Annotated in this window: 127 protein-coding genes, 3 pseudogenes, 3 riboswitches and 2 other annotated features (1 of these 135 running past the window's edge); of the genes and pseudogenes, 33 read left to right on the forward strand and 97 right to left on the reverse strand. The window is 52.5% G+C overall.

Annotated elements, in window-relative coordinates:
• The coding region (locus tag YWK_RS22135) for a hypothetical protein (RefSeq protein ID WP_026964607.1) at positions 1-249 on the forward strand (249 nt) is incomplete at its 5' end.
• Between the two features lie 891 nt (positions 250-1,140).
• Positions 1,141-1,362 (forward strand): annotated as a pseudogene (locus tag YWK_RS21470) (transposase); the annotation flags it as partial.
• 1,325 nt (positions 1,363-2,687) lie between these two features.
• Here YWK_RS21470 and YWK_RS19265 read toward each other — a convergent pair.
• Complete coding sequence (locus YWK_RS19265) at positions 2,688-3,770, reverse strand: phosphodiester glycosidase family protein (protein ID WP_051375436.1); 1,083 nt, start codon at positions 3,768-3,770, stop codon at positions 2,688-2,690.
• Positions 3,771-4,320: 550 nt separating this feature from the next.
• Positions 4,321-4,454, reverse strand: a riboswitch (cyclic di-AMP (ydaO/yuaA leader).
• A 252-nt stretch (positions 4,455-4,706) separates the two neighbouring features.
• Between YWK_RS19265 and YWK_RS0109575 the strand changes: the two genes are divergently transcribed.
• Positions 4,707-6,296: a long-chain-fatty-acid--CoA ligase gene (locus tag YWK_RS0109575; protein WP_026964608.1), complete on the forward strand. Its 1,590-nt coding sequence runs from the start codon at positions 4,707-4,709 to the stop codon at positions 6,294-6,296.
• A 288-nt stretch (positions 6,297-6,584) separates the two neighbouring features.
• Positions 6,585-6,711, forward strand: a riboswitch (cyclic di-AMP (ydaO/yuaA leader).
• 4 nt (positions 6,712-6,715) lie between these two features.
• Positions 6,716-7,648, forward strand: a complete 933-nt coding sequence (locus YWK_RS20990; RefSeq protein ID WP_051375437.1) for a C40 family peptidase — start codon at positions 6,716-6,718, stop codon at positions 7,646-7,648.
• Positions 7,649-7,698: 50 nt separating this feature from the next.
• Here YWK_RS20990 and YWK_RS0109585 read toward each other — a convergent pair whose 3' ends face one another.
• Together YWK_RS0109585 and YWK_RS0109590 are read right to left on the reverse strand one after the other, a co-directional pair.
• Positions 7,699-7,986, reverse strand: a complete 288-nt coding sequence (locus YWK_RS0109585; RefSeq protein ID WP_026964609.1) for a DUF4031 domain-containing protein — start codon at positions 7,984-7,986, stop codon at positions 7,699-7,701.
• Positions 7,987-8,145: 159 nt separating this feature from the next.
• Positions 8,146-8,439, reverse strand: coding sequence for a hypothetical protein (locus tag YWK_RS0109590; RefSeq protein WP_026964610.1), 294 nt, complete (start codon positions 8,437-8,439; stop codon positions 8,146-8,148).
• A gap of 249 nt (positions 8,440-8,688) precedes the next feature.
• Between YWK_RS0109590 and YWK_RS19275 the strand changes: the two genes are divergently transcribed.
• Positions 8,689-10,170: an MFS transporter gene (locus YWK_RS19275; RefSeq protein ID WP_051375438.1), complete on the forward strand. Its 1,482-nt coding sequence runs from the start codon at positions 8,689-8,691 to the stop codon at positions 10,168-10,170.
• A gap of 76 nt (positions 10,171-10,246) precedes the next feature.
• On the opposite strand, the gene YWK_RS0109600 is transcribed toward YWK_RS19275, so the two are convergent.
• From YWK_RS0109600 to YWK_RS0109650, 11 genes are all read right to left on the reverse strand, one after another.
• Positions 10,247-12,325, reverse strand: coding sequence for an amylo-alpha-1,6-glucosidase (locus YWK_RS0109600; RefSeq protein WP_026964611.1), 2,079 nt, complete (start codon positions 12,323-12,325; stop codon positions 10,247-10,249).
• Between the two features lie 87 nt (positions 12,326-12,412).
• Positions 12,413-13,228, reverse strand: a complete 816-nt coding sequence (locus YWK_RS0109605; RefSeq protein WP_026964612.1) for a carbohydrate ABC transporter permease — start codon at positions 13,226-13,228, stop codon at positions 12,413-12,415.
• A 12-nt stretch (positions 13,229-13,240) separates the two neighbouring features.
• Positions 13,241-14,203, reverse strand: a complete 963-nt coding sequence (locus YWK_RS0109610) for a carbohydrate ABC transporter permease (RefSeq protein WP_245578583.1) — start codon at positions 14,201-14,203, stop codon at positions 13,241-13,243.
• A gap of 114 nt (positions 14,204-14,317) precedes the next feature.
• Complete coding sequence (locus tag YWK_RS0109615) at positions 14,318-15,580, reverse strand: ABC transporter substrate-binding protein (RefSeq protein WP_026964614.1); 1,263 nt, start codon at positions 15,578-15,580, stop codon at positions 14,318-14,320.
• Positions 15,581-15,629: 49 nt separating this feature from the next.
• Positions 15,630-16,577, reverse strand: a complete 948-nt coding sequence (locus YWK_RS20995) for a LacI family DNA-binding transcriptional regulator (protein WP_026964615.1) — start codon at positions 16,575-16,577, stop codon at positions 15,630-15,632.
• 400 nt (positions 16,578-16,977) lie between these two features.
• The gene (locus YWK_RS0109625; RefSeq protein ID WP_026964616.1) at positions 16,978-18,126 is read right to left on the reverse strand and encodes an ABC transporter ATP-binding protein; all 1,149 of its coding nucleotides are present in this window, start codon (positions 18,124-18,126) and stop codon (positions 16,978-16,980) included.
• A gap of 81 nt (positions 18,127-18,207) precedes the next feature.
• A complete protein-coding gene (locus YWK_RS0109630; protein WP_026964617.1) occupies positions 18,208-18,951 on the reverse strand; it encodes a glycerophosphodiester phosphodiesterase in 744 nt (247 codons plus the stop codon).
• A 134-nt stretch (positions 18,952-19,085) separates the two neighbouring features.
• The gene (locus YWK_RS19285; RefSeq protein ID WP_051375439.1) at positions 19,086-20,411 is read right to left on the reverse strand and encodes an ABC transporter substrate-binding protein; all 1,326 of its coding nucleotides are present in this window, start codon (positions 20,409-20,411) and stop codon (positions 19,086-19,088) included.
• A 60-nt stretch (positions 20,412-20,471) separates the two neighbouring features.
• The gene (locus tag YWK_RS0109640; protein ID WP_245578584.1) at positions 20,472-21,095 is read right to left on the reverse strand and encodes a carbohydrate ABC transporter permease; all 624 of its coding nucleotides are present in this window, start codon (positions 21,093-21,095) and stop codon (positions 20,472-20,474) included.
• Between the two features lie 212 nt (positions 21,096-21,307).
• A complete protein-coding gene (locus YWK_RS19290) occupies positions 21,308-22,279 on the reverse strand; it encodes a carbohydrate ABC transporter permease (protein ID WP_051375440.1) in 972 nt (323 codons plus the stop codon).
• Positions 22,280-22,309: 30 nt separating this feature from the next.
• Positions 22,310-22,633, reverse strand: a complete 324-nt coding sequence (locus tag YWK_RS0109650; protein ID WP_026964619.1) for a DMT family transporter — start codon at positions 22,631-22,633, stop codon at positions 22,310-22,312.
• A gap of 267 nt (positions 22,634-22,900) precedes the next feature.
• Between YWK_RS0109650 and YWK_RS0109655 the strand changes: the two genes are divergently transcribed.
• The 5 genes from YWK_RS0109655 to YWK_RS19300 all read left to right on the forward strand — a co-directional run bounded on the left by YWK_RS0109655 (position 22,901) and on the right by YWK_RS19300 (position 28,021).
• Complete coding sequence (locus YWK_RS0109655) at positions 22,901-23,425, forward strand: GbsR/MarR family transcriptional regulator (protein ID WP_342664243.1); 525 nt, start codon at positions 22,901-22,903, stop codon at positions 23,423-23,425.
• Between the two features lie 88 nt (positions 23,426-23,513).
• Positions 23,514-24,188, forward strand: coding sequence for a TVP38/TMEM64 family protein (locus YWK_RS19295; protein WP_051375441.1), 675 nt, complete (start codon positions 23,514-23,516; stop codon positions 24,186-24,188).
• 82 nt (positions 24,189-24,270) lie between these two features.
• Positions 24,271-25,860: a peptide chain release factor 3 gene (locus YWK_RS0109665; protein WP_026964621.1), complete on the forward strand. Its 1,590-nt coding sequence runs from the start codon at positions 24,271-24,273 to the stop codon at positions 25,858-25,860.
• A gap of 79 nt (positions 25,861-25,939) precedes the next feature.
• Positions 25,940-26,836, forward strand: a complete 897-nt coding sequence (locus tag YWK_RS0109670; protein WP_026964622.1) for an NAD(P)/FAD-dependent oxidoreductase — start codon at positions 25,940-25,942, stop codon at positions 26,834-26,836.
• A gap of 588 nt (positions 26,837-27,424) precedes the next feature.
• Entirely contained in the window at positions 27,425-28,021 is a 597-nt protein-coding gene (locus tag YWK_RS19300; RefSeq protein WP_051375442.1) for a polysaccharide deacetylase family protein, read from the forward strand.
• 138 nt (positions 28,022-28,159) lie between these two features.
• On the opposite strand, the gene wrbA is transcribed toward YWK_RS19300, so the two are convergent.
• The gene (wrbA, locus tag YWK_RS19305) at positions 28,160-28,660 is read right to left on the reverse strand and encodes an NAD(P)H:quinone oxidoreductase type IV (RefSeq protein WP_415782796.1); all 501 of its coding nucleotides are present in this window, start codon (positions 28,658-28,660) and stop codon (positions 28,160-28,162) included.
• A 119-nt stretch (positions 28,661-28,779) separates the two neighbouring features.
• Positions 28,780-29,007 (forward strand) — a binding site (T-box leader).
• 80 nt (positions 29,008-29,087) lie between these two features.
• Positions 29,088-29,313: a binding site (T-box leader), on the forward strand.
• Between the two features lie 142 nt (positions 29,314-29,455).
• Between wrbA and aroF the strand changes: the two genes are divergently transcribed.
• Together aroF and YWK_RS0109695 are read left to right on the forward strand one after the other, a co-directional pair.
• On the forward strand, positions 29,456-30,310 hold the full coding sequence (aroF, locus tag YWK_RS19310) for a 3-deoxy-7-phosphoheptulonate synthase (RefSeq protein WP_051375443.1): 855 nt from the start codon (positions 29,456-29,458) through the stop codon (positions 30,308-30,310).
• Complete coding sequence (locus YWK_RS0109695) at positions 30,303-30,641, forward strand: chorismate mutase (protein ID WP_026964623.1); 339 nt, start codon at positions 30,303-30,305, stop codon at positions 30,639-30,641. The genes aroF and YWK_RS0109695 overlap by 8 nt, the downstream gene beginning before the upstream one ends.
• Positions 30,642-30,650: 9 nt before the next feature.
• On the opposite strand, the gene YWK_RS21885 is transcribed toward YWK_RS0109695, so the two are convergent.
• The 5 genes from YWK_RS21885 to YWK_RS0109715 all read right to left on the reverse strand — a co-directional run bounded on the left by YWK_RS21885 (position 30,651) and on the right by YWK_RS0109715 (position 32,818).
• Complete coding sequence (locus YWK_RS21885) at positions 30,651-30,809, reverse strand: hypothetical protein (protein ID WP_156909111.1); 159 nt, start codon at positions 30,807-30,809, stop codon at positions 30,651-30,653.
• Between the two features lie 95 nt (positions 30,810-30,904).
• Positions 30,905-31,087 carry a hypothetical protein gene (locus YWK_RS0109700; protein ID WP_026964624.1) on the reverse strand — a complete coding sequence of 61 codons (183 nt, stop codon included), beginning with the start codon at positions 31,085-31,087 and terminating at the stop codon, positions 30,905-30,907.
• A gap of 168 nt (positions 31,088-31,255) precedes the next feature.
• The gene (gene chrA, locus YWK_RS0109705) at positions 31,256-31,786 is read right to left on the reverse strand and encodes a chromate efflux transporter ChrA (protein ID WP_026964625.1); all 531 of its coding nucleotides are present in this window, start codon (positions 31,784-31,786) and stop codon (positions 31,256-31,258) included.
• Entirely contained in the window at positions 31,783-32,352 is a 570-nt protein-coding gene (chrB, locus tag YWK_RS0109710) for a chromate efflux transporter ChrB (protein ID WP_026964626.1), read from the reverse strand. The genes chrA and chrB overlap by 4 nt, the downstream gene beginning before the upstream one ends.
• Before the next feature lie 220 nt (positions 32,353-32,572).
• The gene (locus tag YWK_RS0109715; protein WP_026964627.1) at positions 32,573-32,818 is read right to left on the reverse strand and encodes a YuzB family protein; all 246 of its coding nucleotides are present in this window, start codon (positions 32,816-32,818) and stop codon (positions 32,573-32,575) included.
• Between the two features lie 316 nt (positions 32,819-33,134).
• Here YWK_RS0109715 and YWK_RS0109720 point away from each other — a divergent pair, with 316 nt between their 5' ends.
• Both YWK_RS0109720 and YWK_RS0109725 read left to right on the forward strand, forming a co-directional pair.
• Positions 33,135-34,031, forward strand: a complete 897-nt coding sequence (locus YWK_RS0109720; RefSeq protein ID WP_026964628.1) for an AAA family ATPase — start codon at positions 33,135-33,137, stop codon at positions 34,029-34,031.
• A gap of 54 nt (positions 34,032-34,085) precedes the next feature.
• Positions 34,086-36,011, forward strand: a complete 1,926-nt coding sequence (locus YWK_RS0109725) for a vWA domain-containing protein (protein ID WP_026964629.1) — start codon at positions 34,086-34,088, stop codon at positions 36,009-36,011.
• 86 nt (positions 36,012-36,097) lie between these two features.
• On the opposite strand, the gene YWK_RS0109730 is transcribed toward YWK_RS0109725, so the two are convergent.
• Both YWK_RS0109730 and YWK_RS0109735 read right to left on the reverse strand, forming a co-directional pair.
• Positions 36,098-37,423 (reverse strand): sensor histidine kinase, encoded by a 1,326-nt coding sequence (locus YWK_RS0109730; protein ID WP_026964630.1) that lies wholly within the window; start codon positions 37,421-37,423, stop codon positions 36,098-36,100.
• Positions 37,420-38,112 (reverse strand): response regulator transcription factor, encoded by a 693-nt coding sequence (locus tag YWK_RS0109735; protein WP_026964631.1) that lies wholly within the window; start codon positions 38,110-38,112, stop codon positions 37,420-37,422. The genes YWK_RS0109730 and YWK_RS0109735 overlap by 4 nt, the downstream gene beginning before the upstream one ends.
• 321 nt (positions 38,113-38,433) lie before the next feature.
• Between YWK_RS0109735 and YWK_RS21890 the strand changes: the two genes are divergently transcribed.
• Positions 38,434-38,610 carry an SHOCT domain-containing protein gene (locus tag YWK_RS21890; protein WP_156909113.1) on the forward strand — a complete coding sequence of 59 codons (177 nt, stop codon included), beginning with the start codon at positions 38,434-38,436 and terminating at the stop codon, positions 38,608-38,610.
• 160 nt (positions 38,611-38,770) lie between these two features.
• Here the strand turns inward: YWK_RS21890 and YWK_RS0109745 are convergent, their stop codons facing one another.
• The 3 genes from YWK_RS0109745 to YWK_RS0109755 form a co-directional block, all read right to left on the reverse strand.
• Complete coding sequence (locus YWK_RS0109745) at positions 38,771-40,678, reverse strand: APC family permease (protein WP_051375444.1); 1,908 nt, start codon at positions 40,676-40,678, stop codon at positions 38,771-38,773.
• Positions 40,679-40,729: 51 nt separating this feature from the next.
• Positions 40,730-41,014 (reverse strand): hypothetical protein, encoded by a 285-nt coding sequence (locus tag YWK_RS0109750; protein ID WP_026964633.1) that lies wholly within the window; start codon positions 41,012-41,014, stop codon positions 40,730-40,732.
• A gap of 291 nt (positions 41,015-41,305) precedes the next feature.
• On the reverse strand, positions 41,306-42,427 hold the full coding sequence (locus YWK_RS0109755; protein ID WP_026964634.1) for a D-alanine--D-alanine ligase: 1,122 nt from the start codon (positions 42,425-42,427) through the stop codon (positions 41,306-41,308).
• A gap of 210 nt (positions 42,428-42,637) precedes the next feature.
• Here YWK_RS0109755 and YWK_RS0109760 point away from each other — a divergent pair, with 210 nt between their 5' ends.
• A complete protein-coding gene (locus tag YWK_RS0109760; protein WP_026964635.1) occupies positions 42,638-44,029 on the forward strand; it encodes a UDP-N-acetylmuramoyl-tripeptide--D-alanyl-D-alanine ligase in 1,392 nt (463 codons plus the stop codon).
• Between the two features lie 136 nt (positions 44,030-44,165).
• Here YWK_RS0109760 and YWK_RS19320 read toward each other — a convergent pair.
• Positions 44,166-44,747: pseudogene (locus YWK_RS19320) on the reverse strand (NAD(P)H-dependent oxidoreductase).
• Positions 44,748-45,287: 540 nt separating this feature from the next.
• On the opposite strand from YWK_RS19320, the gene YWK_RS19325 reads away from it, so the two are divergent.
• The gene (locus YWK_RS19325; RefSeq protein WP_051375445.1) at positions 45,288-45,863 is read left to right on the forward strand and encodes a TIGR00725 family protein; all 576 of its coding nucleotides are present in this window, start codon (positions 45,288-45,290) and stop codon (positions 45,861-45,863) included.
• Positions 45,864-45,963: 100 nt separating this feature from the next.
• Here YWK_RS19325 and YWK_RS0109775 read toward each other — a convergent pair whose 3' ends face one another.
• Together YWK_RS0109775 and YWK_RS0109780 are read right to left on the reverse strand one after the other, a co-directional pair.
• Positions 45,964-46,692, reverse strand: coding sequence for a DsbA family oxidoreductase (locus YWK_RS0109775; protein WP_026964636.1), 729 nt, complete (start codon positions 46,690-46,692; stop codon positions 45,964-45,966).
• Between the two features lie 101 nt (positions 46,693-46,793).
• A complete protein-coding gene (locus tag YWK_RS0109780; protein WP_026964637.1) occupies positions 46,794-47,561 on the reverse strand; it encodes an SDR family oxidoreductase in 768 nt (255 codons plus the stop codon).
• Positions 47,562-47,757: 196 nt separating this feature from the next.
• Between YWK_RS0109780 and bioB the strand changes: the two genes are divergently transcribed.
• On the forward strand, positions 47,758-48,756 hold the full coding sequence (gene bioB, locus YWK_RS0109785; RefSeq protein ID WP_026964638.1) for a biotin synthase BioB: 999 nt from the start codon (positions 47,758-47,760) through the stop codon (positions 48,754-48,756).
• A gap of 129 nt (positions 48,757-48,885) precedes the next feature.
• On the opposite strand, the gene YWK_RS0109790 is transcribed toward bioB, so the two are convergent.
• Entirely contained in the window at positions 48,886-50,262 is a 1,377-nt protein-coding gene (locus YWK_RS0109790) for a sugar porter family MFS transporter (protein ID WP_026964639.1), read from the reverse strand.
• A 275-nt stretch (positions 50,263-50,537) separates the two neighbouring features.
• Between YWK_RS0109790 and YWK_RS0109795 the strand changes: the two genes are divergently transcribed.
• The 4 genes from YWK_RS0109795 to YWK_RS0109805 all read left to right on the forward strand — a co-directional run bounded on the left by YWK_RS0109795 (position 50,538) and on the right by YWK_RS0109805 (position 53,169).
• The gene (locus YWK_RS0109795) at positions 50,538-50,840 is read left to right on the forward strand and encodes a metal-sensitive transcriptional regulator (protein WP_051375446.1); all 303 of its coding nucleotides are present in this window, start codon (positions 50,538-50,540) and stop codon (positions 50,838-50,840) included.
• 24 nt (positions 50,841-50,864) lie between these two features.
• Complete coding sequence (locus tag YWK_RS19330) at positions 50,865-52,442, forward strand: heavy metal translocating P-type ATPase (RefSeq protein WP_051375447.1); 1,578 nt, start codon at positions 50,865-50,867, stop codon at positions 52,440-52,442.
• 102 nt (positions 52,443-52,544) lie between these two features.
• The gene (locus YWK_RS22870) at positions 52,545-52,904 is read left to right on the forward strand and encodes a hypothetical protein (protein ID WP_051375448.1); all 360 of its coding nucleotides are present in this window, start codon (positions 52,545-52,547) and stop codon (positions 52,902-52,904) included.
• Between the two features lie 58 nt (positions 52,905-52,962).
• Positions 52,963-53,169 (forward strand): heavy-metal-associated domain-containing protein, encoded by a 207-nt coding sequence (locus YWK_RS0109805; protein ID WP_026964641.1) that lies wholly within the window; start codon positions 52,963-52,965, stop codon positions 53,167-53,169.
• A gap of 66 nt (positions 53,170-53,235) precedes the next feature.
• Here YWK_RS0109805 and YWK_RS0109810 read toward each other — a convergent pair whose 3' ends face one another.
• From YWK_RS0109810 to YWK_RS0109845, 7 genes are all read right to left on the reverse strand, one after another.
• Positions 53,236-53,922, reverse strand: a complete 687-nt coding sequence (locus YWK_RS0109810) for a DUF1345 domain-containing protein (protein ID WP_245578585.1) — start codon at positions 53,920-53,922, stop codon at positions 53,236-53,238.
• A gap of 103 nt (positions 53,923-54,025) precedes the next feature.
• Positions 54,026-55,438, reverse strand: coding sequence for a hypothetical protein (locus YWK_RS19335; RefSeq protein ID WP_156909114.1), 1,413 nt, complete (start codon positions 55,436-55,438; stop codon positions 54,026-54,028).
• 201 nt (positions 55,439-55,639) lie between these two features.
• Positions 55,640-57,259 carry an Nramp family divalent metal transporter gene (locus YWK_RS0109820; protein WP_051375450.1) on the reverse strand — a complete coding sequence of 540 codons (1,620 nt, stop codon included), beginning with the start codon at positions 57,257-57,259 and terminating at the stop codon, positions 55,640-55,642.
• Positions 57,260-57,457: 198 nt separating this feature from the next.
• Positions 57,458-57,623: riboswitch (M-box (ykoK) riboswitch) on the reverse strand.
• Between the two features lie 350 nt (positions 57,624-57,973).
• The gene (locus YWK_RS0109825) at positions 57,974-58,609 is read right to left on the reverse strand and encodes an NAD(P)-dependent oxidoreductase (protein WP_026964644.1); all 636 of its coding nucleotides are present in this window, start codon (positions 58,607-58,609) and stop codon (positions 57,974-57,976) included.
• Between the two features lie 65 nt (positions 58,610-58,674).
• Entirely contained in the window at positions 58,675-59,106 is a 432-nt protein-coding gene (locus tag YWK_RS0109830; protein ID WP_026964645.1) for an RrF2 family transcriptional regulator, read from the reverse strand.
• A gap of 330 nt (positions 59,107-59,436) precedes the next feature.
• The gene (locus YWK_RS0109840) at positions 59,437-59,904 is read right to left on the reverse strand and encodes a thioredoxin-like domain-containing protein (protein ID WP_026964646.1); all 468 of its coding nucleotides are present in this window, start codon (positions 59,902-59,904) and stop codon (positions 59,437-59,439) included.
• 175 nt (positions 59,905-60,079) lie between these two features.
• Positions 60,080-60,520: a Fur family transcriptional regulator gene (locus YWK_RS0109845; RefSeq protein ID WP_026964647.1), complete on the reverse strand. Its 441-nt coding sequence runs from the start codon at positions 60,518-60,520 to the stop codon at positions 60,080-60,082.
• A 409-nt stretch (positions 60,521-60,929) separates the two neighbouring features.
• Here YWK_RS0109845 and YWK_RS0109850 point away from each other — a divergent pair, with 409 nt between their 5' ends.
• Positions 60,930-61,580 carry a TerC family protein gene (locus YWK_RS0109850; RefSeq protein WP_026964648.1) on the forward strand — a complete coding sequence of 217 codons (651 nt, stop codon included), beginning with the start codon at positions 60,930-60,932 and terminating at the stop codon, positions 61,578-61,580.
• 76 nt (positions 61,581-61,656) lie between these two features.
• Here the strand turns inward: YWK_RS0109850 and YWK_RS0109855 are convergent, their stop codons facing one another.
• On the reverse strand, positions 61,657-62,466 hold the full coding sequence (locus YWK_RS0109855; protein ID WP_245578587.1) for a YitT family protein: 810 nt from the start codon (positions 62,464-62,466) through the stop codon (positions 61,657-61,659).
• Between the two features lie 682 nt (positions 62,467-63,148).
• Here YWK_RS0109855 and YWK_RS0109860 point away from each other — a divergent pair.
• Positions 63,149-63,679: a CHRD domain-containing protein gene (locus YWK_RS0109860; protein ID WP_026964650.1), complete on the forward strand. Its 531-nt coding sequence runs from the start codon at positions 63,149-63,151 to the stop codon at positions 63,677-63,679.
• Positions 63,680-63,830: 151 nt separating this feature from the next.
• Here the strand turns inward: YWK_RS0109860 and YWK_RS0109865 are convergent, their stop codons facing one another.
• The 4 genes and pseudogenes from YWK_RS0109865 to YWK_RS22875 form a co-directional block, all read right to left on the reverse strand.
• Positions 63,831-64,691, reverse strand: a complete 861-nt coding sequence (locus YWK_RS0109865; protein ID WP_051375464.1) for an acyl-ACP desaturase — start codon at positions 64,689-64,691, stop codon at positions 63,831-63,833.
• A gap of 78 nt (positions 64,692-64,769) precedes the next feature.
• The gene (locus YWK_RS0109870) at positions 64,770-64,967 is read right to left on the reverse strand and encodes a cold-inducible protein YdjO-related protein (protein WP_026964652.1); all 198 of its coding nucleotides are present in this window, start codon (positions 64,965-64,967) and stop codon (positions 64,770-64,772) included.
• Positions 64,968-65,120: 153 nt separating this feature from the next.
• Complete coding sequence (locus YWK_RS0109875; RefSeq protein ID WP_026964653.1) at positions 65,121-65,315, reverse strand: cold-shock protein; 195 nt, start codon at positions 65,313-65,315, stop codon at positions 65,121-65,123.
• Between the two features lie 247 nt (positions 65,316-65,562).
• A pseudogene (locus tag YWK_RS22875) lies at positions 65,563-67,165 on the reverse strand (spore germination protein).
• Between the two features lie 101 nt (positions 67,166-67,266).
• Here YWK_RS22875 and YWK_RS0109885 point away from each other — a divergent pair.
• From YWK_RS0109885 to arsC, 3 genes are read left to right on the forward strand one after another with little or no spacing between them, the layout of a single operon-like run.
• Positions 67,267-67,590: an ArsR/SmtB family transcription factor gene (locus YWK_RS0109885; protein WP_026964654.1), complete on the forward strand. Its 324-nt coding sequence runs from the start codon at positions 67,267-67,269 to the stop codon at positions 67,588-67,590.
• A gap of 33 nt (positions 67,591-67,623) precedes the next feature.
• Positions 67,624-68,673 carry an ACR3 family arsenite efflux transporter gene (gene arsB / locus YWK_RS0109890; RefSeq protein WP_035466669.1) on the forward strand — a complete coding sequence of 350 codons (1,050 nt, stop codon included), beginning with the start codon at positions 67,624-67,626 and terminating at the stop codon, positions 68,671-68,673.
• Positions 68,670-69,098 (forward strand): arsenate reductase (thioredoxin), encoded by a 429-nt coding sequence (gene arsC, locus YWK_RS0109895; protein WP_026964656.1) that lies wholly within the window; start codon positions 68,670-68,672, stop codon positions 69,096-69,098. The genes arsB and arsC overlap by 4 nt, the downstream gene beginning before the upstream one ends.
• Positions 69,099-69,164: 66 nt before the next feature.
• Here the strand turns inward: arsC and YWK_RS0109900 are convergent, their stop codons facing one another.
• Positions 69,165-69,590, reverse strand: a complete 426-nt coding sequence (locus YWK_RS0109900) for a Fur family transcriptional regulator (RefSeq protein ID WP_026964657.1) — start codon at positions 69,588-69,590, stop codon at positions 69,165-69,167.
• A 180-nt stretch (positions 69,591-69,770) separates the two neighbouring features.
• Here YWK_RS0109900 and YWK_RS19345 point away from each other — a divergent pair, with 180 nt between their 5' ends.
• From YWK_RS19345 to YWK_RS0109915, 3 genes are read left to right on the forward strand one after another with little or no spacing between them, the layout of a single operon-like run.
• Positions 69,771-70,556 carry a metal ABC transporter ATP-binding protein gene (locus YWK_RS19345; protein WP_051375454.1) on the forward strand — a complete coding sequence of 262 codons (786 nt, stop codon included), beginning with the start codon at positions 69,771-69,773 and terminating at the stop codon, positions 70,554-70,556.
• A 2-nt stretch (positions 70,557-70,558) separates the two neighbouring features.
• Positions 70,559-71,401 carry a metal ABC transporter permease gene (locus YWK_RS19350; RefSeq protein WP_051375455.1) on the forward strand — a complete coding sequence of 281 codons (843 nt, stop codon included), beginning with the start codon at positions 70,559-70,561 and terminating at the stop codon, positions 71,399-71,401.
• Positions 71,402-71,422: 21 nt separating this feature from the next.
• The gene (locus YWK_RS0109915; RefSeq protein ID WP_084453622.1) at positions 71,423-72,346 is read left to right on the forward strand and encodes a metal ABC transporter solute-binding protein, Zn/Mn family; all 924 of its coding nucleotides are present in this window, start codon (positions 71,423-71,425) and stop codon (positions 72,344-72,346) included.
• 42 nt (positions 72,347-72,388) lie between these two features.
• On the opposite strand, the gene pabB is transcribed toward YWK_RS0109915, so the two are convergent.
• A complete protein-coding gene (pabB, locus tag YWK_RS19355) occupies positions 72,389-74,131 on the reverse strand; it encodes an aminodeoxychorismate synthase component I (protein WP_035466636.1) in 1,743 nt (580 codons plus the stop codon).
• Between the two features lie 373 nt (positions 74,132-74,504).
• On the opposite strand from pabB, the gene YWK_RS0109925 reads away from it, so the two are divergent.
• The gene (locus YWK_RS0109925; RefSeq protein ID WP_245578589.1) at positions 74,505-75,413 is read left to right on the forward strand and encodes an EamA family transporter; all 909 of its coding nucleotides are present in this window, start codon (positions 74,505-74,507) and stop codon (positions 75,411-75,413) included.
• A gap of 106 nt (positions 75,414-75,519) precedes the next feature.
• On the opposite strand, the gene YWK_RS0109930 is transcribed toward YWK_RS0109925, so the two are convergent.
• The 10 genes from YWK_RS0109930 to YWK_RS0109975 all read right to left on the reverse strand — a co-directional run bounded on the left by YWK_RS0109930 (position 75,520) and on the right by YWK_RS0109975 (position 88,087).
• Entirely contained in the window at positions 75,520-76,332 is an 813-nt protein-coding gene (locus YWK_RS0109930; protein WP_169727167.1) for a ZIP family metal transporter, read from the reverse strand.
• Between the two features lie 194 nt (positions 76,333-76,526).
• On the reverse strand, positions 76,527-78,710 hold the full coding sequence (locus tag YWK_RS0109935; RefSeq protein WP_026964661.1) for a heavy metal translocating P-type ATPase: 2,184 nt from the start codon (positions 78,708-78,710) through the stop codon (positions 76,527-76,529).
• A 134-nt stretch (positions 78,711-78,844) separates the two neighbouring features.
• Positions 78,845-79,426 (reverse strand): methyltransferase family protein, encoded by a 582-nt coding sequence (locus YWK_RS19360; RefSeq protein ID WP_035466638.1) that lies wholly within the window; start codon positions 79,424-79,426, stop codon positions 78,845-78,847.
• A 293-nt stretch (positions 79,427-79,719) separates the two neighbouring features.
• Positions 79,720-81,552 carry a glutamine--fructose-6-phosphate transaminase (isomerizing) gene (gene glmS / locus YWK_RS0109945; RefSeq protein ID WP_026964662.1) on the reverse strand — a complete coding sequence of 611 codons (1,833 nt, stop codon included), beginning with the start codon at positions 81,550-81,552 and terminating at the stop codon, positions 79,720-79,722.
• 412 nt (positions 81,553-81,964) lie between these two features.
• Positions 81,965-83,305, reverse strand: a complete 1,341-nt coding sequence (glmM, locus tag YWK_RS0109950) for a phosphoglucosamine mutase (RefSeq protein WP_026964663.1) — start codon at positions 83,303-83,305, stop codon at positions 81,965-81,967.
• Positions 83,306-83,403: 98 nt separating this feature from the next.
• Positions 83,404-84,624: a CdaR family protein gene (locus YWK_RS0109955; RefSeq protein WP_026964664.1), complete on the reverse strand. Its 1,221-nt coding sequence runs from the start codon at positions 84,622-84,624 to the stop codon at positions 83,404-83,406.
• Position 84,625: 1 nt separating this feature from the next.
• Positions 84,626-85,444 carry a diadenylate cyclase CdaA gene (cdaA, locus tag YWK_RS0109960; protein ID WP_026964665.1) on the reverse strand — a complete coding sequence of 273 codons (819 nt, stop codon included), beginning with the start codon at positions 85,442-85,444 and terminating at the stop codon, positions 84,626-84,628.
• Between the two features lie 126 nt (positions 85,445-85,570).
• Complete coding sequence (locus YWK_RS0109965) at positions 85,571-86,236, reverse strand: SGNH/GDSL hydrolase family protein (RefSeq protein ID WP_026964666.1); 666 nt, start codon at positions 86,234-86,236, stop codon at positions 85,571-85,573.
• 229 nt (positions 86,237-86,465) lie between these two features.
• Positions 86,466-87,365 carry an arginase gene (gene rocF, locus YWK_RS0109970; protein WP_026964667.1) on the reverse strand — a complete coding sequence of 300 codons (900 nt, stop codon included), beginning with the start codon at positions 87,363-87,365 and terminating at the stop codon, positions 86,466-86,468.
• Between the two features lie 59 nt (positions 87,366-87,424).
• On the reverse strand, positions 87,425-88,087 hold the full coding sequence (locus YWK_RS0109975; protein WP_051375456.1) for a stage II sporulation protein M: 663 nt from the start codon (positions 88,085-88,087) through the stop codon (positions 87,425-87,427).
• Between the two features lie 61 nt (positions 88,088-88,148).
• Between YWK_RS0109975 and pdaB the strand changes: the two genes are divergently transcribed.
• Entirely contained in the window at positions 88,149-88,883 is a 735-nt protein-coding gene (gene pdaB / locus YWK_RS0109980; RefSeq protein WP_026964669.1) for a polysaccharide deacetylase family sporulation protein PdaB, read from the forward strand.
• A 22-nt stretch (positions 88,884-88,905) separates the two neighbouring features.
• On the opposite strand, the gene YWK_RS0109985 is transcribed toward pdaB, so the two are convergent.
• Positions 88,906-89,523: a KinB-signaling pathway activation protein gene (locus YWK_RS0109985; protein WP_026964670.1), complete on the reverse strand. Its 618-nt coding sequence runs from the start codon at positions 89,521-89,523 to the stop codon at positions 88,906-88,908.
• A gap of 163 nt (positions 89,524-89,686) precedes the next feature.
• On the opposite strand from YWK_RS0109985, the gene gerD reads away from it, so the two are divergent.
• Positions 89,687-90,358 (forward strand): spore germination lipoprotein GerD, encoded by a 672-nt coding sequence (gerD, locus tag YWK_RS0109990; RefSeq protein ID WP_051375458.1) that lies wholly within the window; start codon positions 89,687-89,689, stop codon positions 90,356-90,358.
• 91 nt (positions 90,359-90,449) lie between these two features.
• On the opposite strand, the gene YWK_RS0109995 is transcribed toward gerD, so the two are convergent.
• From YWK_RS0109995 to rpoC, 43 genes are all read right to left on the reverse strand, one after another.
• Positions 90,450-91,529: an Mrp/NBP35 family ATP-binding protein gene (locus tag YWK_RS0109995; RefSeq protein ID WP_026964672.1), complete on the reverse strand. Its 1,080-nt coding sequence runs from the start codon at positions 91,527-91,529 to the stop codon at positions 90,450-90,452.
• An 87-nt stretch (positions 91,530-91,616) separates the two neighbouring features.
• The gene (locus YWK_RS21010) at positions 91,617-92,102 is read right to left on the reverse strand and encodes a hypothetical protein (RefSeq protein ID WP_051375459.1); all 486 of its coding nucleotides are present in this window, start codon (positions 92,100-92,102) and stop codon (positions 91,617-91,619) included.
• Complete coding sequence (locus tag YWK_RS19370) at positions 92,099-92,806, reverse strand: N-acetylmuramoyl-L-alanine amidase (protein ID WP_051375460.1); 708 nt, start codon at positions 92,804-92,806, stop codon at positions 92,099-92,101. The genes YWK_RS21010 and YWK_RS19370 overlap by 4 nt, the downstream gene beginning before the upstream one ends.
• Before the next feature lie 154 nt (positions 92,807-92,960).
• Complete coding sequence (rpsI, locus tag YWK_RS0110010; RefSeq protein ID WP_026964673.1) at positions 92,961-93,353, reverse strand: 30S ribosomal protein S9; 393 nt, start codon at positions 93,351-93,353, stop codon at positions 92,961-92,963.
• 18 nt (positions 93,354-93,371) lie between these two features.
• Positions 93,372-93,812, reverse strand: a complete 441-nt coding sequence (gene rplM, locus YWK_RS0110015) for a 50S ribosomal protein L13 (RefSeq protein WP_026964674.1) — start codon at positions 93,810-93,812, stop codon at positions 93,372-93,374.
• A 97-nt stretch (positions 93,813-93,909) separates the two neighbouring features.
• On the reverse strand, positions 93,910-94,656 hold the full coding sequence (gene truA, locus YWK_RS0110020; RefSeq protein ID WP_026964675.1) for a tRNA pseudouridine(38-40) synthase TruA: 747 nt from the start codon (positions 94,654-94,656) through the stop codon (positions 93,910-93,912).
• 51 nt (positions 94,657-94,707) lie between these two features.
• The gene (gene rplQ / locus YWK_RS0110025) at positions 94,708-95,070 is read right to left on the reverse strand and encodes a 50S ribosomal protein L17 (protein ID WP_026964676.1); all 363 of its coding nucleotides are present in this window, start codon (positions 95,068-95,070) and stop codon (positions 94,708-94,710) included.
• A 49-nt stretch (positions 95,071-95,119) separates the two neighbouring features.
• Positions 95,120-96,058, reverse strand: a complete 939-nt coding sequence (locus YWK_RS0110030; RefSeq protein ID WP_026964677.1) for a DNA-directed RNA polymerase subunit alpha — start codon at positions 96,056-96,058, stop codon at positions 95,120-95,122.
• 181 nt (positions 96,059-96,239) lie between these two features.
• The gene (rpsD, locus tag YWK_RS0110035; RefSeq protein ID WP_026964678.1) at positions 96,240-96,866 is read right to left on the reverse strand and encodes a 30S ribosomal protein S4; all 627 of its coding nucleotides are present in this window, start codon (positions 96,864-96,866) and stop codon (positions 96,240-96,242) included.
• A gap of 91 nt (positions 96,867-96,957) precedes the next feature.
• Entirely contained in the window at positions 96,958-97,365 is a 408-nt protein-coding gene (gene rpsK / locus YWK_RS0110040) for a 30S ribosomal protein S11 (RefSeq protein ID WP_026964679.1), read from the reverse strand.
• A 14-nt stretch (positions 97,366-97,379) separates the two neighbouring features.
• Positions 97,380-97,748 (reverse strand): 30S ribosomal protein S13, encoded by a 369-nt coding sequence (rpsM, locus tag YWK_RS0110045; protein ID WP_026964680.1) that lies wholly within the window; start codon positions 97,746-97,748, stop codon positions 97,380-97,382.
• Between the two features lie 113 nt (positions 97,749-97,861).
• Complete coding sequence (gene rpmJ / locus YWK_RS0110050) at positions 97,862-97,975, reverse strand: 50S ribosomal protein L36 (RefSeq protein WP_021296640.1); 114 nt, start codon at positions 97,973-97,975, stop codon at positions 97,862-97,864.
• 97 nt (positions 97,976-98,072) lie between these two features.
• On the reverse strand, positions 98,073-98,291 hold the full coding sequence (gene infA / locus YWK_RS0110055) for a translation initiation factor IF-1 (protein ID WP_026964681.1): 219 nt from the start codon (positions 98,289-98,291) through the stop codon (positions 98,073-98,075).
• A complete protein-coding gene (locus YWK_RS0110060; protein WP_026964682.1) occupies positions 98,278-98,613 on the reverse strand; it encodes a KOW domain-containing RNA-binding protein in 336 nt (111 codons plus the stop codon). The genes infA and YWK_RS0110060 overlap by 14 nt, the downstream gene beginning before the upstream one ends.
• Positions 98,614-98,622: 9 nt before the next feature.
• Positions 98,623-99,273 (reverse strand): adenylate kinase, encoded by a 651-nt coding sequence (locus YWK_RS0110065; protein ID WP_026964683.1) that lies wholly within the window; start codon positions 99,271-99,273, stop codon positions 98,623-98,625.
• A 25-nt stretch (positions 99,274-99,298) separates the two neighbouring features.
• Entirely contained in the window at positions 99,299-100,582 is a 1,284-nt protein-coding gene (gene secY / locus YWK_RS0110070) for a preprotein translocase subunit SecY (protein ID WP_026964684.1), read from the reverse strand.
• Between the two features lies 1 nt (position 100,583).
• The gene (gene rplO, locus YWK_RS0110075) at positions 100,584-101,027 is read right to left on the reverse strand and encodes a 50S ribosomal protein L15 (protein ID WP_026964685.1); all 444 of its coding nucleotides are present in this window, start codon (positions 101,025-101,027) and stop codon (positions 100,584-100,586) included.
• Positions 101,028-101,045: 18 nt separating this feature from the next.
• Entirely contained in the window at positions 101,046-101,237 is a 192-nt protein-coding gene (rpmD, locus tag YWK_RS0110080) for a 50S ribosomal protein L30 (protein ID WP_026964686.1), read from the reverse strand.
• Between the two features lie 11 nt (positions 101,238-101,248).
• Entirely contained in the window at positions 101,249-101,746 is a 498-nt protein-coding gene (gene rpsE / locus YWK_RS0110085; protein ID WP_026964687.1) for a 30S ribosomal protein S5, read from the reverse strand.
• Between the two features lie 20 nt (positions 101,747-101,766).
• Positions 101,767-102,135, reverse strand: coding sequence for a 50S ribosomal protein L18 (rplR, locus tag YWK_RS0110090; protein ID WP_026964688.1), 369 nt, complete (start codon positions 102,133-102,135; stop codon positions 101,767-101,769).
• Positions 102,136-102,165: 30 nt separating this feature from the next.
• Positions 102,166-102,705, reverse strand: a complete 540-nt coding sequence (gene rplF / locus YWK_RS0110095) for a 50S ribosomal protein L6 (protein WP_026964689.1) — start codon at positions 102,703-102,705, stop codon at positions 102,166-102,168.
• A 28-nt stretch (positions 102,706-102,733) separates the two neighbouring features.
• Positions 102,734-103,132 carry a 30S ribosomal protein S8 gene (gene rpsH, locus YWK_RS0110100; protein WP_026964690.1) on the reverse strand — a complete coding sequence of 133 codons (399 nt, stop codon included), beginning with the start codon at positions 103,130-103,132 and terminating at the stop codon, positions 102,734-102,736.
• 30 nt (positions 103,133-103,162) lie between these two features.
• Positions 103,163-103,348 carry a type Z 30S ribosomal protein S14 gene (locus tag YWK_RS0110105; protein ID WP_026964691.1) on the reverse strand — a complete coding sequence of 62 codons (186 nt, stop codon included), beginning with the start codon at positions 103,346-103,348 and terminating at the stop codon, positions 103,163-103,165.
• A 34-nt stretch (positions 103,349-103,382) separates the two neighbouring features.
• Positions 103,383-103,925: a 50S ribosomal protein L5 gene (rplE, locus tag YWK_RS0110110; RefSeq protein ID WP_026964692.1), complete on the reverse strand. Its 543-nt coding sequence runs from the start codon at positions 103,923-103,925 to the stop codon at positions 103,383-103,385.
• A gap of 25 nt (positions 103,926-103,950) precedes the next feature.
• Positions 103,951-104,271, reverse strand: coding sequence for a 50S ribosomal protein L24 (rplX, locus tag YWK_RS0110115; RefSeq protein WP_026964693.1), 321 nt, complete (start codon positions 104,269-104,271; stop codon positions 103,951-103,953).
• Positions 104,272-104,382: 111 nt separating this feature from the next.
• The gene (rplN, locus tag YWK_RS0110120) at positions 104,383-104,751 is read right to left on the reverse strand and encodes a 50S ribosomal protein L14 (RefSeq protein ID WP_026964694.1); all 369 of its coding nucleotides are present in this window, start codon (positions 104,749-104,751) and stop codon (positions 104,383-104,385) included.
• Between the two features lie 28 nt (positions 104,752-104,779).
• Positions 104,780-105,043, reverse strand: a complete 264-nt coding sequence (rpsQ, locus tag YWK_RS0110125; RefSeq protein WP_084453626.1) for a 30S ribosomal protein S17 — start codon at positions 105,041-105,043, stop codon at positions 104,780-104,782.
• A 36-nt stretch (positions 105,044-105,079) separates the two neighbouring features.
• Positions 105,080-105,277, reverse strand: a complete 198-nt coding sequence (rpmC, locus tag YWK_RS0110130) for a 50S ribosomal protein L29 (protein ID WP_026964696.1) — start codon at positions 105,275-105,277, stop codon at positions 105,080-105,082.
• Positions 105,267-105,701, reverse strand: a complete 435-nt coding sequence (rplP, locus tag YWK_RS0110135) for a 50S ribosomal protein L16 (protein ID WP_026964697.1) — start codon at positions 105,699-105,701, stop codon at positions 105,267-105,269. Before rplP ends, rpmC begins: the two co-directional genes overlap by 11 nt.
• A gap of 3 nt (positions 105,702-105,704) precedes the next feature.
• Complete coding sequence (gene rpsC / locus YWK_RS0110140) at positions 105,705-106,370, reverse strand: 30S ribosomal protein S3 (RefSeq protein ID WP_026964698.1); 666 nt, start codon at positions 106,368-106,370, stop codon at positions 105,705-105,707.
• A gap of 16 nt (positions 106,371-106,386) precedes the next feature.
• Positions 106,387-106,728 carry a 50S ribosomal protein L22 gene (gene rplV, locus YWK_RS0110145; RefSeq protein ID WP_026964699.1) on the reverse strand — a complete coding sequence of 114 codons (342 nt, stop codon included), beginning with the start codon at positions 106,726-106,728 and terminating at the stop codon, positions 106,387-106,389.
• A 28-nt stretch (positions 106,729-106,756) separates the two neighbouring features.
• Positions 106,757-107,038, reverse strand: a complete 282-nt coding sequence (rpsS, locus tag YWK_RS0110150) for a 30S ribosomal protein S19 (protein WP_026964700.1) — start codon at positions 107,036-107,038, stop codon at positions 106,757-106,759.
• A gap of 67 nt (positions 107,039-107,105) precedes the next feature.
• A complete protein-coding gene (rplB, locus tag YWK_RS0110155; RefSeq protein WP_026964701.1) occupies positions 107,106-107,936 on the reverse strand; it encodes a 50S ribosomal protein L2 in 831 nt (276 codons plus the stop codon).
• 38 nt (positions 107,937-107,974) lie between these two features.
• A complete protein-coding gene (gene rplW / locus YWK_RS0110160; protein WP_026964702.1) occupies positions 107,975-108,259 on the reverse strand; it encodes a 50S ribosomal protein L23 in 285 nt (94 codons plus the stop codon).
• Complete coding sequence (gene rplD, locus YWK_RS0110165; RefSeq protein ID WP_026964703.1) at positions 108,259-108,879, reverse strand: 50S ribosomal protein L4; 621 nt, start codon at positions 108,877-108,879, stop codon at positions 108,259-108,261. The genes rplW and rplD overlap by 1 nt, the downstream gene beginning before the upstream one ends.
• A 28-nt stretch (positions 108,880-108,907) precedes the next feature.
• Positions 108,908-109,537, reverse strand: coding sequence for a 50S ribosomal protein L3 (gene rplC, locus YWK_RS0110170; protein ID WP_026964704.1), 630 nt, complete (start codon positions 109,535-109,537; stop codon positions 108,908-108,910).
• A 106-nt stretch (positions 109,538-109,643) separates the two neighbouring features.
• Positions 109,644-109,952: a 30S ribosomal protein S10 gene (rpsJ, locus tag YWK_RS0110175; protein WP_026964705.1), complete on the reverse strand. Its 309-nt coding sequence runs from the start codon at positions 109,950-109,952 to the stop codon at positions 109,644-109,646.
• A 250-nt stretch (positions 109,953-110,202) separates the two neighbouring features.
• Positions 110,203-111,390, reverse strand: coding sequence for an elongation factor Tu (tuf, locus tag YWK_RS0110180; RefSeq protein ID WP_026964706.1), 1,188 nt, complete (start codon positions 111,388-111,390; stop codon positions 110,203-110,205).
• A gap of 20 nt (positions 111,391-111,410) precedes the next feature.
• Positions 111,411-113,486 (reverse strand): elongation factor G, encoded by a 2,076-nt coding sequence (fusA, locus tag YWK_RS0110185; protein ID WP_026964707.1) that lies wholly within the window; start codon positions 113,484-113,486, stop codon positions 111,411-111,413.
• A gap of 30 nt (positions 113,487-113,516) precedes the next feature.
• The gene (gene rpsG, locus YWK_RS0110190; protein WP_026964708.1) at positions 113,517-113,987 is read right to left on the reverse strand and encodes a 30S ribosomal protein S7; all 471 of its coding nucleotides are present in this window, start codon (positions 113,985-113,987) and stop codon (positions 113,517-113,519) included.
• Positions 113,988-114,081: 94 nt separating this feature from the next.
• On the reverse strand, positions 114,082-114,501 hold the full coding sequence (rpsL, locus tag YWK_RS0110195; protein ID WP_026964709.1) for a 30S ribosomal protein S12: 420 nt from the start codon (positions 114,499-114,501) through the stop codon (positions 114,082-114,084).
• 135 nt (positions 114,502-114,636) lie between these two features.
• Positions 114,637-114,888, reverse strand: coding sequence for a ribosomal L7Ae/L30e/S12e/Gadd45 family protein (locus YWK_RS0110200; protein WP_026964710.1), 252 nt, complete (start codon positions 114,886-114,888; stop codon positions 114,637-114,639).
• A gap of 240 nt (positions 114,889-115,128) precedes the next feature.
• Positions 115,129-115,343, reverse strand: the 3' end of a protein-coding gene (gene rpoC / locus YWK_RS0110205; RefSeq protein ID WP_026964711.1) for a DNA-directed RNA polymerase subunit beta'. 3,409 nt of this gene lie beyond the right edge of the window; only the last 215 of its 3,624 coding nucleotides appear in the window; the start codon falls outside the window, past its right edge; it ends in the stop codon at positions 115,129-115,131.

A 115,343-nucleotide genomic window follows, 5' to 3' on the forward strand; every position in this document is an offset into this window, starting at 1 on the left:
GACGTGAAAAAAGTCAATCCCGAGCAATGGAAAAGCCCATCGCAAGTGGAACAGCTTGCTAGAAAGTATATCGACAAGTTGGGTCTTGCGGTTCCCGAACAACGCATCAAGCAATTTATGGATGCGTATCAGGACGCAATAAAGAACGGATCGAACGCTGATGAATTGATTGAAAAATACGGTAAGAATGTAGATGAAGGGACCGCAAAGGCGATTAAAAAATATGTTTCGAAATCAAAATCAACATAAAACCGGTATCTCGGAGGGGTAACTGTACCCCTCCGAGATGTTTGCTGGTCTGACTTAAAAAGTACATTCCGCGGTAACTTTCCTCAAGGGAACGTGTCTGAGGCTTTGACTCGCATAGACCCCATAAGGTGGACTTGTCCTACAAGATACCTGTCCGTTCCAACTGGGAATGATACCTCACTATGATATGGCATGTCTGTGGTACACAAAAACTTCATATCCGGTACATCTCACCTCCCCCTTCTGAACGGACGTGCCACAGACAGGCATTGGACAGCCCTTGTGTGGCTGTCCAATGTTATATGCGATTCAAAGGTATAGGTGTGAAAGCTTACGCAATTGTTTGACTTACTCGCAGTCCCCCATCAAGAGCTGTACAGCTCGTTCATTGAATAGTAGGTAAAACCAGATGATGTGAACGATAAAGCGAACACCCAAGGAGGGCCGCCGATGTCCTTCATCGTACGCTGGATCGTCGTATTTTTGGTCATCTTCATTTTGTTGATGTTTTTCGTGTTCAGTTTTTATTCGCAAGCGGGCTAGTGCGTTCGTCAGTCCGCAGCCCCGCCGAATTGGATGCACTGCAATTTGACGTCGGGCATAAGTCAACCCAACACGAGTGGTTCATCCACCGAGGGGACGTACTTAAATTCCTTCACCTGTTACGGAATGTAGTATTGCCCAAATGGCATGTAGGGAAATGACATGGTTAAAATGAAAAGAAAAGGCAAGTGAGTCACAGCTGGGCGGGTTTTTAAGATCGGCTTTATCAGTCGAATATCATGGGAATGTGCAAGAGAGATATGGACTCTGGCGGCTTTAGGGAGTGGTTCCCGGAAAGTTTGTGTAAACTCCCATCGCAAGACATTAACGCTCGAATACGGCGAAGTAGAGATTGCTGATCGGCCGTTGCAGACAGTTTACGCCATGGTGTTCCTGATGCTATCCACTACAAAATGAAGCAAGATGGCCAGGTGGTCAATAAGACCGCATACATGGTCGTGGGGATCGACCTGGAACGATGTAAAGAAAGATGTGCTGGGTATTTGGATTGACAAGAACGAGTCGTCCAAGTTCTGGATGACGGTACGCAACGAGTTAAAGAGCCGTGGTGATTTCGTAACGAAATACGTGCGAGGTAAAGTCACCTGGCGTAGTATATTCGTTTTTTGTTACGTAATTTTAGTCGGAGTTGTACCGAGGTGGTGCAATCTAGGTGGACAACTAACGTACATCGTTGTTCACTTACAATCGGTCCCACAGTCGGCATGTATCATAGTCTAGTATCGGAATGGACAACTGCTTATTTGGTTTGCTTGATAGGTACAAGCCGTTGTTTTTGAACTGTGGTGGCATATAGTGAAATTACCCATCGACGCACCACCAAAGCCACCATCGTACATTCACCTCCCAATAAAACGCCCCCGTTTCTAGGGGCGTTTTATTGTTTGTCTAATAAGGGCGTACAAGCCGTGCATTTCTATGATACAAGCCGTCTCACAACTGAATCTCCCGCCATACCCTATATTAACTTTGGTTTATATGGAGGTGACACAGAATGTCCTTTGGCGTACGTCGTGCTGAAGTTGCGTTTCTCGTGATTTTTGTACTGTTCTTCATTCTTTTCCCTTTCTGTTGATAGGTACGAGCCTAGTAAAACGCCCCGTACATAGGGGCGTTTTATTGTTTGTCTGATAAGGGCGTACAAGCCGCGCATGTCTATGATACAAGCCGTAAGTTGGGTCTTGCGGTTCCCGAACAACGCATCAAGCAATTTGTGGATACGTATCAGGACGCAATAAGGAACGGATTGGATGAATTGATTCAAAAATACGGTAAGACTCATGTATAGAACAGTAACTTTCCCCACGGGAAAGTGTCTGAGACTTTGACTCGCATAGACCCCACAAGGTGGACTTGTCCTACAAGATACCTGTCCGTTCCAACTTGGAATGATTTATCACTATGATATGGCATGTCTGTGGCACACAAAAACTTCATATCCGGTACATCCCACCTCCCCCCTTCCTATCTGAACGGACGTGCCACAGACGGGCATCGGACAGCCACACAAGGGCTGTCCGATGCTATATCGATTCAAAGGTAATACGTATGGAGCTTACGCAATGATCTTTGACTTACTCGCAGCCCCCTATCAAGAGCCGTACAGTTTATTCACGCGAACACCCAAGGAGGGGTTACCGCCGATGGATATGTCCTTCATTGTACGCTGGATTGTCGTGTTTTTGGTCATCTTCATTCTGTTGATGTTTTTCGTGTTCAGTTTTATTCGCAAGCAAGCAGGCTAGTGCGTTCGTCAGTCCGTACGGAAACTGGTGAGCTCTGGCGTGAACATGGCAACGGTTGCAGAGTTGACCGTCCACTCTGATGTCAACGTAACACGTCGGTAGCATTTAAGATGGGTTTGCACCAGACCCTTAGCGACTATACGCGTTGGCCGCTTCTACCGACGGAAAGGCCAGCCATGCGTCTGGCAAGTGGCGCTGATGGTTCGGGTCTGTGGTCGACGGCGAGTTGACAATCTCTCCATCCTTGTACAAAACGCTGGACGATCCACCGTCCATCGCACACGCGTTCACCGCGCCTAACTTCAGCATCTCATCCTGCACTTGGCGTTGGCTGGCACCCATCCCCGATCCGCCTTTAAAACGGCCGTTGATGACGATGAAAATCACCGTACCATCCTTCCGTTGGCCGATGGCCGTACGTGGGTCGTATCCCCAACCACCGTCTCCGGACGTAATCATGGGCTTGCCGTCCACCACGAGTTCGGGGTGGAACTGCATGGCGTCGCGGACGCCCATTTGCTGGAGCTGGGCAACACTGTACCGCCCCATCACCATCACGCCGTCTTTGGTAAAGCCGACTGTGGTCCAATCTTCCGTGCCTTTGGGCCATTGTACCACTTGGCCGCCAGTCATCACGAGGCCGACTGGGATGCCGCCCCACCCCGCGCCTTGCGGGTCTTCAAATCCGCTGGCATTTGTGCCTGCCAATGCGCCCGTGCGTTTGACCATGTCGCTGATGTACTCACCCATACCGTTCTGCACGTGGGCGGTCACCAATCGTACAAGTTTCGGGTTGTGTACCAGCATTGCATAGCCATTCCATCCGCTGCCGGACAACGGGAGAACTTCAATCGGCGAAGTTGACCTGGTGTCCGACACCACGTGGATGTATCTCGGGGCATTCGTGTTTTTGGGAGCCTGGTGTAACGCTGCCCACAACTTGCTGTATTCTGCCGGCGTGGTCAGAAAGTGCGCCAAATACGCGTGACGCGTTGTAATCACCGTTTCAGCAGCTGTCAAACGAATACTGCGTCCCCACGGCGTGGCGAAACCGACGGTCACCAGCGCCGCAACGAATATCGCCGTGGTGAACGTGCTTCCAAACAGCCAGCGCAGGACCCTCCTGCGCTTGTGCTTCTTGCGTTGTTCACGTGTCAGTCTCCGTGACAAGGTCCTTTCCGTCGGTTCCGAAATTGGAACGAAACCATTCAAATGATCTACTCCTCTCGCTGTATGATGTAGGTATGAAAAAGTGAGTACGCGATACTTCTCTGTACATGCCCTACAGAAGTTCACATGCACTACAACAAAGGCCTCCCACGATTTGGTGTGGGGGCCTTTGTCATCACAGTGCGCTTCTCATCAAACAAAAACCACTCCACGGTCTGGACACGGAAATTGGACGGTAGTGGTTCACCCGGGTTCGCCTACCCTCCATCCCCTGTCTTTATGAGTTACCTCGTTGGGACATGTATCTTTTGTCACTTCGACGACCACAGGGCGGAATTACCCATCTTCTGGAACGATTCATGTGCTGCAATTTGTCTAGGTACGATATAACCTCAGAATTTTGCAGTAATTTCTTCAGTTCGGCTCTCCTGGCTTGCATACAATCCTCATCCTTTCCCGATGGTAGTATTTCGTTTACGTACTTGTGTCCTTGGGTACGTCGATGCATTAGGGTGTTTTCAGACAGAAAACCCCCGCAGATTGTATCTACGGGGGTGATTCAATCAAGTCTGTGTCGTTGGGCATAAAACCGCTCTCCTCTCTTAAACGCTTACGAAGTTAGCTGTCGGGTTTGGGATTAAGAGATTTCCCTACCAGTCAGCTAGACTGGATTCACCCCCAAGATTGGTTCCCCCGTTCCCTTTCGGGATTCAGCGCAACACGATATTCAGTTTCGTAAAGTGTAGCTCGTCCATCACGAAACATCAAAGATTGAATTGTATAGAAAATGCGAGGATACAGCCGAATTTCGCAGGAAAGAACGGCACATTTGACCTATACGTGAATGACCCACACCCAATATTCGCCGATTCTCCCCTCCGATTCATGCGGTTTGACAAAGAAAATACTGAGTATTACGATCATTCAAGTAATACTACTGATAATCATCATAGATAGGTCTCGAAAGGATGATCCCCTCTGATTACACCCTTAACTCCTATGGATTTTAAACGTAGAGCGTTGAAGTTGTACCCGAACAAAGTAGCGGTCATCGACGGAGAGTTGCGGTTTACATACCGGGAGTTTTCTGAACGCACGAACCGTCTTTCTCATGGATTGCAATCTTTAGGCGTTACAACAAATACCAAAGTAGCGGTCCTGGCGCCGAATACGCATGAAATGCTGGAGTGCTTTTACGGAGTCTGTCAGATTGGCGCGGTGCTGGTACCTCTTAACATTCGCCTCAAACCTGACGAAATTCGGCACATTGTGAATCACAGCGATGCCGAAATCCTCATTGTCGATTCCGAATGGGGCTCCGTAGTGGAAGACATCGTTGCCACCTTGCCCAAGGTCCGTCACGTCATCCAAGTGAACAGTGGCTACGGCTCGCCATTACAGGCCATCGATTACGAACAACTCCTCGCCGCGTCATCACCTGCGGACATTCGCACGGCTATCGATGAAAATCAGCCCATCGCCATCAACTACACAAGTGGAACGACCTCGCGACCAAAGGGTGTCATCCTGACACACCGTAACACGTATATGAATGCAGCCGATTTCTTGCTGCATTTGCGGGTCTCGCATGAAGACGTTTATTTGCATACCCTGCCAATGTTTCATGTCAACGGCTGGGGTGGTGTCTGGGCCGTGACGGCGGTCGGAGGCACGCACGTGTGTCTTCGCAAGATAAGCCCTGCTTATGTTCTGCAATTGTTTGAACGAGAGAAAATCACGCTCGCGTGCGGGGCTCCCACCGTACTCAACATGCTCGTTCAAGCGCCAAACCTAACGGATGTGAAGCTGGAAACCAAACCACGCATCGCAACCGCCGGTTCGCCTCCAGCAGCCGCGATTATCGAAAAAGTACAGAAGTACTTAAACATGGAAGTTATCCACGTCTACGGCATGACCGAAGCTTCCCCGTTTATTTCCTACTGTGAATGGCGCAAAGCGCATGAACAACTTCCAGCCGACCAACAGGCGGAAATCAAGGCCCGCCAGGGTGTGGAAATGGTTTTCAGCGGCGAAACCACTGTACTGCGCGAGGATGGGACCGAGGTCGAATGGAACGGTCGAGAAATTGGAGAGATTGTGGCCCGCGGCAACGTCGTCATGGAAGGTTATTATAAGGATCCCGAAGAGACGGCCAAAGTCATGCGCGACGGTTGGTTTCACACCGGCGATTTAGCCGTCATCCATCCAGACGGCTACATTGAAATCGTGGATCGCCTGAAGGACGTGATTATTTCGGGCGGAGAAAACGTGTCTTCCGTCGAGGTCGAAGGGGTGCTCCTAAAGCATTCCGCCATCATCGACGCGGCCGTCACTGCGAAACCTGATGATAAATGGGGTGAGGTCCCTGTGGCGTTCGTCGTTGTAAAACCGGGAATGGAAGTGACAGCGGACGAATTGGATCAATTCTGCCGGACTCACCTCGCAGGGTTCAAGGTGCCGAAATCGTATGAGTTTGTCAACGAATTGCCACGGACATCGACCGGGAAATTGCAGAAGTTTCAGCTGCGCGAGAAAGTATGGCAAGGTCGAGAGAGACGGGTCCAATAACCTGATTTGACGTCGAATGACCGAGTATGAACGGGGCAAAGAATAAACAGGACCGTGTACTCGGTCAACTCCCCAAATCATCTGCACGCCAAAGAGCCACCGCAACCGTATCGGTGACTCACGCAGGTGTACCTTCGATGAGGTTTGATTGGAGTATAACACGGCGTCGACGCAAAGTTTGTCGAAGTGTGCGGTTGTATAGTGGATGTCGTTATATTTATTGTCTCGCCTTTGACGCGGAAACCGACATAAAACGCACCATCCTATCGAATGGTATAAGAAACATTGGAATGAGAAGGTCCGAATCGCAAGAACGGGGGACTCTTTGACGGGGTGAATCACAGCTTCTCGGCTGTGTAGGGAATCCTTCGCCCGAACCCGACAACTAACCTCGTAGGACTGTGAAGGAGCGTGCCTGATTGAAAAAGAAGAGCCTCATGTCTTTGTGTGCTAGTACATTTTGTGCTAGTGCTGCCGTCGTTTCTAGCCCCTTGACGGCATTTGCGAATGTCAGTTCCCCGTCCATGAAGCAAAAATCCATCGTCGTCAATCAGCAAACCATCTCCAAACCATACGGTTTCGTCCAAGACGACACCACGTACATGCCAATTTGGTACCTCATGCAGGCGCTCGACAAGCTCAATATCCACAGCACGTGGCACAATCATGCGTGGAGCTTCACCACATCCCGGACGCTGGATTTGAATGGTGTTCGGTCAGGTACCGGAACGAGCTCGATTTATGTAAACGGCCACCTCGTGCAAAAGGTGAACGAAATCGTAGCGGAAGACCCCGCTTCTGGACACCAGACTACATACATGCCTGCATGGTACGTGATGAAAGTTCTGAATCGACTGCACGTCAACTCCAATTGGAATGGAACCGTTTGGCAAATCAACACCGAATCTCAATCGGCAAACTTCTCCATTCAATCAAACACGCGCCCACCTGCACAACGGTCGGTCTCATCGGATGATTCCAACATCGGCGAACAAATTGCCAACTACGCAAAGCAATTCATCGGTGTGCCGTATCAGTGGGGCGGCGAATCGACAAGCGGCTTTGATTGTTCCGGCCTGGTCCAAACGGTGTTCGCACATTTCCACAAATCTTTGCCGCGGACAGCAGCTGAGCAGGCACAAGTTGGACATGTCATCTCGAAAGCTGAATTGCAACCTGGAGATCTGGTCTTCTTCAATACCGATGGATCCGATTTCTCACATGATGGCATTTATGTCGGAGACGGAAAGTTCATCTCCGCAACCACATCGCATGGCGTTCAGGTGAAAGACTTGAATGACCCATATTATTGGGGCCCTCGCTTCACCCGCGCAACAAACCCTGGTCTATAAGACCGTATGCGCCTTTGTGCCTTGCACGGAATCGTGGCACAAAGGCGTATTTATTCCCGCACCGACCGATTCGCCCTGTTCCGGCGGCGCGCACGCTCCGTTTGCCACTCCGCGTACAATGGATTTCGTCGAATCGCAGCGACCAGTTCTCGACGTCCGACAAATTTTGCCCCTGCATCGCGTGCCCGTTGTCGAATGTCTTCCGTCACAAGGTCATAGTGTGGACGCCCCGGCGTATGATGAAGCCATCCCCGTTTCAACCCAATCTTTTCCGCGAACGCATGCAATTCTTCCAGACTGGTATCGCTGATCAAGTGAATGCCGTCGGAATAAATCATCGTTCAATCCACTTCCAATTCAGAGTCTCACTTATCTTGGTACCTTATCGCGTTGCCGCTCGTTCTGCAAACCATAGGAAAAAGGAGCGGGATTGCCCACCGTCAGGCCGTACTCCCGCTCCTGAATCATGCTTCACGCCATGGTTGCGTCAGAGCCTGTTACCACCACCAAGCCCAAGGCGACAAAAAGGCAAGCGCAAGAAATGGAAAGAAAAAGAATGGGAACCATGCCTCCTCAATATCTTTCGTCGCATGAGGCACGTCCTGCAGCAGGGCGGCGCTGCTCTCCGTCCCTGCAGCGGCAGCAAGCCGTGTTGTGGAGCCACCGACCGGCCGTACGAGGATTCCATCGTCCCGTACGGCGTGCAAGATACCGTGGTGGTGAATCCCATCTCTCGTCCGAAATACGACGTGTTGACCGATAAACGGCATACAATGCCCGCGATGAACCACACAAATTCCCTCCTTCCGCACTCAACGTCAGCGGCATTCATCCGCTATTACAGTGAATTCTAGTTGGGAGCTTCAGGAGTAGTACGTGCGTCCCGTGGAAATCGTACATTTTGCGCCGGACGTGCTGCCTCTTCCAGCCCGTGCACGAACTCCACAGTGCTGCCTTCGATGCACGCAATTCACTCTGGGTGCAACCGTTGGAGTATAATATATTTCGTAAACAGAAATAAACGTGGAGTGGAATATAACATGATTACCTCGATATCCAATATAACCCATGCAAAACGGACGGTAAATCCGTGGTTGGTGTTGACCATCACCAGTCTTGGAGTCATCCTCGTCATGGTGAACCTCGGCGCGCTCAATGTGGCACTGCCCGTGATTGTGCGCCATTTTCGCGCTACAGCCACGCTTGCAAACTGGATTCTGTTGTCGTTCATGTTGGTGAACACTGTACTCATTATTGTATTCGCGCAGTTTTCCGACTCGTACGGAAGACAAAAGCTGTACCTGCTGGGCATGGTGTTGTTCACCGCAGTCAGTCTCGCCATTGGATTTGCACCGAACGTGTGGACTTTCATCCTTCTGCGCGCTGCACAAGCGGCTGGCGGCGCGCTGATTATCGCCAACAACACCGCGCTCATCACGGATGCGTTCCCGGAGCCTATCCTCGGCAAAGGACTGGGCTTCAACGTTCTCGTCAGTTCTGCAGCACAGTTGGCGGGTCCCGTTATCGGGGGCGTGGTAGCGTCCCGTTTTGGTTGGCAGTGGGTGTTCTGGGTGAGCGTTCCGATTGGAATTGTCGGCGTGCTCGCCGGAATGGCGGTGTTGAAGAACTTGCCTTCCCGTGGCTCAGGAAAGCCTATCGACTGGTGGGGCGCCGCTATCACCTTTGTTGCACTAAGTGGGCTGATTATTGCGCTGTCGGAAGGGAGTACACTGGGGTGGCGAAATTGGCTGGTCGTCGGAGGCTTTGCCATCTTTGTTGTGTTGACGCCGGTTCTGATTCTGGTGGAGCAGCGCATCAAAAGCCCGATGTTTGATTTCACGTTGTTTCGAGACCGTGCCTATACGATGGCCAATGTGTCCACGTTCCTGAACGCATTTGCCAGGGTCTCCGTTGTCCTGTTGACCAGCTTGTACTTGCAGTCCATTCTGCGACTGGACGCATTTTGGGCCGGTATTGCCGTTCTGCCGGTTACGTTTGGCGTGCTTGTGGCTTCTCCGATGGCCGGGGCGTTGACAAGTCGTTTCAGTGCACGCGTGCTGTCCACCTCGGGACTCGGTATCAGCGCTGTCGGTCTAGTCATACTGATGTTTTGCCTGGGGCCGCATCCGATGTATGTGCCCAACGCCATCGGTATGGGTTTGGTCGGTTTTGGGTCGGGCTTGTTTTTGACGCCAAACACGCGCTCCATCATGACGTCCGTTCCATCCAGTCGCCGTGGATTTGCCAACGGGTTGCGATCCATGCTTCAAAACATGGGTCAGGTGCTCAGCACCGCGATTTCCCTCACCATTGTGACAGCAGTGCTGCCGTCCCGCCTGCAGGACGCTGTGTACACGGGATCCGCCACAACGCTCAACCAGGCCGACCTAGGGCTCATCACCAACGGTTATCGATGGGCGTACGTGGCGTTATTGGTCGCAACCTTGTTGGGGATGGCCGCGTCGTCCTTGCGCGGTTCAGCGAAGCAAGGACAACAAGAGACCATCTCCAAGGGGGCGTAAACTCTGTTGAAGGCATTAGGAGAGTCAACCGTTTTGTGTCGTCGTTCAGGATGAATACGGATCTTGGATGGACCGCTTACTCAGGTTGCGTCACGCAAAGTCGGTACCCGTTCAACGACTCTTCCACCACGCCTTTATCGCGGTCCAGCGTGAAAGAGACGCGAGTCTCTCCGACGGGCATGTTGGTCACCTGAATCCTGGACAGAAACGCGGGCCAAGTGGGTGACAACGTAATCGTCTTCGCGGCCACGTCGACTTTCGCCCCGAGTATCGCCTGGAACATGGCCAGTGGCGTGCCTGCCGCCCACGCCTGCGGCATACATGCGACCGGATAGCGGACAATGAATCCAAGCGAGGCATCGTGCCCGCAAAACAGCTCTGGGAGTCGCTGGTACGGGAACTCGAGGCTGGCTCTCAGCAGCGCCTCGGTCAACGTGTTCACGGCATCCGTCTGTCCATTCTTCGCAAACCCGAGCAAAATCAGAGCGTTGTCATGCGCCCATACGGATCCGTTATGGTAGCTGATAGGACTGTACACCGCTTCATCACTGCTCATGGTGCGGATCCCCCACCCGGAGAACAGGCCCGGAGACAACAACGTCCGCACCACCGCGTCCACCTTGTCGGCGTCGATGATGGCCGACCACAAGCAGTGCCCGGGGTCCGAGGTGACCGTTCGGATCTGTCGTTTATCCTTGTCTAAGGCAGTAGCAAAGTAGTCTTTGTCCGCCATCCAGAATCGGTCGTTGAACTGCTCCTTCAGCCGCTCAGCTTCGGCCTTTAGACGTTCAGCCAGCTTCGTTTCGCCAAACGATGGCAGTAGTTCAGACAAGCCGACTTTTGCGTGATACACATAGCCTTGCACTTCAGATACTGCCATCGGACTGACGCCAAGGGTACCGTCCGGATGAATCATGGAATCGTAAGAATCCTTCCAAGACTGTACACTGAGTCCCTTGGAGTCTGCAGAATGGTATTCTACAAATCCGTCGCCGTCCATGTCTGCGTATTGGTCGAGCCACTCTACTGCACGCAGGATGTTGGGTAGAATCTCCTCCAAAAATCTGCGGTCGTTCGTCCAACGGTAGTATTCGACGGCAAGCACGAGGAACAAAGGTGTACTGTCAATGGAACCGTAATAGCGTTGGAACGGCACCTCGTTTACGTTCGCCATTTCTCCTCGGCGAAGCTCGTGCAGGATTTTCCCGGGTTGCTCGGCCCGCCAGGCATCGACTTTCTCACCTTGCAGGCGCGCCAGTGTTCGCAACGTGCCTTTCGCAACTTCGGGTTGAAAGGGCAGCATTTGCAACGCCGTGATGAGGCTATCTCTGCCAAATGGCACGGCATACCAGGGAATTCCCGCCACCGGAAAGGGACCGTCACCGAGGTCGGTCAGGAGGGTCCGCAGGTCCAACAGGCTTCGGTGAATCAGGGCGTTGAATGACTCATTGTCGGTGCTTACCCGCATGCAGGAGGACAACCACGCCGCGTAGTCCGCCTCCAACGCCTTCAACGCGGAGGCGAACGACGTGACCTCCCCCGCCTCGCCGTCGATGCGCGGCTGAACGACAACTTCGAGGACAAACGGTTTGCCTGGCTGGATCAACGTATCTACATCGAAGCGATTGGCCGTCGTCCGCGTCGCCTTGTCGCAGCGAATGACCACCGCCCGTTCCACGTCGTCGAGCCCCACATAGCCGAGTGTCACCTCACCGTTCTGTACCTCTGGAGGCAGATCTTTGCCACGGGAAGATCTGACCGCGCCGCGCGCCTCAAACAAGTCGGAAAACCTGGAACCGAATTGGAGCGATATCTGTACTGCAAGGTCCGTGCGCGCGTAGTTGAAGAACGTCATCCTCTCGTAAAAGACGCCACCTCGAACAATCTGCTCACGCTTGACCTCAATCGATTCCCGATGCAGTTTCAACTCTCCGTCGTTCACTTCTTCGTCGTTCGTTAGATGTATCACGGAAATGTAGTTTTTCTCGCAGGAACTGTGCAATTTCGATAAGGGTTTCCCGTTGAGCGTCAAGACGTAGGTGTCGAGACACCGCGTATCGTGGGTATATAGCCCTTTTTCAGAATCCGCGTGGATATTGCCGCACAGATCTGTCAGCAAGAACGTGTCTCCGTCTTTGATGACCAGATAATCCATCCATATCCCTCACATGATGTTTGGATTCCACGTATCGGAATGACATGAGTTTCAAGGTGACCTGTGCATCGCCTTGCTCGTCCGTCACTATTTCAAACCTGTGGTGGAGATGCCTTTGACAAAATGCTTCTGGAAGACGAGGAAGACGAGAATCATCGGCAGTGTCAGAAGTAGTACGCCAGCCATCACGCTGTTCCAGTACGCGTCGTACTGACCATAGAACGAGTTGAGCCCGACGGGCAGCGTGTACATGTCGTCGCTCGTCGTCAACAGGACTGGCCAGAGAAAGGAGTTCCAATTCCCTTGGAAGGTGAAAATGGTCATCGTGGCCATTAACGGCCTGGACAACGGCAATACAATCCGAAAGAAAATGCCCCAATGGCTCAATCCATCCATCCGCGCCGCCTCCTCCAATTCCTGTGGGATGCCGAGGAAGAACTGACGAGCGAGAAAGATCATCATGGCGTTCATCAGAAACGGAACGGTCAACCCCTGGTACGTGTTGATCCAGCCGAGTTTCGCCAACATGATGTAGATGGGCACCAACAGGACCTGACTGGGTATCATCATAACGGCCATGAACAGGTAGAACAGGGCGCCCTTGAACGGAAACCTCAAGCGCGCAAAGGCATAGCCAGCCAATGTGTTCACGATGAGATTCCCAATCGTGACGATAGTGGCCACAATCACGCTGTTGCACAGCCAGCGCAAAAACGGAAAATTGTTGATGATGTCGGAATAACTGTGCAGCGTGAGATGACCAAACGGTACAAACGTGTGGTAGATGTCTGAAGTCGGCTTCAACGACGTGTACACAGACCACACAAATGGCAGTAAAGAGACGCACGCGTACAGAATGGCAACGGCATATAGAAGCGGGCGGAAGTTCTTCGCATGAGTCATCGTGCTTCCCCCTCATTTCTCTCGTCCCATGATGTAATGTTGAATCAACGTCAAGATCAGGATGATGAAGAATAACACAAACGCCATGGCCGAGGCGTACCCCATTTGCATGGTCTTGAACCCTTTGGTAAACACGTCAAGAACGACCGTCATCGTAGAGTTGAGGGGACCTCCATCTCCACCGGAGACCACGTAGGCCTGGTCAAACACTTGATACGTGCCAATGAGGGACATGACCACGACAAAGAACGTCACGCGCCGCAGCGAGGGAATGGTAATATACCGCAACATTCGCCAGCCACTGGCACCGTCAAGAGCGGCAGCTTCATAGATCTCATCCGGAATATCTTGCAGACCCGCAAGGTATATCATCATGAATTGTCCCGACGTCGACCAGATGGCCATGACCATGAGACTAGCCAGCGCAAATTTGGGGTCATTCGTATACGTCGGGCCTTGGATACCAAACAGGTGCAAAAACTGATTCAATAGCCCTTGTTGTGAGAAAATAAAGATGAACATGACGCTGACGGCAATCGTGGACGTCACTTGCGGCAAGTAGTACGCAACCCGAAAGAACGTCTTGCCCCGAATCTGGTTGACAATTAGAGCCAGAAACAGCGCCAAAACGGTTTGAGTCGGCACCACGCCCAGTGAATACAGTGTCGTGTTCCAAAGTGCGCGCAAAAACTGGGGATCGTGAAATAAATGCCAATAGTTCGCCAGTCCGACGAACTTCGCGTTCTCAGGGTCCAAAAAGTTGAAGTTGAAAAAACTGATGTAAAACGCGACGAGTATAGGGCCTAACAGAAACACCACCAGAGACGCGATAGCCGGCAATACAAACAAGTAGCCTGCCAGCGCCTCGTCTTTCTGATTGCGACCAAGCGGCTTCCTTTTCCGCGGTGGCATACCTGCTGCTTCCACAGACGGTCGTCCGATGAGCGTAGGCGTCTCCGAAGTTCCCATGCTCATGCTGTTCCCTCCTTCGTCAGGCGCGATTCGGACTGTGCGTGCCCCTTGAGGGTCCGGTGGATCCCGTCGACTGAGTTCGGAATCCACCCCCCTAACGCATTCCGCAACAACCGATTATTGAGTCTGTGTCTGCAACGTTTGATCCGCCTGTTTCAGGACGTCGGCAGCAGATTGGTTCTGAAGCACTCCGGCTTCCGTGGCCTTGTTAATGGCGTCCACAAAGTTCTGACCCAACGTTCCAAACTGATACGGCGTACCGCCTTTCAGACCGTCGACGAACGCCTTGTAATCTGGGTACTTTTGCAGGAAATCACCTTGTTCGCTCTGCCGGGAAGGAATCGCCAAGCCCGATTCGGCCGTCATCTTCTGTGCGTCCTTGCCAGTCAGGTAGAACAAGAGCTTTGCAGCTTCGTCCGGGTGTTTGGTAGACTTCGCGATGGAGTAAGAAACCGTATACAGCATGTTGGCGGACTTTCCGTAATGTGTGAAGAAGTCCGTCACGCCGTAGTGTAGTCCTTTGGCAGTCTGTTGCAGCGCGGGAATGATCCAAGCACCTTCCGCGACCATCGCCACCTGGCCCTGTGCAAACGGCGGTCCCGCCCAATCTGCGCCCAAGTCCTTCGGTGTCTTGATGTATCCCTTATGGAAGTTGTCAATAAAGAACTGCAGGCCCGACTGGTTCTTTGCATCAGTGAACGTCGCTTTGTTGTTGTTGGCGTCATAGAAGGATCCACCCCAGTCCAACACAACGGGGTAGTACCGCGCCACGTCAATCGGCATGGACAGCGGAGTAATTCCCTTCGCCTTCAGAAGCGCCGCGTCCTTTTCAAAGTCCTCCCAAGTGGCCGGCGGCGTGTGGATGCCCGCCTTGGCCAACAAGTCCTTGTTGTATTCTATCGCCAGTGAGTTGGCGTCTTTCGGTAACCCGTACGTCTTGCCCTGCCACTGGAACGCCTTCAGCAAGGATGGGCTGAAGTCTTGGATGTCCACGTGGTCCTTTTGGATGTAGTCATCGAGCGGCAGCAGAACCCCTGAGGACTCCAGCTGCGGCGCGTACGAAGCGTCCACGTAAAAGACGTCCGGCGCAGTGTGCGAAGCCAACCTCGGCTGCATAGTCTGCAGATAGTCGCCCGTGACCACTTCCACCTTCACGTGAATGTTTGGATTCGCTTGCTCAAACGCCTTCAACTGATTCTCCACCAACTGTTTTTCCGCTGGACTCGACGACCACATGCCGAGTGTCAAATTCACACTGCCACCTTGTCCGTTGCCACTCGCTTGGTTGTCGTTCGTGCCTGAATTGCCGGATCCACAGCCTGCAAGCACACCGACAGACGCGACTGCTGCCGCAGTCACTGCCATCCATTTTTTCAGCAACTCACATGCCCCCTCCATGCTTCCATTTCAGTCAAGAATTCCTTTGGAGTCATTCGATCCGTGGCCAGGTTGAGTCCTTGACCACCAACTCAGGCTCCACCAATTCGCGGACAATGTTGCCGCTGCTCATACACTCAAACATTGCTTCCGCCAATCGCTTTCCAACTGTAAAGAACGGCTGCTTTACGGACGTCAGGGGAGGATCTGTGATTTCCGTCAAGTAGCCGCCGTCGTAGCCGACGACTGGGATTCGCAAATTTCGTTCGTGCAGGTAACGCAAGACGCCTACCGCCATGCTGTCTGACGCGCAAAAGACAGCTTCTGGAGTGCGTTCGAGAGACGTCATCGCCGCATACCCGCCGTGCATATCGAAGGAGTTGTACACGATGGTCGGTTTTAGTCCAGCTTCCTTCATGCAGTGAACGTATCCCTGTTCCCGGTGCTGCAGAAACAACAAATCTGAACTGCTGGTGATAAACGCAATATCGCGATACCCGAGCATCAGCAAATGCCGAGTGCCCAACTGACCGCCCAGCATGTTATCCACGTCGATTTGCGGCACATCGTACTGTGTCTGACCGAAAGCCCCAATCGTCAGTTCAGCACTCAGGCGTTCCGCGCGGGCGTCGTGATCTTTGATGTCGGTCAGGATGACGCCGTCCACTTTTCCAATGAAACTTTCCAGTTCTGCTATCCCGTCCGTTGGATAGATCAACAGCGAATACCCGTTTTCCCTACAAGCCTCGCTGACCCCGGTGGCAAACTCGAACAGTAAGGGGTCATACGTGTCCTTCTGTTTCACAGAAAGCATGACAATCCACGTCTGTCCTGTTCGCAACCCCTGTGCAACGCGACTCGGCTGGTAACCCAGTTGTTTCGCGGCAGCCTTCACCTTCGAAATGGTGTCTGGATGTACAAGTGCCGGATTGTTCAACGCACGCGATGCGGTGATAGGCGAAACCCCGGCCAGACGTGCCACGTCCTTCACGGTTGCCATCATCACCACCCTCTCGTAAGCGCTTTCTGATAACGTTATCAAAAAATGGTCACATCGCTGCCTATAGAACAATACGGCTTTCCACACGATTCCATGATAACGTTATCATCTCTAGTTATATTTAACATACTTCTCTGTGAATTCAATTGTCAACATAGATTTGCGTACGTACACCGTTACGCGGAAGCGGCACGTGTTTTGGCACTGTTTTATGGTCGTTTATGGTGTCATGCGCAGCGTTCAATGCATTGCACCATAAACGACCGTTTTTGGAACTGTTACATAGGGTTTAGTATGGGGAGATTGTTAACGTAACACAGAACTGAGGTTGGAACTTGTACGGGTGTACATGGCCATTGACTGATACTATGGGACGATGCCGCCACGGCAAAAACGGGGTCTAATTTGTTTCACCAGCGTACACACCCTCTGTCTGATTCGTCACCCCAATCGCCTCTTGTGTATCGGCGCGGAATAAGTGAACTTTATTCATATCTAACACTAGTTTCACCAGTGTTCCCGGCTGAAGATAAAATCTCGAGTTCACGCGGGCAATGATGTTTTGACCCGATACTGTCACATGTAGATAGACTTCAGAACCAACATTCTCGCTGACTTCAACTTTTCCATAAATCACGGATTCTGGATACTGTGACGTTAGAGTATCTTCAATGTGCAAGTCTTCGGGACGGATACCTAAAATAACTTCCTGTCCGATGACTCCTTCGGAACGACAAATCGGGTATCTATTTTCCGGAAGGAGAATGGAAGTGCCCGTGGTGCGAAAATACACCTGCTCATTTTCTTCAACGATTCTTCCACGAAGGAAATTCATAGCCGGTGAACCGATAAACCCAGCCACAAACATGTTTGCTGGAGAATGATATACCTCCTGAGGAGTGCCACATTGTTGAATGACTCCATCTTTCATAACAACAATGCGATCTCCCATTGTCATTGCCTCAGTTTGATCGTGAGTAACATAAATTGTAGTTGTTTGAATTCGTTGATGAAGTTTACGAATTTCCGCCCTCATCCCAACCCTCAGTTTTGCGTCTAAATTAGACAACGGCTCGTCCATGAGAAATACCTGAGGTTCACGCACAATTGCCCGTCCAAGCGCAACGCGCTGGCGTTGGCCGCCTGAGAGCGCTTTTGGTTTTCGGTCTAGCAAGTGTTCGATATCGAGAATTTTCGCTGCTTCCCGGATCCGCTGATTAATTTCAGATTTGGAGAACTTTCTCAATTTGAGTCCAAATGCCATGTTGTCGCGCACGGACATATGAGGATAAAGGGCATAATTCTGGAATACCATGGCAATATCTCTGTCCTTGGGCGGCACATCATTCACCCGACGATCACCTATGAATAAATCCCCTTCGGAAATCTCCTCTAACCCAGCAATCATGCGCAAGGTTGTTGTCTTCCCACAGCCCGAGGGGCCGACCAAGACCACGAACTCCTTATCTTCTATGTCCAGATTGAAATCCTTCACAATCATCGCCTCAGAATACTTTTTCCAAACATGCTTCAAGCTCACTCGAGCCATCAGATCAACATCTCCTTCTTAAAATGCTTGATCTTGTAAACTGCTACAGGAGGCATCATGTAAAAACGGAGATGATTTTTACTAGTCGGCAAAATCATCTTTAATACGCTTAACCATGTCAGGAACATTAGAAATCACAATGTCTGTATTTCGGTGAATAAATCTTTGAATTTGTTCCGGATCATCTACTGTCCAGACAGCAACACGAAGTTGCTCGGCATGGCAAGCTGAGATGAGCTCATCAGATGTAAGTCGATAGTCGAGGTTGACGGAATATGCTTTCAATTGTTTGGCAATGTACCAAGGATCCGCTATCTCTTGATCGAATAACAAACCAACTTCGAAACTTGGATAGTGATCTTTAAGATACTCAAGGCACCTGTGGTGAAACGAGGAAAAGAGAATCTGCTTGCGAAGCGGATGTTGATTAGCAACTGAGACGACACGATCTATCAGAGTTTTCCAATTTTCGTCATACACCTTAATCTCAATATTGTAAAATCCCTTAGGACACACCTCATAAGCATCGTTCAAAACATCTTGTAAGGTGGGTACCGATTGAAACCCCATTTCCGGTCTGCACTTGGCTGCGTTCAGTTGTCGGATTTGACCATAATCCATCAAGGATACAAGTCCCCGTCCATCCGTTGTTCGATCTACCGCCGGATCGTGCATGATGATTGGTACTTCGTCAGCAGTGAGTTGAACATCAAACTCAAGGCCGTCTATTCCCAGTTCTAATGCCTTTCGAAAAGCCAGGCGCGTGTTCTCCGGATAGTTTGCACTGAAACCCCGGTGTCCAAGGACCATTGAGTGATTTACCATGGTAGCTCCTCCAAATTTTTATTCATCCCAGATTCCTCAAGTCATTCTAACCAAGCGCACCATAAGTCGAATCGAGGCAGGTACAAGACCTGACCTCGATTCTTCTTTTACGGAACTAAACTTTCTTGACTGCCTTACTGTAATGCGCTGTTTGCTTGATTGACTGCGTTTTTCATCGTTTGGTCAACAGGCTGGCCTTCGTCAAATATACCCTGCAGAGCTTGTTGAACATTTTGTAATACGCCCAAGTAATTCGGAGATGCGGGCGCCGCATGTTGGTACTGCAACTCATCAAGTGCCGTTTTGAACTGAGGGTTTTTCTTCAGGTAGTCCTGGTAACTCGGATCGCTCACTGCGGCCTTTTGAACGGGCAGGTAACCTGTCATCTCGGCCCACTTTGCTGACTGCTGTGGTGCAGTCCACCATTCAATGAAGGTCTCGGCAGCTTTGATTTGGTCTTGGGATGCCCCCTGCATGATTGCGATGTCCCCGCCACCAGGAGGTACAGCTAAGGTAGCATCCTTCGGCAATACCGCTGTTCCCCAGTCAAAGTTTTTGACGCCAGCTTTTACTTTTCCAGCCGAACCAATAGAGTCAATATCCATTGCCACTCTGCCGTGAATGAAGTCCTGTGTCATGAGATCCCAATATTGAGGTCCTGACTCAACCGTCGCATAGCCTTGCTTGACCAACGCTTGTTCCATTGACAAAATGTGGTTTGCGCTAGGGCTATCGAAGGTTGCCTTGCTAAGATCGCTCGAGAGGATATCTCCGCCTCCAGACCAAACGGAATATTCCCAAGGCCACCAGTCAACCAACGGCTCAAAACCATATACTTTTGCATCACCGGAGCCCTGGGTCAACTTTTTTGCGTCAGACTGCAACTCCGCCCACGTCGTCGGTGGTGCGGTGATGCCTGCCTTTTGGAAAAGTGTCTTGTTATAATACAGTACGGGAACGCTGCGGTTTAGCGGTACGCCGTAATACTTTCCGTTGAATTGTGTACTGACCAGCATACCTTTCAAAAAGTTATCGGGCTTGTCCACGCTGCTGTTCTGCATGAAGTCCGTCAAATCAACCAGTTTCCCCGTTGCAGCGAACACTGGCATGGAGTGTACTTCAATCTGTGCCATAGTCGGAGGATCTCCCGCCTTTAAAGCTGCTAACAGCTTCTGTTGCTCAGGTCCACCGCCGGAATAACTACCTTGGTAGGTCGCCGTGACGTGAATATTGGGGTGAGTTTTGTTAAATTCCTGAACCATCTCCTGAACATCGTTGCTGAGATTACCGCCAATCCCGTACCAAAACGTCACCTGTACGGGCTTGTTACCAGAACCTGCAGCGGTATCGTTAGATGCATTTACGCTCGTTCCGTTAGCGCCTTGACCGCATCCAGCCAAGGCCAGCATGCCTAGAGAGGCGATGCTGATTCCACTGATTTTTGTCCACTTCTTCGACATGTTCTCCACTCCTATTGTGAAATCACTTTTGTATTTGAACAGCCCAGTGAGCTGACTGGGTCAACCCTTGAGTGACGTATTGGCAACACCCTTGACGATGTACTTTTGGCCAAACAGAAAGATGGCGATAACCGGCACAATCGAGAACAAATCAGCAGCCATCAACAGATTCCATTGCAGCTGCTGCCCCGCATCCTGGCTCAAAAAGTAGGACAAAGCCACCGGAATCACGCGCATGTTGGTCGAATTGGTCGTTACAAGCGGCCAGAACAGACTGTTGTAGTGAAACACAAAGTTCAACAACACCAAGGTAACGATGGCTGGTTTGACGTTTGGCAACACGATAGACCACAGAATGCGGAACTCTGAAGCTCCGTCAATGCGGGCGGCCTGAACCATCTCCTTGGGCACGGAGACAAATCCCTGCCGAAGCAGAAAGATTCCAAAGGCACTGCCAATGAACGGAATGACCAGAGCACCGTACGTGTTAATGAGATGAACCTTGCTGAGCATGATGTAAACCGGGATAAACGTGGCTTGCATCGGGATCATCATGGCCATGAGAATCAGAAAGAAAATTGTTTTCTTGCCTTTGAACTCTGTAAATGCCAAAGCGTACGCCGCCATGCTGGATGTAATCACTTGAAAAAACACAATGAGCAAATTGGAAACGATACTGTTCACGAAAAAGATTCCGAACGGCTCGGCCCGCCAAGCCTGAACGAAATTCCCCCAGTCCACATTGAGAGGCAAGAGATGAAATCTGGGACTGAAAATGTTGTCATTCGTCTGAACGGCCGATACGAACATCCAATAGATTGGTAAAAGTATCAAGATTACAAATAGAATCAAGATAATGTGGGATACGCCTCGTTCCAAACGATTGTTTGGGTTTATCATTCCTCCACCACCCATCGGTTGCTCATTTTCACCTGCAACCAGGTTAAAACGGAGAGCAAAACCAGAAGGAGTACCGATGCAGCCGTCGCCTTGCCAATGTTGAACATCTGAAAACCTTCGTTATAGATGTAGTACACCAAGGTCGACGTGGCATTGTTAGGACCTCCGCCTGTCATCACGTAGACCTGATCAAAGGTCTGAAAGGATTGAATCAAGCAGACCACCATGGCAAAGACAATGCTAGGTGCCAAGGACGGAAGTGTGACATGACGAAAAGTTGACCAACGACCGGCTCCATCGACTGCCGCTGCCTCTTTGATTGCATCAGGAACACTTTGCAATCCGGCGAGGAAAATCAGCATGTAGTATCCGAGGTATTGCCAAACGGACATGACAAGGACTGCCGGAAGCGCGTAAGCAGCTGAACCCAGCCAGTCAGGTCCAGCAATGTGTAGAAGGGACAAGACCCTGTTCACCAGGCCGTAATCCTTGTTGTATAGAAGCGTCCATACCAAACCTGAACCAACCAGGGGTATAACGTACGGACTGAACAGTACCGTTCGGTAGAAATTTGTGCCCTTCAGCTTTTTGTCTAACAAAACAGCAAGGAGCAACCCGAGCGGTAAGGATATAACCATCATGCCGCCGGAAAAAAACAGTGTGTTCCACAAGGACTCACGGAAATCGGGCGAGGAGAACAACTCCACATAGTTTTTCAAGCCTACAAACTTCGGTGTTGCACTTAACAAGTTCCATTTGAACCCGCTCAAGTAGATGACATAAACCGTGGGAATAAAAACAAACAATGTCATAAACACCAGTGCCGGAAGCATCAGGATGAACCCTGGCCAATTCCATTTCAGTGGCCGCAACTTCATACTTCTGGGCTCTGCTTTGTAGGGTGAAGTCATGCACACTTCACTGGTTGCTCCGACCTGGTCTGTCATGGTGGGGCTGAGTTTCCTCATTGCGAATCACTCCTCCTTCCTCTTGCAACATCACCGATGGATGCCACTCAAGTTCAAACCTGTAACACCAAGGATAATCAAGGCAATGGATGTGACCTGCATCGGAGACAGGGGTTCCTTAAAATACATAACGCCGATGAAGGAAATCAACACCATGCCAAGCGCTGACCAAATCGCGTAAGCCACACCCACCGGAATCTGCTTTAGCGCGATGTTCAGGACAACAAGACTTGCACCGTAGAACCCAAACATCAATAGCGACGGAGTGAACCTGGAAAAACCGTTGGACAACTTCATCAGCGTCGTTCCACACACCTCCAGCACAATTGCCAAAAGTAACAGCAACCATTTCATGTACAATCCTTCTCTTCTGTCTGAATGTGAACCCTCCGTTCGTTCAATTTGGATTGTACGTTCGATATGTTGATATATGGTGGATCAGAGATTAAGTGTTTGTTAACTGTATGTAAATCGCGAAATTCCGTGGAGGAACTCGAAATATCCGCGAAGAATTACCTTTTTAGATACATGATCCGTCGTTATTTTGTTCAATTTTTTCTGTTCTTTTATCCCTTCAATTCATCTGTTCATAGCAAGGGATGCATTCAGGAGGTAGTGAGTGTGAAAACAGCTTTGCGGCAAGAGGAAGTACAGGTACTTCGTCAGAAGATGATGCATGCCATCTCCAGCATCATGGACTGGTACAATCTCACGCACTCAGCGAGTGAACTGTACGCCTTGATGTTTTTCGAAGACAGACCGATGACGATGGATGAGATGAAAGATATGATGGGTATGAGCAAAAGCAGTATTAGTTACGCGGTTCGATCCCTCATTGACTCAAAAATGATCTATAAACTCGACTACAAGCAAGGACGAAAAGAATTGTTCCGGGCCGAACCGGACTTCCTCTCTGCATTTCAAAAGTTCTTGACGTCAAAGCTGGAACGAGAAATTGAGGTCGTAACCTGCGCCATTGAAGAAGTCATGCCGAGATTGAAAGAAATCCTGGAGGACAAAGATACACCGGAAACCATCCGACAAGACGTGAATAAGGATCTCAACAAGGTGATTCACGCCAAAAACTATTACACATGGCTACAAGGGTTTGTGAACCGATTGAAAGCAGAAACGCTCCCCAACTAAAGGATGCTTTACCATCGCACACCCGCCTTCTAGTTCCAGCCGTTCTCGCCGAGGCAAACCTCGGAATCCTTCCGTATAATGAGGAGACATGAATACACGGAAAACTATCGCTTACGCGTTTCTCGGTTTGCTGGCTGCTTGCGTGGTCGTGGTTGTGCTGGTCCCCGCTGCGCGAGAAGGGGTCTCCAGGTTCTTCGCTGTCGCATCGTTTCAAGAACTGCAGGCCTACGCGCACAAACTCGGCGCATGGGCCCCCTGCTTCATCATTCTTCTGATGGCGTCGCACTGTGTGACCTTTCTTCCCTCCGAAATCCTGATGGCCGCTAACCTCATCCTGTTCGGGCCGGTCGTCGGTACGTTGTACACCTGGTTGGGAGGCATGCTCGGCGCCTATCTAGCCTTCTTCTTAGCGCGCCGCTTTGGCAGGCCTGTGGTGCAACGATTTGTGCCTGCACACGCATTGTCCAGTTTTGACGCTTTCGTGGAGAAACGCGGGGCACTTGGGCTGTTGTTGCTGCGGTTGATTCCCTTTGTCTCGTTCAACGCCCTGAACTACGGTTCTGGCCTCACGAGGATTTCCATCTGGAATTTCACGTGGACCACCGCCATCGGCATTCTCCCTTTCGAAATCATGTTTGCCTTGGTATACCACAGTGTTTCCAGCCACACGACCGCGCTGATGACGCTGTCGGCCATTGCGGTCATGGTATTGCTGGCCGCATTTGCCGCGACGCTGTGCAAGCGCCCGCGGCGTGGACGTTGAATCGCTGTCTGAATGGACGTTGCTTCTCGAATCACGGCGCCATATGATAAGTGGGTGTTTACACGGACATGGAGGCGACTGAATGGGAACATTACAGCAAGAAATACAGATGGAAACGAACAAGCGCCGAACGTTTGCCATCATTTCTCATCCGGATGCCGGGAAAACCACGCTCACCGAAAAACTCCTGCTGTTTGGCGGAGCCATTCGCGAAGCGGGAACCGTCAAAGGTAGAAAGGCGAGGCGCCACGCGACCTCCGACTGGATGGAAATCGAAAAGAAGCGCGGAATTTCGGTCACATCGACCGTTTTGCAGTTTCATTATCAAGGCTACCACATCAACATCCTGGACACGCCAGGACACGAAGACTTCAGCGATGACACCTATCGCACGCTCACAGCTGCCGACAGCGCCGTGATGCTCATTGACGCCGCCAAAGGCGTCGAGCCGCAAACCATTAAATTGTTTGAGGTTTGCCGTATGCGCGGAATTCCCATTTTCACGTTCATCAACAAGTTGGACCGTCAAGGGAAGGATCCGTTGGCATTGCTGGAAGAAATCGAAGCCGTTCTCGGCATCCGCTCGTGCCCAATGAATTGGCCCATCGGCATGGGCGCAGATTTCCAAGGCATCTACAATCGCGGCGACAACTGCCTGGAACAGTACAGTGGCCGTGCGACAGAATCGACAAAAGTGTACGTGACCGACGTCGAAGATGCGCGTCTGCGCGACATCCTCGGCTCTGCCGCTCACGAGAAGCTGATAGAAGACGTGGCTTTGCTCGATATCGCAGGGGATCCGTTCGATGCAGAGCTGGTGGCACACGGCAAACTCACGCCCGTGTTCTTTGGCAGTGCCATCTCCAACTTCGGTGTGGAAACGTTTCTCAACCAGTTCATCAACATCGCGCCGCCGCCCGGCCCCCGGCGGACAGAAGACGGAGACCTACATGACACGACTTCTCCGTTTTCGGGATTTGTCTTTAAAATCCAGGCCAACATGAATCCTGCACACCGGGACAGGGTGGCCTTTCTCCGCATCTGCTCCGGCAAGTTTGAACGGGGAATGACCGTGCGCCACGTGCGAACCGGAAAGAACATCAACCTGTCTCAGCCACAGCAATTCTTCGCCCAGGACAGAACGATGACCGAAGTCGCATATCCCGGCGACATAATCGGTATCTTTGATCCGGGTATTTTCCAAATTGGAGATACGCTGTGCCTGGAAGGCGCGTTTCAGTTCGAGCGGCTTCCCCAGTTTTCACCGGAGCACTTCGCCCGGGTGTCCGTGAAAGACACCCTCAAGTACAAACAATTTCACAAAGGGCTGCAGCAACTCGCCGAAGAAGGGGCGGTTCAGGTGTTCCGGATGGTCAATCGAACCGAAGACATGATCCTCGGCGTGGTCGGCCCGCTGCAACTGGACGTGTTTGAGTATCGCTTGAAAGCGGAATATGGCGCTGAGATTCACATCTCGCACCTACCGTATCGATTTGCTCGGTGGCTCAAGGCCGACAACCCAGAGACACTCAATTACGATCACGCCTCGTGCCTGATGGTCCGAGATCACCACGACCGCCTCGTGATGTTGTTCCCGGACGAATTTTCGCTGCGCTGGGTGACGGATAAAAACCCTGGGGTTTCACTGTATCCCACATCGTACGGCCTGTAGAGGAATTCCAATTTCTGCGTAATGAGCACATTTGCGGGGAACCCTGATGAGGAACCATGTGAGGAAGGGGCGTCCGCATGTGCGTTACGACTGTATCGTGGTGGGCGGAGGTATTGCAGGGCTTCAGGCGGCCATTCAGCTGGGTCGCTATCGCCATCGAGTGCTCGTCATTGACTCGAACAACGGGCGGTCGTCTCTGTGCCGTAGCTACCAGAATCTCTTAGGATGGCCAAACGGAATCAGCGGACAGGAACTGCGGGATATCGGTAGACGCCAAGCAGAGACACTCGGCGTGAAATTTGTTTCAGATACGGTGAATGAAGGGAACCGAGACGACGACTGCTTTCGACTGTCTTGTCGAAGCGGAAGTCACTACGAATGCAATCGACTCCTCATTTCTACGGGGATTTCTGACAACATTCCGATGCTGCCGCAAGTGCGTGAGTGCCTGGGCGTCACCGTATACGTCTGCCCAGATTGTGATGGGTACGAAATTACCAACAGGCGAACCCTGGTTCTTGGAGCTGGCAACGTCGGAGCAAACATGGCCCTCACGTTGACGTACTGGTCGCGCGATTTGGTCTACATCAATCATGAGCAGACCCTCGTGGACGCGTCACTCTTAGACCAACTCCGTCAGCAATCGATTGAATACATCGCCGAACCGATTGTGGAAGTCATCACTGACGGGGTCAACATCCGCGGAGTGGTCCTGCAGAGCGGATCAAGAGTCACCGGTGAGCGGGGATTCATCGCCTTCGGTGGAAACGTTGTGCACTCTGCCCTCGCCAAGCAACTCGGCGTAGAGCTGTTGGAAAACAAGCACATCCTCGTGGATCCCCGCACGAAAATGACCAATGTCCCCTTCGTCTGGGCCGCCGGCGACGTCGTTGCACACTCGGAGCAGGTGAGCATCGCCATGGGCGAAGGTTCGCAAGCAGCCATTTGGATTCACAGAAGCCTACTGTCCGAATAAACCACCTCCATCACGCCGCCAGGGACTCTCTTCTTGGCCCGCAGCTCCCACAGCACGGAACATTTCGCATGCGGGCCGCTCTACCCTCCCTCGAAAAGCTCCACAATTGTTTTCGAATAATTTGTATACTTATGTCACATCGCGGCGCTATATGTCGTCAGTATTGGTAGCAGCATCGGGGGAGGCTATCAGACGTGAAGGGGAAATTGACACTTGCTACACTAGCAACGTTGTCCACTGTGGGGTGCGGGGTGATGGCGGGCGGCCTGAGCGACCGATCGCTTATCGCCTATCGGTTTCAACAGAACAGCGCGCTAGATTCAAGTCGAATGATGACGAGCAATACCGTAAACACAACACCCTTATCAGATTCTCGTAATATGACTGAATCGTCCAGCACGACGGCCATCGTCAACGGGAGTTCACCTGCAAACACAGGATCAAGTGTCAATATCGTGCAATCTGGAGGCCCGGCAGTCTCCAAATCGTCGCAAAGCAGCACATTGACGCACGAAACAGACGTGTCTCGGAACGGCTCTCCGCAGCCCGGCCATGTCTACGCCTCCCGCACCTGTGGTGGGTACGAACGTGAACTATTGGGAGCATGAGCCTGCACTTCAATCCCAAGGAAAGGACGTCGTGCTTACGTTTGACGATGGCCCAAGTCCATGGACTGCCTATTTAATCCAAACACTAGACCAGCAACACGTACCCGCCGTCATGTTTTGGAACACGTATCACCTGTCCTATGTATCTGAAGAAGTTTGCTTATTACTGAAGAACTCTCCAAACATCATCGTCGGTGACCATACGGCTGACCACCCGAATCTATTGAAAATCGGATACGCAGATCAGTTTCGGGAAATCGTTGACGCGAAGCAAGAGATTGAAAACAAGACGGGCGAGCCCGTTGTCTTCTTCCGCCCCCCGTACGGAAACTACAATGCAACGACCGAACAAATATTAAATCAGGCGCATTTGACGCCAGTGATGTGGGATATCGACTCGCTCGACTGGAAGTACAATGGCAACAAGCAAGCCATTCTGAATACCATTCAGAGTGAACTTCGGCCAGGAGCGATTATTCTGATGCACGACCACAAAGATACCGTCGACTTCTTGCCAGACCTCATCGCCATGTTGCGCAAGGATGGATACGGGTTCACGACCCTTCAGACATCCTGATGACCCTTGAACGACGGAGTAGCCAGTGTCACAGATGGCGGGTGCGGGTCCACGTATGCCACTCCAGACCCTACAAAAGAAGGCGGCCGACGAAAGCCGCCTTCTTCCATTTTCCTTCAAAGTAACAGACCAAAATGCTCAACCCTGCTTTTGCCCAGCTTTGATCCACTGCGCGACGGAAACCACGCGCTTCGCCTGAATCTTCACTGCTGTGATGGTGTTCTGCGGAACGCTGCCGTCTTCCGTGGTCGTCGCACTCGTACCGTAGGGGTTCCCACCTGCGGCGAACAGAGCCTGATCCGTGTAGCCGGGAGCCACCACAATGGCACCCCAATGGTACATTGAGGTGTACAAGGACAAGATGGTCGCCTCTTGCCCCCCGTGCGGGTTTTGCGCGCTTGTCATGGCGCTGACCACCTTGTTCACGGTCTTTCCTTGGGCCCAAAGTCCCCCCAATGTGTCCAGGAACTGTTTCATCTGTGAGGCGACGTTACCGAACCGGGTGGGCGTACTGAATATGATGGCGTCAGCCCAAGCAATATCATCTGCTGTAGCCGTTGGAACATCTCTCGTTGCTTCGTGATGCGCTTTCCAACCAGGAGTGGATGCTATCGCCTCTTCCGGCGCCAATTCTGGCACCTAGCCAACCATCCGGTGTTGGACTACGAAATATGGGTGCGATGTTGACGCCCGTCGGGCCATATTCCCTCTTGACGCAGCTGTACACATACGGTAAAATTTTACTCAAACTTCACATCACAATGGCTGAGATGGAGAGAGTACGGATTTGATTCAGCGTAGAGAGTCGGTGGTTGGTGCAAACCGACCTGAAGCAAATACCGGAAGTTCACTCCTGAGCCGCCAGGTGAACGCCCTTAGGGTTACTAGCCTGCGCCGGAAACCGTTCGATGTTTTCGTTATCTCAATGAAGTGAAGGCACATGCCTTCATGTAGGGTGGTACCGCGAGTTCAATCTCGTCCCTTGTGGGACGAGATTTTTTGTTCAGCGACTTGTACATCGCGGCGCACAACGGGTTTACCACTTATTTCGCTGTCGCTGAATATACGAAAAGCGTTGATGGAGAGAGTAGATGCCGCATTCAGTGCAGAGAGCCGGCGAATGGTGCGAGCCGGACTGAAAAAGCGTCGAAGTTCACTCCGGAGCTGTCAGGTGAACGCCTCCTAGGCCAGTAGTCTGTACCGGAAGCATCCCAGTGTTTCCGTTATCCCAACGAAGTGAAAGGCATTGACGCCTTGCATTAGGGTGGTACCACGAGAACCTCGTCCCTATCTGGACGAGGTTTTGTGATTCCTGCCAACCCTCTCCGTGCAAGAGGCGTCAGCCGACAAGTAGGGTGGTACCGCGAGAAGATCTCGTCCCTAACCGGACGAGATTTTTGTTTACAACCAGTCAAACCAAAGGAGGAGATTGTCGTGACCGCACGTTCAGTCCAGTGCCCGTACAAGTTGGCCAGTCGAATGCTTCATCCAGATTCCACAGTGGTACAGGTAGGTCGCCTTGCTATCGGCGGCTCCACCCCCGTTGTCATTGCCGGTCCGTGTTCTGTTGAAAATCGTGATCAGATCCTGGACATCGCTCAAAGAGTTCAGAAACTCGGCGCACATATGCTGCGCGGAGGGGCGTTTAAACCACGGAGCTCCCCGTACTCCTTTCAGGGACTTGGTGAGACTGGGCTACAATTTCTGGCCGAGGCAGGCCAGGCGACAGGCCTCCCTGTCGTGTCAGAAGTCATGGACATCGAAAACCTGTCCATGATCTGCGAATACGTGGACGTCCTGCAAATCGGTGCAAGAAATATGCAAAACTACCCGCTGCTCAAAGCCGTCGGGAAGACGACCAAACCGGTCATCCTGAAGCGGGGGCTGGCCGCTACCATTGAAGAATGGCTGTTGTCTGCGGAGTACATCCTGAACGAAGGAAATCCCAACGTCGTCTTATGTGAACGGGGAATCCGCACTTTCGAAACATCTACCCGCAACACGTTGGACCTGAACGCCGTGCCTGTGGTGAAAGAGCTGAGCCACCTCCCCATCATCGTAGATCCCAGTCACGGAACCGGGGTAGCACGGTACGTTTCGGCAATGAGTCTCGCAGCGGTCGCTGCAGGCGCTGACGGACTCATGCTGGAAGTGCATACTTCCCCGGAAACCGCGCTTTCGGACGGTCCGCAAAGTTTGACCCCAGACGAGTTCGGGCTCCTAATGAGTCGAATGGAAACCCTTGTGTCTTGGGCCAACACAGTCGAAGAGGTACCTGTACATGGATGACGCCCGCACGCTGTTGGATGGATACCGGCAACAGATTGACGCGTTAGACCATGAGCTGCTCGAATGCCTGCGCCGCCGCTTCCAGCTGACCACGAAAGTAGCGGCGGTCAAGCGCAAAATGAAAGCTCCGGTGTACCAACCCAGCAGAGCAGCCGTCGTGGAACAGCACTACGTTCAGTTGGGAGAATCCTACGGGCTAAGCAGAGAGTTTGTGGTTCAATTGTGTCAAATGATTCACGCCGAATCCTGTCGGTTGCAAGCCGAAACCGGATTGGCATGGTCTCCACACGCGGAACCCATATCAAAGCCTGAGGCTCCGTTGGATGGATGATTTCATGTGTCACAAGATGGGGGATAAAAAGTGGCAAGGGTAAGCGTGAGGATGGATGACACCTGGATTGGTCTCACGTGCCCATCCGTGCGACGAATCGTCTCCAGCGTATTTCGACACGCGCCACAGCCATTCGACGACATTTTTCTCCATCTTTGAAAAAGTCATCCGATCTCTTCCTGCTCTACTCGTCGTTCACGCTCACTGAATGCCTGTTATACCTGCACAGAAGACCGCCTGAAGAGGCGATCTTCTTCTTTGTGTTAACCTTCATCTTCGTGAGACTCGGGACGTACGGGACTGGTATACCACCCCACACTCATGTCCGGAATTTCGCGTTTTGTCGTTCGAGCAGACGTTGCTTCCGGCAGAGCCTCGACCATTTGCAATTTCACAATGTCGTCTTCAGATAATATCGTTTCTCCACAGCCCCTGTCGGGTTTCACAGCCAACACTCCTCACACTTCGGATGCGCTTGTCAGAAGTGTAACCCGATGTGGATTCGGTTATGATGCGTAACGATTTGCAAAATCGCAACGAACACAGGGTTTAGCATATGAAACCGGAACCGTTCCGAATACAACGAAGAGACCTTCCAACGGGGTTCCTGGTCGTCAGCGTATGACAAATCCTCCGTACAAACAAGACGCCACGATGACAAGCGCAGGGTGAATTTTGAATTTCTGCATGGCAATGACCGCAACAAGCGCAATCGCAAAGAACTGAATGTAACCAATGTGTCCTACGGACTCCGCGCCAATTTGCCAGGTTAAGACGACCATGAGTATGGCAATCACAGGCTGCACCAGGATGGTCATGCCTCGAACAACGGACGACTGTCGGTACCGATGGAAGAGACGGAGGAGCGCAATCATCGCAAGTGCGGAAGGCACAATGGTGGCCAGCAAAGCAACCACCACACCGCCGAGTCCACCCACGCTGTAACCCACGAAGGCCGCAATTTTGGTGGCAATCGGACCAGGTAACGCGTTGGCCAGCGCGAGTGCGTTGGCAAATTGAGCATTGGTCATCCAGTGGTAGTGATTCACAATTTGGTCTTGCATCAACGGAATCGACGAAGGCCCCCCGCCGTATCCCAACACATTGGCGGTGAAAAATCCGAACAAGAGGTGCAGCAGATTCACGCCGAGCCCCCCTTATCGCGCTTCGCGTCCTTCACGTACCGGACAATTCTCATGTGCACCGCACCGTAGCCGAGGAAGAGGATGACAACAATGCCTGTATTGAGCTGAACGACTACCAGAAGTACCAACGCAACGGCACAAAACAGGGCGGCGAGTGGAAGGCCCAGTCCTTTGCGCGCCTTTTCGGCGAATTCGTACGCCATGACGGCCAGCATCGCAACAATCACTGGGCTGACCGCCTCAATCATCCCCGCGACAAATTTGGACTGCCGAAGCGCACTGAGGGCGGACACCAGGAGAACCATGGCAACACAAGTGGGCAAAATGTGTGCCAATACGGCGACGACAGCGCCCGTAATCCCCTTCTGCCGATAGCCAAGATAGGCGGCCATCTTGGTGGCAATGGGACCGGGGAGTGAATTGCCAAAAGCGAGAATTTCCGCAAACTCCTCGTCCGTCACCCAATGGTACCGACGAACCGCCTCGTAGCGAAATAAGGGCATCACGGAAGGACCTCCGCCATAACCTAGAATTCCTGCTCGTACCATGGCAACCACAATGTCCATATACGATTTGACTCTGCTCACAAGCTCACCTCAGCACACTCAATTCTCCATGGATGAGGACAAGACCGACCCATCAAGGCAGGCATGGCCGGCAATCCCGACATGCGGATGGTTTGACAGCAGATGAACCTGCCCCTCTGCCCATCCTACACAAATTTGGAGAGCGAGCATAGAGATGGCACCCCCCAGATTCGGAGAGGTGCCATTATGCGCTTCTTCTTCAGTCCCTTAATGCAGCCAGTTCACGTTCAATGGCCGCGCGAATCAATGTGAGACATTCCTCCACCGTATTCGCATAGATTCGTTGTCCGTTGACCAGTGCGTAGGGCCTGACTCTGCACAGCCCACAAAAACTGAGACACTCGCTCCGCAACACGGCCACCTCAGGGTACTCTGCTTCAAGCTGTTCCAGATCAATATGACTTAACAGATTGCCATCGCACACTTCAACGACGATAATCCCGATGATGATCACCTCTCGATACCTACAAACACCACGTCAATGAGAAACACACTGCAACCTCACATACAAATTCGCCAGGAATGAAATACACACAAACTCCTGCGAAGCCTGTATCTTACCACAACAGTAACATTGTAACCCGATTCACTCACCACTCGGTCACGCATATCCAATGGTGCATTTACCCAATTGATGGATGCCATCATTCCCTGCCAAGATGTCCCCTGTATGAACGCTGGGATTGCGTTACGATGGACGGTGGATGATAAGGCCGAGTAACATGATAAAGGACAAACTGACCTAGAAGGATGTTATGACGATGTGGAATGATTTGCTTCAGGTCGACTTACCTGACCATATACAAAACGCACTGGAAGCTGCAAAATCTACCCGATCCGCGCTCTCACCAGAAGACCTCGCACTGCTTGGACGCCCGGGTTACACACCGCCCACTCCGTCCGTGTTGTACGACGCTGTCGTGGCGTTTGCACTCGGGAAGAACATACTTCTGAAAGGACCCACAGGTTCCGGCAAGACCAGACTGGCTGAGATGTTGTCCTGGCTGTTTGCACAACCCATGCACAGTATCAACTGTTCTACAGACCTAGACATTGAAGCATTGCTCGGATTCAAGACACTGACCCACGACGGCTCCAAGCAAGCCATCGAATTTATTCCTGGCCCAGTGGTCAAGGCCATGACCTCAGGGCACGTTCTATACATTGACGAAGTGAACATGGCGAAGCCGGAGACCTTACCTGTATTGAACGGGGTCCTCGACTACCGCCGAAGCGTTGCCAACCCGTTCACTGGGGAGGTCGTGCACGCCGCCGAATCCTTCCGCGTCATTGCGGCCATCAACGTCGGTTACATCGGAACCGTACCGCTCAATGAAGCGCTGAAGAATCGATTTGTGGTGATTGAAGTGCCATATCTGCAAGGGGAGAGGCTGAAACAATTGCTGCGACAATCCAGCCGTTTGAAGGACGAGAAACTGCTTGACGGTTTTGTGCAACTGTCTGCGGATTTAGTGAATCAGGTGGAGCTCGGGCAACTCCCGGATGAGGCAGCCTCCATCCGAGCGTTGATAGACGCTGCTGATCTCTCCGTCTACATGCCACCACGTCGCGCCATTCAACGGGCCATCACAGCGAAGTTGGACGACGAGAGAGAACAGCTGGCGGTCGAGAACATCGCGGAGACATTGTTTGCTTGATGTCCGCCGGAATGCATGGATGACTGGGTCAACCCTTTAGCTAGGATGATGTGGATGAAGTTCTTTGATATTCCGGATGAAAGCGAGCGGATCCCCACCAAGGTACACATGCAACTTCTGGATCTCGCCCGGACGCTTACACGCAATCCAGAACTTCAACTCGAATTTGGACTGCACGCGTTGTACGACGAAAGTCGAAACCGATTGACGGTGAGCACGTTCTGGGAGCGTATTGATGAACCGCAACGCCTCGCCGGCATGAAGAGTGACGTGTACCTCCGCGCCATCGGCAATGCTTGGTTTTCCAGCGCTGTGGAGACTCGTCGGTATCTAAGCGCGAGTCGTCCGCTGCCAAGCTTGGCAAACCAGCTGTTTGCACTGTGTGAAGACATGCGGTTGGAGCGCATCTGCCGCAAGGTCCGCCCGGGGACGGCCCGTGCTTTTACCACACGGCACCATGTATATCGAGCATTTGCAGCGCAACAACAAGCCCTTCGCACGCGCCAAGGACACCTTGCAGATGTACTGGTACTCTATCTGTATCAACAATTCGTGGCCACGTTCAGATATGTTCCACCAGAGGCGAACTTGCCGCCCCAACTGGATTGGGCCCAAGCGCACGTCGACGCCCTCGTGACAGACGTAACAAGTGCCCAAGCCACCGCTGACATTGCTGCCGCGTGCCAGCGTTTTCTCGCGGCAGTGTCTCCGATGCTGGTGGAAGACGTGAAAGCCACGTATTTCCTCACTCACCAGCACAACGCCGCGCAGGACGCCATGGACGATACAGAAACCTTTACTGAGCTGGTGCGTACAAACCAGCTCGACAACGACATCTCAGAAACGCCAGCACCACCAGATGAGGCCAACCGTATCGACGAGTCCATGGAGATATGGCACCGCGAGACAGAAGATGAAGCAGGAAACCTGTTGCAGATGAACCTGGAGCGCGGAACTCCTTCTCACCAACGAGCAGAGGCTTGGAGAGAAGGAGACGACCCAGCGGCGGCGTTGTCTGATGTCGTACAAGGCGCATCACAATCTGCGGCACAGCACGACGTTGCGGAGGACGCTGCACCTTCCATTCGGAGAAGCGGATCCAGTCGTTCAGACAAAAACCGCCGTGTGCCGAAGACGTCTGTCCAACATCGATTCCTCCCCCGCGTCCAACCGTCGAAAACGGATTTCACGGCCTACGGCGACATGGTGGATCAGGTGGCTTCATGGACATTGCGCCTCAAGCATATTATCGAAGCAGAGTTGCAACCGAAACAAACCGGACGGCGCGAAGGGTTATTGGCGGGGCGTCTGAGCACGAAACTGGTACGCGCCGTGATAGATCCGACACCGCGTATGTTTCGGAAGAAGCAGAGCCCGATCCATGAATGGGATGCCGCGTTCGTACTGCTGGTCGACTGCTCAGGGTCCATGTTTGACCGAATGGAGGACACCCGACTCGGTGTGACCTTGTTTCACGAGACGTTGAAGGCGCTGCGCGTGGTCCACTCTGTCGTCGGTTTCTGGGAAGACACAGTAGGTATCCAGTCCGATGCTTCACTCACCCTGTTTCAACCCGTGATTGAGTTCGAAGAGTGTCTCAAGCCATCGGTGGGACCAGCCATATGCCAATTGGAGTCCCATCTTGACAACCGGGACGGATACGCGATTCGCGTCATGGCGAAGAAACTCGCAAGGCGCCCTGAACGGAGAAAGTTTCTGATTGTGTTTTCAGACGGCGAACCGGCTGCATTGAACTACGAAAACAACGGGGTTTACGATACGCACCAAGCCGTGTTAGAAGCCCGACGACAAGGGATCCAGGTGGTCAACCTGTTCTTGACCGGGGGACGCGGGACAGCGAATACGGAGAAGGCCATTCGCGACATCTACGGTCCCGGTGCTGTGACCGTGACCGACGTCGAGCAATTGGCAGATGCGTTTGCCCCCGTGCTGCGCAGATTGCTCTCCAGCGTGGTATGAAAGTGGCGCGCGCTGGGGTGCCGTGTGCGGGGGTACCCGACCGCGCTTCACCGCCTAGCCCACATTACGGCGTATACCGCGGCGGCCTATTCGTGACGCGATATCCACCCTGTGAGAATGGCACCTCCCGTCACTTGATTCGCCGCGACAAGGTCGCCCCCATGCGCCCTGAGAATGCGCCTGGCAATGGTCAGCCCCAACCCTGCGCCACCGGTCTCCCGATTTCGGGATGACTCGCCGCGGTAGAGGGGTTGGAAAACGTGAGCCAAATCGTCCGGCGCTATCCCCGTACCTGTGTCCGCAACGGAGAACGTCACTCGGTCGGGGTCCACTATCCATCGAATAGAAATCTCCCCGCCGGGCGGCGTGTGTCTCAGTGCGTTGTCGAGAAGATTGTCCACCGCACGTTCCAGGAGATGTTTGTCTGCCTCAATCACACACCTCGTCTGGTCGCCGCGAAGTGTGAGAGATACGCCTTTTTCCTGTGCGCGTGGCCGCAGACTATCCGCTGAGCATTCTAGTAATTGCGCGAGGTCCACTGTCTCAACGCGAAGAGTTTGTTCCATGTATTCCAATTTGGTGTACGCAAACAGGTCAGAGACAAGTCTGTCGAGTTGATCCGATTTCTCTTTACAGACTGTAATGTACTTCGATATCTTTTCTGGCGAATTGGCAATCCCTTGCTCGAGTCCGTCCAAGTATCCACGCAGGGCAAACAGCGGCGTGCGCAGATCATGTGCGATAGCGCCGATGAAAAAGCGCCGCTCCTCCTCCAGTCTTGCTTGACGCTCAATCGATTCTCGAATCCCCTGACCCATTGCGTGAAACGCTGTACGCACTTCGTCAATCTCAGTGACGCGCGTGCTGGGAAGCTCAAAATCGAGGTCGCCACCCGCAATCTGTCTCGCGGCCTTACTCATCGCTTCAAGCGGCCTGACCACGTACCTTCGCATCTGAAGTCCGACGAAAAAGATGGCAAATACCACTGCGGCGATGGCAGCCACCGAAGCTAACGCATCATGCTGCATCGGAGTGAACAGGCTCACCGTACCCATTTGCCGTCCACCTTCCACCACGACGGCCTTATTCGCGGGCTGCATCCAGTGTCTCACGTGCGTCGTACCGAGTATTTCCGTCCCGTCCGGTGATTGAATGACGGCGTCTACCCCCAATTGACCCAGTTCACTTCGGATGGTGTTTTGCCACCGTGCGTTATGCCACGATTGCGGAGAGTCCGCGATGTCCCGCATGGCGGTGTTTAGTGCAGTGGCGTACTGTTGGCTTTGCCTTTGCGCCGACTGGTAATGCAACCTCTGCTCCAGCGCGTGTACGGCAAAGTACGACAACCAGGGAAAAATGACGATGGATAGCATTCCAATGGCCATCCACTTGCGGACTCTGAGCGTTTTCATCGCTTTGTACCTTCGAAACGGTATCCAACGCCCCATACATTCACAATCCATTCGGGGTGATTCGGGTCGGGCTCAATTTTCTCCCGAATGCGACCAATGTGGACCCGAACGGTGTGCTTGTCACCAACATCGCCCCAGAATCGCGCAAGAAGCTGTTCATACGTGAACACCTGGCGAGGATGTTCACACAACAAGACGAGGATCTCGTATTCCTTGGGCGTCAAGGAGATCTCCTTTCCGTCAACCCGTACCTCATGTGCCCCGACATCCAACACGAGGCCCCCAAAGTCCAGTATGGTGTCGCGACTCGTTCTTTGCGTGCCATACCTTCGCAAGACGGCCTTTACTCGTGCCACAATTTCGGCCGGCGACGCGGTCTTGACAATGTAGTCATCCGCGCCCAATCCAAGCCCCCGTATCTTATCCACATCGTCACCGCGCGCGCTGAGAAACAGAATTGGTACATCACTTGTGGAGCGGATGTGCCGACAAAGTTCAAACCCACTCTGTCCTGGCATCATGATGTCTAACAGCACACAATCCACTGTACGCTGTTCCAGTAATGCCTGGGCTTCATCGGCATTCAGCGCTCCCTCTACGCGAAACCCTTCGTTCTCCAGAAAATCCCGCATCAATTCGACGATGGCTTTGTCGTCATCGACGACAAGAACCGTTGCTGCAGACTCCATACTTCCTCCATTTGTCAACGAACGTCATTGGCTTCGCTCGCCTGTTCGGACTTGCCCATGTACCAGTGAGTGTACCACGCCCGCCAATACCAATGACCGAACGAGAGAACAACTGTGATGGATCTGTGCCGCGTTGTTGATCACTTTGTGACGATTTGTCCCACGAATTCGTGAGGTGACTCGGATATGCTCTTCCTGTGTTTCGTGCCAAAATGTGTACCACGGACAGACGCGTCACATGGAAAGCTGTATCCAGAAGGAGTGTTGCATATGTGGTCGGGACATCCTGGATTTTGGTTCTGTCCATTTGGAGTCTTGTTGGTGGCGTTGCTGGTATGGTTCCTCATATTCAGATTGTTTGTATTCCGACGCTATGGACGTTGCTGCCATGAGGCACAAAGCAGCCGTGAAGCCGAGGCGATTCTTAAGCGTCGCCTGGCAAACAGCGAAATTGATGAAGCCGAATACCAGCGAATCATGGATCTGTTGAAAAAGTGAGTGCACGGTGAAGCGTTTGTCGAGGATGGGGGACTGCAGCACGTCGCAATCTCCCTCCTCCTGACGCTTCGCTGTGACAATTTGCAGGCCACGCCTTCTCCGGAGGCTCGTTGCCGACGGAGCCTATTGGTGTATCGCTCATAGACCTCGATTGGACAAATCAATCACTCAAGTGGTATGGAACCGTCGTGATGACAACTTCCTTGTGCCGGATCATCCACGCACGGATGAGTAGAGCAGTCTGGTTATGTAAGATGTACTGCCACCATCTTCTAGGAACAAATTGCGCGATTAACAAGTGAATATGATCCGGCTTATGCCCTTCCGCGGTTTCAAGCATCTTCACGAACCGGGACAGCGGTGAAAGCAAGGAGCGGTACTCGTTCTTGATGGTCACAAGTCGGCAAGGTTCTCCCCACTCTTCCCATTTTTCCTTCATCTTTTCAATCGACTCGTCGTCGAATCCCACATACAGTGCAATCACATCGGTTCCCAGGCTCTTTGCAAACTCGACGGTATTTAGCACAACTCGATGAATGCCGGAAACCAACACCACAGAAATCACACGGTGCGAAGACGGACGCATCGTTTTCAGGTCGATTCTGAGTTCCTTGGCCACATGGTCGTAATGCCGTCGTATCGACAATGCAGCCAATACCAGGAGTGGAAGCACAATCAATACAATCCACGCCCCATCCTGGAACTTCGTGACGGCAAAAATGGCCGCAACCAAAGCCGTGATCACGGCGCCAAAGATGTTGATGCCAGCCTTGGTCTTCCAGAACGCGTCTTTGACCCGAAACCAGCGACGGGCTAAACCAATCTGCGCCACTGTAAAGGCGACGAAAACGCCGATGGCGTACAAAGGAATCAAGGCATTGGTCTGCGCGTTAAATGCTTCAATGAGCAAAGCCGACAATGCCGCGAGGACAATCATGCCGTTGGAATACCCGAGTCGGTCGCCTCGGATGTTCAGCGAGCGAGGTAGGAACCGGTCGGTGGCCACCAGTGCCGCCAATTGAGGGAATCCCGTAAATGTGGAATTGGCCGCCATAATCAGAACAATAAACGTGGACCAAATGATGATTTGGTAAATGATACCGTGTCCGAAGTACAGTCCCGCTAGTTGCGAAAGCATCGTATTGTGCGGATTGACCGACACGCCTTTGACATACAGGTGATACGCAAATCCCAACAGCGTTCCGCCTGTGATCACGCCAAGCCCAATGTACGCCTTAATGGCCCCTCTTTCCCCTTCACGGAACACCGGGACAGCGTTTGAGATGGTTTCTATCCCCGTCAGAGCGGAACAGGCTGAACTGAATGCCTTCAGAATCAGTAAGATGGACAGCCCATGGGGAACAGTCCCGAACGCCGGCGTCGTACTCTGGGTAAATCCGTGCCGCATTTCATCGACAAATCCCGTTACGATGAGCGTCACCATGCTGAGCATGAAGACAAACGTGGGCCATGCAAAAATGGTCGCTGATTCACTGACGCCACGTAGGTTCACAATCAGGATAATCAACACGCACAAAATGGATAACGTCGTGGCATATGGGGCCAGAACAGGATATGCGGACGCCATCGCCTGAATCCCAGCAGATACAGACACGGCAACCGTCAATACATAATCCACAAGCAACGCGCTGGCTGCGAGAAGAGAGACCCAGGGCTTCTTGAAGTTGTCCTTCGCGATGGCGTACGCTCCGCCACCATTTGGATACGCAAGTACACCCATGATGTACGACACAATTAACATGAACAACAGACAGACGGTTGCGGCAGTGATGGGCAGTACCAACCACTTCACTGCATCCCCTAGGTGAGCGAGTTCCGTAATCCCAGCCTCAGGGCCATACGCGACCGAAGAGTATAAGTCAGCCGATAAAATCGGGAGTGCAATCAACCACACCAGCTTGTTGTGTGCCGCATTCAACTCCCTGGTTCGCATCGGACGACCTATCAAGAATCGCTTGACTGCTCCGAAGTTGAAAGCAGCATATAAAACTGCCATACTCGCCGCGAAAATTAATACAGGATGGATCCAAGGCCATGCCTTGACCATAGAGAAGTCCTCCATTTCAATCAATCGTCGCGTAATCGCTCTTGCACCGGATTATCCATTCAACCTCATGTTCGTCAACTTCCATTGCTGGATACCTGTCAACACCTTCCTGGATTCTTCTTTCGACACAGGGAATAGGATGACAGGCTGTCCATGCTGATGAATGGCAATCACGCGTATATCGTAGTATTTACCCAATGTGGTATTCGGAATCAGTTCGACCACAGTCTGAAGATGGTTTAGTTTCACATCTGTCTCGTGTCCGTTCAACGAGATGTGCAATACATCCCCGTCGTATGTAAGCTCCAGACTCTCATTTCGCAGTATTGCCTTCACTAGTCCATCTCCCCGCGTCGTTGTTCAATGTGCACAAAAATGGGTCAACCTACCCTCTCCTGCTCACTGGAGCCATTTTCAACCGCTCCAGCCTAAAACTCAACTGACAATGCAGTCGATTTGAGGCTGTGAGTCGAGTATTTCCTCGAATAGCACTTTCAACCTGCGCGTCACGCTCAATAGAGTAAGTTGCGGCAGCCCCCGAACATAACAAAACCCTCCTTGCGCGAAGCTGGCGCTGCCCGTCGCTCCGCACAAAAAGGGTTGTAGAAGGTGGTTTTATTTTACGACTTACTGTGTATTCACGTCGTTCGAAGACCTGTGTTTCTCTTCATGGCGTTCAATCGCCAGTTCAATCAATTTGTCAATCAGTTGCGAGTAGCTGAGGCCTGTCGCTTCCCAGAGCTTCGGATACATGCTGTACCGGGTAAAACCGGGCATCGTGTTGATTTCATTCACGAGCACGCGGTCCGTTCCTTTTTCGACGAAGAAGTCAATGCGCGCCAACCCACTGCAGTCCACAGCCTGGAACGCTTCGACAGCCAGTCGGCGAATCTCGTCCGTTACCTCGGGTGACAGCTTGGCTGGAATGACCAGTTCCGACTCGCCATTGATATATTTGGCGTTGTAGTCGTAAAACTCGTTGGATGGGATGATTTCACCGGGGACAGAAGCCTTTGGATGGTCGTTGCCAAGGACAGCGACCTCAACTTCGCGGACGTCAAGTCCTTGTTCCACGACAATCTTCCGGTCGTACTTCGCCGCCAGATTCAGCGCGTCCTGCAAGTCGTCGCGACTTTTGACCTTGGAAATCCCGACGCTTGATCCCATGTTGGCTGGTTTCACGAAGCAAGGATATCCAATTTGTGATTCAATGTCGTCAATGACAGACTGCGGTGACGACTCCCAGAATTTTCGCGTGTAAAACGTATATTTGACCTGCGGCAACCCAGCTGCAGCAAACAGTTTTTTCATGAAGACTTTATCCATGCCGACTGCGGAAGCGAGCACTCCGGCACCTACGTAGGGTACGTCGAGTACTTCGAGCATACCTTGAATCGTGCCATCTTCTCCGTTGGGACCATGCAGAACGGGAATCACCACGTCAATCGCTTCCGTCAAGTTGGGAACCGCCGATCCACTCCGCAAAGCGGTCTCCACAGACGAATCGGAAACAGGGATCAACGCGTCCGTTTCCACCGATGCACCCAGGGAGACTTGAGCTTCGGCTTCCAGCGCGCGAAAAGCGTGCGGTCCAACAACCCAATGGCCCGCCCGACTGATGCCAATCGGGACAGCGACGTATTTCTCCGGATTCAGCGATTGTATGATAGATTGCCCAGACTGCACGGAGACTTCGTGCTCACCAGACTTGCCGCCAAAAATCACACCGACTCGAATGCGCTTGTTCACATCGTCAACTCCTTCTCCAATTACATCTATAGCTTATGCCTAGAAGGTGGGCGGTGTCATCCTCCAGATTTAACATCCGACGTTGGATTTGCGAAAAACTGCCCTGCTTACAGCAGGTTCACACTTGTTCTCGCGTGCGAGCCACTCGATTTGCGTGTAAGATGAATCCTGGATCACAAAGCTTTGATAAACCGATTGGGGTGTTCACGCATGTTGCCGCTCACAACTGGACAAATCCGTGAAATCGTACAAGGTGCGCTCTTACACGGAAGTCCTCAGTATACAGTAACCGGAGTCGCCATCGACAGCCGAAAGGTCAAACCTGGCGATGTGTTTGTAGCCTTCGTAGGAGAAAAGGTGGATGGACATGCTCACGTTGACGACGCGTTCCGACGCGGAGCGTCGGCGGCCATCGTAACAAAAAACGTTGAGACGAATAGCGCGGACGGCGCCGTCATTCACGTGCAGGATGCGTTGTACGCCATGCAAATGCTCGCTGCACATGAGCGCTCATCCTTCGCAGGCCCCGTCATCGGCGTGACCGGGAGCAACGGAAAGACGACCACCAAGGACATGTTGGCCGCCGTCTTCGGCGTGAAGGGGCCCTGCTTGGCAACCGTAGGCAATCACAACAACGAATTGGGACTGCCCTTGACGATTCTGGAGCGAAAGCCAGAGCACCAGTCCATGGTTCTGGAAATGGGCATGCGTGGCATGGGCCAGATTGCCACATTGTGTGAAATTGGTAAGCCCACAGCGGGTATCATCACCAATATCGGACAAAGCCACATCGAAATACTGGGCAGTCAGGAGAACATCGCGAAAGCGAAAGCCGAGTTGTTAGAGGCTGTGCCAGGGGACGGCATCTCTGCGCTGAACAGAGATGACGCTTGGTTGGTGAAAATGGCGGATCGGGCATCATCTAGGGTGCTATGGTACAGTTTGGAGTCAGAAGCAGATGCGTACGCAACCGACGTCCAGCCGCGCAAGGACGGAATTTCGTTTACTGCTCACGTCCTCGGACAGTCTCATACCGTGGCGTTGCCCATGCACGGCCGACACAATATTGCCAATGCGCTGGGTGCCCTCGTACTCGGCGCCGCACACGGAATACCACTCCCCGACATGGCTGATGCTCTGCAACACATGAAGACAACCGGCGGTCGGTTACAAGTGAAGCAAGGGCTCCGTGGATGGACCGTGATTGACGACAGCTACAACGCGAGTCCTATCTCGATGAAAGCGAGTCTCTCTGCAATGAAAGACATCGCGGCAGGGAACCCCACCGTCGCCGTACTTGGGGACATGTATGAACTGGGCGACTACGCGGAAAGTGGTCACCGGGAGGTAGGTGCGTACGCAGCGCAATTGGGGATGGATCTGTTGATTGCCATCGGGCCGATGGGCGCGTGGATTGCTGAGGCAGCTCGCGAAGCTGGATGTCGAGACGTTGTACATTTTGCCGATAAACAGCAGGCGCTCGAGCAGATTTCCGAGCTCATCCCGGCCGACGCAACTGTGCTCGTGAAGGCTTCTAGGGGTATGCAATTGGAGGACGTCGTGGCAGTGCTGACGCCCGATAACAGCGGCGCTGACTCATGAGGGTCCTTCATTACAGCCCGTGATGGAGCCATTTCTGCATCCGAGCAATATTGCCCAGGCCCTTCGACCTGGGCACGTTCCGCTCGGTAGTGGGGGTCGCGATGTTTGGGTAACCCAAAGCCACCAAAAACACCCCTCACTTCAATCCGTACCGAACCTGGCGATAGACGCGGTTGAGCCACTTTTCACGACCACGCTCTGAACTCCGTTTGACTCCTGCAAACACGAACCTTCGAACCGGACGTACTCCGCAAAACTTTAGCGTCGCATCCCGTATCGCAATCCACTCAGCGTTCCGACGAAACACCCTCGCATACCACTGTGGAGAATCCATCGTGTAAAACACCCATGCTGATTTGCCACGTAGTAGTCCTTTGGGAACTATACCCTCATATGTATACGCAAATCCCTAGGCCAAGACCCGGTCAAAGAAACCTTTCAATATCGCCGGTGTACCACACCACCACAACGGATAGATGAAGATCAGGTGATCTGCCCACCGTAACAAATCACGGTAGTGTGCGGTTTCTGGGTGATCCTTCAGGTCCCTGCGTCGGAATGTCTCATTGACGACCAAGACCGGATTGAAATTGTCCTTATATAAATCCACCACGGTGAATGTGTGACCCGCCTCTTGAAGGCCGCGTTCCACTTGCCGTAAGATGGCGGCATTGAAGCTCTGAGGATTGGGATGAGCATACACAACCAACACGTTCATAAGTATCCCTCCTGAGTGAATCTGTTAGAACAGTGCGGACCATCCCTCCTTCACCTTCATTCGCAATCTATCTTGTATAAGGGACTTTTAACCTTCAAATGAATTCTCCGGCTTTGCGGCGGAACCCCCTCGTAATATTAAGACATTTACAACGAAACGGGAATTACCTATGCGAAAATGCAATACAGTTGAAAAAAGGAACCGAACAAGGATTAGAAATATTGCCACCTGTGACGTGGACCGAAACAAATCTTCTCCAAAAAATTCCTGGTTCGTATGTTTTCATCAGTTAGCACCTTCGTGGCATACCCCCAATCAACTGGTTGCACGATTTTCCATCGACATTTTCTTGTTGATGACATTAAAGAACAGCATACTTGTGCGCAAAGGTCTTAGCGTCCAGTTCTGTTTGCCACCCCCAGAGTGATACACTTACATGAGCGATTTGCAAAATTCCGTTAGTGGTTTAAGTGCGACGATATGTCGATCGAGTTTTGCAAAACGCTGACATGAAACGAAATTGAACAAAGGAGATACAGCATGATTCGAATCGGAGTGATTGGCCAATCCGGCGTCGTCGAACCGGAAATCCTCCAATTGGCGGAAGATGTCGGCAAGGAAATTGCGTCGAGAGGTGCAGTGCTGTTGACAGGTGGCACCAATGGGGTTATGGAGGCTGCATCCAGAGGAGCCAAACAGGCAGGTGGATTGGTCATTGGCATTTTACCAGGAGACGATGCGAGCGTCGCCAATGAGTACGTGGATATTCCTATCACCACCGGGTTTGGTTTTGATTACCGCAGCATGGTGCTCATTCATTCATCCGACGCAATCATTATGATCAGCGGTGGAATCGGTACGTTGGTGGAACTCTCCGCAGCGTACATGCGGCGAATGCCGGTGGTTGTGATGGAGTCGTCCGGAGGATGGGCAAGCAGGGCAAAAGAGATTGCATACGATGGCCTGTACTTGGACCACCGCCGAGAGAGCTACGACGGAAAACTCGACTTCGCCACCACGCCCAGCGAAGCACTTGATTTTGTCATGGAAAAAGTACAGGTACGTAAACAGAACCCAGGAACTGAACGAAAAACCAAAATCGACGGACAGCAGTAAGTGTAAGGACTGGCGTGCCGAGGACGGAGAAATCGGAGGGGAACTTGGGGCTGTCCCATCGCCACATGCGCTGGAGGGGCAACCCCGCCCCGCTAGAAATTCAGTCTTTTTTCGTTGGGATTTCACACCTTCCGTCCGCGCACATGGATGTGTCCGTCGCATTCCCGCTTGGTTCATGTACCATAGTGAGCGGTGTTTCTTCATCCCAAGCTTTCTGTAGCGCTTCGACGAACACTTCAACCGGCTGGGCGCCGGAAACAGCGTATTTCCGGTTGATGACGAAGAACGGCACACCGCGAATACCCAGTCTTTGTCCTTCTTGCTCGTCCATCCGTGCAGAACCTGCATACGCATCACTGGCCAACATGTTGGCAGCCGCTTCTTTGGAGAGACCGATGTCCGCCGCCAGTTGCGATAACGTCTCACGGTCACCAATGTGTTTGGACTCCGTAAAGTACGCATGAAACAACCGTTCCGCCATGTCGTTCATTTTTCCGTGCTCTGCGGCAAAATGCGTCAAGCGATGGGCATCAAACGAGTTTGTCGGAATCATCGTGTCGAAGTGATAGGTGAGTCCCACCGCTTGAGCACGCTTCGCGACTTCATCGTTCATCGCTTTCGCCCGTTCAATGCTCATGCCATACTTCTCTGCGAGCAATTGGTGCATGTTCTTGCCAGGGTTCAGTTCGGCGTGGGGATCGAGTTCAAAGCTGCGATAGACAATGTCAACCTCATCACGAAACGGCAATTGGCTCAGTGCCTGCTCCAAATGCCGCTTTCCGATGTAACAGAATGGGCAAACGAAATCAGACCAGATTTCGATTTTCATATTCCAGCCTCCTTGGGATGCCTTCCAGCGTAAATTCAGACCAAGATGAATGTCCTCGGCAAGGATGTCCATGTTCCATCTCGTGAGGCCGCAGCCATCCATCAGTCCAGAAAGTCAGGATTGTTGCGTAAAAACCCTTCCCACATGTGCTTCGTTGCTTGATCAATCTCGTCCCGCGACGCACGCCCTCGCTTCTCCGTGCCGCCATAACCGATTTCCAGATGACCGGCTTCAAAACCTTTGAACACGGCGTCCGCAAACTCGTCCACAGGTACACCAAACGTGTGCAGACCGGGGCCCCCCAAATCCGTATTCACCGCTGGCGGCAGAACTTCTACAACCTCCACGTTGGTCTCCGATAGTTGGAGACGCAATGTCATGGTGAATGAGTGTAGGGCAGCTTTCGTCGCACTGTAAATCGGGGCCCACGTCGCTGGCGTGATGGCCAATCCAGAAGACACATTGATAATCGTGGCATTTTTCTTCCGCACCAAATGAGGCACAAACAGCATGGTCAAGTGGATTGGGCCTTCCAGATTGGTGGCGATTTCTTGATGATAGCAACTCCAGTCATGGTCCGGCTTTCGCAGGTTCACCCTCTGCTGAATCCCTGCATTGTTCACCAGAACATTGAACTCTGGATACTCACGGGTGACCCATGTCAGCAACGATTTTCGATCCGCCTCCTCCGCGACGTCGCACACACGAGTATGTAACTGGGGAAACCTCTGCTTTGCTTCGTTCAACTTCTCCGGGCGACGTCCGCACACGATGACTTCGTTTCCGGCGTTGAGAAAACGTTCTGCGAGTGCCAAGCCAATGCCGGAAGCACCACCTGTAATCAAGACCGTGTTCCCCGTGATGTTCATCCAAGAGCCCCCTCGTCAAAACTGGTATCCTCTTGTAGATTATCCTTCAAATGATGGAAAGTTGAAACCTGTAGGACACCGTGGCAACCGCGACTCTATTGATCAAATCTTCAAAATTCACTCTTTACAAGGTATTGCGCTATTGTTAACCTTGATTTTGCACGAGGTTAACAATAGGCACGAGGAGGACGTGTGCATGTCCGTAGTGACGACAAAAAGAAACTGGGAGCACCTGGCGCATGAGGTCATCCGCGGATACGAAGTGTCCCGAGAAGATGCCCTTCAAATCTTGCGGGAGTCAGACGACAGGCTACTGGATTTGTTGAGCGCTGCATTCGTGATCCGGCGCAAGTACTTTGGTAAAAAGGTCAAGTTAAACATGATTCTCAACGCAAAATCCGGGCTGTGCCCTGAAGATTGCTTCTATTGTTCACAGTCCATCATTTCGGAGGCGCCCGTTGAGAAGTACCCGCTTCTCTCGAAAGAAACCATATTAGCAGGTGCAGAGGAAGCGCGGCGGCGCAAGGCTGGTACATACTGCATTGTCATGTCCGGAAGAAGGCCTTCCAATCGCGAGATTGACCAGGTGGTCGAAGCCGTTCGAGAAATTCGGGCAAATACTGACTTGAAAATCTGCTGCTGTCTCGGATTCCTGAGCCCTGAACATGCGGAGAAACTGGCCGATGCAGGCGTACAACGGTACAACCACAACCTGAACACGAGCCAGAAGAATTACGAGAATATTTGTACGACGCACACGTACGAAGATAGGGTGGAAACCATACAGCAGGTCAAACAAGCAGGTATGTCACCATGTTCAGGTGCGATTTTCGGCATGGGGGAAACGGACGAAGAGCGAGTCGACATCGCCTTCTCCTTGAAGGCGCTCGATGCGGACTCCATTCCGTGCAATTTTCTCAATCCCATCGACGGAACTCCACTTGCTGGTCGACGTGAGCTGACACCGACTGCGTGTTTGAAAATCCTTGCCATGATGCGTTTTGTGAATCCTACAAAAGAGATACGTATTTCAGGCGGTCGAGAGGTCAACCTACGTCATTTACAGCCTCTGGGTTTGTATGCAGCGAACTCCATCTTTGTGGGAGACTACTTGACAACGGAAGGACAGTTGCCAGATGCAGATTGGCAGATGATTGAGGACCTTGGATTTGAAATCGAGGAGTGCGCATTGTAAGCACGTCCCCACCTGCTGAGAGAGGGCGAGCAGAACGCGGAAATCTGAACGACGTTGGGGTGCACGATGAGGGGGTCCCCCTTACCGTGCACCCCAAACGTCATCAACCCATTCAAGTCAATTCGGAAGCTACCGCTTGAAGGCTCCCCACATGCGCTCAATATCTTCCAAAGACCTTCCCTTCGTTTCGGGAACAACGCTCAGAGTGAAGAGGAAGGCGATGATGGACATGATGGCGAACATCCAAAACGTAATGGCAGACCCAACCCCACTTAACAGTACAGGGAACGTTTGTGATACCACATAATCAGCTGCCCACAGGGCCACCGATGCAATGGCTGTCGCTCGACCGCGAATCCGCGTTGGGAAAATTTCCGCGATAATCAACCACACAATCGGGCCGAACGATACGGCAAACGCAGCCACAAAGAGCAAAACAAATACCAATACCAGCGGTCCCGCGGTGTTCCCCGTATGAAATGCGTAACCTACCACCAGCAAGCTGATGGCCATCAGAGCGGACCCAATCAACAACAACACCTTCCGCCCAACTCTGTCAATCAACCACAGTGAGACCAGCGTAAAGATGAGGTTGACCGCGCCGACGATGATGGTTTGAGTCAAGGACGCGTCTGTTCCTGCTCCCGTCTTCTTAAAAATCTCCGGTGCGTAATACATGATGGCGTTGATACCAGTCACCTGTTGTAGGATGGCCAATACAACCCCCACCAATAGGGCAATCCGGAACCCGCCTTGAAACAACTGCCCCATGGAGCCTGTTTCATTTTTGAGAGACTCCCGGATGTCCTCTATTTCCAATTGTGCCTGTTGAAGACCGTTAATGCGTTCCAAAATTCGAATGGCGGTGTCTCCTCTCCCCTGCTTTTCCAGCCACCTTGGACTTTCAGGAACAAGCAAGAGCAGGAGCATAAATACCAATCCTGGAGCAATGCCAAGACCAAACATCCACCGCCAACCCGTGGAGATGTCCCATGCCGGGCCCCCGGCATTGGCTACCGTTCTGTTCACGAAGTAAATGGCGGAGATACCGATGACGATGGCTAACTGATTTAACGAAACCAAACGACCGCGATACCGCGCTGGGGCAATCTCTGCGATGTATAGCGGGACAAGCGTGGACGAGACGCCAATCCCAATGCCGCCAACCACCCTCGCCACCACAAACTGTGAAATGGTGGTCGGAATGGCGGATCCTATGGAACCAACCGAAAACAAGATAGCAGCGAGAACCAACATTCGCTTGCGCCCAAACCGGTCGCTCAGCGCCCCTGCAAAGCCTGCGCCGATAATCGCGCCAATCATGAGACAGGATACCGCCCAGCCCGTCATGACTGAATCCAAATTGAATTTCTGCTGCATAAACCCGATGGCACCGGATATGACGGCAGTGTCATAACCAAACAAAAGGCCACCGATGGCAGCGACAATCGAGACTAGGGTGACAAATCCGAGGTTCGTTCTACTTGCCTGAATTGAAGTATTCACCGCTTCCTCTCCTCATCATCTCAACTCTCAGTGGAACTGTCGTACCACTTCATAGGGGTATGTGCAAAGCCGGCGAGCCGCCGTGCACCACCCATGCGCAAACATGAAAGCACTCTCATAGCGCAACGTCCATCATTATACACCGGAATCTATGTATTCCCAAAATTGTATTCCGAAAATTGGCCCACATATTGCTGTCAAGCTGCCCAGTTCAAAACAGATCATCCGGGCCATAGGTGTTTCATTGTCACGATGTATGCATCCCATTTTATCCGGTGAGAACGTCATCTTTCAGGCGTCCTCTTGCGTTTGACATATATACCATACGGGTGCTGCGGCGGTTGAAACGCATAGAGGGCCAAGTTCGTGGCATTCAAAAAATGATCCAAGAAGATAGATATTGCGTCGACATCCTGGTGCAGGTGGCCGCCATCAAGAGCGCAGTTCACCAGGTTGGCCTGTCCATCCTCGAGTCCCACACCAGAGGCTGTGTGGCGGATGCATTGGCGAACCATGCCAATGGTGAGCAGAAGATTGACGAGCTGATGGATGTCATCCGCAAGTTCACGAAATCATGACGCAGTATCCAAGGAGGTGTCGGCATGCCTGACGTCAAGACTGGGGATAGCGTCCCCACGAGAAGTGTCGAGCTCAATATTGAAGGCATGACCTGTGCCGCCTGTGCAGCCCGCATTGAGAAAGTCGTTGGGCGGTTAAATGCCGTGAAGTCTGTGAACGTGAACCTCGCCTCAGAGAAAGCGCACATCACCTTTGTACCTGGCGATGTTCAGGAGTCGGATCTCATCCGCACCATTGAAAAAGCCGGCTATGGTGCGAAGTTGGCATCCCAAACGGCTGTAGAGGAGGAAAAACAACGCAAACAACGTGAGTACAAACGAGAGGTTATCAAGTTTTGGGCGTCCGTTGCGCTGACGGCCCCCCTGGTCATCCAGATGCTCTACATGCTGTTTGGCGGTATGGCCTTCATACCAAACTGGGTCAGTTGGTTCCTGGCGACCCCCGTTCAATTCTACATTGGGTGGCGCTTCTACAAAGGGGCTTACCACGCCCTGCGGGGCGGCACTGCAAACATGGATGTATTGGTCACTCTAGGCACTTCTATGGCGTACGCATACAGCGCCATTCTGACCGCGCAAGGCAAGCCGGACGTTTACTTTGATAGTTCGGCGACCGTTGTGACACTGATTTTCATGGGCAAGCTGCTTGAAGCCAAGGCCAAAGCCAAATCAAGTTCTGCTATCGAAGCACTTGCGAAACTCGGTGCCAAAGCGGCACATGTGCTCCGTGACGGCAAAGAAATAGATGTTCCTGTGGAACAACTGCGTGTTGGCGACGTGGTCCGGGTTCGACCGGGGGAAAAAGTCCCCAGCGATGGCGTTGTCAAAGAAGGTAGCACGACGATTGATGAGTCCTTCCTGACAGGCGAGCCATCGCCCGTTTCAAAAAGCCCTGGAGACCCAGTAGTAGGTGCTTCTGTAAATCAGACCCGTACATTCACCATGGAAATCACCAAGGTTGGTGCAGACACGGCGCTGGCTCAGGTTATTCGATGGGTGGACCAAGCGCAAGGTTCAAAGGCCCCCGTTCAACGTCTGGCAGACAGAATCTCAGGTATCTTTGTTCCCATTGTACTTGTGGCTGCTCTCGTGACTTTGCTGCTCTGGGGCGTATTCAATGGCTGGTCACACGGCCTCATGGCGGCCGTGGCCGTCCTTGTCATCGCCTGTCCTTGTTCTCTCGGACTCGCAACGCCGACTGCAATCATGGTCGGAACAGGACTGGGTGCTGAGTCAGGCATATTAGTGAAAGGTGGCGAGCACCTTGAGCTGGCTCATCAAGTGAATGCTGTGGTTTTTGACAAGACTGGAACCCTCACATCCGGAAAACCGCAAGTGACCGATATTTGGACCGAAACAGGCGTCACGGAACAACACCTCATGGCAGTCGCGGCTGCCCTTGAATCGCAAAGTGATCATCCGCTCGGAATGGCCGTTGTCAATGACGCCAAAGGACAAGGCATCCCCATTCCATCCGCCACGGACGTCGAAGCGGTACCAGGCAAGGGGATTGTCGGATGGGTGAACGGCACGAAAGTGCAAATTGGCAATCGCCGTTGGTTGACGGAGTCTGGTATCCCTTCGTGCCGGACGACGTATTGACGGACTTCGAGGATGCAGGAAAGACAGCGGTGATGGTTGCCGCAGATAACCGGGTGCTTGGCGTCATTGCCATCGCTGACACGATGAAGGCTGGTTCGAAAGATGCGGATGGTCGGTGCCGGGATCAACGATGCGCCTGCCTTGGCGGCAGCAGATATCGGGATGGCCATGGGGACGGGGGCTGATGTCGCGCTGGAAGCGGCGGACATCGCGCTCATGCACAGTGATCCCAGGGGCGTTGTAGATGCCATTCGGTTGTCGAAGTCCACCATGCGAAAGATTCGTCAAAACCTGTTTTGGGCCTTCTTCTACAATGTACTCGGTATCCCATTGGCCGCGTTCGGGATTTTGAGCCCGATTATCGCAGGTGCGGCGATGGCGCTCAGTTCAGTGAGCGTCGTATCCAACAGCTTGCTCCTCCGTCGTCTGAAACTCGGAAGGGAAGTGCATGCTGAGCCATAGTCGCAAGCTGAACCACTCTATTTTGCAAATCACTCAAGACAAGAGGAGATGGACGTACATGGCAACAGCAACCATTACGGTGAAAGGCATGACTTGTAGCGGATGCGTCAATTCCGTAACCAAGGCTCTCAAAAGTGTAGACGGGGTACAAGAAGCCAACGTCGATTTGCAGGGTCAAAAGGCAACGGTGACGTTCAATGATACAGTGACGAGCGTTCAAGCTCTGAAACAAGCTGTGGAAGACGCAGGATATGACGTAGAGTAATGGGATGAATGCAGGACGGCGGTAGGGATGGTCCCCGCCGCCCCTGGGGTCAAGCCCGTGCAACGTCTAAGCAATATTGATTGCGCGCGCAGCAAGGACCGCGACAATCACGAGGGAGATGGAAGCCTGTGCCATCATGAGTACTTTTGCCCTCTTCGACATGACCATGGTATCGGTTGGACTAAAGGCTGTGCTCGTATTAAATGCCAAGAATACATAGTCAATAAATGTAGGTTTCCAATCTTTCCAGCATTCTAAGTTCGAGGTCATCTGTGGGAATAACAAATCCGGCGCATCCGGTGTATTGGCATGTCTGCGAATGGGCCCCCCTTGATCCACTTCCCAATACCACACGGCAAATACCATAATATTTGCCGACCAAAGAAGTACGGCATCTCGGAAGAGACTCGCAGCAGTTTCCGTATGTTTAAACAGCGCGTACACAAGAAATACAACACTGCTGACCAACCCCAGTGTGAGCACGGAAGTAATCGTGATGGCCAGCCGTCGTGTCCAGCGGTGGTGGCCAACAAACACTGATGCTAACAGTGGTACGAGCAAGACACTGACAATCGCGAGCACAAACCAACTTGGACCCACCGTTAGATTTTCCGATAGCACACTGAAGAGAATTCCAATCACGAGAACGGCAATCAAGAAAGACCATCTCGGAACCTTACCTGCATACTTTCCGATATCCTCAATTTCCGTCTCGATGGTTTCTATCACGCGGTTCTTATCTCGCTTTTTCAACCGAATCTTTCCTCCACGCAGCATTCAGTGGTTCAGGAACACTGCACAGGGGCTCTCGTAATGCAGCGTCTATCGTTCATAAACCGTGTCGAGAATCCATGGCTCAGTATACCCCTGGTGCGGTGATGGCGTAGTTCGTCGTATCGGATGGATACCACTGAACCGAAACGCTCGGATGAACCCCATCGCTTGGATGACGCTGAACAAGGTCGGTCGGAATGGACTTGTCACCGATTTCGATGACAGTACCATCCGGATTCGATGTGTAGAATGTCAAACCACGAATCTCATCCAAAGTCGGGACGTGTATCCCAAACACAGGGTCGTCAATCGACAGGATGTGGATGAAGGCCTTACCGTCTACATGCGTTACCTTGTACTTCACATACTGCTGTGCCACATTGTATTGAAGCAATCTACTCGTTCGCGCCACCAATATGCTTCCATGATGGTACTCACGCGCCAAGAGCTTCAATCCCCGAATGGATTCCTCAGGCAGCGGGAACTGGCTGACGCCTCCGTTCAGGTGCTGCGCCACAATGGAGTACTGATGCCGTTTTTCAATGTCGTGAAGATGTGCGGGCGTTAACTGTCTCCAAATCTGCCATACGGTCCAATCCCATAGTGGCCCCCCCTTACTGTTATACCCGTAGCTCGTATGGCGTGAAAACCCCCATACACGCCGTCCATCAGGCAAGCGAAGTGGATATATCATGGAGTTCATGCCAAACATCTCACTCGAGTTGTCTGCCCAAACAAATCGTACGCCATATGGGATGGTGAAATCCGTGTGGTAGTACGGTGAGGTAGAGTTTGCACCTTGTTGATAGTTAAAAAACGGCGCAATCCCGTATGATCCAAAGTTGTCGACGTTTGACTTGTTACCGTGGTCTGTCCAAACCGTAATATGATCCCCAGCCTGTTTCAAAGCCTCAATGCCCTGTTGGGCGAGTCTACGTGTAAACCGTGTCTTCGTTTGATCCACCTGGCTGAAGTCGCCAAACGTGTGTATGGTGTCAATCCAGCCGGCGTGAATGTAACGGTGAATCACCGCAGCACCGTACGGCTGGTTCGTCACGCCCTGAAAGTACGACAGTTCGTGAGACATGGGCTGATGGTGGATGTCTACATATCCATGCTGATTGTTTGCGTTGTACATAAAGAAGGAATCCGCGAAGTCGAGACCAAGACCGCGGCCCGCTGGTGTCATTTCCCTCGTATTGATGAACTGATGGACAAGGTTAAATTTACGTAGTGTTTCACTGTCTGCGTCGGATGAGAGGGCGAGCATGGCCTGATACGGATAGGGAAACTTGCGCATACCGTATACCTGCGGCACTTTGCTCATATCGTACGTCGCCGCCCCTAGCGGTTCGGCAGCGCGCGGTACCTTTTTCTGATGGACGACGCCTTTTGCAGATGGTTTGGGTTTATCGGTCCGTGTGTCACAGCCAAACAAGGCGGTTATCGTCCCGAATGTCAGCATGATGCCGAGAAGCGCTCGATACCAAGGCACAAAATACGACCTCCCAATTGCGTGACTTGTAGTTTGTCGGACATATTGTGCTTCACATCTGCGATTCCTTGCACCAAACCAACATTTCCCGGACTCACATGCGCGCCATGCGCCGAAAATGAAATGGGCCCCCTTCACGATCTCTCCTGAAGGTGAGCCCTCTTTGCTGCACTGACGCAGTCTGTGCATCTCAACCGACCATCATCCCCCGATGGAAAGCTGTACAACCTTCACGACCAACATGATGACCGCAACAAGTAGGTACCCACGAAGCGCAATCATTCCTATCCGCTGCATGGGTGACCATTCGGGCTTTGGCAGCGTCGACAGTGGCGGCATTCGCCACGAATGACGATCCACCTCTGGATAGCTCCTGTCACTCTTTCCCTTGCGTCGATACCAGACGATTCCCCCTAACAACAACCCAATCACCATGACAACACCGGAGGTGATGCCTAGAATCTGCACATTCACACCGGGAAAGAACGTCGTCACAGCCAAAATGAATGACAACATCACCAATACCCCGACAATGACACTGCTCACGAGGTTCAGCCATGGGCGATTGACCCACGGGCCGAGAACAGCTCTATCGTTACAAAGCAACAACAAAAAGACGGTTGCACTCGGGAGCAAAATCCCCGCCAAAGCCTGAACTGCGGTGGTTATCAGTCCAAGCGGTGCGTGCGGTATGACCACAATGCCCGCAGCAATCAAGATGACAGCGGAATACGCAACATAAAAGCCCGTTGCGTCTTTCACCGAGCGGTGTAGTGAATGCTTCGTGCCAAACACATCTCCGAATGCATATGAAGTCGACAGCGTCACTGCTGCTGCACCAATCAAAGAAGCGTTCAGGAGGACGATGGCAAACAAGTCTCCTGCCAATGTGCCAAGACACTGTGACAAGCCGGCTATCGCCGACCCAGCATCGACAAACTGGCCCTCGAACTTCGTCCCGTGAAACGCAAACGCGGTACTTGCCATGATGGCCGTTGCCCCAATCACGACCACAATGGAGCCGATGACAGTGTCGGCGCGTTCATACGACATCCAGCGAGGCGTGAGTCGTTTATCAATGACGTTGGATTGCTGAAAAAACAACTGCCACGGTGCCACAGTCGTTCCGACCATACTGATGATGAGCAGGAGTGCCTTGGAGGTCAGACCGCCTTGGACACCAGGTACCAAAAATCCATGCACAATGGCCCCGGCCTTCGGATGACTCATGAAGAAAAGAGGAATCACAAGAAAATTGGCTGCAACCATGGCATACATAAACCGTTCCCATCTCCGGAAACTCCCTGTGACCGTCATGGCCACCAGAAATACAGCTGCAGCAGCAACAGCCACCCACGGGTTGACGCCAAAGTGCTGAAGCGCCATACGGATGCCGATGAATTCCGTGACAATGGTGAGCAGATTCAAGATGAACAAGTCACCCACTGAAAATGCGCCCCAAAATTTCCCGAACCGTTCAAAGATCAGCCGTGCATGGCCAACGCCCGTGACTAATCCCAAACGAACGGCCATCTCCTGATTCACAATCAAAACAGGAATCAACAGTAGCAACACCCACAACAGACTCGTTCCGAAGTTTTGTCCGGCTTGGGCATAGGTCGCCACGCCACCTGCGTCATTGTCGCCGACCATCACGATGAGGCCGGGGCCCATGATGGCAAGTAGTGTGAGGAACCGAGCCTTCCATGTCCTCCGAGGTGCCGTGTCATCCATACGCACGGTACCGAGAGCTCCTTGAATATCACCGACGTGTGCGCTGTCCAAAGCCGTGTTATGTTCAATGAGTGCATGTTTGCTCATGATAACAATCCTCCTTGAAGAAGAGATAGGAGGGACAGAAATCCCCTTTTGTTTTCACCTGTAAGAGACAATCCACATTCCGTTGCTGACTACTAGGACCTATGTCCACACCTACCACCTCCTTCAAGGCCAAAGTAAAACCCCCTGACGAAACATCAGGGGGGCACACTCTGCATATGAAAACACACGCAAAGAATTGTACATCCCCCTAGTTGAGCTTTAGCACTATGTGACGTAGAGTTTTCACTCAGCCACGTTGAGTAAAGCCTTAATCCGGCAGTACCTGTTCTACCCATTGGCGTCTTTCGACGTTTCCGGGCAGTGGCTTGTGTTCACATAGACGCCTCGCCTAACGAGGACTGGTTGTATTCAATTTACTGGTATGCGATGTGACTTCTCGAAGTTCGAGGCGAATGCCTGCTTCTCGTCAAGAAATCAGCAATTCCCAACGATTTCCCTGTACTTCGGAGCCATCAACCTGTCGATACAACGTTCCTTCTCGGGATGCAAGGAATGCCGTTCGTCTTCGTGATTATACACCAACTGCGTTCAGTGTTTCATTAACATTCGATGAGTTTTTGGTGAAACGTTGATGGCAAGCCGCATTGAACATGAATACGAGAGCGAAACGCAGTCTGCACCATCGCACAGTGAAAACAAAGGAGCCCCACAACTGTGAGGGCCAAAATGGAGTTCATTGGCTCTACACGGTGTTTAGTAGGCGACGGTAAAATGCTTGCGAATAAACTTGGGGGTCTCCACCTCATCCAGTATAGCGATGGCGAAATCCTCAGCGGATATACGGCTTACACCTTTTTCGTCCACCACAAGTTGTTCTGTCCCTATGCGATACTTTCCAGTTCTTTCACCGGGTTCAATCAGCGCTGCAGGGCTGAGATTGGTCCATTCTAACTCGGATTCCCTCCGATAAAGATTGAGGGCATCCGCATGAGCCTGTGCAATGGCTTTCCACTGTTGTGGAAATTCTGGTGTATTCATGAGCTGTACACCAGGTGCCACTTCCAAACTTCCGGCACCGCCTACGGCTATCAAGCGACGAACGCCAGAACGTTTCACGCCGTCAATCAGAGATTTTGTGGCATCCACAATCCCTTGTTCTTGTCCAGGTGCAGGACCAATGGAGCTCACAACCGCGTCATGACCGCGTACGGCATCCGCAACTTGGTCTGCCTTCAAGACGTCGCCGGTAACCACACGCAAGTCGGCGTGTTGCACAGTCAATTTTTCGGGATTGCGCACCACGGCAGTCACTTCATGCCCACGATGGAGAGCTTCCTTCAAAATCCGTTGTCCAATGGTTCCCGTTGCTCCGAACAGTGCAATTTTCACGGCAGTCACACTCCTCTTGGGTTTTAACAATAACTAAAATGGTTTTAGTTAACCTCAAAAAAATTTCACTTCGAAAGAATCCCTGCAGCGAGCGCTCCTTGCGCGACATCCGCAACCGTGTATCGACTCAATACCCCCACGATTGCGTCTTCAGCTTCACTTGCAATGGTGCCAAACACGGTACGTATCCCCGAGCCAATGGGACACATGGGATTCGGTTCAGCAGGACTTGGTGCCAGTGCACGGTCCAGATTCATCGCTTTGTAAACATCTGAGAGCTTAATTTCCTCGGCAGGTCTTGTCAGTCGGTATCCACCATCACGCCCCTCCCGTGTTTCAATCAACCCAACTTCCACGAGTCTCTTCAACACGCGACGGAGGAAAACAGCATGCGTGTTCACGCTGGATGCGATGAAGCTACTAGAATAACCGTCTTTGTTTTGTGCGAGTAGCGCCAACGCATGCACAGACATGGAGAACCAACCGCTTGTTGCCAAATTCATTTCCTCCTCTACATATTCTATAGCCGAATCGATTCCAGTTTATCAACAACGATACGGATATAGAAGAGCCGGTACCAATGACCGGCGTTTTCACACACAACGCATGGGATTCAAACGGCGTCGTTGATTTTCTGACAGTAGATCACAGCACTGCCGTCATCATTGATCTCGTAAATCTCAATGTATCCGGCCTTTATGACAAATTCCACATAACACTCCCGGCAGAAGAAGTGATTGCGTCCAATCTTTCCAATGTTATAGCCGTTACAAGTTGGGCATCTCATGCCGTACCACTTCCTGAGTGCAAACTTGCAGGTACTTGGGTCATTCGTTCCCCCCCACTTCGGGCAATCCAAGGGCTTCGCGTATTTTGGGTTCTACTTTTTGAAATCCCTTATCTCCTGCGGCGCGAAATTTTAGTTTCCCATCGGTTCCAAACACAAAGAACGCTGGAACATATTCGTTTTCAAATCGGTTGGCGATTCGATGTTCATTGTCCACTCCGACCGGCTGAGTGATGGCGTACTCAGCAATATCGCGCTTGACTCGCTCCAAATTCGTATCCTCTTCATAACGAGGCATATGGATGGCAACCGTTTGTAAACCCTTATCTTGATACTTATCTCGAATGGCAATCACATCGTTCATGGTTTCGTGACAGATATGGCAGGATACTGCCCAGAAATGAACCAGGGTGACTTTGCCGCTCTCCAACACGGGTGCTTCGCTTGCATTCATCCAATGGGTAGCGCCTTCTAAGCTGGGCATCTCTGTACCAAGCCGCATTGGCATTGTTCTCATCTCCCGAATGACATCATGTTCATTTCAGGTGTCGTCGTTTTATCAAAATCCCTGCACAAATAATCCGTATTAAATTCTATTTAATATTTATTATTAACTAGAGCTCATTATAGTTATGGTGTGAGATTTTGTAAAGTGGAACAAAAAGGCGACCTTTCGGTCGCCTTTAGTCAGGTTCTCTTGATTTTGCACAATCATTGCAGATTCCTCTCACCGCAATATGCATTTCTTCAATGTGAAATTTCTCTTGTTCTGCGATATGAGTTACATTCGGAGTCGATGGCAAGTAGAAATCAATGAGTTTACCACATTTGTTGCAGACCATATGGTGATGAGGAGAAGTGTTTGCGTCAAATAGACTCGCAGCGTCTCCAAACTTTATTTCTCGTATAAGTCCCACATCACTCAAACACTTTAAGGTGTTGTATACCGTTGAGACGCTTAAATTCGGCAAGATATGTTGCATCGCCCGATAGATCTCATCAGCAGACATATGCCCCCGATTGGTCAGAATGTGACGCAAAATCGCATCTCGTTGTGGTGTGACACGTAAACCAGCACCCTTGAGTATGTCAGGAACATTGATCTCGTCTGTTTTCGGATCCATATCATCCACTCCACAATCATTGGTCAGGGCAGCACTCCAAACCTATGATGACTCAAGTTTCTTCCGTGCCCACGCCACTGCAAGTATGATGTACTTCCTGTTTATTGCGGTTGTCCGATACCCTGTTCCAATTAGTATACACTGATTGTTCTTGTCATACAGGTTGTGTCCACGCTGGAAACCTGTCTTCCAATGTTGTGGACATGTCTGCTCTCCTCATAGATGACTGCGATACACGAGACATGAAGCGGGCCCCTATGACATCGTCGTCCGAGCAGGTGTATACAATGGTACTCAAGCGATTCAGGCGATGGAGTCCACTTTCACCGTTTGACGAGAGTCTGTCTGATGGCCCCTACGTTTGCTGTGGCATACGGTGGGGGCTCATTTCTGTCACCGAGGTGAACACATGAACGCGCTGTTCGAAATCGGGCTTATCGCGATGATTGTCACAGTTGACAACGCACTCCTCGCCGGTTTGCTACTTCCACCGGCATTGTCACACGAACGAAAGCGGTCCATACTCATCATCCTTGCATTTCTCCTTGCCATCTCACAGGTCCTTTTGGCGGCAAGCGTGGGTCAACTGTTACACAATATTTTGTTCAGGCTCTTTGCTATTGGTTTATTAGGGTGGATGTGTATACGTACCCTCGGTATGTCTGCATCCCGGAGTGTTGAAACGTCGACGGTCATCGCAAAACTGTGGTTGTTTACATTAGTAGGAAATTTGGATAACATGTTTTGGCTGGGTTCTGAACTGGAAGAAGCACATTTCGCCTTGCTTATTGTTTCGTTCGCAACAATTCCTCTTTTCGTGGCCGTGGCTCTGTTATTGTCCGACCAAAGCGAGAAACAAAAATGGATTGCCCCTCTAGGCGCCGGCATGATGGCGTGGACTGCAGCTTCCTTGACCCTTGACACCCCCATCATCCAGTCGCTTATCAACAATCTGGACGAGTCTCCGCGAACGACGATTCAGTGCTTGATTACAATATTGATTCTGGTGGTCGGCTTAGGTGTTCGGAAGATGTTACACGCGAAGTGCATGCGTTCTTAGATAAGCGATTGGCAAACTTCCACTCGAGTGGTTCAGCAGGAGGAGATGTTGGCTTGCATTTTGTACATCGCTGAGATTAATGAATGTTGCGCTTCTTAAACCGCCCGCCGCGTACTTCTGCCATCGCTCCGATAGCTAGAAAAGCGTCCGGATCAATGTGTTCAACAATCGATTTTAACTTTGCTTCTTCAAGACGTGAAATCACGCAGAAAATGACCTTTTTGTCGTCTCCTGTAAATGCTCCTTCTGCATTCATGTACGTGACTCCGCGCCCCAAGCGGTGCAAGATGGCCTCCCCAAGGTCTCGGTACTTGTCGCTGATAACCCATATTGCCTTCGTTTCATCAAAGCCATCAATGGTCACGTCGATGGTCTTAAACGCGATAAAATAAGCAATCAAGGAATACATCGCGTGGTTCCATCCAAAAACGAATCCCGCACTTCCCAAAATAAAGATGTTAAAAAACATCACCACTTGCCCGACCGACCAAGGCAATTTCTTATTCACAAGTACAGCGACCACTTCTGTGCCATCGGATGATCCACCGTTCCGAATGATGAGACCAACACCGATTCCTACGATAATGCCGCCAAACACAGCGGCTAGCAGCGGATCGTTCGTAATGCCTGGGACTGGAACGAGCATTGATGCAACAATGGATAGGATGATGATGGAGAATAACGTGGACAACGCGAAGGTTTTTCCGATTTGTTGATAACCGACTATCAAGAACGGGACGTTCAGTACGAAGAGGAACAACCCTAATCGAAATCCGGTCAAATGCGAAAGAATGATGGATATACCGGTAATACCGCCATCGATAATGTTGTTCGGAACAAGGAAAATTTCAAGCCCTACGGCAACAAGTACAGCACCCACGCACATGAATACTGCGCTTTGTAAAATCTTGAGTCTTTTGCTCACCTTAGGACTCGTTTTCAAGGCAAGTGAATCGGCTCGTACAAACGGTCCGTGCATTATCTTCCCCCTTCTCCTTCTATATTTCGGTACTAAAATGTTCACACAATTCAATGATAACATAAACCCGATTAATTTAGTAGGATTATGGAGCAGAGAGAGACATTTGCAAATCGCTGACTATAAAACACACAAGGGGCTGAACCTCAAGGCTAACGTTGCCTCAGGATGAGCCCCTTTTCAATGCCCATGCTCTGCCTTTGCAATATGCTTCCCCTCTCTCCATCGGGCCGGAGATAGGGGAGTGTAACATGGGTGACGTATCCCGGTAAGACGGCATATCGGTCACAATATACAGGCACTTCGATTTTGGAGAACACGCTCTAGATGTTTGACCGCCGGTGTAACGATGGAGATAAATTGAGCTTCTCGTAGCCGGCGAGAGGCCGGACTCGTTTTAACATAACCTGCTCCACCGCTGTGAAGTGCACCCGCTGTCGAAGCTTCCAAGGCAAGGTATGCACCGGCGGACACCGGTAAATTGTTGAGAAGATAGCGGTTTCAAGGCGAATCTAGAAAGTTCTGTCATAGTTGAAGTGCTATGCTCAAAATGCTCGCTTAAAACATACAAAAGAGGGGTCGATGGAGCATGGCATCAAAGGTTTTGGCAACAGCTGCTGGAGTTATTGTTGCAGCATCTCTCGGATTGGCTGGTTGTGGTACAGATAACACCGCAAATAACACATCTAGCGCATCTACAAACCAAACCGCGACGACAGCGGCGAAAGCGACAAAAACAGATAAAAATACCGATTTGAAAACAAGTGCGAATGCATCCGCTACGGTAACACTGAGTCCATCGAAGGACAGCAAGGTGAAAGGTACAGCTACTTTGACGCTGGATCCGAAAACGCACGAGTTAACCGTTGTCGTGAAAGCCTCCGGTTTAGCACCGAACAGTGTACACCCAGAACATATTCACACTGGAACGACTGCAAAACCAGGTGCAGAGGTTTATGCTTTGGCAAATCTAACTGCGGACAAAAATGGTGACGCAACTTCTACAACCGTCATTAAGGGTGTGAAAAACATCCCGGCAAGCGGTTGGGTCATCCTTGTTCATCAAGGTCCTAAGGACGTAAAAGTTATCGCCAGCGGCGATGTGAAGACGACAAAGTAAATTGACAAAACAAAGGCACCCTGACTGGGTGCCTTTGTTTTTGATGAATATTCGCATCGCAGTACTCCCCAAACTACCGCGGAAAAGGGGCTGTGGGCTGTGATGGGTTCATCTCTAGGCTCGTCATCTTTTCACCACAGTCAGTCGTCGACTAACTTATTTCTCTTTGTCGAAGAGATTTCCGCTCGATAATACGTTTTAGGCGCTCGTGAAATTTCAAGAGGTTGATGCGTGCTTCTTCGGCCTCTGAACTCGACGGACGGAGATGGTTCAATCCCCAAGATTCAACCAACACACTCAGAACCTGATGATAATACTGTTCTGGTCCGTAGCCGGCTCCTTGACCAATGAGCTGCATACGCTTTTCAAAATCGGGCATTTCACCACCTGGCATCACGAAGTTTTTCATTACGTGAGCCACATGGTAAATATAGTTCGGTTCAAGTTCCAGATGCGCTTTGACAGCATCTCGGTAAAACACATAGTGAAGACTTTCATCCTTGGCAAGACGACGGAGCAGTGTGGACAAGTTCTCATCATACGGTTGAGCTACCTTTGCTACATCGTTGTAAAACACCATTGTGGCTAATTCTTGCATGGCCGTGTACCCCATGACTTGCGTGGGCACCATGAATTCGGACTCGTAGCCTTGTTCCACAACATTTTTTCGCAAAGTGTGCAGCTCATGTGGATTCGCGTTGCGTGTCAAAATCAGATAGGTTTCCAGTAGATTGGAGTGCTGATCTTCTTCTGCGGTCCAAGTGTGGATGAAGTCCTGAAGAACATCCAAGCTACCCTTAAAGGTGATGCTTAAATGTGTCGTAAACCATGGGAGATTTACCTCTGTTAGCAATGCCGTTTCGATGGCCGTATATATCGGTAATGGCAGGCTTCTCTGCCCTTCATTCCACGGATCTGTTTTGAAGGAACGTCCTTGCTCCCAAGGAATAAAGTCGTGGTAACTCCAGTCGATTTTGGCTGCACGCTCGCGATGATTGGCATACAGTTTCATCAATCGCTCTTCGAGCCTAACATCGACATTGTTATACTGAAACAACGATGGACCACCTCCAGGTTTATCCCTAAAGAACTAATACTTCTGCTCATCCTCATCAATGACACGAATGTTCTTTAGTTCTTTATGCATCTGGCTGCTACATATCGGACATTTGGGTTCCGCCTGGGAAACAAACTCAAGCCTCGACCAACAGGTACAGGCTGAGCATTGCCAGACAATGGTATCCTCGTAAACATGTTCACTCGGTGGTTTTTTGTTGTAAAAGCTCATTCGAACGTCCCTCTTCCTGGGTAGGACTCAATGACAAGTGATGCTGAACCAGCTGTTCGTCGGTACATTGCAAATCGCTGAAGTAAAAAGGGTTGACTCTTCAGGTATCTCAACGATGCCAGAAGAATCAACCCCGCTTTTCAACAACTTGCTTTACGCAACATTGGCGGCTTGCGGACCTTTTGGCCCTTGTACGATATCAAACGTAACGCGCTGCCCTTCTTCAAGGGACTTATATCCGTCCCCCTGAATGGCACTAAAGTGGACGAACACATCTTCTCCGCCCTCCACAGCGATAAAGCCAAAGCCCTTCTCCGAGTTAAACCACTTCACGATACCTTCGTGCATACTTTTTCCTCCTGGTGCTCACCTAAGGCACAATCGTAATTGTTCATTGGCACGGTCACTTATACAAATGATAAAAGCCGTTCCTGTTCTGCACCCACTATGAGGCGCAGAAAGAACGGCTCACAGTTCTATACATGGATACGAATTACCTTTGAACAATTCGATTGTAATGGATTTATGAGAAAATGTCAAGGAATGCTCTCCCCGTAGGCCAACTCTTCTGGGACATCACCGGTGAAATTCCAGTCTAACGTTGTGCTTGCTTGCGAAATGTCATGACCATGACAGCTATAAGAGGAATACAGACTAACGTCACCACGCGGATGAACACATCCTTCATATCCCGCCAGCTGAACGGTGCAATCGGCCCCATGTAAGGAACGCCGAATGAACGGAGCGGAAGGAGATGCGAAACAAGGATGAGGCCGAGGGTCACGATACCGAGCAGTCCGCCTAATGTTGCGGCAATGACAAATGCAAATTGAATGATCCGGCTCGAATTCACAAACCCATACGCTGGCAGAGCAAATGAAGCGACCCCGGTCCCAGCCACCACGATAACCATGCCCGGCGACACCAGGCCTGCACGCACGACCGCATCACCAATGACGAGCGTACCCACGATACTCACGGATTGCTCGACCGCGCGAGGCAGCCGCGAGCCGGCTTCACGTATGGCTTCAAAAGCACCCATCGTGATGAGCGATTCCAATACGGTCGGAAAGGGAATGCCTAGATGCTGGGCTGCCACGCTAACCAAGAGCGGCGTTGGCATCAGGTCTTGGTTGTAAGACAATATCGCCACGTACAGGGACGGCAATAAGAGAGAAGACCAGTACGCGATGTGGCGCAAGACGCGAATGAACAGCGTCAAAGTGTAATTCATATAGTAGTCTTCGGCCGACACCAAGAAATTGATAAACTGGGACCATCATGCAGGTCGGTGCCCCGTCGAGCATGATGGCAATGCGCCCCTGCAACAGACTGCCTGTCACCCGGTCCGGCCGTTCGGTCTCTTCCGTCGTCGGAAACAGGGTGTACGGCGCGTCGCCGATGAGTTCGCGCAACTTGTTGAGGTCATTCATCGCATCGATGGAAATGTCGCGCAGCCGCTGGCGCGCTTCCTCCACCAAAGCCGGTTTGACGATGCCTTCGACATACACGATGCATACGTTGGCCTTGGAGTACACACCAATGCGCATCGATTCGACCTTGAGTCGCGGACTACGGATCCGCTTGCGAAGCAGTGCGACATTGAGTTCCAGGTTCTCGACAAACGCCTCCTGCGGACCTTGCAGGGTGGGCTCGTTCTCGGCCTTTTCGATGTTCCTTCCAGGGGGTTGGCTGACGTCCAGCGTCAAGGCCTCTTTTGAACCGTCTACGCAGAGGACGACTTGTCCGTCGGATACAGCAACGTTCCATTCTTGGCGTGTCTTTACCCGCCGGACGCGTACCGTGTGCAAAGCAGACTCCAAGTGAGAGATGTCCACTCGCCGTTTCGGCAGGGTCGAGAGCGGTTCGAGAACGCCTTCTTCCATGCGTTCCTGGGCCACCATGCCGCGGAGCCACACCAAGAGTACCCGTGCCCCGTGAACGTCGACTTCGCGGATTAATAAATCGTCACAGTGCTGCCACTCCGCTTCAACCCAGACACGTAAACCATCTACACGGGTGGGAAAGGGGTCATTCGGTCGACGCCGAGAAGTATCCACTAAGCCGGCGATTCTCTCGGGATGTTTCCCGAGATCTTTTGCCTTCGTACCCCTAAGCCGCTTGAATAACACAGCATACTCTCCCCGACTGTACGCACCAATTTTTGTTGGTATTGTGTCCATATTACTCCAAGCCATGCAAAATATTTTGTATGGACCCTATTCCGACGAGGGACTTCTCAAATGGAGACAGGATATGATTAAATAACAATATCGTTATAAAGTAATGGAGGGAATCGATGAACATTGAAAAGCTTGCCGAGACCCTGAAGGTTCTCGGCGACCCGACGCGACTTCAAATTGTGGCGATGCTGAACATCCGGGACCTTTGTGTCTGTGAACTGGTACCGATGTTTTCGATTTCTCAACCTGCGATTTCCCGGCATTTGAGTCGGTTACGTAGCGTGGAACTGGTAAAGGAAACGAGAAAGGGCATGTGGGTGTACTACTCATTAAATCGCCAAAAGCTCGAAGAAGTTGGCTTTTCCTTATCTCATTTGCCGGACATGACGGAACGTTTAAACGAACTGAGAGTCAAGGGTGCATTGCCTGAGTGTAAATAGACAGACGGGAGTTGTTACATCGTGCAGCAGCATATGACAAAGCGACTTTCTTTTTTGGACCGATACCTGACCGTCTGGATTTGCGCAGCCATGGTGGTCGGTATTTTGCTTGGTTACACCTCGTCAGGACTCGTGACAGGTTTGAACCATCTCCAAGTGGGTACAACATCCGTTCCGATTGCCATCGGTCTCATTCTTATGATGTATCCCCCGCTGGCCAAAGTTCGTTATGAGGAGCTCGGCAATGTATTTCGAAACACCCGTGTTCTCGGCCTGTCATTGGTTCAAAACTGGGTGATTGGTCCACTACTCATGTTCGTCTTAGCCATTGTCTTCCTACGCGGATATCCGGAATACATGGTGGGGCTCATTCTGATTGGTCTCGCCCGTTGCATTGCAATGGTCATCGTCTGGAATGACCTCTCGAAAGGCAGTGCCGAATACGCGGCAGGACTCGTGGCATTCAATTCTATCTTCCAAGTCCTCTTTTATTCGGTGTACGCCTACCTGTTCGTGACCGTATTGCCCCAGTTCTTTGGCTTGCGCAGTATGATGATTCACATCACCATTGCAGAAGTCGCCCAAAGCGTGTTGATCTATCTGGGCATTCCATTTCTAGCTGGAATGATGACGCGATACACCTTGGTACGGGCAAAGGGTAAGCGTTGGTATGAAACATCGTTTCTACCGCGTATCAGTCCGCTTACACTGATTGCACTGCTCTTTACCATCATTGTGATGTTTGCCCTTCAAGGGGGTACTATCGTTCGCGAACCATGGGACGTCGTGCGGATTGCGATTCCACTGTTGATTTACTTTACCGTGATGTTCCTCATCTCGTTCTTGATGGGTAAGCGGATGGGCGCAGGCTATGCAGTCACTTGTACCCTGTCCTTTACCGCAGCCAGCAATAACTTCGAACTCGCGATTGCTGTTGCGGTGGGAATTTTCGGCATCCATTCCGGTGCTGCACTTGCCGCAGTCATCGGCCCACTCATCGAAGTGCCCGTCATGATTGGACTTGTAAACGTTGCGCTTTGGTTTGAACGCACATTCTTCAATAAAACGGAGGTCGCATCATGAAAAAGCCACTGATTTACTTTTTGTGCACAGGGAACTCGTGCAGAAGCCAAATGGCAGAAGGGTGGGCAAAACATCTTGGCGGTGACGCAGTCGAGGTTTACAGTGCAGGAATCGAAACGCATGGACTGAATCCGCGTGCCGTGAAAGCGATGAGAGACGCTGGTGTCGACATCTCGACGCACACATCCGATTTGATTGACCAGAAAATCCTCGAACGAGCCGACTACGTCATCACGCTGTGCGGAGATGCCAAAGACAAATGCCCAGTGACGCCACCTCACGTCAAACGAATTCATTGGGGGCTCCCCGACCCTGCCAAAGCAACAGGCACGGAGTCTGACATTGAAGCCAAGTTCAACGAAGTACGCGATGACATTCGACGTCGCGTTGAAAGGTTTTTACACGACATCGCTTCTCAGACATGATGTCCCCTTACTCACGTGGGACTTCAGAGTCCATGTTGTCCACATATGCTTTTGGTACGTTTTCATTCAATTCTTGCAAGAAGTGCAGTATCCGTAGATTTCAAACCGGTGATTGACTACTGTAAAATTCTCGAGTTTGACGTGCAACAGTGACATCGGACACTCTTCAATCACCGATGTTTGTCCGCAAACGACACAAATCAAGTGGTGATGATGGTGCGTCTGGCACGTTAACCGATACTTTTGAACACCATCGATGTGGTCCATCTGCTCAATCACGTGAAGTTCTTGAAGCAAGGACAGCGTCCGATAAATCGTGTCCATGCTGATATTGGGATATTTTTGTTTCACAGATTCATAAACGTCTCTCGCCGTTAAGTATTGATTCCCACTCCGAACAAACAGTTCCACTATCTCTTGCCGTTTTCCCGTGAATTTGTGCCCCGATTCCTTTAATTTACTTAGAATCTCCTCGGTAGACGCCCACGCCATTCTTCACACCTGCTCTCTATACATCGCTTCAACGGTTGTCATAGAACGAACGAAACTACAGTCTATAGATTCCTCTCTGCATACAGTAAATCGTAAAATTCCTATTTACAAGGGAATGATATCACAGGTACAATGAAGCGGTCATTATAGGAAATAATTTTCTACAAAGGAGGTAGCCAGTTGGAATCCGCACTGTCTGTTGAGCATGTGTCCGTATCTTTGGGCGGCGAGTGGATCTTACACGATATTTCCTTTGAAGTTCGCCGTGGAGAAATGGTCAGCATCATCGGGCCGAATGGCGCTGGAAAATCCACACTGATGAAAGTCTTACTGGGTGTACTTCAGCCAAGCCGCGGAAGGATAACGGTTCACCTTCCACCTGCTGCAAAGAACCGCTCGCGCAGCATCGGATATGTACCCCAATCTCGCCAAATGGATGTAGACACATCACTTCGTGCCTGGGACTTCGTCAGCTTTGGTCTACCTCATACACTCCGACCTTGGCTCAATCGCAAGGAGCGTTCACGAGTGCGAGAAGCGCTTGAGCTCACCCGTTGTGAGGAGTTGGCCAATCAGGCCATCAGTCGCTTGTCTGGCGGTCAACGACAACGACTCTATTTAGCGCAAGCTTTGGTGCGCAATCCAGATCTGCTTCTCCTCGATGAGCCGACCTCAAACTTAGATCCCGGTGGGCAGGAGATGGTGGTCGAGCTCGTCAACCAAATACGGCAAGAACGTGGAACGACGGTCCTCCTTGTCACGCACGACATGCATATCGCTGCAAAGTATAGCGATAGAATTCTGTACTTAACTCGCGGTCGATATGCCATCGGACGGGTTGAAGACATTGTGCGTCCAGACGTTCTGACGACACTGTATGGAGCGCCGATGACTGGGATTCACGAAGAGACCCACACAACGGCAGTTCCAAGTCGTACTTCATCAATGCCTTACCTGGAGGTTTAATGATGTTTCAATACGATTTCATGCAACATGCGTTCCTGGCAGGCACCGCTGTGGCAATCATGTGCGGAATCATCGGGGTATACGTGATTGCACGAGGCCTCGCATTCATCACACACACATTCTCCCACGTTGGATTTGCCGGCGCAGCCTTTGCGGTCTTTATGAGTTGGAATCCGTTGGCTGGGATGCTTCTGTTCACCACAACCGCTGCCGTTTCGATTGGTGGTCTAGGAGCGAAAGTGTTCCGAAAGGATATCCCTATCAGCGTTGTACTCAGCATTGTGTTAGGACTGGGACTGCTCTTTCTATCTCTGACAAAGGGACAGTCCAACGCGATGATGGCCTTACTCTTTGGCAGTATTGTCGGCATTGACGCGTCCCAGGTCTACGAAATGTTTGGCTTGGCTGTGGGCATTCTCGTTGTCTTGATACTTGGGTACCGGATGCTTACCTTCGATTCTTTCGATCCGGTCGGCGCTGAATCGGCGGGACTTCCCACGAGATTCATTTCCATCGCATTCTTGCTGCTGCTCTCGATTTCAGTCGCAGAAGCCTTACAAATCGTTGGGGCACTTCTGGTGTTTACACTGATGACCACACCGGCAGCAGCCGCATTCAGCCTCACAAAATCGGTTTCAAGGATGCTCCTGTTCTCCGCTGTATTTGCTGTGATTGGCGTGTGGTCGGGTCTTACGCTCAGTTTCTATACAAACGCACCAGTCAGCTTCTACATCGCTGCCGTGGAGGCCGTGTTATATTTCGCCTGCCGAGGATGGCAAGTATGGCGAGAGAAAATGTTGCCAAGTGTGAAGCCGGAACACGTTTCCGTGTCCACCGAAATGTAACGAACGTTGGGGGATTCTATCATGAATATGATCAATGGTTTTGTCAGATACGGTGTGATGTCACTTTCGCTCATGTTTCTCGTTGGATGTGGCAGTCCTGCGACACAAGATAACAAGTCAGCAGATACGGCGTCTGGCAAAATCCAGGTTGTAGCGGCTGAAGATTTTTGGGGTGAAGTGGCACAGGCTGTCGGTGGTCAAGATGTGACTGTGACTTCCATCTTGAACAATCCTACTGTCGATCCTCATGAATACGAACCAACGCCAGACGCGTCAAAAGCGGTCAGTGACGCCAAGTTGGTCATCTACACGGGGATCGGCTACGACGAGTGGATGTCCAAATTGATTCAAGCAAGCGCCTCCGCGAATCAGAAGACCGTGATTCGTGTTGGAACGGATGTACTCCATAAGCAAATTGGCGACAATCCGCATGTGTGGTACATCCCGAGCGCGCTTCCGTCGCTGGCGAACGACATTGCGGATCAATTATCCAAAATGGACCCAGCGCATGCAAAGGAATATCACCAACGAGCTACAGCGTATATCCAAAAACTTCAACCCTTGAATCGGATGATATCTCATCTGAAGCAAACATCGTCTGTAAACATTGATGTGTCAGAACCTGTGTTTGATTACATGGCAACAGCCCTGCATATGAACGTTTGTGATTCTGGGCTTGCAAAGGCTGTGGAGGATGGAAATGATCCGTCACCGTCGGAGTTAGCTGACGTTCAAAACGACATAAAGACGAAGAAAATCAAATTCTTCGTGGAAAACATTCAGAATGAAACGCCAACGGTGGCGAACATCGTCAAGCTTGCACGTAGTAACAACATACCTGTCGTGCAGGTCACGGAAACGAAACCGACAGGTAAAGACTACTTGACGTGGATGATGGATCAACTCCAGCAGGTGCAAAAGGCGCTGAACAACAATGCACAATAGGGAAGATCTGTCGCACACAGATCTTCCCCTTTTCTCCTTGTTCTAAGAACGTGGTCGGACATCCACCTCGACCCACGCGCGAACGCTGTTGATAAACCATATGCGACTGGCGCGTTGCAAGTCTTCCTTTCGTATGACGCGTTCCTGTATCACACCGGCTTCCATCAGGTGTTCCCGCAGCGTACCAGGGAGCAACCCGCAGGAGAGTGGCGGAGTCCAAAGTGCCCCTTCAAGTTCAACAACCACATTTCCTGATGTAAACTCCGTGCACTCACCTTTTTCGTTCCAGAGCAACACATCATAACTATCCGGCTTGCGGAATGATTCATAAACGGATCGATTCGTCGTTTTGTGAAACAGGAAAATGTCATTCGAATTGACGGGGCGGTCAGCCAACGAAGCGACTGGAATTCCGTCGTCGGCTGTCTGAATTTCGTTCACAGTCACCTCTATGTTGCTTCTTCCATGAACAACTAACCTGACCTTATAACGACCTACGTGATGGCTTTGAGCACACTTCGCAAGCGAAGCACGTATTTCGTCCATGTCGATGTCCATCGAAAAGTATTGTGCCGATTTCTGCAGTCGACTGAGGTGACGCTCCAACAAGTAGTAATCACCATTGTCCAGACGAAGCGTTTCTAACAGCCCAAATGTCGGACGTTGCACCTTTAAAAACATAGATTTTGCAACCACTTCGTCATATTCATGTTCCGCAGTAGAGTCCCAGGTAATCCCCCCGCCGACTCCGCATTCGGCGATTCCTGTCTCCGTGTCAATGACCACGGTCCGTATGGCAACGTTAAATATCGCTTGTCCTGCCGGCGTCATGATGCCCACGGCGCCGCAGTATACGTTTCTAGCACTCCCCTCCAACTCTGAGATGATGCGCATGGTACTCACTTTGGGAGCTCCAGTCACCGAACCGCAAGGGAACGAGCTAGAAAGCACATCCACCAAAGTGGTTCCCTCTTTCGTTTGACCGGTGACGGTTGAAGTCATCTGATAGACCGTCGGATATTTCTCTACATCGAACAGCGCCGGTACGCTGACACTGCCCGTCTCACAAATGCGCCCTAAGTCATTTCTCAACAAATCGACAATCATGAGATTTTCGGCTCGGTTTTTTTCCGAAGTCTGCAACCATGTTCTTAAGCGCTCGTCTTCTGCGACCCACTTGCCTCTTCTCACAGTCCCTTTCATCGGTTTGGTGGTAATTACGCCGTTCCCCCAATGAAAAAACAGTTCTGGAGAAACAGACAACACGCGAAACCGCCCTGTATTTATGTAAGCATTGTACCCGCCACCCTGCACCTTACGAATTCGGTGAAAGTAAGCCAAATCATCACCGTGAAACGAGGCGTTCATCCGGATGGTATAGTTGACTTGATACGTCACGCCGTCAGCAATATTGACACGAATCTGCTGAATTGCCGCATTGTACGTGTCCCGATGTACGGTCGGCTTCCAATCGGATACGTGAAACGCACCATGTACAGGCTCATCCAAATCACAGATTTCATCAAACAGGCCAAACCAGACCAATGGCATGTCATGAGTGGGCACGTGCACCCTGAGCGCAGGATCAAATGCCGGCGCTGCCTCGTATGCGATGTATCCAACCGCATACATCCCATGACGAACTGCACACTCTACGTTACGTATGGCATCAACCACTTCTTCGATTCTCGACGCGACGATGGTCTGACACGGAGCGCCGAACATTCCAGCGAGACGGTTTCCGTCAGGATCCGTAAAGTCAATCACGACCGTTGGATTTTTCATCGATTCATACTCCCACCATCTATCAACCAGTCCATTTGCGAAAAAGTCCCTGTTTTCGTGGAAATGTAAAGGTGGCGGCCTCTTAGCCCCGTTGGCATCACGGGCTTGGGCAATTTCAGCTCAGGAAAGGCGCACGCCACCACGAAAACAAGGGTACACGATATACGGTTGGATCACCAAATTGCAGCGTGGTGAGTCGGCTACGCCAAAATCCACGTGTAGCAGACGATTACAAAATGTTAAGATACCTAGTATGTATGTGTGCTGACACTCTAGAGTGATATTGCAAATCGCTCGCACTCAACTCCTCTTCAGAACTCAATGCGTTCTCTAATGATCATCACTTTAAGGGGGGACCGAACCATTGTCGGATGTGACCAAACCGATGCTTATGAACATAGGGAAAAGAGTCGTAGCCCCAACTGGTTTGAAAGTACGAGGTCTTCTTGGTTCAATCCCCCCAACTGGACTTGTCATGCTATCCGTAAGCTCAACCCAAATTGGTGCCGCGCTCGCAAAAGGTTTGTTTACTGCCTTAGGATCCACCGGTACTGTCTCTTTGCGCGTGGGATTTGCTGCTTTGATATTGTTTCTCATCTGGCGTCCTCGCGTCAGAGGTTACACACGAACTGCTTACATGAACTGCATACTATTTGGTCTTGCATTGGCAACGATGAATTTATGCTTCTATGCTGCTTTAGCACGCATACCTTTGGGGATAGCCGTCACACTTGAATTTGTGGGTCCTCTCGGTGTTGCCATCATGGGCTCACGACGTCTACTGGATGTGCTGTGGGTGATTTTGGCGGCAAGCGGCATTCTCTGCTTGGCACCTTGGACCGGAGCAACCTTCGATGGATTGGGTATGGTACTTGCACTGATGGCCGGGGTTTGCTGGGGAGCGTATATTATCTTGAGCTCTCGTGTGGGGCGGTCCATACCTGGTATCAGTGGGTTAGCATTGGCAATGGGCGTCGCTGCCCTCGTGCTTATTCCAATTGGTATAACGAGTGCCGGGGCGAAGTTAGTGGAACCCAAATTTCTTCTGATAGGGGTGGGTATTTCCCTGCTCTCTTCTGTCATTCCCTATTCTTTGGAGATTGAGGCGTTACGCAGATTGCCAACTCATGTATTCGGGTTACTCATGAGCACGGAACCTGCTGTCGCGGCCCTTGTCGGTTTTATCGTCCTTGGTGAAGCAGTCGAATTACGTTCAGTGATTGCCATTGTGCTGATTACGGTGGCGACCATAGGAACAATCAAAGGTAGCCGAACGACTTGACAATAGGTTCCTTTTCGGTGGTCAGAACCAAGTTGGTGTGAACAAGCGAACGATGGTGGGTCGGTGCATGTGAGTAGGCGTATCCCTGTTGGATACGCCCATTCTGTTATCCACCAGCCAAGCGTGAAAATTCATTGAGGATGAACATGACGATGACACCAATGAAGAACCAGTTTCGCGACAGTCTTGGGGAATCCACATCACGAATCGCAGGGATCAGTTCGGAAAAGGCAATGTACAACATGGCACCCGCAATGACACCACTGATGGCTCCTAATACACCCGGTGGTGCGGTATCAGCGAATAGGACACCGAGCATCGTTCCCAGCAATGTGCATAGAGCCGGAATCAGCAAGACCTTAGACACGGACTTCTTATCGTTTGAGAAAACAGAGATCAACGCCAATGCCCACAAAACGCCTTCGGGAAGTTTGTGCAAAATCATGGCCAAGGAGAATGCGAGCGTATTCCAACTCAACTCGTGAAACGACACTGCCACGGCAGCGCCTTCTAGAAACGTATGAAAGGATAGGGCGGCAGCCAGGACGACAGCACTGACCGGCGTGAATCGAAGCACACGGCCAAACGTACTGCCAGAGGCATCATCGCTTGAGACGTTGACACTCCTCATTTCCTTCGAAAACCAACCATCAGACAGTGAGTTGGCTGTCCATAACACCAGCGCCCCCAAGAACAGCCACCATGCTGTGTTATCTCCCATGGCCGACCATGCGTCAGGCATGAAATCCAGGCAAACTGCGGTGAAAAACGCCCCGGCGCCAAAAGCAAATACCCGAATGAGCTTGGATGATTGGTGAGCAGTGTCAGGGGCCTGATCACGAACGGCAATTCGTGCCCCCACTGCAATCGAAACAGCCGCTAGCATACCGACAATCAACGCTCCCCATTTTCCCAACATAGCGTATGCACTCATGACGCGGACTTCGGGGGCACGTCTGGTTTTGTAGTGGTACGACAAGGTTTTCGCTTCAGGGAATGGGGAATGCCACAGTACCATACATGCACGTTGCCCACACCATCACCTCCGTGATGTTTCCGTACGTCACAGTGTATGAATTCAGCGGCTTCGAATAGAAGTTTGTACATCCCCTGTTATAATCGCACTCGCTTGAGACGCAGTGCGTTGGTCACGACGAGAACAGAACTGAAAGCCATTGCCGCACCAGCCAGCATGGGGTTCAACAGACCACATGAAGCTGCGGGAATACCGACGACGTTATACGCAAGAGCCCAAAATAGACTTTGACGGATATTGCGGATGGTAGCACGAGAAAGCTTGATGGCGCGGACGACACCTTCCAAATCCGTTCCAATTAAGGCGACGTCCGCCGCCTCAACACTTACATCTGCACCTGTGCCGAGCGCGATGCCAACGTTTGCAGCGGCAAGGGATGGTGCATCATTCACTCCGTCTCCAACCATCACCACGTGGCGTCCATTATTTCGGAAATGTCGTACAATCTTCACTTTATCTTCTGGGGATACGTTGGCGTAAACCTCTCGAATCCCCACTTTCTGAGCCATTACATGTGCAGTGGTTTCATTGTCTCCCGTAAGGATCATGACCTGCATGCCTAATCGCTTGAGCTGTTTGACTGCATCAACGGAAGAGTCTTTGATGGGATCTGCAACCCCCATCATTCCAACGATTCGATGGTCTATGGCAATACCAACGACCGTGATTCCACGTTCCTCCCAAGCGATTCCCCTCGAATGCACGTGGTCCGTGGGAATGCCTTGGTCATCAAGAAACCGGAACGATCCGATGGTCACTTTGTGGGATTGGATGATGGCAGTAACACCGAAGCCGGGATAAGACGTCACGTGGTGTGCTTCGAAGAGGGATCGGTCTGGGCAAGCGTCCACAATCACTTTCGCGATAGGATGTTCTGAATGGATTTCAGCACTTGCCGCAAGAACGAGTAAGTCTGTCTTGGAGTGAATGTATGGATTCGGAATGACATGTACTTCCTGGACCTTCGGTTTACCCTGCGTAATGGTTCCAGTCTTGTCGAGTAGACATACACCTTTTCGCCCCAGCGTTTCGAGTGATTCTCCACCCTTAAAAAAGACCCCATACTCAGCCGCTTTTCCGGTTGCAACCAGAATTGCTGTAGGTGTTGCGAGCCCAAGTGGACAAGGGCACGCAGTGACCAAAACAGCGGTGGCATTCATGATAGCGGTATGCAGAGACGTGGTCATGCCCGGCAAAAGAGCAAAGTACCAAACCGTGAAGGTGACAAGTGCAACACCAAGCACTGCCGGTACAAAGAATGCACAGATGGTGTCCGCCAACCGTTGCACGGGGGCCTTTGACGTTTGTGCCTCCTCAACCAACTGAATGATGTGCCCTAAGGCAGTATCTCTTCCAACGCGGTCAATGCGTATTTTTAATGAGCCAGAGTGGTTGATGGTTGCACCGAAGACAGAGTCCCCAGGTTGCTTTGGCACAGGCAGGATTTCTCCCGTCAGCATGGACTCGTCCACATTCGATTCTCCCGACAATATCTGACCGTCCAGAGGTATTTTCTCCCCGGGTTTTACGAGAACAGTGTCCCCCACGGACAACTGTTCAACAAGGACGTCTTCCCATTTGCCTTGGTTCCATCGATGGGCGAACTTCACGTTCAAAGAGGCGAGTTTTTTCAATGCCTCCGATGTACGTGACTTCGCCTTCAGCTCGAGTACTTTTCCAAGGCGAACCAGCGTGATAATCACGGCGCTCGTCTCAAAGTACACGTGGGGGTTCCCGTTCAGCATCATGTACACGCCCATAAAATAGGCAGATGTGGTTCCGAGAGCCACCAAGACATCCATATTCGCCATTCTGTCTTTTATCGATTGAAGTGCACCCGCGTAGAAACTCCAACCCGCGATGAATTGAATTTGGCTTGCTAAGGCGAGTTGAACCCACAAGTTATTAAATACGTGTGGAGTTACATTGACCCCCATCATCTGCAACATGAGCAACAAGAACGGAATACATAACACCGCAGAAAACAAAAAGAGCTCCATCTGAGCTCGCATACCATCGGGGTCCGCCCCGCCTTTCTCTGAGACCGCTTGTCTTACCGAATATCCCATCTTTTCTATACGGCCCATAACAATCCCCAGATCCACTGTATGTGGCTCATAAACGATGGTTGCTCGTTCCAAAGCAAGATTAACGCTGGCGTCAATCACCCCGTCTTGGCGCTTGACTACTTTTTCGATGCGAGCGGCACAAGCGGCGCAATGCATGCCACCGACCTCGAGAGTCTCCACTAGTTTCCCCATTGCATGCACCCCCATGCTCGAGCCTGACGGACGAGAACGTTGTCCGTAATTACTCTATTGAACATGGAGGAGCTTTTATGCCAAGCCATCTGCAAGAGGGCTTGGCAGATTGAATTGCCGTGCATCAGGAACGTTCACGGAATCCTGATATTTATCCATTGAAGACCGGGTATCAATTGTGGTACACGTTTTTTGTATTGCACGTACTGATCACCAAAAGTTCTGGTCATCAACTGTTCTTCAATACGAATCCTGTTTAGGAAAACAAGCAGTATAGCGACAGAGACAAGAAAAAGCGAACCCTCCCCTGTCGAAAATGCAGAACCGAGCATCATGCCGAGAATTCCAGAATAAATGGGGTGCCTTGTAATGCGATAAGGCCCATCCGTCACTAATTTGTGATGTTCCTTTATTGCCGCGATGGACGCCCACATTTTCCCCAATTCCCAACGAGCCCACAAAGTAAATAGCGTGGATACAACTAACAACGCAGCCCCGCAAACCTGTAACCAGAACATGTGCGCCGTCATGAATGCCCAGTAACGATGGGGTACATAATGCATAATCAGCCAAGACACCACCGCAACAATGAGCCAATCGTAGCGGAAATGTTTTTGTAGTGTCGCAGGTGCTTTGTAAGCATTGTAGATAGCTCCAACAATCCATACCAAGATAAAGACACCCCAACATATCGAATTTAATGGGACGAGATTCATGTTCGTTTCCCTCCGAGCTCATCAAGGGATGCTTGTTGTGCGCTGAGTGATTTCGTCAGAGAATTCCATCAATAACAGTTGCACTGTCTTCAGTTTATAACTGATTGAGGGCACTGATTACAGCCTTCTTCGCATCATCCATACCACAATCGTACTCTCAGTGTGAAGACGAGTTTATGCATAACGTAACTATCCGACGACACAGACGTGAGAAAGCCTTTCCGCAAAAATGCCTCTGGTCCGAAAACCAGAGGCATTTTTGTAACAAACTTGATTTGTGGGTACCCGCGAAATCACTCCACCGTGACGCTCTTCGCCAAGTTGCGCGGTTTGTCAACGTCGTTCCCCCGCGCCACAGCGGCGTAGTACGCTAAGAGTTGCAGCGGTATCACTGTCACAATCGGAGAGAGCAGCGGCATGGTCCTCGGCAGATAGATAACTTCATCCACCGACTTCCGCAACGCTTCGTCTCCAACAAATGTCACACCCAAGACGAAGGCGTCGCGCGCCTTCACTTCTTTGATGTTGCTCAGCGTCTTCTCGTACAGGTCCGTCTGAGTGACCAGAGCAATCACAGGCACACCGTCAGTAATCAGGGCCAACGTTCCGTGCTTCAGTTCTCCGGCAGCATACGCTTCCGCGTGGATGTAGGAGATCTCTTTCAGCTTCAGCGCGCCCTCCATCGAGAGGAAGTAGTCCACGCCGCGACCGATAAAGAACGTGTCGTGTGCGTCCTTCCACTCTTCCGCGAACTTCTCAAGCTGCGGTGCCGCATCCAATACTTCTTCGGCAGCTTGAGGCAAATCGTGGAGGCCCGCTAAAATGTCACGAACTTGGTCTTCGCCAAGCAACCCGCGCTCTTGACCAAAGTAAACGGCCAACAGGTACAGCACGACGAGTTGCGTGGTGTACGCCTTCGTGGAAGCCACAGCGATTTCCGGACCAGCACGCGTAATCAACACATCGTCTGCCTCGCGAGCCACGGAGCTGCCAACCACGTTGGTGATGCCTAGTACCCGGCGACCGCGCGCTTTGGCGTCGCGTAACGCGGCCAATGTATCAGCTGTTTCGCCAGACTGGCTGATGACGATGATTAACGTGTTGTCGGTTTGGATGGGATCGCGATAGCGGTATTCTGACGCAATCTCCACATCGACGGGAATGCGCGCCAACTTCTCAATGACCGACTTCCCAACCAAGCCAGCATGCCAGGAGGTTCCGCAGGCGACGATATGAATCCTATCGATGGCTTTTACAAAGTCGCGGCTCCAGTTGACCTCTTCATCCAATACGACCCTAGACAGGTCAGACGCAATGCGGCCGGTCAACGTGTCGCGAATGGCCTTCGGCTGTTCGTGGATCTCCTTCAACATGAAGTGTGCATAGCCGCCGCGTTCAGCAGCGACCGCATCCCAGGTGACGTTGAGGACTTCTTTCGTCACCGGCTCGCCAGCAAGCGTATAGCATTCGACGGAGTCCTTGCGAACGACTGCCATCTCGCCATCGTCAAGGACGTACACTTTACGCGTATACTCGAGCACAGCAGGGATATCGGATGCAATGAAGTTCTCGCCTTCGCCGAGGCCGACAATCAGCGGGCTCGCTTTGCGCATCGCGATGATGGTGTCTGGTTCGTCCTTTGTCATGACGACGAGCGCGTAGGCGCCTGTAATGCGCTTGCCCACAGCCACCATGGTCGAAAGCAAATCGCCGTTGTACAGTTCCTCAATCAGGTGTGCCACGACTTCTGTATCTGTTTCAGACCTAAATTGATGACCTTTTGCTTGCAACTCCTCACGGAGTGAAAGGTAATTTTCGATGATCCCGTTGTGGATGATGGCAAATCGCCCGCTGCAGTCCTGATGGGGATGCGCGTTTTCATCCGAGGGGCGTCCGTGCGTCGCCCAGCGCGTGTGGCCGATGCCAAGGTGACCGCTGACTGGGTTCGCTTCAAGTTTCTTTTCCAAGTTGGTCAGTCGTCCAACCGACTTGACGACAGTCACTTTATCGTTATCGAGCGTAGCAATCCCAGCGGAGTCGTATCCGCGATACTCAAGTTTCGCCAAACCACCGATAACGACGTCTTTCACATTGCGGTTACCAATGTACCCTACAATACCGCACATATTGATATAGTTCCTCCTTATGACCTGCAAACTCCTGTTCCAGCAGTCACCCGCTGGGTTTCGAGTGTTGCTTGCGGCTCGGTCTCAAGCCGGGAGGCATCCGCCGAATGGTTCGCCAACCTCCTCCGCGTCAACTGAGGCCATGTGCATAGCCATCAGTCCAGGCGCTTTTGCATGCCTGCGGCGTGGTTAGATTCACCGCTGCATGGTTCGACAATGTTTCCTATCTTCCTCACTTTGATCCGATCTCTCGCGATGGTCACGATGTGCGTTCCTCGTGTCCCTCCGCGCCCGCATCCCTCCTTTCAAGCCGCAACAGCCAAACAAGACAAAGACAAAGGCAAAGCCGGGCTACATAGCACTCTATTCACTGTAGCCCTGCTGTGTCAATCCTTTGTGCACTTCGTCCATCTCAGGCGCCGAGTTCCTCGCGCACCACTTTCACAATCTGCGACACGCACTTCTCCAACAACCGTTCATCCGGCCCTTCGACCATCACGCGAATGATAGGTTCCGTTCCCGATTCGCGCACGAGCACGCGTCCATTGTTGCCCAGCAGTTCCTCGCCTGCTCTGAGTGCTTGTTGAATCTTCTCGTTGTCTCTCCAAGCGTGCTTGTCTCGCACGCGGACATTCTCCAAAATCTGCGGATAACGTTTCATCACTTGCCGCAACTCTGCCAGCGACTTGCGGCTTTCGACAAGGATGTCCACCAGTTGAATGGCCGTCAGGATGCCGTCTCCCGTCGTGGTGTGGTTGAGGAAGATGATGTGCCCGGACTGCTCCCCGCCAAGGACGAAGTCTCCTTTGCGCATGGCTTCCATCACGTATCTATCCCCAACCGCGGTCGTTTCTACGCGAATATCGAGCTCCTCCATCGCCTTCATAAAACCGAGGTTACTCATCACCGTCGCGACGACCGTGTTGTTCTTCAACAAGCCCTTTTCGCTGAGCGCCTTCGCGCAGATAGCCATGATGAAATCCCCGTCGACCACTTGTCCAGTGCTATCGACAGCAATCAAGCGGTCTGCGTCACCGTCAAACGCCAGCCCTAGGTCGGCCTCGTAATTCAGCACGGCACGCTGTACAACGTGAGGATGGGTCGATCCGCACCCGACATTGATATTGACGCCGTCCGGTTGGGCGTTCAACACAGTGACCTTCGCGCCCAGCTTCTCGAAGACTTCCGGAGCAATCCCGGAGGCCGCGCCGTTGGCGCAGTCGAGGACGATGTGCAAGCCGTCAAAGCGGTGCTTCACCGTGCTGAGCAAAAACTTTACATATGTACCGACAGCTGGTGCGTCGTAGATGCGGCCCACTGCGGCCCCGATAGGACGAGGCAGGGTATCCTCCGAATCGGCCACGATTTTCTCGATTTCATCTTCCATGTCGTCGAGCAATTTGAAGCCGTCGGCGCCGAAGAACTTGATGCCATTGTCCTCCACAGGATTGTGCGACGCGGAAATCATGACGCCTGCGTCTGCATGCAAGTGTCTCGTCAGGTATGCAACACCTGGCGTGGAAATGACGCCAAGCCGCAACACATCTACGCCCATCGACAGGATTCCACTAATCAATGCGGCCTCCAGCATGTCACTGGAGATACGCGTATCCTTTCCGATGGCAATGCGAGAGCCAGATCTGTCTTTCGTCAGGACATAGGCACCAACGCGGCCAAGACGAAAGGCCAGCTCTGGAGTCAATTCTGTATTTGCTACGCCACGGACACCGTCCGTTCCAAACATACGAGCCACGTCATTCTACTCCCTTCGAGTCACAACTCATTGTGCCACAGGTCGAAGTATCCGGCAATCTGTCTTTTCCGACAGCTTGGTCATTCCCGATTTGCTAACTACGGATTGGTATTTGCACCACTGACAGTAATCTCAGCCGTGTGTGAAGACATGTCTGTGACCTGAACCCAGTTCGGGATGGAAACGCTGAGTGGCGCGCTCGTGTCACTGTTGCTTAAATGAGCGCCATCGATGTACACAGTCACATCCGATGGTTGTAGCCTGTCCACCACCGACTTGGGCCCGGACACCGTGACGTCAACAGATTTCGGATTGGAAATCGAGACTTTGGTATTGCCGGACAAGTTATGGATGGCAATCGGCAGCCCGGTAAAAGCTTTCGTCTCCGCCGGCTCAATTTTGACGGTCACAGAAACTGTATTTGGCGTGACCCTCGATATTCCCGCATGCTGTGGCACTTTCACTTGCAGGGTATGGGTGGATGTAAACCCGTTCACATTCACAGGGAGATTGAGCGCCAGCAGGTTGGACGTGACACTCGGCGTCCCCTGTAGCTGGACACTCTGCGGCTGCACCGCTACATCCGAGATGGCAAACCCAGTGGCAGGTTTTCCGATAATCTCCGGTACTACGCTGGCTGTCGCCTGCGGCGATTGAACTGGAATGGTGACGTTGACATCCACCGGATTCACGTCAACCCCGGGCACTTCGTTTCCTTGACTGTCCACAGGCTCCAACGTGACGGCCTTCGTCACCGTCTGCGTGGCTGCCTGAATCGACACGGAGGCTTGCACATAAGCGACTCTGTCCAAATCCGCCTCCACACCGGTGACGCCCACCGTTTGCACGTCAGTGATAGGGGCTCCCGTGTGATATCCATTCGCTGGCTGCCCCTGGACATTCACTTTCACGTCTTTGGACACGGTCATCTTTCGGTCGAGCACCACTGTGACTGTAGGGGGAACTATCGTGTAATTGACCGGCGGCATGCCCGTGGCTATCAATCGTACCTGATGCGTCCCTGGGGACAAGCCACGCGCATCCGCCTGCACAGCCACACCCAACATTTGCGCGGGCAAAGTGGCGACGCTGAGTCCGCTCCCCTGCACTTCCACGACGGCTGTCGGACTGTCGATGCGAGTGACGACGAGGTTGGGATCTACCAAAACGTGCACAGGAAACGAATACGGGTACCTCTGCGTGGCTGCCACGCCCGTTCCCGTGTCATTGCCTTGTGTGCTGACTGTAACCCAGATAATGCAACTCAACACCAATGCGATAATCCGCAATACCCAATTGTTCTTTAGGAATCTGTCCACCTTACGACTCCGCCTTTCGGTTGAGGAAGTGTAAGCGGCCAGACCGCTTGGGGACGAGCAGCGACTGCAGCATCTCGTAGAGGGTATTCTCTTCCAGGCCGACGTTCAGCACGCCATCTACCGCGAGCGAGACGCGGCCCGTTTCCTCGGAAACGACGACAGCCACGCAGTCTGACTGTTCCGTGACGCCCAGCGCGGCGCGGTGGCGCGTCCCCAACTTCTTGTCCAAATTTCGGTTCTCCGTGAGTGGCAAGAAACAGCCGGCGGACACGACCCGGTTTCTGCGGACGATGACAGCACCGTCGTGCAGCGGTGTGTTCGGAATAAAGGTGTTGATGAGCAACTCCGAGCTGATGATCCCTTCGATGAGTGTCCCCGTCTCGATATACTCCGTCAATCCGGTGGATCTCTCAATGATGATGAGCGCCCCGATTTTCATCTTCGCGAGCACTTGAGAAGCTTTTACCACTTCAACAATGGTCTGATGCAAGTCCTCGGTGTTCGCGTTTCCGAACGCCAATGAGAAAAAACCGCCGCGCCCCAGTTGCTCCAATGCTCGCCGCAGTTCAGGTTGAAACACCACCGGAATAGCGAACAGACCGATGGTGATGATTTTGTTTAACAACCAGTTCAGCTCGTCCAAATGCAGCACGCTGCTGATGGCGGTCGCTGTCAGAATGACGATGACGCCCTTCAACAATTGCACGGCGCGCGTACCGCGAATGAGCAGCAACAGCCGATAAAGGACAAACGTGACGATGAGGATGTCAATGAGGTTCAGTATGGTGAAATGCCGAATTACGTTCATCCAGGATTCCATGTCGCCGCCACCCACGCGTAGTTGCAATGAATTCCTTCTCATTTTTTCTTACATCGGAAACTTCGTCAAGTGGCACAGGACAGGCACTCCTGTGCGTCCACATGCGGTCGTGGCGCCCCCTCAGTCCTACGCCTTCTGTTTGGATCTGCGGGCTTTCGCCACCGCCCGACGATATGCACTCAGAAACGACCTGGCAATGGCTTGATGGCCAGCGTCGTTGGGATGAATCGGGTTGCCAATCAGCCGCATGTCCCGGAGCACGCCTTGTTTGTACCCCTTGATGTACTTGTCTTCCTGGTTGCGAAAGAGACTCCGCACGTCCGCCACAGCCAGGTTGTGCTGTTCTGCTACTCTGAGAATCGATTTATTTACTGTGTCCATATATTCTTCTGCCAACACGGAATTCGGAAACGGATTATAAATGGTGCCGATGACAACCGTGGCTCCCGGTTGTCGAACCGTCTCGACCATTTGCTCCAGATGATCTTGCACCCGTTGGGCGATTTTGAACACGGTTTTGTCACTCCCGTTCAACAACCAAGGAGAAGCTTTCAAAATGTCGTTACCCCCAACCATAATGGTCACCACTTTGGCTTCCGCCCAGATGCACTCCTGTACTTGCGACAACGACTTGAGCAACTGTTTCGACGTCCATCCGGGCTTTGCGTTCAAGAACACATTGACAGGCTGCCTTTTGGACAACGCCTTGGCAAAGCGTCGTACATACCCCGCTTGGTCGGTGGTTGCCTCATATCCATACGTAATGGAGTCCCCCAGTGCCGCGTACAGCAAACCCCTTCCTCCCTTTGCGCGTATGTGCGATGTGCTGTCCATTCCCCTGACAGCGCGAGTTCACGAAAGGCCTGCAACAGCAACGTATGCAGCAAAGGTGGATGGGGTACCACTCCAGATCCATACAAGAAGGCCCCTTACCAGCTGGGGCACAAGAGGCTGGCAAAGGACCTTCCGAGACTATCGTCTTTTGAAGAACGGGCGTGCGAAAGCGGATTCAAACACGCGCTTACAGCACCGTCTTCCCGAACAGCGATTCCACCAACTCGACAGCCATTTTACCGGTACGGTTTTGGTGATCCAGAATGGGGTTCACTTCCACCACGTCGACGGACAGAAGCTTGCCCGATGCCGCCAGGAGTTCCATGGCGAGATGTCCTTCGCGATAGGTCACGCCGCCGTTGACCGGCGTTCCGACCCCCGGGGCGTACATCGGATCGAGCGCATCGAGATCAAGGCTCAGGTGGATGCCCGCGGTTCCTTCGCTGGCAATCGCAATCGCTTCTTCCATCACGCGCGCCATGCCCATCCTGTCAATCTCAGCCATGGTGTACGCCTTGATTCCCGAGGCCTTGATGAGCTCCGCTTCGCCTTCATCGATGTCGCGGATCCCTACAAGCACCACGTTCGACGCCTTGACTTTGGGAGCAAACCCGGCCAAATTGACGAGATCCGGGTGTCCGTAGCCCAGGCTAGCCGCCAAGGGCATGCCGTGGATGTTACCCGAAGGCGTGGTCTTGTCCGTGTTCATGTCGCCGTGCGCGTCAAACCAAATCACACCAAAGGAAGGTTGTGCAGACGCAATGCCTGCGACCGACCCAATCGAAATGCTGTGATCACCACCGAGAATGATGGGCGTATGCCCCTCTTTGACGACGTTGCTCACGACGTCGTGCAAGGACTGGCACACCGTTTTCACTTCGTCCAGATATTTCAGTTTTTCATCTTTCAGGCGAAGCATCTCGGACATCGGAACAGGGACGTTCCCCAAATCCTCCACATCATATCCGAGTGCCTCCAGTTTTTCCTTCAGTCCAGCGTAGCGAATGGCACTCGCACCCATGTCGACACCGCGACGACCTTGTCCAAGGTCGGACGGTGCGCCAATGATTTTCAAGTTTCGCACGATGATTCACACTCCTTCAGCTGTTCAATAAATCGTCCGCGTGCGTATGTAGGACCGGCTTGTCACCGTAAAGAGGACGGTGACAAACCCCATTGTATCAGTTTTGGCGTAATGAAACTCTCGATGCCTGCAGCAAGGAACAACATTCCCACGATAATCGGTGCATGCCGCAGCACCCTGCGAAACTGATCCGAGAGATGCGTCCGCCCCCTGAGCGTCTCGGCTCCGCCGGTGCCTAGGCCGCGGAGAAATTGTCCCATCCCGTACAGTAAACTGAATCCAATTTGCACACCCAGCGCACTCGCCCAAATCAATGCGGGCAATTCCAGAAGCCCGTGCGGCAACAAAGCGTATGAGAACAACTTCCAGTCGGGTACGTGCAGCCGATGCGCTCCTAATACCGTCACGTAACCCATCAGGACGCCGTTGTACCACAACGTAATCACGGGGATGACGCCGAACAGGAAGCCTGTGACCAGAAACGTCCCAGCCGCGATGATGTTGTGTACAAAGATCAGCCCCCAAGTGCGTATGGGTGAAGCTCCTGCCCCTGCTGCGAGTTGCCGCAGTTGTTCCAGTGCAGGCTGTGCAAGGTGCGCATAGCGGCCTGGAGAAGTCACGGCGCTGGCAAACCCAATCAGCAAAACTGCTGTGGTCAATAACACAAACCACGGAAGTGCGTCCATTCTCTTGACATCGTTCAGCGTTCCTCTTCCCTTCCTCATCTGAATATCTAGAATCACCTCCGCGCACACTTTCCAGAGACATATGAAAGGAGGCGCTGAAATGAGGACAAGACGATGTACTTCCATCATCATGTCCATCCTCACGATGTTCATGACGGTGCTTTGTAGTGCAGGGAGTCCAGCCTCGGTGGGAGCCGCTGTGAAAAAACCTTCCGCAATTTACAAGGTGGACACCCAGCAAAAGGTTGTGGCGCTCACTTTCGACATCTCGTGGGGTAACAAAGTCCCTGAGCCGGTCCTTGACATTCTCGAGAAGAAGAAAGTGAACAAAGCCACGTTCTTTCTCAGTGGCCCGTGGACACTACGCCATCAGGAGATTGTGAAACGCATCCACAAGATGGGGTTTGAGATTGGCAGCCACGGGCACCTGCACAAGGATTTCTCCAATTACTCCAACGCGTGGATTATCGAGCAGGTACGGCTGTCTGAAAAAGCCATTCACCAGGTCGCTGGGGTCCGAACGAAACTCATTCGTACACCCAACGGCGACTTCGACACGCGCGTGGTCAAGTGCCTGAACGATATGGGCTATACCGTAATTCAGTGGAATACGGACTCCCTCGACTGGAAAAACCCCGGTGTCGCGGCCATCACGAATCGAGTGCTGAATCGCACCGTACCCGGTGACATCATTCTGATGCACGCCAGCGATTCATCGAAGCAAATCACACAAGCGCTGCCCCAAATCATTGACGGTCTACGCGCCAAAGGCTACCGCTTTGCAACGGTCTCCGAGTTGCTCGCTCAAGCGGAAGTGAAAACGCAAGTTCAGTAAGCCATGGAATGCCAACAGGCCGTCACAGGGACGGCTTGTTGGCCGCTTTCACCTGCATTTGGTTTCCAGGTGTCAGAAGTTTCCCGTAAATCAACGTAATGTACAAGTTGCACACCGTCATCACAATGAGAATCTGATTCACCAGCGGCCCCGACTGCGCCCAACCGTACTGCAACCAAATAAACGGCAGCGAGTCAATGACAGTGAACACATAGAGGAAGAATAGAGCAGGTAAGAAACTTGCGGAACCGGACATGCGCCGCTTCAGATAAGCTCCGATGACAGCGGCCACGAGCGGCCAGAAACCTTGGAAGAAATAAGTGCGAAACGCGGCGTGTTCCGCATGCACCGTGGCATTCAAATGATAGCGCCACCATAACATGTCGTAAATGGCCATCAGCAAAAAGACAACTTGTGCCCACCGCCAGACCCGTCTCGGTAGCGTGACGCGCGCGACGAAGTTGAGCGTCAGATACGCCCAGAATCCCATCAGGCTGGTGGTCGAGAAAAAAGCGCCTGACACGAGCCCGGCGTACCAAGGCAAGTGCATCCAAAGCCCCAAGATGCTCGTCACAACGCCCGCAAGTGCACCGACCATCACAGTGCTGGCGAGTAAAAAAATGAACTGATTCAGTCTCATTCGCGCTTCCGCCTCCCGACGCTCCCATCATACCGTACAGCGTCGCGACTGTACAAACAGTGAGAACAAACTGGAAAATCAAAAGTGAACTGGCGGCGGAATAACACCGGCGTGCGAGACGCATACTCTCGGTGTGGAATCGTTCGCGAAACGAGGTGTAGCCATGAGCCTGGTACGTCGGTGGTGGCCGCCGTTGCTGGTTGCACTGCTGCTGGCTGGATGCGGGCAGGGTGGTGGTATGGGTGCGGACGTGAGTGGCGCCCAAAATCAGCAGGATTACGGCCAGACGAAACAGATGGTCGTTGACATTTTACACTCCCCGGACGGCAAAAAGGCCGTCGCAGATATTTTGCAAGACCCAACAATGAAGCAACAAATCGTCGTGTCAGAAACCGACATCACGAAGGCTGTGGAACACGCCTTACAAAACAACAAGAATCAGTCATTTCTCACGCAGGCGGCAAAAGACCCGAAGTTCGCAGCAGCCTTGGCAAAAGCTGTGCAGCCCAATTTGATTCAACTGCAAAAGCAGTTAATAAAGGACCCACAATACCAGGGTGACATGATGGTATTGTTGAAGTCACCGGAATTCACCCAACATCTGCAGGAGCTCTTGCAAACGCCTCAATTTCGCAGCCACGTGATGAAAATCATGACGGATGCGCTGCAAACGCCAAGCTTCCGCATGCAATTTCAGGATGCCTTGAAACAGGCCGTTTCTGAATCCATGCCTCAAGCCGGAGGTGGAGGAGGAGATGGAGGGCAGTCCAAAAAAGGCCGCGGTCAGGGTGGTGGCGACCAAGGGCAGTCCGATGGCGGCGGTGGCGGGAGTTAGTCGTCGCCTCCGCACAGCACGTGCACCCCATACTGTAAAGACGGCCACTCCAGGATTGACCTGCAGTGGCCGTCTTTCGTTGACACAAAGCTTACTGTTTTACAACCGCTTTCAAGTTCGTTCGCAGCATTACGCTCTTTGCCAAAGCAGCGTATGCCTCACCTTGCGGTGTATCCGGTGCAAACAGCGAGCTGGCGGAGTTGTTCTCCATGCTGGCAATCGGAATCTGTGCAAGAACCTGCGTACGCAGTGCGCGCGCCACCTCGTCGCCACCACCTTTTCCAAACAAGAACGACTTTTCGCCGCAACCTGGGCACTGGTAGTAGGACATGTTTTCCACCACACCGACAATTTCATGGTTTGTCCGAACTCCCATGATGCCCGCGCGAACCGCTACTTCGGCGGCGTTCGCCTGGGGAGTGGTTACAATCAATTCCTTGCTCTTCGGCAACAACTGGTGAACGTCCATCGCGACATCGCCCGTACCCGGTGGAAGGTCCAGCAGCATCACGTCAACGTCTCCCCAATGCACCTCGCCGAAGAAGTTGCGCAACATCTTACCCAACATCGGTCCGCGCCACACCACAGGGTTGTTTTCCGGCACGAAGAAGTGCATGGAGATGAGTTTTACTCCCTCTACTTCAATCGGGATGATGAGGTCATCAATGACAGTCGGTCGTTTTTGCTTGATACCAAAAATAGACGGTATGCTAAAGCCATAGATATCCGCATCAATGATGCCAACGCGCAATCCTTCGCGAGCCAGAGCAACCGCCAGATTTGCTGTCACTGTCGACTTCCCGACGCCCCCTTTGCCGGACGCAACCGCGAGAAACAACGTGTTGTTATCTACTTCGAGGAGCGGCGGCTTGCTTTGCGGTTCAGCTCGACCGCGCAGTTTCTGCGCAAACTTGGCCCGTTCTTCGTCTGTCATCGTGTGAATCGTGAGATCCACGTCGGTGACGCCTGGAAGGCGAGATAGAACTTCTCTCACCGACTTCTCAATGGTGGTCCGAAGGGGACAGTTTGAAATGGTCACAGCGACTGTCACGTGGACCTTTGAGCCTTCCACCTTGACGTCTTTCACCATTTCCAATTCAACGATGCTTTTATGAATCTCGGGATCTTCGACATCCCAGAGTGCTTCCATGACCTGATCCTTGGTTATCATGAATCTGCCCTCCCAGCAAGCAATCACGCACCATCATTCAGTGTACCGCATTCCAGGAATGTACACAAACAGCCTAGCAGTCGTCCATTATTCGCCTTCGGATACCTTCACACTTACATATTCCTCGTGTCCGTCAGCCTGCCAGATGACACCGAACATGTTGGTCTGTGCTGAGGCAGGGCCGACAAACCACAATGACTGCTTGGCGGGAAGTGTATACGGGGGGGAGGCCAGTGGTCGCCGGCTTTCGATGTCGCTCGGCAGCTGTTCTCCGATGTACAGGATGGGAAGCAAACTTGCACTCCAACTGAAGATATTGATCCTCTGCAGCGCTACCGTATCATTATTCTTCAGTTGGTACAGGGGCTCACCAGCCCATGTTCGTCCCGTATCGTACACATGAAGGTTCTTGGTGATTGCGGTACCGTTGACACTCATTGTCGGAACCGAGGATGCACCCCGAATGCTCAGCACCGCCTGCCAGCTCAACAAGGAGAGTATAATGGCCAAAGTGGCCAGTGCGAAAAGTCGTCGCCTGGCCAGCTTGCGCTTGTGAGGCGAAAATCCCTTCATGAGGCGTCCTCATCTGGGGGAGCTGTTGCTTGTTGAAAGTAGTCCAACAGAGAGAGGTATATTGCAAAAGCAATCCTTTGCTGATACTTTTCCGTGTGCAACGCGCTCGCTTCTTCTGGATTCGATAGAAACCCGACCTCCGCCAGCACTGTCGGCCCTGGGATCCGCCGAAGAAGGTACAGAGTGTCCATATCATCCGCTTCACGCTTCGTCGGAAGCAGCAGCTCCTTGAAGCGTATCTGCATCATCTTTGCCAACTGCTCACCATCCGGATTGTCTTTCATGAAAATAGTATGGGCACCGCGCCACAATGGCGATGGTGAAGCATTGCAGTGGACGCTCACGAACGCATCCGGCGCTTTAGACTTCGCGAAGCGAGTTCGGTTTCGTAAGTCCGACTGATGTCGGCGTCCCATCGCTTGATCCAGGTCACTTGCCAAGTCGTCGTCGCTCCTTCGCGTCATGTAGACGGTGGCACCCGCCTGTTGGAGCAGTACTTGTAACTTCTTCGCGATGGCCAGGGTCACGACTTTTTCCGGCCTTCCGTCCGCCGTCTCTGCTCCGCCGTCGGGCCCGCCGTGTCCGGCGTCAATGACAATGGTCTTGTGGGCTAATCCAAATTCGTCAGCCTGAGCAGATGTGGGCACGAATACGAACAACAGGATGAACGCTGCGACAGCAGCCAAAGACGTTCGCGCAAACAAGGGAAGTCACCTCGATTTCCGAATTCGGTGATTGTCCCCATACAGTGTATGCAATGACACCGAGGTCATGTATACATGCCAGCGATTTGCAAAATCTCGGGTCATAAAAAAAAGATGCCGACAAGAATGTCGACATCCGGTCGTAAATCTGAACTTAACGCTTCGAAAACTGGGGCGCACGACGTGCAGCCTTTAAGCCGTACTTCTTCCGTTCCTTCATGCGCGCGTCCCGCGTCAGGAAGCCCGCTTTTTTCAGGGTACCGCGCAATTCGGGGTCAACCTTCAACAGTGCGCGGGCAATGCCGTGCCGAATGGCACCTGCTTGACCTGCAATACCGCCGCCGTATACGTTTGCGTAGACGTCGTAACGGTTCAGCGTTTCCGTCAAAAGCAGAGGCTGCTTCACAATCAATCGCAGCGTTTCCAATCCGAAGTAGTCGTTCATATCACGGCGATTGATGATAATCTTGCCATCGCCGGGCACCAGCCGGACGCGAGCTACGGAATGCTTACGACGGCCTGTGCCAAGATACGCCAATTGTGCCATGGCAGAGTCCCTCCTCCGTTAGTTGCTCGCAGATTCCCACGGAATCGGCTGCTGGGCTTGATGTGGGTGTTCCGGACCGGCGTACAGCTTCAACTTGGTCAGTTGTTGGCGACCCAGTGAGTTGTGTGGGAGCATACCCTTCACAGCCTGGTACAGTACCCTTTCCGGATGCGTCTTCAACAAATCAACCGCACGCACTTCCTTCAACCCACCGGGGTATCCAGAGTGGCGACGGTAAATCTTCTTGTATAACTTCTGGCCGCTGAACACTACCTTTTCCACGTTCACCACGACGACAAAGTCGCCTGTATCTACGTGAGGCGTGAACTCCGGCTTATGCTTTCCGCGTAAAATGGATGCGATTTCGCTCGCGAGACGGCCAACGCGCTTACCCGCTGCGTCAATCACATACCACTTGCGTTCCACGGCGTTTGGCTTTGCCATGTACGTCGTTCGCATGGGAGTCCCTCCTGATTTCACGTTCTTCATCACTGTTTGTAACGGGGTGCAGTGAGAAAAACACTAGCGAGTATTGTATTACACTCCGACTCTCTGGTCAAGTATCCGACGCTTTGTACTGGACTTCCCAGAGTGTCAAGCCTTTGGCCGGGGCGGTCCGTCCCGCGAGGGTTCTGTCCCTAGCCTGCAAGATATCGCGGATATCTCGCTTCAGATGGCCCTGTCCGATATCGACCAACGTGCCTACGATGATACGTACCATGTACTGCAAAAAACCGTTCCCAGTACAGTAGATATCAAGATACGTATCGCGCTCACGCAACGTAATATCGTAAATCGTGCGGCGTTTATCCTCGACTGGCGTTGCTGCAGCACAAAAACTGGTAAAGTCGTGCGTGCCAATCAAACACTGCGCGGCTTCACGCATGAGCTCTGTGTCGAGCGGCTGTGGTTGATGCCAGCAATATCGGTTGGTAAAGATATCTTCCACCGCTGCCCGCTGAATCGTATACCGATAGGTCTTCCTTTCAACGGAAAAGCGCGCGTGAAACGCGTCGGGTACTTCGCAGGCCGCAATGGGTACGATGTCCGACGGCAGCGCGCGGCGCAACAAATACGGATAGCGCGACGCGGGAGGTCCCTTCTCCTGCGTCCAGTGCACCACTTGTCCACGAGCGTGTACGCCTGCATCCGTGCGCCCGGACCCGAAAACTTCCACGGGCTGTTTGAGGATCCGCTGCAGCGTCTGTTCCAACGTGCCCTGCACGGTCCGAAGCCCGCGTTGGCGGGCAAACCCGTGGAAGTCGGTTCCGTCATAAGCGATGGTCAGTTTAATCTTCATCATGCCAGGTCACCGCCAGTGTTGAAGAATGACAACAACACACGGCGCTCGCCATCACACGAGTTCGATAATCACCATGGGTGCTGCGTCGCCGCGGCGCGGTCCAACCTTGACCGTACGCGTGTAACCACCATTGCGGTCCTTAAACCGCGGAGCGATTTCGGAGAACAGTTTCTGAACCACGTCCTGATTCGACTCGTCACTGACGAGCTCGGCGCGGACAAACGCAGCCACTTGACGGCGTGCGTGCAAGTCTCCCCGCTTTGCCAGCGTGATCAGTTTGTCAGCAATCTTGCGCAGTTCTTTCGCTTTTGCTTCCGTGGTCTGAATGCGCTCGTACAGAAACAAATCTGTAACGAGGCTACGGAACAGCGCCTTACGTGCGCTGGATGTACGTCCGAGTTTACGGTATGGCATTGCTCAGTCTCCCTCCCCTGCGGTCCATGTCATGCCATATGTTTGTCGGTCAGTCCTCCTGTCGCAACGACAGGCCTAAACCGCTCAGCTTCTCTACGACTTCCTCGAGCGACTTCCGTCCGAGGTTCCGGACTTTCATCATTTCTTCTTCGGTCTTCGCGCAAAGTTCGCCGACCGTGTTGATGCCAGCTCGCTTCAGACAGTTGTATGAACGCACAGACAGGTCGAGTTCTTCAATCGGCATGTCGAGCGTCTTGTCGGACGCCGTCTCCTCTTTCTCAACCATGATGTCTGCGTCCTTACCTTGTTCCGTCAAGCCGACAAACAGAAACAGGTGCTCTGTGAGAATCTTGGCACCCAAACTCACCGCTTCTTCGGGTGCAATACTGCCATCGGTCCATACTTCGAGGGTGAGCTTATCGTAGTCCGTGACTTGACCGACACGCGTGTTCTCCACAGAGAAGTTGACGCGGATAATCGGAGAGTAGATGGAGTCGACGGGGATGACGCCAATCTCCAGATCTCCCGTTTTATTGCGATCCGCGGGTACGTATCCACGCCCGCGACCCGCCACCAACTCCGCGTACAACCGGGCGCCTTCCGACAGCGTTGCGATGTGAAGATCCGGGTTCACAATGTCGACGTCGGAATCCGCACGAATGTCGGCGGCCGTGACGGTTCCGCCGCCCTCCGCGTCGATGACAAGAATCTTGTCCTCGTCGGAGTGTATTCTCAGCGAGAGCCGTTTGAGATTGAGGATGATTTCTGTCGTGTCCTCTTTCACGCCAGGAATGGTGGAGAACTCATGCAAGACACCTTCAATCTTCACCGAGCGCACAGCGGCACCAGGGATGGAGGACAGCAGAATTCTCCGGAGGGAGTTCCCAATGGTCGTGCCGTAGCCGCGCTCCAGTGGCTCCACCACAAACTTTCCATACCTGTCGGTAGACTCGACAACCTCAATCTTCGGCTTCTCAATTTCGATCATCCGTAACCCTCCTCGCTTCGCGGGGCACGGTGTATTTGGTAGTCACCCTACCAAACCCGTGGCCCCCTCGCCTTCACCGGACACAGCGGCGCCCAAAGCAAGCCCGGTTTCCCGGTACTCTCCATTGGACACCCCGTCCCTATTGGACCGGCATGCAACCTTCCCCTGAATGTGGGTCGGATTAGCGCGAGTAATGTTCAACGATCATCTGCTCTGCCACAGGCGCGTCAATTTCTTCACGCGATGGCACGCGGACAACCTTACCGCTCTTGTTCGCGAGGTCCAGTTCAAGCCAAGGTGCAATCGTTCGAGACTCCGCGTTTTCGAGCAGGGTTTTGATCCGAGCCACTTGCTGGCTCTTCTCGCGGATGGCAATCACGTCTCCCGCCTTGGTCAAATAAGACGGAATGTCCACCTTACGGCCATTCACAGTGAAGTGGCCATGGCGAACCAGCTGACGTGCTTCCGCGCGGGAAGCCGCAAACCCAAGTCGATACACGACGTTGTCCAAACGGCTTTCGAGAATTTGCAACAGGTTTTCACCCGTAATGCCCGGCCGGCGAGCGGCTTCGTCGTAGTACGCTTCAAATTGCTTTTCCAAAACGCCATAGTAGCGGCGTGCCTTCTGCTTTTCGCGAAGTTGCAGACCGTATTCCGAGTTGCGGCGACGGCCTTGTCCATGTTGTCCAGGTGGAAACGGCCGACGGTCTACCGCGCACTTCTCACTGAAGCAGCGTTCACCCTTCAAGTAGAGTTTTACGCCTTCACGGCGGCAGAGGCGGCAAACAGATCCGGTATATCTTGCCATTCTAGTGTTGACACCTCCAATTCAATCTATACCCAGGTCACGAGTAAACTCACGCACAGGTGAGCATAATACATAGCTTTGAGCGCGTCCGTCAAACGCGGCGACGCTTTGGCGGACGGCATCCGTTGTGCGGGATGGGCGTGACGTCGCGAATCCCACTGACTTCGAGACCCGCAGCCTGCAACGAGCGGATGGCCGCTTCACGTCCAGCACCTGGGCCCTTCACGGCGACTTCTACTGTCTTCATGCCGTGTTCCATCGCCGTCCGAGCTGCTGCTTCCGCAGCCATTTGCGCTGCAAACGGCGTGCTCTTCCGGGAGCCTTTAAAACCTACGTTACCAGCCGTAGACCAGGAGATTACGTTTCCAGCCGTGTCGGTGATGGTAACAATGGTGTTGTTAAAGGTGGAACGAATATGTGCTACGCCAACCTCGACGTTCTTGCGGTCGCGGCGACGGGTACGAGTAGCATTTGCGCCTTTACGCTGCACTTTCGCCATTTCTCAGACCTCCTTTACTTCTTCTTACCCGCGACGGTACGGCGCGGTCCTTTGCGCGTACGTGCATTGGTCTTTGTCCGCTGTCCACGAACCGGGAGGCCGCGGCGGTGACGAATGCCGCGATAACAGCCAATTTCTACAAGGCGTTTAATGTTCAGAGCAATCTCACGACGCAGGTCGCCTTCTACCTTGTAGTTCTTGTCAATGTGGTCACGAAGTCGGATCACTTCGTCTTCAGTCAAATCCCGTACACGAGTGTTCGGATTAATCCCAGTCTCTTCGAGAATCTTGTTGGCGGTTGTCCGGCCAATCCCGAAGATATAGGTCAAGCCAATCTCCACTCGTTTGTCACGCGGCAAGTCTACGCCAGCGATACGAGCCATTGAGGGAATCCACCTCCAAGTGATGTTTTGAATCTATTGCAACACGATGCAGTCCCCGATTTGGGCAGCCGCTGCTGCACCGTGATTAAACCATAGAAATCACAACGCAAAGATTAACCTTGACGCTGCTTATGCTTCGGGTTTTCGCAAATGACCATGACGTTGCCCTTGCGGCGGATGACCTTGCACTTTTCGCAAATGGGTTTCACCGATGGACGAACTTTCACCAGACACCCTCCTCACTTGAAGTCTGGCGCAAGTCAAATTGCTCCAGACCCTCATTACGCTATCATACCGAAAATCGGTCGCTTGAGCCAACTGCACTTACTTGTATCGATAGGTAATTCTACCACGACTCAAGTCGTAGGGAGACAACTCCACCGTCACGCGGTCACCGGGAAGAATTTTAATGTAATGCATCCGAATCTTCCCCGACACGTGTGCCAACACCTTGTGGCCGTTCTCCAACTCGACTCGAAACATCGCGTTTGGCAACGGCTCAATGACCGTGCCTTCTACTTCAATGACGTCATCTTTCGCCATCTGCCATGCCCCCTTCCGCGTCGGTTTCTAAGGTTTCCGCTCGTGTACTTTCGTACTGACGGATTGCATGCCGTAATTTCGCGTTCGTAACCTTGCCGTGAGCACTCAGCTCATCGAGTACTTCGTGAGCGATGTACGGGGTGTTGCGAACGTGCAGCACGTTCTTCTTCTTCGGCCGCTCCGCCTTGCGCGTGTCTCCGTCGGCGACGTACACAAATCTATCCGCTTCCTGGCCGACGACAACGCAGTACAGCCCCTTGTCCCGTCCACGCGTGATCTCAACGACCCGACCTAACTCAGGCAATGTTGGCAGCTTTGACATGCACCCACCTCACGCCCGGATGTCCGACAGGATTCCCCGAATGTCGGCGTACACGTCGTCGATGGACCGCTGACCGTCCACCTGCCGCAGTAAGCCTCGATCCCGGTAGTAGTCCACCAGGGGCGCTGTCTGGGCGTACTGTTCCAGTCGCGTCGCCACAGCCTCCTCTGTATCATCGGATCGCTGGTAGAGCTCTCCGTGACACTTGTCGCAAACGCCCGCTACTGCGGGAGGCTGAAACACCACATGGTACGTGGCACCACACGACTTACAGATGCGTCGCCCCGTCAATCGGGCCAGCAAGACTTCCTGTGGCACGTGGATGTACAACACACAGTCCAGCCGTCGCCCCATCGCCGCCAGCGTTTCATCGAGCGCCTCTGCCTGTGGCAGTGTACGGGGGAAACCGTCTAAAAGAAACCCTTCTTGTGCGTCCGGTTGCTCCAGTCGGTCGCGAACCACCCTGATGGTCAATTCATCCGGAACCAACCGCCCACTATCGAGGTACGCCTTCACTTCATTCCCTAGGTCAGTCCCAGCTGCAATCGCCTTGCGGAACATATCCCCAGTAGAGATGTGCGGTACGCCATAGTCTGAAGTAATCCGCTCCGCCTGGGTGCCTTTTCCGGCTCCGGGCAGCCCCAACAGCATCAGTTGCATCGCCATTCCTCCCTGAATGCTCGCGTTAGCGTATGAATCCGCGATAGTGTCGTTGCAGCAGTTGGCCCTCAAGTTGTTGCAACGTTTGGAGCGCGACACCGACAATAATGAGCAGAGACGTTCCACCGAAGTAGACGGATGTCAGGTTTGCGCCTTGTAACAGCAGGAACGGAAGTACCGAGATGGCCCCGAGGAAGATAGAGCCGAACACCGTAATCCGGTTCACCACTCGGATGATGTACTGCTCGGTTTCCAGTCCCGGTCGAACCCCTGGGATGTACCCTGCGTGTTTCTGTAATTGTTCCGCAAGTTGATGCGGATTGATCTGTACGTGCGTATAGAAGAACGTAAATGCCACAATCAGCAGTACTTCTAAGACGATGTACCAAACCGAGTTTGGATACAGGACGCGCAGAACGGCTTCCGCCCACGCATGTGTCGAGAAGTAGGTAGCGATTGTGTACGGGATAATCAGAAGCGACGTCGCGAAGATGACCGGAATAACACCCGCAGCGTTCACCTTCAGCGGAATGTGCGTCTGCTGTCCACTATACACAGTCCGACCAACCACCCGCTTCGCGTACTGGACGGGAATTTTGCGCTCCGCTTGCTGTACGAACACAATCAAAGCGAAGACCAGAGTGATACCCGCCACGAGCGCGACGACCTTCAGGACGCCCAGGAACAATTGGCCAGGTTGCGAGAAAAACCAGTTTTGATACACTTCCTGACCCAGTTGACCAAGTCGGGCGATGATGCTGACAAAAATGATGACGGAAATTCCGTTCCCAACGCCCTTATCCGTAATCATCTCGCCAAACCACATCAGCAGTGTATCTCCCGCTGTCAGAGCGATGACAATGACAATATACGTCCACCAGTCATTCGTGTACAGAACCCCTTGGCGGGCGAAAGAGTAAGTCAATCCCGCAGCCTGAATGATCCCCAAAACAACCGTTAGGTAACGCGTCACTTGCGTCAACTTCCGGCGGCCAGACTCGCCCTCCTTTTGCCACTCCTCAAATCGGCGAACGACACCGGATTGTAGGAGTTGTACGATGATGGACGCCGTAATGTACGGCGTAACACTCATTGCGAAAATGGAGAAGCGATAGAACGCACCGCCGGAAAACATGTTGAGCAAGTTGAACAGCGCGTTGTTCCCCGTCGTGTTGTTGAGCGCCTGAACGTTCATGCCCGGTACCGGAAGGTACGTGCCAATCCGGTACACGGCAATCATGAACAACGTGAACAATATGCGATTACGCAGGTGCTTTAATCGCCAAAGGTTCGCGAGGGTGTTTAACACCTTATATCACCTCGGCGGTTCCACCAGCCGCTTCAATTTTCTCCTTAGCGGCACCGGAATACGCGTGGGCGCGAACGGTGAGCTTTTTGGTCAGTTCACCCTTCCCGAGAACCTTCACACCATCAAGCAATTTGCGAATGATGCGGTTTTCCAACAGGTATTCCGGAGTCACTACTGTACCTTCCGGCAGGTTGTTCAATTGTTCCAGATTCACCACAGCGTATTCGGTCTTGAACTTCGCATTCGTGAACCCACGCTTAGGCAGACGCTTGAAGAAGGGAGTCTGGCCACCTTCAAAACCGGGGCGCACACCACCGCCAGAGCGTGCCCATTGACCCTTGTGCCCGCGCGTGGACGTCTTTCCGTGACCAGAACTGGTACCCCGTCCAACCCGCTTACGCGCCTTGCGGGCCCCTTCCGGAGCTTTCAACTCATGGATTTGCATGTCGGCACCTCCTTGTCCTTACTCTGCGTCAATTTCTTCAACCGAAACGAGATGCGAAATTCGGTTGATCATGCCGCGAATGACGGGCGTGTCGTCCCGAAGCACCGTCTGATGCAGCTTCCGCAATCCGAGTGCAAACGCAGTCTTGCGTTGGTTTTCAGGTCGGCCGATAGGGCTGTGGGTCAGCGTAATCGCTAATTTTTTCGCCATCTTCAACCCTCCTAACCGAGAATTTCTTCGACACTCTTGCCGCGCAGACGGGCGACTTCTTCCGCACGCTTCAATTGTTTCAGGGCATCGAGCGTCGCGTGAACCATGTTAATCGGGTTATTGGAACCCAAAGACTTCGTTGCGATGTCTTTGATCCCTGCCAGTTCGAGAACCGCGCGAACCGGGCCACCGGCAATCACACCGGAACCTTCGGGAGCTGGTTTAATCAACACTCGGCCGGCCCCGAAGTGGCCCAGCGCTTCGTGCGGAATGGTCGTATTTTTCATCGGAACGTGAATCAAATTTTTCTTCGCGTCTTCAATACCCTTGCGGATGGCGTCGGGTACTTCCTGCGCCTTGCCCAGTCCCGCGCCGACGTAGCCATTGCCATCGCCAACGACAACCAGTGCGGAGAAGGAGAACCGGCGTCCACCCTTCACAACTTTCGCAACGCGGTTCACCGAGACGACTTTCTCGGACAACTCGAGTTGATTCGGATCTATGCGCACAGAGACACCTTCCTCTCGTTTTAGAATTGCAATCCCGCTTCACGCGCAGCGTCTGCGAGCGCTCGAACGCGGCCATGGTACAGATAACCACCACGATCGAACACCACCGAAGAGAGTCCCTTCGAGAGCGCGCGCTTCGCGACCAGTTCTCCGACCTTGCGCGCCGCTTCAATATTGCTGCCGTTCTCAATCACATCGCGCAGCTCCTTGTCGAGCGTAGACGCGCTGACCAAAGTCGTGCCGTTCACATCGTCAATCACTTGTGCGTAGATGTGCTTGTTCGAGCGGTAGACGTTCAATCGCGGACGTTCCGCGCTGCCGCGGACGCGCTTGCGGACCCGAAGATGGCGGCGTTTCCGAGCCTCATTGCGGTCACCTTTGCTAATCATGCCGGGTCACTCCTTTCTCGTACAACGAGATTACTTCTTACCAGTCTTACCAACCTTGCGGCGGATGACTTCGTTTTCGTACTTAATACCCTTGCCTTTGTACGGTTCAGGTTTGCGAATTGCTCGGACCTTCGCCGCGTAAATGCCGACGAGTTCCTTGTCAATCCCCTTGATGACCAGCTTCGTTGGAGCAGGCACTTCCACTTCGATGCCGGGGACGTTCTCCAATACCACCGGGTGCGAGAACCCGAGAGACAACGTCACTGTATTTCCACTCTTCGCTGCGCGGTAACCGACGCCCACGAGCTCCAAGCTCTTAGCAAAGCCATTGGTGACGCCTTCAATCATGTTGGCAATCACGCTGCGCGTCGTACCGTGCAGGCTGCGGTGCAACTTATTGTCACTCGGCCGTTCAACGACAACCTCCTGCCCGTTCACAGACACCTTCATGTCTGGATGAACTTCACGCGTGAGGGTGCCCTTCGGCCCCTTCACAGTAACCGTCGTTCCGTCCAGCTTGACTTCTACACCAGCCGGCACAGGAATGGGCTTCTTACCAATCCGGGACATGCTTACACCTCCGTTCGTTCGCCCGTCATTACCAGATGTAGCAGAGTACCTCGCCGCCCACGTGCATCTTGCGGGCTTCCTTGTCCGTCACGATTCCCTTCGACGTGGAAATAATGGCGAGTCCGAGACCACCCAACACCCGCGGGATGTTGTCGTGGTTCACATACACGCGCAGTCCGGGTTTGCTGATGCGCTTCAGGCCCGTAATGACGCGTTCTTGGTTCTTTCCGTATTTCAAAAACAGGCGAATGACACCCTGTTTGTCATCATCGATAAACTCCGCGTCGCGCACAAAACCTTCCCTCTTCAGGATTTCTGCAATGGCGCGTTTGACCTTGGATGCCGGAATCTCCACCTTTTCGTGGCCCACCAGATTGGCGTTGCGAATCCGAGCAAGCATGTCTGCGATAGGGTCAGTCATTACCATGAATCGTAACCTCCTTCCGTGCGAACCGTCTTACCAGCTCGCCTTTTTGACGCCAGGCAACTGGCCCTTGTAGGCCAAGTTGCGGAAACAGATACGGCAAATTCCGAACTTGCGAAGCACTGAGTGCGGACGGCCGCAGATGCGGCAGCGTGTGTACGCTCGCGTGCTGAACTTTGCGGGCCGGTTTGCTTTCGCAATCATGGATTTTTTCGCCACGTCATCGTTCCTCCCACATTCAATTTCGCTTGCCTCACGCGTGCCGGAACGGCATACCCATCAACGTCAGCAACTCGCGCGCTTCTTCGTCGGTGTTCGCGGTCGTCACCACGACAACTTCCATGCCGCGGACCTTGTCGACCTTGTCGTAATCAATTTCAGGGAAAATCAATTGTTCACGCAGACCCAGAGTGTAGTTTCCACGTCCGTCGAACGCCTTAGGGGAAACCCCTCGGAAGTCGCGCACGCGTGGTAGTGCGACGTTCATGAGCTTATCGAGGAAGTGGTACATCCGTTGTCCGCGCAGCGTCACCTTTACGCCAATCGGCATACCTTGACGGACGCGGAACTGCGCAATGGACTTCTTCGCACGGGTGACCACCGGCTTTTGTCCCGTAATGGCCATAATGTCTTCTACTGCGGAATCTATGACTTTCGGATTCTGGACAGCTTCGCCCAGACCGAGGTTCACCACAACTTTTTCGATGCGCGGTACTTGCATCACAGTGGTGTAGTTGAACTTCTTCATCAGTTCACCCACCACGTGGTTCTTGTAGTGTTCAAGCAAGCGGGTCACTGTTAGCCCTCCTTTCACCTGGCTACTAGTCAATCACTTCGCCAGACTTTTTCGCGTAACGGACCTTCGTTCCGTCTTCAAGAAACTTGTAACCCACACGCGTCGGTTGACCTGTCTTCGGGTCTGCCAATTGCACGTTGGATACGTGAATCGGCGCTTCCTTCTCAATGATGCCGCCTTCCGGATGCAGCGGATTCGGCTTCGTATGGCGCTTGACAATGTTCACGCCTTCCACAATCACGCGCTGCTCCTTTGGAAAGACCGCCAACACCGTCCCGGTCTTCGACTTGTCCTTCCCAGCAATCACGACGACCTTGTCGCCCTTCTTCACGTGTAACTTCGGCATTCGTAGACACCTCCTTGCTTCACGCGGCCGAACGTCGGCGAAGGTTCACTGGCTCTCACCGAACCCGCCTCGCCAAAACCGTTCGTGACTCATCACGTTCTCTGTGCCGTATTACAAAACTTCCGGTGCGAGCGAGATGATCTTCATGAAGTCCCGGTCGCGCAACTCGCGTGCAACGGGTCCAAAGATACGCGTCCCACGTGGGCTCTTGTCTTCACGAATAATCACAGCCGCGTTTTCGTCGAACCGAATGTACGATCCGTCCGGGCGGCGCACCCCGCGGCGGCTACGCACGACAACCGCCTTTACAACGTCGCCTTTCTTGACAACGCCACCGGGTGTTGCACTCTTAACAGACGCGACGATGATGTCGCCAATGTTCGCAGTCTTGCGGTTGGAGCCTCCGAGCACGCGGAAACACATGATTTCCTTTGCGCCGGTATTGTCGGCAACCACCAATCTCGTTTGCGGTTGGATCACGGGAACAGCCTCCTTCCTAAAGGGAAGATTAAATCACAACAGCCTTTTCAACGATTTCGACCAAGCGCCAGCGCTTCTCCTTGCTGAGCGGCCGCGTTTCCATGATGCGCACCGTATCGCCAATCTTCGCCTCGTTATTTTCATCGTGAGCCTTGAACTTCTTCGTCCGGCGAATCGTCTTGCCGTACAGGGGGTGCTTTACGTTTTCCTCAACGGCGACCACGATGGTCTTATCCATCTTGTCGCTGACGACTTTACCGACACGCACCTTCCGGTAATTGCGTTCCATCAATGAACCTCCTTCCTTCACTCACCACGCGTAAATCGCTCAACCGATACCGAGTTCACGTTGCTTCAAAATCGTTTTCGCACGAGCGATGTCCTTGCGGACTTGCCGAATCCGCATCGGATTCTCCAACTGGCCGGTGGCAAGCTGGAAGCGGAGGTTGAACAACTCATCTTTCAGTTGATCGATGCGGCTTTCGATTTCTTCGGTTGTTAGGCCGCGAAGTTCCTTAGCTTTCATCAGCCTCACCACCTACCTCTTCGCGGAGTACAAACTTCGTCTTAATCGGCAGCTTATGAGCAGCAAGGCGCATCGCTTCGCGGGCGACTTCTTCGCTGACTCCCGCCAACTCGAACAAGATGCGACCCGGCTTCACCACTGCTACCCACTTTTCCGGAGAACCCTTACCGCTACCCATACGGGTTTCGGCAGGTTTTTGCGTCACTGGCTTGCTCGGGAAAATCTTAATCCAGACCTTACCACCACGGCGGATGTAACGCGTCATGGCGATACGGGCTGCTTCAATTTGCCGGTTCGTAATCCATGCGGGTTCCAGGGCCTGCAAACCGTACTGTCCGAACGTGACTTCGTTGCCGCCCTTCGACTGACCCTTCATGCGACCACGGTGTTCTTTGCGGTGTTTGACCCGTTTTGGCATCAACATGGCTTACTTGCCTCCTTCCTGCGCACCTTTGCGCGGCCGTTGTGGCAATACCTCGCCGCGGTAAATCCAGACTTTCACACCAATGCGGCCGTACGTCGTATGCGCTTCAGACAGCGCATAGTCGATGTCCGCACGCAGCGTGTGAAGAGGAACGGTGCCCTCTGAGTATCCTTCGGTCCGAGCGATTTCCGCACCGCCGAGACGACCAGAAACTTGCACCCGGATCCCTTTTGCACCCGCACGCATCGTGCGCTGAATGGCTTGCTTCATCGCACGGCGGAACGATACGCGGCGCTCCAATTGGTTCGCGATGTTGTCCGCCACCAATTGTGCCGTCAAGTCCGGTGCTTTGATTTCAGAAATCGAGATGTGCACACGCTTGCCAGTCAGGGCGTTCAGTTGGTTCCGGAGTGCATCGACTTCCGTGCCACCCTTCCCAATGACCATGCCCGGCTTCGCCGTGTTGATAATCACGTTAATGCGATTTGCAGCGCGTTCAATATCCACAGCTGCAACCGCGGCGTCCTTCAGGCGCTTAAAGATATGTTTGCGAATCAGTAAGTCTTCGTGCAGGAGGTCCTGGTAGTCCTTCTTGTTGGCAAACCACTTGGATTCCCAGTCACGAATGATACCGATACGCAGTCCTACTGGGTTGACCTTTTGACCCATGCCGGTTGATCCCTCCTTACTTTTCCGCCACGACGACGGTGATGTGACTTGTGCGCTTCATAATGCTGTATGCACGACCCTGAGCGCGAGGATGGAACCGTTTCAGCGTCGGACCCGGATCCACGTAGATTTCCTTGACGAACAGACGATTCACGTCCATGTTGTGGTTGTTCTGCGCGTTCGCCACGGCCGACTTCAGTACCTTTTCAACAACCGGAGATGCCCCGCGCGGCGTCAGCTTCAAAATCGCGAAAGCTTCCGCGACGCGTTTGCCCCGAATCAAGTCAACGACCAGACGCACTTTGCGAGGCGCGATGCGAATGTACTTCGCGCGAGCCCGCGTTTGCGTTGCTTCCATGCCGCATCCTCCTTCCTAAAATCGCTCGTTACCGAGAACGCGATGATTTTTCGTCGCCCGCGTGCCCCTTGAACGTACGCGTGGGCGCAAACTCACCCAACTTGTGTCCTACCATGTCTTCCGTCACATATACCGGCACGTGCTTGCGGCCGTCGTGCACACCGAACGTGTGACCCACGAACTGCGGAAAGATAGTGGAACGGCGAGACCACGTCTTGATGACGCGCTTTTCCCCCGAGGCATTCAACGCCTCGACTTTCTTCATGAGATGGTCGTCTACAAACGGACCTTTCTTCAACGAGCGTCCCATCGTGTAACCTCCCTCCTCGCTGACTTAAATTCACCCAGTCAACGAAGCCTGGTTCAGGCTCCGGAATTTACTTCTTGCGACGACGCACGATGTACTTATCCGACGGATTGTTCTTCTTGCGCGTCTTCTTGCCAAGCGTCGGTTTGCCCCATGGGGACATCGGAGACTTCCGGCCGACCGGTGCACGACCTTCACCACCACCATGCGGGTGGTCAACAGGGTTCATGACGACACCGCGAACCGTCGGACGCCGACCCAACCAACGAGAACGACCCGCCTTACCGATGTTGATATTCTCGTGGTCGAGGTTGCCGACCTGTCCTACCGTTGCACGGCATTCCAGACGAACCAGACGCATTTCACCGGAGGCCAGGCGAATGTTCGCGTAGTCTCCTTCTTTCGCCATCAACTGCGCGTACGCGCCTGCAGCACGCGCCAACTGACCGCCTTTACCAGGCCTCAGCTCGATGTTGTGAATGGTGGTACCCACCGGAATATCAGACAACGGCAGCGCGTTCCCCGTGCGAATGTCAACGCCAGGACCGGAGACGACCGTGTCACCCACCTTCAGGTTGTGCGGCGCGAGAATGTAGCGCTTTTCGCCATCGGCGTACACCAAGAGCGCAATGCGCGCGGAACGGTTCGGATCGTACTCAATCGTAGCAACCCTCGCCGGAATGCCATCTTTATTCCGCTTGAAGTCAATGATGCGGTACTGCCGTTTGTGGCCGCCGCCGTGGTGACGGACCGTGATTTTCCCCTGGTTGTTGCGGCCGGCGCGCTTCGAGAGCGGAGCCAGCAGCGACTTTTCGGGCTTGTCTGTGGTGATCTCTTCAAACGTTGAGACAGACATGAAACGCCGACCAGGAGAGGTTGGGCGGTACTTTTTAATCCCCACCGATACGACCTCCTTTTCGTTCGTCGATGCGTTGAAAATTACGAGTTAAAAATTTCAATCGGCTTGGAATCCGGAGTCAACTTGACAATTGCCTTTTTCCGCTCCGATGTGTAGCCAACATGGCGCCCAACGCGCTTTTTCTTGCCCGGAACGCGCATGGTATGAACCGATTCAACCTTTACGCCAAACAGTTTTTCAACTGCTTGACGAATCTCAGTCTTGTTCGAGCGTTTGTCAACTTCAAACACGTACTTGCCTTGCTCCATCAGCTCTGTGGAGCGCTCCGTGATCACCGGGCGCTTGACGAGGTCACGCGGATCCATTACGCGAACACCTCCTGCACCTTTTGAATCGCCGCCTTGGTGAGAACGAGATGGTCATGACGCAGGAGGTCATAGACGTTCACACCATTGGCGTCGGTGTACTTGACGTTTGGAATGTTGCGTGCAGACAAAGCCGTATTGTCCTGCTTCTCGGCGTCCACAATCAACGCCTTGTTCAGGTTGAACTTCTTAAGCAACGCAACCATGTGTTTCGTTTTGATCTCGGGAAGCTGCAACTCGTCCAGTACGACCAACGTTCCAGCATCCACCTTCGAGGAAAGCGCGCTGTACAATGCAAGACGGCGCACCTTTTTGGGGACTTTGTACTTATAACTCCGCGGCGTCGGGCCAAAGACGGCGCCACCACCAACCCATTGTGGAGCCCGAATACTACCTTGACGAGCGCGACCTGTTCCCTTTTGACGCCAGGGTTTGCGGCCGCCGCCACTGACTTCCGAACGACCCTTCACCTTGTGCGTGCCCTGACGTTGGCCAGCCAGATACATGGTGACAACCTCATGCATCAAATCAGGCCGCAGCGCCGCGCCAAAGAGTCGCTCGTCGAGTTCAATTTCACCAACTTGCTCTGCGTTGATATTGAAGACCGGTACTTTCGGCATGCGTCTGCCTCCTTTCTGTAAACCTTACTTACTTTTGCTTCTTGATGGCCGAGCGAATTGTCACATACGAGTTTTTCGGTCCCGGAACGGCACCCTTCACCAGCAACAAGTTGCGATCCGCATCTACCCGGACCACTTGCAGGTTTTGTACTGTCGTGCGTTCACCGCCCATGCGACCAGCCATCGTCTGGCCTTTGAACACCCGGTTCGGAGCGATGGCACCCAGCGAACCAACGCCACGGTGGTACTTCGAGCCGTGAGCCATAGGACCGCGCGCTTGGTTGTGCCGCTTGATAGGGCCCGCGTAGCCCTTACCTTTCGAGGTACCAATGACGTCAACCATTTCTCCGACCTCGAATACATCCGGACCAAGTTGTTGACCGACTTCGTATTGTTCTAACGCGACGTCTCTCAACTCGCGCACATAGCGTTTTGCAGCGGTGTTGGCTTTTCGAGCGTGTCCTTGCTCAGCTTTCGTGGCACGACTTTGCTTCTTGTCGGCGAAGCCCAACTGGATGGCATTATAGCCGTCCGTGGCCACTTCCTTCTTTTGCAACACAATGCAGGGGCCTGCTTCAATCACAGTCACAGGGATGACAGTGCCGTCTTCCGCGAACACTTGGGTCATACCCAATTTCCGCCCCAAGATGCCTTTCATATGCGCACCTCCTCGGAGCCTTACTATATATTATCCGTTCACAGCGCCACGCGCTGCGTTCATTCGTAGCAACAGTGCCGCGTATCTCATTCTGATACACGCAGAATTACAGTTTGATTTCAATGTCAACCCCGGACGGCAAGTCCAGTCGCATCAGAGAATCGACCGTCTGCGGCGTCGGGTTCAAAATGTCAATCATCCGTTTATGCGTGCGCATTTCGAACTGCTCACGCGAATCCTTGTACTTGTGTGGTGCGCGCAGAATCGTGAACACCTGCTTCTCTGTCGGAAGCGGAATCGGACCAGACACGTGCGCACCGGAACGCTTCGCGGTATCCACAATCTTTTCGGCGGATTGGTCAAGGATTTGATGATCATACGCCTTGAGTCGAATCCGAATCTTTTGCTTCGCCATATGTTTTCCCTCCTTCGTCGCCCAATGTTTGGACATGCTCCGCGAAAATTCACCTCAGTGGTGCCCCATATGGCTGAGGACACATGAGCAACCTTTCGCCTCATAGCTGTCAGAGACCAACATTCGAAATTATACTAGACGCCGCGCAAGAACACAAGGCGCTTCGGCAACTTCCCAAATTTGGGCAAACGAAAGGCGAAGCAGACGCTTCGCCTTTCTCCTGATAAGTATATTTGCAAGACGTGAACACTTACTTCGTGATGGCGCTGACGACGCCCGCACCCACGGTACGGCCACCTTCGCGGATAGCGAAGCGCGTACCTTCTTCAAGTGCAATCGGTGCAATCAGTTCGACGTCCATCGTGACGTTGTCGCCAGGCATAACCATTTCGGTGCCTTCCGGCAACTGCACAACGCCGGTGACGTCGGTCGTACGGAAGTAGAACTGCGGACGATAGCCGTTGAAGAATGGGGTGTGACGTCCGCCTTCTTCTTTGGTCAGTACGTACACTTCAGCCTTGAAGTTGGTGTGCGGCTTGATGGAGCCAGGCTTGACCAAAACTTGACCACGTTCAACGTCTTTACGTTCTACACCGCGGAGCAGCGCACCGATGTTGTCACCCGCTTGCGCTTGGTCGAGCAGCTTGCGGAACATCTCAATACCGGTAGCAACCGTCTTGCGGCTCTCTTCTGCCAAACCAACGATTTCCACTTCGTCGCCAANCTTCAGCGTACCACGTTCGACGCGGCCCGTAGCAACCGTACCACGACCGGTGATGGTGAACACGTCTTCGACAGGCATCAGGAACGGCTTGTCGGTGTCGCGTTCTGGCGTCGGGATGTAGTTGTCGACAGCGTCCATGAGCTCTTCAATCTTCTTCACATACTCTGGGTCGCCTTCCAACGCCTTCAGCGCGGAACCGCGGATGACCGGAATTTCGTCGCCAGGAAATTCGTACTCGTTCAGGAGTTCGCGGACTTCCATCTCGACGAGTTCCAGCAACTCTTCGTCGTCAACCATATCGCACTTGTTCAGGAACACAACCAGGTACGGAACGCCAACTTGGCGGGACAGCAGGATGTGTTCGCGCGTTTGCGGCATCGGACCGTCTGCAGCAGACACGACCAGGATTGCGCCGTCCATCTGAGCAGCACCGGTGATCATGTTCTTGACGTAGTCGGCGTGGCCTGGGCAGTCGACGTGTGCATAGTGACGAGCTTCGGTCTCGTATTCAACGTGTGCGGTGTTAATCGTAATACCGCGTTCACGTTCTTCCGGAGCCTTGTCGATTTCGTCGTACTTCTGTGCTTGCGCCTTACCCTTCGCGGCCTGAACAGCCGTGATTGCAGCGGTCAGCGTCGTCTTACCATGGTCGACGTGGCCGATGGTCCCGACGTTTACGTGCGGCTTGGAACGATCAAATTTTGCTTTTGCCATGATCTGTTCACTCCTTGTCCTTATTCGCCCTTATTTTTGGCGATGATGGTTTGGGCAATGTTTTTGGGTACTTCTTCATATGAATGGAATTCCATCGAGAAGGTACCGCGGCCTTGTGTCCGCGAACGCAGGCTCGTGGAATAACCAAACATCTCAGCAAGTGGTACGTACCCGCGAATGACCTGTGCATTCCCCCGGGCTTCCATACCTTCAACGCGACCACGGCGAGAGTTGATATCGCCCATGATGTCGCCCATGTACTCTTCAGGAACCGTGACTTCGACCTTCATGATGGGTTCCAGCAAAACGGGATCTGCCTTGGCAGCACCCTGCTTCAACGCCATGGAACCGGCAATCTTGAACGCCATTTCCGAAGAGTCGACGTCGTGGTAGGATCCGTCGAACAACGTCACTTTCACGTCGAGCATTGGATATCCAGCAACCACGCCGTTTTGCATCGCTTCCTGAATACCTTCGTCGACAGCCGGGATGTATTCCTTCGGAATCGCACCGCCGACAATCTTGTTCTCGAAGACGTACCCTGCGCCGCGTTCCAACGGTTCCAGTATGATCTTGACGTGACCGTACTGACCGCGACCACCAGACTGGCGAACGAACTTGCCTTCTTGTTCGACCCGCTTGGTGATGGTTTCCTTGTAGGCAACTTGCGGCGCGCCGGTGTTGCACTCAACCTTGAATTCCCGCTTCAGGCGGTCAATGATGATTTCCAAGTGCAACTCGCCCATACCGGAGATAATGGTTTGCCCAGTCTCCGGATCCGTGAACGTCTTGAAGGTCGGGTCTTCTTCGGTGAGCTTCCCGAGCGCGACACCCAACTTGTCCTGGTCGGCTTTCGTCTTCGGCTCCACAGAAATGGAGATGACGGGATCCGGGAATTCCATGGATTCAAGCACGATGACGTGCTTTTCATCGCACAGCGTATCACCAGTGGTGGTATCCTTCAACCCCACTGCAGCCGCGATGTCACCCGCGTACACGGTGTCAATTTCCTCACGGTGGTTCGCGTGCATCTGCACAATACGACCCACCCGTTCGCGTTTACCCTTGTTGGAGTTCAATACGTAAGAACCGCTCGAGAGCGTTCCGGAGTAAACGCGGAAGAATGACAACTTACCCACAAACGGGTCCGTCATAATCTTGAACGCCAACGCCGCGAACGGAGCGTCGTCCGAAGACGGACTCTCAATCGTCTCGCCATCGGCGGTCACACCCTTGATGGCAGGGACGTCGAGCGGCGACGGCAGGTAGTCTACTACGGCGTCCAGCATCGGCTGTACACCCTTGTTCCGATAAGACGATCCGCACAACACTGGGAACAGTTGTACGTTACAGGTCCCTTTGCGCAGGGCAGCCTTGATTTCCGGAACGGTAATTTCCTCACCCTCGAGGTACTTCATCATCAGGTCTTCGTCGACTTCAGCCACCGCTTCCAGCAACTTGGCGCGATACTCTTCCGCGAGTTCCTTCATGTCGTCAGGAATCTCCCGCGCTTCAGAGGTCGTACCGAGGTCATCCGTGTAAATAATAGCCTTCATTTCGACGAGGTCGACCATACCGACAAAGGTGTCTTCAGCACCAATCGGCAACTGAATCGGAACGGCGTTCGCACCCAGACGGTCCTTCATCTGTTGAACCGTACCTAGGAAGTCTGCGCCAATGATGTCCATCTTATTGACATACGCAATGCGGGGAACCTTGTACTTGTCCGCTTGTCGCCAAACGGTTTCGGACTGCGGCTCCACGCCACCTTTCGCATCAAACACCGCTGCAGCGCCGTCCAATACGCGAAGCGAACGTTCAACTTCCACCGTAAAGTCGACGTGCCCAGGGGTGTCGATGATGTTGATGCGGTGCCCCTTCCACTGAGCTGTGGTTGCAGCAGAGGTAATGGTAATACCACGTTCCTGCTCCTGCACCATCCAGTCCATCGTCGCAGCACCTTCATGGACTTCCCCAATCTTGTGTACGCGACCCGTGTAAAAGAGGATGCGCTCCGTGGTGGTCGTCTTACCGGCGTCAATATGCGCGATAATCCCGATATTGCGCGTCTTCTCTAACGAAAACTGACGTGCCAAAAAGCACCCTCCTTCCGGATTCCCGCTAACCTACCAGCGGTAGTGCGCGAATGCCTTGTTGGCCTCCGCCATCCGGTGCGTGTCTTCCTTCTTCTTCACCGCACCACCCGTGTTGTTCGCAGCATCCAACAGTTCGTTCGCAAGCTTTTCAACCATGGTCTTCTCACCGCGAAGACGTGCGTAGTTGACAAGCCAGCGCAACCCCAAGGTGATGCGTCGTTCCGGACGAACTTCAACCGGAACCTGATAGTTGGAACCACCAACGCGACGAGCCTTCACCTCGAGAACAGGCATAATGTTGCGCATCGCTCCCTCAAAGACTTCCATGGGGTCTTTGCCGGTGCGCTCGCGGATCTGATCAAACGCACTGTACACAATCTTTTGCGCCGTACCGCGTTTGCCATCGAGCATGACTTTATTGATCAGACGCGTCACCATCTTGTTCCCGTAAATCGGATCTGGCATCACGTCACGCTTCGGAACAGGACCCTTACGTGGCAATGAAAATGCCTCCTTTCACACCAATGTACAGCGCAGAGCGAGCTCTGCGCCGTAATTCAAGCAGCAATCAAACTGCCGCTCTCCTCATGTTCAATTAGGACTTTTTCTTCGGGCGCTTCGCGCCGTACTTGGAGCGACCCTGCATGCGGTCCTTGACTCCCGCTGTATCGAGCGCACCACGGACAATGTGGTAACGCACACCCGGCAAGTCCTTGACACGACCGCCGCGCACCAGTACTACGGAGTGCTCCTGCAAGTTGTGCCCAATACCCGGGATATAGGCCGTGACTTCAATCTGGTTCGTCAGACGAACACGCGCATACTTCCGGAGCGCGGAGTTCGGCTTCTTCGGCGTCATCGTGCCCACACGCGTGCAGACACCGCGCTTCTGCGGAGACGGGAGGTCCGTCTGATCCTTCAAGAAGCTGTTGTATCCCTTTTGCAGTGCTGGAGCCGTAGACTTTTTCTCCACTACCTTGCGTCCCTTGCGGACAAGCTGATTAATCGTCGGCATCACTGCACCTCCTTCCAACTTTCAGAAACGGCGAGATTCATCAAGTCCACAGTGCCTGGTGGTTCACACCTTGGCATAAAAAGAGTAGACAAACCAAAGCTTCCCCTGGCTCCTCCGCCGTTTGTACCTCGACGTTTATTCTTCAATAATGGCGGCCATTGCCGCTCCAACCTCGATGCCACAGGCCTTGCCAAGTTGCTTCATAGAGTCCACCCATTCCACGGGCACCCCTTTGTCCTTCGCAAGCGACAAAACCGGAGTGGTCACCCGAGACTCTGCGTCCCTAGCAATGAACACTTGCTTTGCCGTCGATTGCTGGAGTGCTTTCGTCGTTTGGTTGGTTCCTATGGTTCGCTTCTTCGCCAGGCGTATGCGATCGAGTGACATCGCAAAAGCCTCCCCCAGAATAAACACCCCATGCTCATGGCACACTCACAGATTCTATCACCCGGCACTCTGGGCTGTCAACTTGAATATTTCTGGACGTTTTGGTGTGGTTATAGATCTTTGTCAGAAGTGACCGCCGCCCACCGCCAGACCACCACAGACAGGTGGTCTGGCGGTGGCAGCGTACGCTCTGACTGCCCGCACCAATGAATCTGCACCGGAACGACGTGATAGAGAAGATTACTCTACCGTGACAGCCTGGTCAGAGGACTGAGCCTGCACATCCTCCTGTGGATCGTCGTCGCTGGTGATTTCGATGTGGCGATATCTCGACATACCGGTTCCTGCAGGAATCAGCTTGCCGATAATCACGTTCTCCTTCAAGCCGAGCAGACGGTCGACTTTGCCCTTGATGGCCGCTTCCGTGAGCACGCGCGTGGTCTCTTGGAAGGATG

The sequence above is a fragment of the Alicyclobacillus pomorum DSM 14955 genome (assembly GCF_000472905.1).
In the GTDB taxonomy this organism is placed as follows: Bacteria; Bacillota; Bacilli; order Alicyclobacillales; family Alicyclobacillaceae; genus Alicyclobacillus_A; species Alicyclobacillus_A pomorum.

Coding starts and splice junctions, on each gene's coding strand:
- YWK_RS0109585 (WP_026964609.1), bottom strand. CDS start 7,986: ATGATTTATTCCGACGGCATTCACTTGATCAGCGATACCAGTCTGGAA.
- YWK_RS19275 (WP_051375438.1), top strand. CDS start 8,689: ATGATTACCTCGATATCCAATATAACCCATGCAAAACGGACGGTAAAT.
- YWK_RS0109600 (WP_026964611.1), bottom strand. CDS start 12,325: ATGGATTATCTGGTCATCAAAGACGGAGACACGTTCTTGCTGACAGAT.
- YWK_RS0109605 (WP_026964612.1), bottom strand. CDS start 13,228: ATGACTCATGCGAAGAACTTCCGCCCGCTTCTATATGCCGTTGCCATT.
- YWK_RS0109610 (WP_245578583.1), bottom strand. CDS start 14,203: ATGAGCATGGGAACTTCGGAGACGCCTACGCTCATCGGACGACCGTCT.
- YWK_RS20995 (WP_026964615.1), bottom strand. CDS start 16,577: ATGGCAACCGTGAAGGACGTGGCACGTCTGGCCGGGGTTTCGCCTATC.
- YWK_RS0109625 (WP_026964616.1), bottom strand. CDS start 18,126: ATGGCTCGAGTGAGCTTGAAGCATGTTTGGAAAAAGTATTCTGAGGCG.
- YWK_RS0109630 (WP_026964617.1), bottom strand. CDS start 18,951: ATGGTAAATCACTCAATGGTCCTTGGACACCGGGGTTTCAGTGCAAAC.
- YWK_RS19285 (WP_051375439.1), bottom strand. CDS start 20,411: ATGTCGAAGAAGTGGACAAAAATCAGTGGAATCAGCATCGCCTCTCTA.
- YWK_RS19290 (WP_051375440.1), bottom strand. CDS start 22,279: ATGAGGAAACTCAGCCCCACCATGACAGACCAGGTCGGAGCAACCAGT.
- YWK_RS0109650 (WP_026964619.1), bottom strand. CDS start 22,633: ATGAAATGGTTGCTGTTACTTTTGGCAATTGTGCTGGAGGTGTGTGGA.
- YWK_RS19295 (WP_051375441.1), top strand. CDS start 23,514: ATGAATACACGGAAAACTATCGCTTACGCGTTTCTCGGTTTGCTGGCT.
- YWK_RS0109665 (WP_026964621.1), top strand. CDS start 24,271: ATGGGAACATTACAGCAAGAAATACAGATGGAAACGAACAAGCGCCGA.
- YWK_RS0109695 (WP_026964623.1), top strand. CDS start 30,303: ATGGATGACGCCCGCACGCTGTTGGATGGATACCGGCAACAGATTGAC.
- YWK_RS21885 (WP_156909111.1), bottom strand. CDS start 30,809: ATGACTTTTTCAAAGATGGAGAAAAATGTCGTCGAATGGCTGTGGCGC.
- chrB (WP_026964626.1), bottom strand. CDS start 32,352: ATGGACATTGTGGTTGCCATGGTACGAGCAGGAATTCTAGGTTATGGC.
- YWK_RS0109720 (WP_026964628.1), top strand. CDS start 33,135: ATGTGGAATGATTTGCTTCAGGTCGACTTACCTGACCATATACAAAAC.
- YWK_RS0109725 (WP_026964629.1), top strand. CDS start 34,086: ATGAAGTTCTTTGATATTCCGGATGAAAGCGAGCGGATCCCCACCAAG.
- YWK_RS0109730 (WP_026964630.1), bottom strand. CDS start 37,423: ATGAAAACGCTCAGAGTCCGCAAGTGGATGGCCATTGGAATGCTATCC.
- YWK_RS0109735 (WP_026964631.1), bottom strand. CDS start 38,112: ATGGAGTCTGCAGCAACGGTTCTTGTCGTCGATGACGACAAAGCCATC.
- YWK_RS0109745 (WP_051375444.1), bottom strand. CDS start 40,678: ATGGTCAAGGCATGGCCTTGGATCCATCCTGTATTAATTTTCGCGGCG.
- YWK_RS0109760 (WP_026964635.1), top strand. CDS start 42,638: ATGTTGCCGCTCACAACTGGACAAATCCGTGAAATCGTACAAGGTGCG.
- YWK_RS19325 (WP_051375445.1), top strand. CDS start 45,288: ATGATTCGAATCGGAGTGATTGGCCAATCCGGCGTCGTCGAACCGGAA.
- YWK_RS0109775 (WP_026964636.1), bottom strand. CDS start 46,692: ATGAAAATCGAAATCTGGTCTGATTTCGTTTGCCCATTCTGTTACATC.
- YWK_RS0109780 (WP_026964637.1), bottom strand. CDS start 47,561: ATGAACATCACGGGGAACACGGTCTTGATTACAGGTGGTGCTTCCGGC.
- bioB (WP_026964638.1), top strand. CDS start 47,758: ATGTCCGTAGTGACGACAAAAAGAAACTGGGAGCACCTGGCGCATGAG.
- YWK_RS19330 (WP_051375447.1), top strand. CDS start 50,865: ATGCCTGACGTCAAGACTGGGGATAGCGTCCCCACGAGAAGTGTCGAG.
- YWK_RS22870 (WP_051375448.1), top strand. CDS start 52,545: ATGCGGATGGTCGGTGCCGGGATCAACGATGCGCCTGCCTTGGCGGCA.
- YWK_RS0109805 (WP_026964641.1), top strand. CDS start 52,963: ATGGCAACAGCAACCATTACGGTGAAAGGCATGACTTGTAGCGGATGC.
- YWK_RS0109820 (WP_051375450.1), bottom strand. CDS start 57,259: ATGAGCAAACATGCACTCATTGAACATAACACGGCTTTGGACAGCGCA.
- YWK_RS0109840 (WP_026964646.1), bottom strand. CDS start 59,904: ATGCCAATGCGGCTTGGTACAGAGATGCCCAGCTTAGAAGGCGCTACC.
- YWK_RS0109845 (WP_026964647.1), bottom strand. CDS start 60,520: ATGGATCCGAAAACAGACGAGATCAATGTTCCTGACATACTCAAGGGT.
- YWK_RS0109850 (WP_026964648.1), top strand. CDS start 60,930: ATGAACGCGCTGTTCGAAATCGGGCTTATCGCGATGATTGTCACAGTT.
- YWK_RS0109855 (WP_245578587.1), bottom strand. CDS start 62,466: ATGTGCGTGGGTGCTGTACTTGTTGCCGTAGGGCTTGAAATTTTCCTT.
- YWK_RS0109860 (WP_026964650.1), top strand. CDS start 63,149: ATGGCATCAAAGGTTTTGGCAACAGCTGCTGGAGTTATTGTTGCAGCA.
- YWK_RS0109865 (WP_051375464.1), bottom strand. CDS start 64,691: ATGAAACTGTATGCCAATCATCGCGAGCGTGCAGCCAAAATCGACTGG.
- YWK_RS0109870 (WP_026964652.1), bottom strand. CDS start 64,967: ATGAGCTTTTACAACAAAAAACCACCGAGTGAACATGTTTACGAGGAT.
- YWK_RS0109875 (WP_026964653.1), bottom strand. CDS start 65,315: ATGCACGAAGGTATCGTGAAGTGGTTTAACTCGGAGAAGGGCTTTGGC.
- YWK_RS0109885 (WP_026964654.1), top strand. CDS start 67,267: ATGAACATTGAAAAGCTTGCCGAGACCCTGAAGGTTCTCGGCGACCCG.
- arsB (WP_035466669.1), top strand. CDS start 67,624: ATGACAAAGCGACTTTCTTTTTTGGACCGATACCTGACCGTCTGGATT.
- arsC (WP_026964656.1), top strand. CDS start 68,670: ATGAAAAAGCCACTGATTTACTTTTTGTGCACAGGGAACTCGTGCAGA.
- YWK_RS0109900 (WP_026964657.1), bottom strand. CDS start 69,590: ATGGCGTGGGCGTCTACCGAGGAGATTCTAAGTAAATTAAAGGAATCG.
- YWK_RS19350 (WP_051375455.1), top strand. CDS start 70,559: ATGTTTCAATACGATTTCATGCAACATGCGTTCCTGGCAGGCACCGCT.
- YWK_RS0109915 (WP_084453622.1), top strand. CDS start 71,423: ATGAATATGATCAATGGTTTTGTCAGATACGGTGTGATGTCACTTTCG.
- pabB (WP_035466636.1), bottom strand. CDS start 74,131: ATGAAAAATCCAACGGTCGTGATTGACTTTACGGATCCTGACGGAAAC.
- YWK_RS0109930 (WP_169727167.1), bottom strand. CDS start 76,332: ATGTTGGGAAAATGGGGAGCGTTGATTGTCGGTATGCTAGCGGCTGTT.
- YWK_RS0109935 (WP_026964661.1), bottom strand. CDS start 78,710: ATGGGGAAACTAGTGGAGACTCTCGAGGTCGGTGGCATGCATTGCGCC.
- YWK_RS19360 (WP_035466638.1), bottom strand. CDS start 79,426: ATGAATCTCGTCCCATTAAATTCGATATGTTGGGGTGTCTTTATCTTG.
- glmS (WP_026964662.1), bottom strand. CDS start 81,552: ATGTGCGGTATTGTAGGGTACATTGGTAACCGCAATGTGAAAGACGTC.
- cdaA (WP_026964665.1), bottom strand. CDS start 85,444: ATGGAATCCTGGATGAACGTAATTCGGCATTTCACCATACTGAACCTC.
- YWK_RS0109975 (WP_051375456.1), bottom strand. CDS start 88,087: ATGAGGAAGGGAAGAGGAACGCTGAACGATGTCAAGAGAATGGACGCA.
- pdaB (WP_026964669.1), top strand. CDS start 88,149: ATGAGGACAAGACGATGTACTTCCATCATCATGTCCATCCTCACGATG.
- YWK_RS0109985 (WP_026964670.1), bottom strand. CDS start 89,523: ATGAGACTGAATCAGTTCATTTTTTTACTCGCCAGCACTGTGATGGTC.
- gerD (WP_051375458.1), top strand. CDS start 89,687: ATGAGCCTGGTACGTCGGTGGTGGCCGCCGTTGCTGGTTGCACTGCTG.
- YWK_RS0109995 (WP_026964672.1), bottom strand. CDS start 91,529: ATGATAACCAAGGATCAGGTCATGGAAGCACTCTGGGATGTCGAAGAT.
- YWK_RS21010 (WP_051375459.1), bottom strand. CDS start 92,102: ATGAAGGGATTTTCGCCTCACAAGCGCAAGCTGGCCAGGCGACGACTT.
- rpsI (WP_026964673.1), bottom strand. CDS start 93,353: ATGGCACAATTGGCGTATCTTGGCACAGGCCGTCGTAAGCATTCCGTA.
- rplM (WP_026964674.1), bottom strand. CDS start 93,812: ATGCGAACGACGTACATGGCAAAGCCAAACGCCGTGGAACGCAAGTGG.
- truA (WP_026964675.1), bottom strand. CDS start 94,656: ATGATGAAGATTAAACTGACCATCGCTTATGACGGAACCGACTTCCAC.
- rplQ (WP_026964676.1), bottom strand. CDS start 95,070: ATGCCATACCGTAAACTCGGACGTACATCCAGCGCACGTAAGGCGCTG.
- YWK_RS0110030 (WP_026964677.1), bottom strand. CDS start 96,058: ATGATCGAAATTGAGAAGCCGAAGATTGAGGTTGTCGAGTCTACCGAC.
- rpsD (WP_026964678.1), bottom strand. CDS start 96,866: ATGGCAAGATATACCGGATCTGTTTGCCGCCTCTGCCGCCGTGAAGGC.
- rpsK (WP_026964679.1), bottom strand. CDS start 97,365: ATGGCGAAAGTGCAGCGTAAAGGCGCAAATGCTACTCGTACCCGTCGC.
- rpsM (WP_026964680.1), bottom strand. CDS start 97,748: ATGGCTCGTATCGCTGGCGTAGACTTGCCGCGTGACAAACGAGTGGAG.
- infA (WP_026964681.1), bottom strand. CDS start 98,291: ATGGCGAAAGATGACGTCATTGAAGTAGAAGGCACGGTCATTGAGCCG.
- YWK_RS0110060 (WP_026964682.1), bottom strand. CDS start 98,613: ATGTCAAAGCTGCCAACATTGCCTGAGTTAGGTCGGGTCGTTGAGATC.
- YWK_RS0110065 (WP_026964683.1), bottom strand. CDS start 99,273: ATGCAACTGATGCTGTTGGGGCTGCCCGGAGCCGGAAAAGGCACCCAG.
- rplO (WP_026964685.1), bottom strand. CDS start 101,027: ATGCAAATCCATGAGTTGAAAGCTCCGGAAGGGGCCCGCAAGGCGCGT.
- rpmD (WP_026964686.1), bottom strand. CDS start 101,237: ATGGCGAAAAAATTAGCGATTACGCTGACCCACAGCCCTATCGGCCGA.
- rplR (WP_026964688.1), bottom strand. CDS start 102,135: ATGATTAGCAAAGGTGACCGCAATGAGGCTCGGAAACGCCGCCATCTT.
- rplF (WP_026964689.1), bottom strand. CDS start 102,705: ATGTCCCGGATTGGTAAGAAGCCCATTCCTGTGCCGGCTGGTGTAGAA.
- rpsH (WP_026964690.1), bottom strand. CDS start 103,132: ATGGTAATGACTGACCCTATCGCAGACATGCTTGCTCGGATTCGCAAC.
- rplX (WP_026964693.1), bottom strand. CDS start 104,271: ATGCCGAAGTTACACGTGAAGAAGGGCGACAAGGTCGTCGTGATTGCT.
- rpmC (WP_026964696.1), bottom strand. CDS start 105,277: ATGAAAGCTAAGGAACTTCGCGGCCTAACAACCGAAGAAATCGAAAGC.
- rplP (WP_026964697.1), bottom strand. CDS start 105,701: ATGTTGATGCCAAAACGGGTCAAACACCGCAAAGAACACCGTGGTCGC.
- rpsC (WP_026964698.1), bottom strand. CDS start 106,370: ATGGGTCAAAAGGTCAACCCAGTAGGACTGCGTATCGGTATCATTCGT.
- rplV (WP_026964699.1), bottom strand. CDS start 106,728: ATGGAAGCAACGCAAACGCGGGCTCGCGCGAAGTACATTCGCATCGCG.
- rpsS (WP_026964700.1), bottom strand. CDS start 107,038: ATGGGACGCTCGTTGAAGAAAGGTCCGTTTGTAGACGACCATCTCATG.
- rplW (WP_026964702.1), bottom strand. CDS start 108,259: ATGGATCCGCGTGACCTCGTCAAGCGCCCGGTGATCACGGAGCGCTCC.
- rplD (WP_026964703.1), bottom strand. CDS start 108,879: ATGCCGAAAGTACCGGTCTTCAATATCAACGCAGAGCAAGTTGGTGAA.
- rplC (WP_026964704.1), bottom strand. CDS start 109,537: ATGAAAGGCATCTTGGGGCGGAAATTGGGTATGACCCAAGTGTTCGCG.
- rpsJ (WP_026964705.1), bottom strand. CDS start 109,952: ATGGCGAAGCAAAAGATTCGGATTCGACTCAAGGCGTATGATCATCAA.
- rpsL (WP_026964709.1), bottom strand. CDS start 114,501: ATGCCGACGATTAATCAGCTTGTCCGCAAGGGACGCAAGGTAGTGGAG.
- YWK_RS0110200 (WP_026964710.1), bottom strand. CDS start 114,888: ATGTCACTCGATCGCATACGCCTGGCGAAGAAGCGAACCATAGGAACC.